Origin of the sequence: Psychrobacter sp. BF1, assembly GCF_019279065.1 — a bacterium.
Lineage (GTDB): Bacteria > Pseudomonadota > Gammaproteobacteria > Pseudomonadales > Moraxellaceae > Psychrobacter > Psychrobacter urativorans.
The window spans coordinates 1-115,343 of sequence record NZ_JAGYWV010000007.1; the positions used below are offsets into that span (position 1 = coordinate 1).

The following is a 115,343-nucleotide window of genomic DNA, read 5'->3' on the forward strand; positions in this document are numbered from 1 at the left end:
CTGATCTAAACCCCATTGAAAAGAAATGGGCTCAAGCTAAGTTTCTACGCCAAGGGTGGATGGAGAATAATCTGCCTAAGCTATTTCAGGATATGGGCTGTATTTATTTTATTGTGAACTGACTATAGTACGTCTCTTAAGAACGCTTCATCAGCATCGATACGACTACAAAACACAATAACATGTGAGGCGTCAGTTATTTTTGGCGCATTAAAGTCAAACATGCCGCTAGTACTTTTAGCGATTCTAGCTTTGCCAGCGTCATCATCAGCAATCACAAAATGCCAAGGTTGAATATTGGTACTCGAAGGGCTTAGTCGTAAGATATCTTTTAAGCTCTCAAAGTCCTCAGCCGATATTTTTTTATTAGCATCAAATTCTTTAGTGCTATAGCGCCAATGCATTGCTTCAGTGATAGTTTTCATACATTATTCCTGTTATTAATTTTTCAAACTTTAAGCGCAATTACCCTTTATCCCATTGTTAATGATAGATAACTGTAGCCCTAAAATTTATGAGATGACGGTCATTTCAGTTATGATAAACTCATCGACCATCCCTTCTGTCACCTTTATATAGTTTTGAAAATGGGGGCTTTGGACATGCTGCTGCAAAAACTCATTATTTTCCCAAACTTCATACACTATAAACTTATCAAGGTTGGCGTTATCTTGGTGCAAGTCATATTGAATGCAACCCTCATCCGATTGCGAAGCTTTGGTTAGTTGCAGCAGCTCAGATTTGACCCGCTCAAGATGATCAGCTTTGACTTTAATGGTGGCAACGATAGTCAGATGCTTGGGGGTTTGCGTTTGCATTAGCGATTCCTATAAGTGAGTACTGTTAATTGTAATGTTAGTAAGTTAAATAGCATTATTTTCAATAGCTTTAATGTCAATACTGTAGATTTAAATATTATAATTATCTAGGCTGGCGTTGGGTTTGATAGATCCTAACTCCTACCTTTTTTATCATAAAGCTTGTGGCTACTAACAAAGCGACTGCAACAAACTTTGAGTTTGCTTTTCTAGCTCTGCAATAGCTTGTTTATTCAAGGCATCGGCATGCGGTTGTCCAAATTCACCCTGGGCCTCACCTTGTACCCCGTCTTTAATATCGTTATCGAAATACTTACCCGTATCGGTTACGAATTCATCTGAGATAGCGAGTTCAGTTAGGATATTTGCCCCTTTATCTGCTGATGACCAATGCTCCCCATAAGCCTCATTGACCATTTTTGTATTCAGTAGCGAGCCTGGGTTTACTGCGATGACGTTTATATTATCGGCAGCGACTGCTTCGGCTAAAGCCATACTCCACATAGTCAAGGCCAGCTTACTTTGGGCATAAGCCTCTTTATCACTAAGACTTACTTGTCCTGTGAAGGCAGGATAGGATACGGGCACTTGCGCAGCTGAGCTTAAGTTTACGATGCGGGCTTGGCCAGATTTTTTGAGTAGCGGCAATAAAGCATTGGTCAACTCGTAAGGCGCTAAGTAATTAACTACAAAGCGTACGTCGAGCCCCTGTTTAGTGCTTGCAGAAGCAGTAGTATAAATCCCAGCATTGTTGATTAGCACATCAATTTTAGCTAGCTTTTGAGTCACTTCTGCTGCCATTTTGCGCACTTCATTTAAATTTGAAAAATCAGCGACAAACCCACCAATGTTATCTAGGTTATCGAGCAAGGCCCCAGTAGCCACTGCTTTGACTTGAGCAATGACAGTCGCCAGTTTGTCAGCATCTCTGCCATGCAGATACACCTGATGTCCGGCTTCTGCCAACTTCAGTGCTGCAAGTTTACCGATACCATCGGTACTGCCAGTAATCAAAATAGTCTTGCTCATCAGTGGTCCTTATTATTTAAATAATGCATTCTAGTCTATGCTTCGTAACACAACTGATTGTAATGAAAGTGTTGTTATTGGAATACTAGCCAGAGTCGCCCACACTTTAAACCGTGAGCCACAATAGCTAAAACAGCTAAAACAGCTAAAACAGCTAAAACAGCTAAAAACTTATTATTTCATTTATAGGATTTAACCCGATAAATGCAGCTCAACCTCCTGTCACTAAACGTGCACAATAGCTATCAGTTGGCTTAATAAGTTGACACAGCGCCCGATATCAACGAGGCTTGATGGCGTAATCCATACATAAGACTAAAAACAAAAAAACTAACGGAAGATATCTATGAAAAATACCACCATTGACAGCCTCATCGTATCACCAGTACGAGAAGTGATGAGGGTTAGCGCCAAGCAGATCATTACCCCACACTATATCCGTGTTTATCTAACCGCACAGCCCGACACTATTGCCAACATCGCTAAGATGACCGTTGGCTTCAATAATAAAATACTTATCCCCACAGACAAAACCCAACCTGTTGATATAGACGATACTGCCAACCTTACTAAACGTACTTATACCCACCGCGGCGTAGATATTACCAAACAGCATATTTGGATTGACTTTGTGGCTCATGGTGATCAGGCTCCTGCCTCAAGCTGGGTGTCTGATGCGCAAGTGGGTGACCAACTGGCGGTGCTAATGACACCAAAAAATAAAGCGCTTTATCCAGCAGCAGATCACTTTTTATTAGTCGGTGATGCTACTGCTATACCCGTACTTGGTGCGATCCTTGAGAGCTTGCCTAGCACCGCTACGGTTCAATGTATTATCGAGGTTTACGATGAGCATGACCAACAACACTTACCAACCTTAGCCACGGTTGAGATGACTTGGTTACACAATCGGCATCCCGAGCAGGGCAGTCAGTTAGCTAATACGGTCAAGTCGCTGACTCTACCAACCAGCGAGCAAAGCCGTTTTGCTTATGTTGCAAGTGAGTTCTCATCAGTGAAAGCCATTCGCCACTATCTAAAAAAGGAGCTAGACTGGTCAAAAGATGAGTTGTACGCTTTTTCCTACTGGAAGGCGGGCATTGCTGAAGATAGATCTGCCAAAGATCGCTTAGCAGAAAAAGATAGCGAATAACCTATTTATTGATACGCTGATTCATACCCTTAGGGTTAGCAGTATGCCTATCCCTGAGGGCAAGACATTCATTCGACTGTACTAACAAAGCAATACTCAGCTAAGTTACGGTTATTATTAAGATAATTTTTATAATAAATTAAAATAGCTGCTGAAGTTACAATTTAGTTGAGCGATTACTCAAATATATATTGAGCGTTCGCTCAAAAAAACTTATAGTAAGGGCTATATTTACTCGCTTGAGGAAATATCAGCACTTAAAGTGAGTGATCGCTCAAATTCAGTAATGAGCACCCCTACCAACCACCTTGCCAAAACCTCAACAGACCACTATTTCAGAAATTTGAATGGCATAAAGTGGCCTAGTTTGAGCCGGCCTTCACCCTATCCTCACTGTTTTTATGGCTTTATCGAAAGCAGTATTGTTTCAAAGACCATTAAGCAGTAGTTTTTTCAGTGCTATTTATAAATAACGCGTTCCCAGAGGTCCTATGGAAAGTTCAAAAAAACCACTAAAAATAGATATCGTCTCAGATACCTCTTGCCCATGGTGCATCATCGGCTATCAACAACTGGCCAAAGCTCTGCAGCAGACTAATAGCGCCTATGAGATTCATTGGCATCCATTCGAGCTTAATCCGGACATGCCAGCTGAAGGCAAGAATCTACGCCAGCATGGTATGGACAAGCATAATCGCAATGAGAAACAAGTACAAGAGAGCCGAGATAGAATGACCGATGTAGGAGCAGAAGTTGGTTTTGAGTTTAATTTTACTGCCGATACGCGAGTACACAATACTTTTAATCTGCATCAACTTATCTATTGGTCGGCGCAATACCATCGAGCGAATGATTTAGAGCAGGCTTTATTTACCGCTCATTTTACCAATAATCGTAACCTTTCTGAAAAAGCAGTTTTGGCAGAAATAGCGGCAGAAATCGGCTTAGATGGTACAGAGGCGCTGGCCGTTCTTGAGGATCAACGCTTTGCCAAACAAGTTCGCGAGTCAGAGCAGTATTGGAGCGAACAAGGTATTCAAAGTGTGCCTTCGGTCATCTTTGATAATCGTCATCTAGTTAGTCGCGCCCAAGGCGTGGAGAGCTATATTGCTGTTCTAAAGCAATTGGCGCAGATGGCTGATTGACCGATCCTTCTAAAGTAGTTATCTGATTTTTCGCGATAAATCGCCTTGCTAAACTATGCTTATAACTGTCGCCTGCTCGGCTACTGTACTTTTCTATAGCGTAAGCGCGGCAAGCGAATTTGTATCGAATTTCGCTAGTTGCCATAACCTTATGCAGGCTGTTAGCCGACATTATCTATGCGCATGGCATCCAAAGAAGATGCCATAGCCTCAGCAACCTCATGCACCACGCTACTGTCAACTTTGCGCTGTGCAAATGAGCGTAGTCCCATAACTTCAGCTTGTAATCTTTGCGCAAGGAGTACAGGATTAAGCTGGTGGCCTAACTCTCCGATTCGCTGAGATTCAATAAAGCTAGTAGTAAAGCGAGACTCTATCTTTGCTAGCATGCTTTCAACTTTACACAAAGCAGATTCCTCTTTTACTCCCAGCTCTAATAAGCTTTTGACTAGCATACAAGCATTACTTGGTAACGCTTGATCACGTAAGCTACCAAGCAGACGCAAATAGGCTGCCAATCCTTGTAATGGCGAGCTGGGGTACTTGCTTAGGGTGCGCTCTAACTCAGCTATTGCCATCCGAGCATAATAGTCGAGGGCTTCTTGAAACAGGGCGTCTTTACTACCAAAAGTGGCATAGATACTGCCAGGACGCATGTCCATGGCTTGCTCTAAATCTTTTAGCGAGGTGGCATGAAAACCTTTTTGCCAGAAAATCTGTAAAGCTTGCTCTAGAGAATCTTGTCGATTGTGTAGGGTTGCGCGAGCCATAATTAATTTCCATTTTTCAAAACTGTAAGCTCATATGATAGATAAGCGCCACTAAATACTCTTGAGTGATTGCTCAATTTTATCTTGACTGGCCAATACAGTCCAGTTGAGTTTATAAATACCTTTTAAGCTATGGGTTTCCTATGACAGCCAGTAACAGCAATAACGGCTGCTTAAAAAGGCTGCTTTATGCCTCAAATATGACTAGCCTTGCTGAACAAATCATCGGTGATCAGCAAGCCTAATTGGCTAATTTATCAGACTAACAGTATAGTGCTGACTGGCAGTTAGCTTATGTAATAGCTGCTGAGCTTATAGTCTAGTAATAAAAAAATATTTTTGGAGCGATAGTGATGAGTGCAGAGAGAATAATCAAGTTGTCCGATACCGAAGAAACCTTGATATTAGATAAATTAAGACTGTATATACTTGAGGAATTCGATGTCGATATTGGTAATTTACCAGCACGTTTTTTATTAGATTTCATTATTGAAAGCTTAGGTCCCCATATTTATAATCAAGTGGTTGAAGACATGGAGCCTTGGTTATATGAGCGATTCACTGTTATCTTAGAAGATATGCATAGCTTTAAAAAGTATTGATTCAACGGTTCTTAGTATTGGTTTATCCGGCTATCACTAATACTGCCTATAACTAAATAAAAGGCAATAAAAAATCCAATGCAAGACACTTAGCTTAAAGCTCTAGCATTGGATTGATGGTAATTATTTTTTCTTAGCTTGCTTTTTTTGCTGTTTTTTATCTTTCTTGTCCTGCTTTTTTTGAGCTTTCTTGTCTATCTTATCCTGCTTTTTTTGCTGTTTTTTATCTATCTTATCCTGCTTTTTTTGCTCTTTCTTGTCTATCTTATCCTGCTTTTTTTGCTGTTTCTTATCTATCTTATCCTGCTTTTTTTGCTCTTTCTTATCTGTCTTATCCTGCTTTTTTTGCTCTTTCTTGTCTATCTTATCCTGCTTTTTTTGACCCTTCTTATCAGATTTTACATCACTATTTTTAGAGGAGTTTACTGCATCACTCTTCAGCTTATCATTATCAACCGACTTATTCGACATAATTACAGCCCTCGTTATAATATTGCTTAGTACATCTCGACCCTTGATATTATGTCAGGATCTTTGTTTAGTCAACGCATCGATACAAATGTACACCTCAAGCCTACTGTTCATTAGGGCGCTCGATGATTGACCTTAACACTAATAGATTTTTTATCATTAGCAGCTTGGTTAAATTCTATTGTCAATAATCAGTGAGTGCTTTGTTGCAGGGACAAAGGTGAATGCGCTATAGTCGTTACTCGACATATTTTCAAAGTTGCACGGCATAAATTTGCTGCCATTATCAACATTTTCCATGCTACCACTGGGAATTCCCTTACGATATTATGCTATGGGAATAGGTGTTTATACCCTCAATACAAGGATGACTAATGAAAAAGCTTAGAACCCCTGATAGCTGTTTTGCCAACCTAGCTGATTACGATTTTGATCCACACTATCTAATGGTTGACGATGCCGAAGGAAGCCAATTGCGCGTGCACTACTTAGACCAAGGACCAAAAGATGCGGATCCAATATTATTGCTGCATGGTGAGCCTTCATGGTGTTATCTTTATCGCAAGATGATCCCGCTACTAACCGCAGCAGGACATCGCATTATTGCTCCGGACCTTCCGGGTTTTGGACGCTCAGACAAACCTGCTTCTCGCACTGACTATACTTATCAGCGTCATGTCGACTAGATGCAATCACTAGTTGACCAGTTAGATCTAAATAACATTACTTTATTCTGTCAAGATTGGGGTGGCTTGATTGGCTTGCGTTTAGTAGCGGCTAATCCAGAACGTTTTGCTCGAGTAGCGGCCAGTAATACTATGCTGCCTACTGGCGATCACGATCCAGGAGAGAGTTTTCGACAGTGGCAGCAGTTCTCTCAAAAAACCGTAGAATTCAATGTCTCAGGCACTATCAAGAGTGGCACGACTACTGAGCTATCACCAGCGACAATCGATGCTTATAACGCTCCTTTTCCTGATGAGTCTTATAAGGAAGGAGCTCGGCAGTTTCCACTACTCGTCCCTATAACCCCAGATGATCCTGCCTCTGAGCCTAACCGTGCTGCTTGGAAGGAGCTGCGTAAATTTACTAAACCATTCATTACTCTATTTAGCGACTCTGATCCGATTACTGCTGGTGGAGATCGAGTGATGCAGAAACTGATTCCCGGAACTAAAGCTCAAAGCCACAGCACTATCATCAATGCTGGGCACTTCCTGCAAGAAGACCAAGGTAAAAAAGTGGCTGAGCTATTAGTCCAATTCATTGCTGACAACCCTAAATAATCTACTTTCACCCCATTGCCGTTAACGTAATCTAGAAAAGCGCTTGATGATAAGTATAATGACTAGCAGCGCCATAGCGGCAATAGCGGCACCTGCAAAGCCAATATTAGGCAGAGTTAGATGAGTAACCGCATAGCCACCAAATAATGCCCCAGCACCGATACCTAAATTGATTATGCCAGAAAACATCGCCATAACCACATCTTGCGCACTATTATCAATAACGATAACTTTGGCTTGTACTGATAATATCAGCAACATAAGTACCATACCCCAAATCAGGGTAACGATACTGAGTAACCAAATTGAGCTAACCGAAGACAACAGCACGGTCATAGAGAACAATAACAGCATAGTAGATACTAGCATCAGTCCCTTGTTTGATTTTTCACCCCAACGACTAAATATCACACTACCCATAAGTCCTGCGATACCGAACAGCAACAGCACAAAGGTGGCCATATTCTCACTGATTAAGCCAACTTGGCGCATAAAAGGTTCGATATAAGAGTAAGTAGTATAGTGCGCCGTGAACACCAAGAAAATAAATAAATACAGACTAGCCAATAAGGGGTTTTTTAGCAATTCTGGCACTTTTCTAAAGTCCCCATCGAACATACTTGGCAAAGTCGGTAATAACTTAGCTTGTAGAATAAATACTACAAAAGCCACTACTCCAATACCGCCAAAAGTAGCGCGCCAGCCCAACCACTGACCTACTAGTCGTCCTATGGGTACGCCCAACACCATAGCTAGAGAAGTACCCATAGCCAAGATACTCAGAGCTAGAGCTTTTTTACCTTTGGGAGCTATACGCAGTATTATCGCTGCTGTAATCGACCAAAATATAGCATGCGCTAAAGCTATCCCTATTCGGCTAATCAACAATACTTGATAACTCCAAGCAAAGACTGACAAAGCATGACTAGCGATAAAAACCATGAAAAGTGCTAGTAATAAACGCTTGCGCTCAATTTTTCCGGTCAATAGCATTAGCGGCAACGACATAGCGGCAACTATCCAAGCATAAATCGTCAACATCAAGCCAGTTTCAGCAGTAGTGATTGAAAAATCTTGCGCAATGTCACTTAGCAGCGCCACAGGGACAAACTCTGTAGTATTAAATATAAAGGCACTGATACCCATCAAAATCATTTGAAAGTATTGGCTACGCTGCGAGCCTGAGCCCTCTTCAACTTGCTGTTTCATAATATCCAATAAAAGACAAAGTAGCGCATAGCTACAGTTTATAAGGTGAGTTTATTTAAGGTAAATGATAGAGTTGCTATAAACCACAGACTATAGTGAATCCAAGCTTAAAAAGCTACCCTGCCGCTATAAGTATAGGCCTTTTATGGTTAGGGCAATGCCATTAGTAGACGCTATAGCCCTAAGCAAAAATCAGTTGTCGCAGATCTTATAGGAGACCCTAACTTATGCTCAGCATAATAAAAGACTGGCGCGAACAGCGTATATTAGACCAAAGTCAGTTTAGCCAATCGGACTGGCTGTTAGCGGCGCAAAAAATCCCTATCCTAGATAGATTAACCCAGTCTGAGCTGACTCATTTGTTTGAGCTGGCCACCTTATTGCTGCACGATAAATCAATAGTTGGTGCTCAAGGCTTTGTGATTACCGATGCAGTGAGACAATCGATCGCCTTACAAGCCTGCCTGCCTATTTTAAATTTGAGTCTTGAATGGTATGAAGGTTGGTCATCGATTATTATCTATCCTGGGGCTTTTAAAAGCGAAAGCACTACTACTGATGAGTTAGGTATAGTGCACCAGAATAGTCATAGTCGAAGTGGTGAGGCTTGGCTGCGTGGACCAGTTATTCTTTCTTGGCGAGATGCTCAACACTCAGGTGAGCGTGATGGTCATAACGTAGTGATTCATGAATTTGTGCATAAGCTCGATATGCTAAATGGTCGTGCCAATGGCTTTCCACCACTGCCAGCAGATATGGACCCTGCTAACTGGACTAAGACCATGGAGACTGGCTTTGCAGACTTTCAACAATACCCCAAGTCTGGACTAGATCGTTATGGTAGCACCAACCCAGCTGAGTTTTTCGCAGTTCTCAGCGAAGTATTCTTTGAAACCCCGCAAAAGCTGGTCGATGCTTATCCTGAGATTTATCAAATCATGATGAATTTTTTTTTACAAGATCCTCTGCACTCAACATCCTAGTTATTATTCTCAGACAATAGTCTATAAAATCCAGCTTCATTATAGATCATAATCATCAAAATATATTGCACTGCCCTGACATAGTCAGCACGGGCAGTATTGTTATTGCCTCTTTAACTCAGCTCAGGCTTTTAGGTCTTAGCGCAATTTTAGTTTCCTATCTTAACTTATCTATAGCAGCAGAGCATCAATAGCTATTGATTATCCTACGTAAAATACCTTCTTGAATGATAGTTAACAAATTAACGCTTAGTAAGATTCCAGCAACTTAATGGCCTCCCGTTAACCTTAGTAACTAAAATAGGTACCTTATACCACTCTATTAAAATTTATTAAAATAATTAAACCTGACTAATTGGTCAATTTTTATTATTAAAATCAGTTGCTTAGTAAAAAAAAGTAGCATAAATACACTTAACAGCGCTTTACTTTCCAATAAAATAGAGTTGTTAGAGTATAGAAAGTATGGTTAACTACTTTAAACCATAAGTAAACGTTTTGTTACTTGTGCTGTTGATCAGACATAATCTGTTATGTATATCTGTTAAAAATATCGATAGTTAGCACTTTAACTCTTGCCTCTTTATGCCGCTATCGTTATTTATTATTACTTATTGACACTATATTTATTTATCCCCTAGCGGTCATCATGCGTTTTGACAGGAAGTTAAAACCAGTTTTTACGCGCCGCTATAGCCGAGTCTGCTAGGGAACTAACGACTGTATATAAGGGAGTTACACTGTGCGTTTTAATCTAATAAGCTTACCTACTAGCAAACTATCTTTAATCAAGCCCTTAGCTACTGCAGCATTTGCTGTAATTGCTCTAAGTGGTATGACTAGCGCTAATGCTAAAATGTTGTTTGGTGATACCAGCATCTCCGGATTATATGGTAGCAACTATAAATTAGTACCTGATGAAACCTTAAAAACGATGACCCTAGAGCATGCCTCTACTCACACTTGGGGTGGCGTATTCTTCTTCGTCGACCGTCATCAAGGTGAAGAAGGTACTAATGGTAAAGATTTTAAAGAAACTTATGGCGAGCTTGCTCCTAAGTATAAACTTGCCACTTTTGACAATAGCTTTATCAAACAAGTCAACTTAGCTGGTCAGTATGAATTTGGCTCGAATAGCAATGGTTTTAGCCAAGACAACTACTTAGTAGGTGTTGGCGTTGATTTAAATGTGCCAATTCCAGGTATGAAGTATGCCTCTGCTTCTATCTATCATGCGTTCAACGATGACACTTTTAGTGATGCTGATGACCAACAAATCACTTTAACTTATGGTTGGGAAAAGAATAACTTCGTAGTAGATGGCTATGTTGATTACTCTTTTAACAACGATGATAAAAAAGACCAATTGCATATCAACCCGCAAATTAAGTACAACTTGCAACAAGTGCTTGGCATTGATAATCGCTTAGAAGTTGGTATGGAATACAGCTATTGGAAAAACAAATTCGGTAGTGATCAGACCCAGAATGCTCCTAGCGCCTTAGTGAAATACCATTTCTAAGTACTAATATAAGCTCTAATATAAGCTCTAATATAAGCTCTAATATAAGCTCTAATATAAGCTCTAATATAAGCTCTAATATAAGCTCTAATATAAGCTCTAATATAAGCTCTAATATAAGCTCTAATATAAGTACTAATATAAGTATTAATATAAGTACTAATACAAGTGCTCAGAATAGTTAGCTTTATATAAAACCCTCGCTTAGTTTCATAACTCAGCGAGGGTTTTAAGTTTATAATTGGCCCTAAAATATTTGCATAAATACAGCTAAATCTGCCAAGCCCATCTATAGCTGTAATTAAGTATTATTTTTTGATGATAGTTGTTGACAGGCCAAAAAAACTGCGTATAATATGCCAACATCATCTAGCGATAGTTAGTTGATAGATTAGCGGGAATAGCTCAGTGGTAGAGCATAACCTTGCCAAGGTTGGGGTCGAGAGTTCGAATCTCTTTTCCCGCTCCAAATATGGCTTATGTATCATTAGATACAAAGCGGAAAGTCCCACTTCTTATAATAAGAAGTGGGACTTTTTTTATGCTTATTTTTTGGGGTTGTAATGGTTTTTATAGTTCGTTAACCAGTCTTATCATTAATTCTATTTAGTATGTTAGAAGACCGAAATTAGCTATGCTGAAGGCGCTGTAGAGATTAATTCAGCAGCTTCACACTTTTAACTACGTATCGACGGTAATAAAAAACTCATCTGTCTTGGCAATTTATAAACCCCACCCTTTTGAAGTCTAATTTTTTCGCTTTTTCTTCGCTATAAAATTATTTACCATGACGTCTGTTATGGGAATAATGGCAGCGTCAAATCAAGCGCTAACCGACACAAACAGGCTCAAAGATGTGATTTATCATAGCGATTACGGCATCATTGACTATACGGATAAAATGGCTGATTGTGAAGTGATTGCTTGCGTTGGCACAATCGGCAATTCATACGATAATGCCTTGGCTGAAACTGTCAACAGGCTATATAAGTCTAAGGTAATTGAGTACCTAAAAGATCAGTAGCATAGGGCGAACGATGTTGACCTAGCTGCCTTTGAATGGGTAGAATAGTTCAATAAATCCCGACTGCATAATGCTATTGGTTATGTCTCACCTTTTCATTTTGAAAAGCGGTATTATGTTAATTTAACCCTGTCAAGCAATGCTGCCTGACTCAAGCAAACCAGTCTTTTATATAGTCGGGGCAGTTCATTGCAAAAGATCTCACCTGCGCGGCTCAGCTGTAGCCTCACACGATCTTCAGCCCGCTAGATAAATCCCCTTACGGAGTTCGAACATGATCCTAAAACTTAACGTCAAACTCCATTATCGACTCTCCGAGCCGATGGACCTTTTGCTTCAGATCGAAGCCGCCGATCTTGCAGATCAGCGGGTGAATTCAGCCGAGATTTGGACATCAGACGTTGCGCATTTTTCACGGGTCGCCGCCGATGATGGCATAGGAGAGCGAGTTTGGATCCGCGCCGAAGGGGATTTTAGCTGCACTTATATCGCAGAAATTGACGTTGACCGTCCTGCCTTGGATATATCGACGCTGCCTCAAGCGCCCCTCCATCTTTTGCCCGGAGAGGCAATCAAGCATTTGATGCCGTCTCGCTATTGCCCGTCAGACCAGTTCCAGGCCTTCGTGGACGCAGAGTTTGGCGATCTCACAGGTGGCGCAAGGATTGCCGCAATGCGTGATTGGATCGAGTCGACGTTTAGCTACGTGCCCGGATCGAGCAACGCACAAACTACCGCGCTTGACACCTTCGTTCAACGTCAGGGCGTCTGCCGCGACTTCGCGCATGTTCTCGTGACACTAGCGCGCGCATCGTCGATACCGGCCAGATTCGCCAGCGTTTATGCGCCCGATGTGACGCCACAGGACTTCCATGCCGTGGCAGAGGTCTATCTTGCAGGCAGCTGGCACCTCATTGATCCGACTGGCATGGCAGATGCCAACACCATGGCCCGCATCGGTGTTGGATCCGACGCATCCAGTGTCGCGTTCTTAACCGCGTTTGGATCTATAGAATTGGTCAATCAATCGGTATCCGTGACCAGACAAGCTTAAGTTGTCTGGCTTTTTAGTAGGCGGCATTTGTCTTAAGTACCGTCTAAACTTAGTAGGCTACTACATAGAGAAAAGTTCAGAAAAACTCACCATCTTAGTAGGTTTTGCCCAAAACTCTAATCAGAAATAATTGTCACATTATTTGGATATTAGTTTCTGCCCATAGTTGCAGCTGCCTTCACGGGCAAAACTATCTTTGCCTTCAAGCTTGAAGCTTTTTGCACCAAAAGACCATGCGCGAACCTCACATTCCTCAGAGGTGTCACCCATATGAACCACCTGTATTAAATTGCTATCAAGCTTGAATTCAATAGCCAACTCCGGGGTTGATTCTGCACCAAACGGCGGCTCAAAGACTTTGCCAGTTCGACTATCAGTAATATAGCTCATGACACAAGAAGTACCGCAGCCAAAAGTAATGAAAGAATAATGACCATTAAAATTAGCCCCTTATGCTAAGTCCTCGCGTATACGAGTGCAGAATATGCGTGCCGATTTATCATGTCCCTCAAAATCAGCCATTGCAATAGGATGAGCGGATGTTTTAAAATTTGAATTTTTTGAGTTCGATACAGCGAAGGTATTAAAATTAGGCACGTCAGCAATCAATAGGCTTGGCGCCTAGTTAAGACTTTCACTCTCCGCACAAGATTGGTTCCAATGCTAAAAAATTATAGATATTAAGTTTAATCTTACTAAGTATAGTTATATCTCAAAATTGAAAAACCTGATCGATCTCGTAGCACAAACGTAAAGCACTAAAGGCGGCTAGACTTGAAGTTTTAGGGTTTTCAGCTAACGGTAAACCAGTCATGATAATCTCAAGTTTACCGAACTCTCCTTCGGCAGTTATATGATGGATATTATGTTCGAGCAGTGGATCAACCATCAACTCTACTTGTGTATCGTCTAGTCCAACACCTGCCAGCGCTATAGTTGCAGCGACATTAGAGTTAGCTGGAAATAGAGCCGCAGCCTCCCTAGCATTTCCTGTAAAAAATACTGAAGGTTGCTTTAAATTTTCATAGTCAATCAGCTCATCGGCATAACTACCCTTCCAGCTGTCTGGGTTCTTTCTACCTTGATAAACCACCTTATCTAATCCTGCCAAACTTGCAGCATTAATCCCATCAATACCGGCTATGGCACCGGCTAGAATATGGATTTTTACGCCACTTTTTTTAGCAGTATCATGCAACGATGTCACAAATTTTTCATCAGTAAAGGCTCCTACAGAAACTATCCCAAGAGGAATGCCTTTGTCTAGAATTTGCATGGCATGTTGTTTGAGTCCACTCTGCCCTGCCATCTCAACCGCTAAATCAGGGACCGCTAATAAATCGCTTACCGAAGTAATCACTGCGATAGACTCTCCTACCTCGGCCCTAATCTCCTTAGCACTTCTAGGACTGGCTAATATTGTCGAGAGTATAATGTTCTCAGGTAGCATCTGATGTACTTTTCTAGCCATTGAGCCATAACCTATAAACATGACTTTTTTCATAAACTATCCTTATATATTTTTTTACTGTGTTTTTTAATTATTATACTTATCCATTTATCAACATAAAAAGATTGATCCGGTACCTCAAAAAACCGCCGATCAACAGCTTTTACGTTTACAGTATCCTTTTCAGTAAGACTTGCGGCCATTTCTTCTAGCTAAGTCTATCACTTATCTCTAGTGTCCTCTGCGCAGCATTATTGACTAATACTCACCAGCAACCTGACTATTGTCAGTAATAAAGGCTGTTTTTGACTTATAAGAGATATCCTATTCAGTAATTTTTATTACCATTAATAATATACCTATTGCTTAATGGTTGTTTATTTGTCAATATTTCCTATAAATCTACTTAATACTATAGTTATCACTAGACTTATAATAAATTTTATAGGTAATTAATATTACCTTAAATCAAAAAAATAATATTATACTGTCGATATTTATCTAATTTATATAAGCTAATTAATAATTATAAAATACTATTTATCACCTCAAATTTATTATTTTTCAATACAGTACTCTTAGAAATACTAGTCTTAATAGCTATTAGCTTTTTATCAAGGATGATATCGATGCTTACCTTTACCTTCAAGCGAAAACACCAAGTAAAGGTCAATATTTATAAGCCAATAGCTGCTGTAGATCGAAAAATAACGCTAGTGTTTATGACTGCCACTGGTGTGCCTTTAAGAAAATACGCTAAGCTGTTTGAGAACTTAGTGGCTAAAGGTTATACCCTGATTGGCGCTGATTACCCTTGCTGCGGCGAGAATACTCCTCATGTCGATCGTAGCGTTGATTATAACTATCAAGACCTTATGGATAATTTTATTCCAAAGCTAGTGGGATTTTCTGAGCACGATTCGACTTACCTTTTTGGCCATAGCTTAGGAGGCCAGATGGCGGCTATCTATAGTGCATTAACGGATATGCCTATGATCGGGGTTGCTACTGGCAATATCCATTTCAAAAACTGGTTTGGCTGGGAGCGTATAAAGATCTTACGGGTATTGGCGATATTTAAACCTTTAACCTTGGCTTACGGTTACTTCCCTGGTTATAAAGTAGGCTTCGGCAATAAAGAGGCCAAAGGACTAATGGACGATTGGTGCTATTTGCTAAAAACGGGACGCTTCGATTTTATAAAAGGTGACCTTACCACGGGTAAAGGACGTGGATTTTTTATTCACATTGAAGGCGATAGATACTCGCCTTATGCTTCTGTCAAGCACCTCACTAAGCTTTGTACTGAGTCGACACTGATTTCAGTCGAACTGCCCAAGCACCTAAAAGGCAACCCGCATGGCATATGGATAAAAGACCCTGAGTTCATTACCAAGCGTATCGATCAACAAATAGTCAACGGTCATTGACAGCAGAAATTAGCAACAAAAGCTAATGAAGGGCTTATTAAAAAATTGGCGTATCTTGCAAAAGTCGTATTTTTTTGAAAAATTATAGTATTTGTCAGCTGGTTGTTATCTAAGGTCTCCGAAATAGTCGGATTAATTCAGTTACTGCATGGACGATGGTATTACTATGAATAACCAACGCAATACTAGGACTATTATCATTATTGCCTTGCTGTTATTGGCACTCCTTGCGACGCTAATTTGGTGGTTAAAACCCAAGTCAGTATCTACGTCAGCTGCTGATAATACGCTGGCTACTAGTGCTTCGGCGACTGTAACCAATAGCGGTCTTACTGCTACGGCTAATACCCCCTCAACAGATAACACTCTATCAGCTAACTTTAGCACTGGGCTTGAGTCTATGCCACGCTCTTTGCAAGGTACTGATATTGATGGTGAGATTATCATCGATGACAACAATCAACTAGTTGTCACAGAAGGCTTACGACGCTTATTCGACTATTTTCTCTCCGCTATGGGCGAGGAAAATGAAGCCACTATTATTGCTAGAGTAGAAGCTTATATCCTCCACCATACGCCTGAGCCTGCAGCCAGTTCAGCCATTAAAATATTTCATCAATATATGAGTTATCTAAAAGCTCTCGATGAGCTACAAGGCAGTTATGGAACGCTGCAATTACAGGCTACGCAAGCAGGTAAATTAGATTTGAATTTGATCGCTCAGCGCCGTCAAGATGTTAATCGCTTACGCCAGCAGTCATTTGATGCTGCCACTATTAAAGCATTCTTTAGTGGCGAAGATACTTATGAGGACTATAGTGTCGCTATGGTAGGTATTGAGCAAGACAATAACTTAAATGCTGCCCAAAAACAGGCCAGTCGTGAGGATTATATTAGTCGTTTGCCAGAGGGAGAAATTAAGAAAAACTTTCAAAAACAAGCTAACTTTGGCGAGCTTACCCAGCGTACTGCTCAGATGAAAGCTCAAGGCGCTACTAAAGAGGCGTTATTCGATATGCGTCGTGGCTTAGTTGGCGAAGCGGCCGCTTCTCGTTTGGCTGGACTAGATGTAGAGGAAGCTAATTTTGACGCTAGATTTAATCAGTATCAAGCCCAACGACAACTGCTGATCAACAATGCTGGTAGTGCAGGCAAAGCCCAAGCACAGATAGATGAGCTTGAACGTAATCAATTCAATGATACTGAGCGCAAGAGGCTAACTGGCTACGCTGAAATACAACGAATGGCTCAAAATGACGCTAACTGAAGCTGACCGCGACTTTAGCTTTAATAATAGCTTTTGATTTCTAGTGCTTATTAGCCCTAGCTATAGAGAATCTAACCAAAATTTTAAACTTTAACTAAACAGTTCGACCAGTGCTATTAGCTAGATTGTTTAGTACTTGAGTACAATACTGTACAAAATAATCGATAATACTATCGATATTATTCATTAACAAGGAAGTTATATGAAAAATCTCCATACTTGCTTTCGACTGTTGTCAACTGGTGCCGCTATAACGACTATCAGTATGCTAGCAATGACTTCAACGACTGCTAGCGCAGGCAACTATTATAATTGCGCCGATTCAACAGGCTGTGCCAAAGTTCAGCGTACTTTTAATTTTACTAACTATAATGCGACGAAATATCCTATTGTCATGGCGCATGGGTTTTTGGGTTGGAATAGACTATTCAATACTTTAGATTATTTCAATGGTATTCCTCAAACGCTCAGCATGAACGGTGCTGATGTTTTTACCACTAAGACCTCAACGGTTAACTCTATTGAAGTTCGCGGCGAGCAGCTACTTAGTCAAATCAGAACTATTAAAGCCATCACTGGTAGTGACAAAGTGAATCTTGTCGGACATAGCCAAGGTGGACTTGACTCTCGTTATGTAGCTTCTATTGATCCGCAAGCGGTAGCTTCTATTACTACGGTCGCCTCTCCACATACTGGTGTAGGAGTTGCTGATAAAGTCAATACTTGGCTTAAGGCAAGAGAAAAAGCTAATGGGGTACCTGAAGGCCAAGATGGTATCGAGGCCAAAGTACTTTATAACTTGTTTGAAATTGCTGGTTTAGGTGTTGGTGCCGCATCCGGTATCCCTCTAAACAAGCCTCAAGAACAGAGCGCTAAGGGTTTTCTAAACTCAGTATCAGAAGAAGCCTTTGTCGCTTTTAACAAAGCTCATCCAGGACCGATACCGAGTAGTTATTGTGGTAATACACCTGCTAACAATGTCATGAATGGCGTAGCTTACTACTCCTTTAGTGGTGTAGGACAGTCTACTAACCTTTTGGATGCCTCAGACGCTATCTTAAATGTTACCGGCTCCCTTTACGATAAAAGTGATCTCAACGATGGTCTAGTGACTAAATGCTCTAGTCGTATTGGTCAAGTTATTCGTGATGACTATCACATGAATCACTTAGACAGTATCAATCAGCTATTAGGCTTGGTCTCATGGCGTGAAACTAACCCCCTAACCGTCTATCGTCAGCAAATGAACCGAGTAAAAAACGACGGCTACTAAGACTTAGTACCGATAGCCACTACGGCATCGGCTACTCATACGTCTAAGGTATGAGGTAATAATGACTGACTCAAAATCTTGTCATACACCGATATAGTTTGTATTTACTAGCATTGCTTTAATCGAATAATCTGCTCTAAATGACAGATTATTTTGCCTTTACTGATCGATAAGTAATGGTTTACTGCTGGTAGCCAGCCTATTTCAAACTATAAGGATGTAAGATGAAAACTATCACTTCTAAAATTAGCTTAGCCTCTATTAGTTCAATAAGTATCGCTCTTAGTGCTATAGCGCTTACCTCAACTACTGCCAATGCTGGTACTTATTATAACTGTGCAACGCCAACAGGGTGCAGTGAAGTTGAGAGCAAAAATGCTAGATCCAATTATAATGACACTCAATATCCTATTGTTATGGCTCATGGATTCTTTGGTTGGAGTCGTCTTATTGGTAGCCTAGATTACTTCAATGGGGTGCCACAAACACTAATGAGGAACGGGACTGAAAATGTATTCGCCACTAAAACCTCTTCGGTCAATTCTGCTGAAGTGCGTGGTGAGCAGTTATTAAGCCAAGTCAATACTATCAAAGCGATAACTGGTGCTCAAAAAGTCAATCTTATTGGTCATAGCCAAGGAGGCCTAGATAGCCGTTATGTAGCTACGATAGCGCCGGAAAAAATAGCTTCGGTAACCTCAGTATCAAGCCCACACAAAGGCTCTAAAACCACTGATTTCGTTATAAAAGTATTAGAAAATGATCAAACCCCAAATAAGTTTGGCTCTAAAGTGTTGATCGCCAGCTTCGAGGCCGTCGGACTGTCTTTGGATGCACTATCTGGTGTACCCTTAAATCAGCTACAACAGCAAAACGCTTTAAACGTTACTAATAGCACCTCTAGCGAAAATGTTGCTATCTTTAATGCAAAGTATCCAGCAGCACTCCCCACTACTTACTGTGGTCAGCCTCCAAGCAATAATATTGTTAACGGTGTTGGCTATTATTCTTGGACGGGTAATACGCCTTTAACCAACCCTTTAGATACTAGTGACTATACCTTATCGTTAACTGGTCTAACTTTTGAAGGGGAAGCTAATGATGGCTTAGTCGGTGTTTGCTCGAGTCGTTTGGGTTATGTTATTCGTGATAATTACCGTATGAATCACTTAGACACTATCAATCAGCTTTTAGGTATTACTTCGTGGCTCGAGACTAACCCACTAACTGTATATAGTACGCAAGTGAATCGTCTTAAGAATCAAGGATATTAGAGCCATTAATCAGCCTTATGGCTGTTTGCTTATGTCTTGGTATTAAGGCCTTAACACAATAAGTATCAACGCTATTTTTATCCCTGTTAGACAACCCGCCACTCACAGATGAGCGGGTTTATTTTTGTCTTGGATGCTAAGATTAGTTGGTCATAAAAAAGCTGCTATACCTCATTTATATCTAGGTAATAGCAGCTTTTTTATAAACACTAGGCGGATGACTAATTACTAATAACAGTTTTTGTTAATAATAAATAATAAAAGAATGGCTTAGTGTCTAAGCCATTCTCCTAACTGTATTGAACCCTATCAAGATAAGTTAAATCTAAGCTATCTCTATGGAATTACTTAGAAGCATAAGACAGTTTCATACCGAATATATAAGCATCATTGTCCTCAAAGGTACCAAGCTTTTTACCACTGGCGGCCAATACACCCTCTGCATCGCCTAACATTAAGTACTTAGCGCCAGCAGATACTGCCCATTCCGGCGTAAAGTTATATTTAGCGCCAACTCCCACACTATAATAGCCTTCAGTAGGTCCTAGTGGCGATACTGGATTGCCAGCACCACTGTCCCAACCAACAGTACCTGATACCGCTAGCGCTGGGCTTAAACGTTTAGCAAGACCAAGTTCTAATTGATAAGCATCATCGCCATATTCTAAAAGATTAGCGTTGTCTATAACGACCTGACCTGCTTGAGTGTTAGTAGCAGAGACTACGTTAGTCTTTAACAGTGGAGGAGTAATTTTAAAGTCACTCCAAGGTACCCAACGTGCTTTTGCAGTTAGCAACGTGGTTTTATTAACACCCGTTTGAAAATCGATATTGACTGATTTAGGAGTGGTTAGCTCGGATTCTTCAGTTTGTACAGCATCGAGTCGTAGTGATGGTGGCAAATTAGGATTCAGGTTATAACGGTTTATGAAAGGCATATTTTCAGCATAATTGGCATCATGTTCAATTTCTGAACGATACGTAATAGCCGCTTTTAGACCAATTTCTGGTTTTACATAAGCCAAGCCCGCCATATAGCCATAAGCGTCATTTTTTGCGATATTTAAACTATAACCATTCAAAATAGATAGAACATCACCGTTCAACTTTACATCAGCTTTGATTTTTTGTAAAACTGGTCCGCCATAAACTTTAAAGTTATTTTTAGCACCTAGATTGACACTCAATAGACCAGTAAAGTTATCAGTGCTGACATCAGCAGTAGTAGAATTAATACTGCCATCAGTGTTAGTTGACGTCAGTATGTTGTCCCCTTCGAAACGAACCGCAGCACCAAAAGGCTGATCATAGAATACGCCAACACTAAATTTATCATTGATGTCAGTCTTAACGCCGTAACCATAGCCTTCATACTCTTCTGCAAAGTCACTAATATTCTTACCGTCAACCCCTACACCCGTAACATCAGGGCTGATATGATAGGCACTTGCATAAGCTATAGTACCACTTGAAGAAAAGTCTTCACTAGGCTGGCCAGAGCGATCTAAGCCAGAAGCACTTGCAATAGAAGCTAGTGATAATGTGGCTAACGCGCAAGTTAGCTGTGATAATGTGAAATATTTTGACATTGTACATCCTCCATGATGAATAACAGTAGCAACTCCTATAGTTGCTTACCAAGCTGACGTCATCCAATTGACTTAATCAGCAAACAAAATTTATAACTTTACTTAGTCAGCGCTAACGATTGAGATAAACCGTATAAACACTGACTATTTATTACTTATTACGCTTTGCAACCTCTAACTACTAACCTATTAATTTATATTAAGCATTCACGTTCAATAGCGCTTACTACTACAATTGCTGCTGCTGACTGGCTTTGGTGCGCAGTTCATGTCGTAGGATTTTACCAACTGTTGACTTAGGTAACTCATCTATAAACTCAATATAACTAGGACGCTTATAGCCCGTCAAGTCCTCTTTACAGAAATCTTTAATCTCCTGCTCGGTAAGACTTTGATCAGATTTAACGACATAAGCTTTAACTGATTGTCCTTGTAGTTCATTATCCACTCCTACTACTGAACACTCAGCAACTTTTGGGTGCATCTCAATGACGTTTTCGACCTCATTGGGAAATACATTAAAGCCACTGACGATAAGCATGTCTTTTTTGCGATCATATATCTGGATATAACCCTTGTCGTTCATTGAAGCCACATCACCAGTCTTTAAATAACCATCTTCAGTAAAGAAGCTACTGTTATCCATTTTATGATAACTAGTGACAATATTATCCCCTTTGATACACATCTCACCCACTTCATCCAGTCCTAGTGTATTACCATCATCATCACGAATAGTGATATCGATGCCCGGAAGTGGTAAACCAATATTGCCGTTATATTCAGTATTGATGAGCGGATTGGCAGTACCTACTCCCAAACCCTCTGACATACCCCAGCCTTCAATAATCGGTAAACCAGTAGTCTCTTGCCAGTTCTTGGCGGTAGCTGGCGTTGCTGCCATGCCTCCGGCTAGTGATAGCTGTAACTGTGAAAAATCAAGGCTCTTGAATTTAGGGTTGGCCAATAGCGCTTGATATAAAGTATTCACTGCAGGAAAAATATGAAAAGGACGCTTGCCTAATATTTTTACAAAGGCATCAATGTCACGAGGGTTAGTGACTAGTGTCAGGTGTTGGCCGACACGTATTCCAAGCAACATCAAGATAAAAGCGTAAATGTGATACAGCGGTAATGCAATAATAGTATTAGTTTGCCCAGTTTGAGGAGCTTTCTTATAAATAGGTTGAAACCATTCCTCAAATTGAGCCGTGGCGACTACCACATTATAATGAGTCACTAACATGCCTTTAGCCACACCAGTAGTTCCACCAGTGTATTGCAGAATAGCTAGATCATCAGGACTAATCACTGGTCGAGAATAAGGTAAAGGTTTGCCAAGCTTCACTACAGACTTAAAGTCGCTTACTTTATAGTTGCTATTGGAGACAAGGTTATGGCTAGGAACTGCCTTTTTTAGATGCTTAGCAGCCAAATTGACTACCATACCTTTTGCCGTACCTAGCATATCGCCAATGCTACTAATAACCACGTTATCGATATCAGTATCGTCAATAATTTTCTCTAAGGTATAGCAAAATGGCTCTAGTATAAAAATAGCTCTAGCATCGGAATTAATCAGTTGATGCTTTAGCTCTCGCCCCGTATATAAAGGGTTGATAGTAGTAAGCACCATACCAGCACGAATTATGCCAGCTACTATAGGATAATATTGATTGACATTGGGCATCATAATGCCAATCGTTGAACCTTGTGCTAGCCCTAAGCTCTGAATCCAAGCGGCAATACTCTGTGATACTTGATCAACTTCCTCATAGGAGTAAGTTACTCCCATGTTAGTACTAAACTCATTTTGAGCATATTTAGCAAAAGTATAATCAAAGAAGTTGAGTAATGTCTTGTGCTCACAAGCCACTTTCGCTCGTACACCCTCAGGGTAACTCTCTGTCCAAAATTTATCCAAAACCCTATCTCCTCAATCAACCACAATTCTAATTAGTAGTAACACCGCTATTATCTGTGCATAAATAAGCCTTCAAATAGCGGTGTATGCTCTAAACTGTATCAGGAACTTTTTTGCGCAGCTCATTACGTAGAATTTTACCTACTGACGACTTAGGTAGCTCATCACAGAACTCTATATGGCGCGGACGCTTGTAGCCAGTTAGGTTTTCTTTACAATGTTCTATAAGCTCATCTTCAGTTAAGCTATCATCAGATTTGACCACAAACACTTTAATGGCCTGACCACGCTTAGAACAATCGAGGCCAACTACCCCGCATTCAGATACTTTAGGATGCATGCCAACCACCCCTTCTACTTCATTAGGGAACACGTTGAAACCACTAACGATAAGCATGTCTTTTTTGCGGTCATATAAGGTGACATAGCCATCTTCAGTAATCGCTCCAATATCACCAGTCTTCAGGTAGCCATCATGGGTAAAGTAAGATGAGCTGTCCATGTTGTTATAGCCTTTAGTGACGTTATCACCTTTTAGACATATCTCACCGATTTCACCAATTGGCAATTCATTTTCATCATCATCACGGATAGTCATATCAACACCAGGAAGCGGCATACCAATCTTACCGGTAAAATCAGCTTTGGCGACGATCGGATTTAGAGTACCAACGGCGACTGTTTCAGTCATCCCCCAGCCTTGCACTAATGCAGTGCCAGTCATGTCAATCCACTTTTGTGAGGTCGCTGGTGTGGCAGCCATACCGCCTGATAAAGAGATAATCAAGTTAGAAAAGTCTAGTTTTTCGATATCAGGATGCTGAATCAATGCTTGGAATAAAGTATTGACAGCAGGTAGGATATGGAAAGGTCTAGATGCTAAGGTTTTGACAAAGCCGTCTATATCACGAGGATTAGTAATCAAGGTGAAATGATGGCCAGCACGAATCCCTAACATCACTACCATAAATGCGAAGAAATGATATAAAGGTAAGGCAATTATGGTATTAACTACAGTAGTGTCTGGTATTTTATTATAAGTAGGTGATAGCCAAGCATCGAACTGCATAGTACCTGATGCAACGTTACGGTGACTCAATAGCACCCCTTTAGCTACCCCAGTAGTACCACCCGTATATTGTACAAATGCTAGGTCATCTATGTTTTGTACCGGCTTAGAGTATGGTAGAGATTTACCATCAGACATCACTGTCTTAAAATCAGTAACTGCATATTTATTATTAGACTTAAGAGTGTGGGTCGGCACTGCTTTTTTGACGTGTTTAGCCATTAAATTGACTAGTGTACCTTTAGCTGAGCCAAGCATATCGCCGATTTTGCTTACCACAACCGTTTTGAGATGGCTATCATCGACTATTTTTTCTAAGGTACTGCAGAATGGTTCTAAAATGAACAGGATAGAGGCTTCAGTATCTTCAAGCTGATGCTTAAGCTCACGAGCGCTATACATAGGGTTAATTGAGGTGACAACATAACCGGCACGTAAAATAGCGATAGCGATAGGTATATATTGATTGACGTTAGGCATCATCACTGCCACTTTGTCGTCTTTTTTTAGCCCTTGGCTTTGTAACCAAGCACTAATATTACGAGCAATAGCATCGATTTGGGCGTAGGTATAAGTAACGTCCATATTAGTGCTAAACTCTCGGTCTGCATAAAGTGCAAACATCTCATCAAATAAATGAGTTAGCGAAGAATATTGGTTACTATCGACATCCTTTAACACCCCTTCCGGATACTTATCAGTCCAAAACTTTTCCATTTCTAGCTCTCCTTAGCGTTACGATGAATTTAGGTGCTTTAGTTAAAAGAGGTGGATTCAGTCATTCAATCCGTTGAAATACGCACCTCTAGTCAAACCTTAAAACTCAAACCACCTATAAAATTTTCTTAGTAAAACCTGTACTAAAAATATTGTTCTTAGTCCAAATAAGCACTTACTAAGCTATTACTGTAAAGACGATTAATAACTAGTCGGTTTTTATTATTACCTTATTAGTTATTAACCTATCTGTTCTTAACCTATCTATTATCAGCCGATAAGTTGCCAACCCGATGTTGCTTGATGCTCATCTTGATGGGCAAACAATGGGTGTGCTTTGGCTTCTTGTAAGCTCAATACTGGCGTCACACAAACATCGGCCGATTCAAAAGCTTGCTGCCAATAAGCAAGGGGCTGGCTGGCAAAAGTTGCAGTAACTGTTTTTGCCGCCTCTTTGCTGTCTGGCATATTAGGCATGACCCCTAATTGCCAATGCTTCGCTTTTAGCTCCGGCAACTGCAATACCTCACACAAGCCTTGCCAAAACTTAAGCTCTAACGAGCCTACCGCCATATAGCGATCATCGGCAGTTTTGTACAGACGATAGCAAGGCAACAGCCCCCCTAAAAAGTCATACTGCGGCGGCGGATTCTGCCCTGAGAAGCTCTTCACTAGCGCGCCTGTTGCCTTCGGCATGATCATATGGTTATACAAACTATGAGTCATACTCACGGCCACATGGCGCCCTTGGCCGGTGCGCTGGGCACTAAATACTGCAGCTAGTAAGGCGATCACTGCGGTATCACTACCACCCGCTAAATCAGCGAACTGTACATTAGGCATAGCTTGCTCGCCTTTAGCCGTTCTTAACTGATCGAGTACCCCGCTCATCGCCATAAAGTTGATATCGTGGCCAGCTTTATCAGCCCACTGATGCTTAACTTGTTGTTCAGCATCATGACCAGCGCCTAGTCCATAACCAGTGATCGATACTATGACTAGCTTAGGATTAATAGCATGCAAGGTTTTGGCATCTAAACCCATCCCAGTTAATACCCCTGGACGGAAACTGTCTAGCATCACATCAGCATCTTTAATATGCGCTTTGATTGCCTCGATACCTTTAGTGTCACGGAAGTCATACTTCTCGATAGTCTTACCGTGGTTTAAAGCTTCAAACAAGCCTCCTAAAGCGCGAGCAGGATCGCCACTTTCTGGCTCAATCTTGACAATCTCTGCGCCTAAGTCAGCCAGTAGACGGGTGGCAAAAGGTCCAGGTAGGTTACGAGTCAAATCAACGACTCGTAATCCTTGTAGACAATCCGCCATTTGACTAATAGCTGATGGTGTCGTTGATAACCCTGTATTAGGCATCTACAAACTCCTCACCTTTTGCAGCCATATCTACCAAAATCTGAGCCGGCTCGAAGCGTTCGCCATACTGTTTAGCAAGCTCGCGACTACGCGCTACAAATTTATCTGCGCCCATAGCATTGACGAACTGTAGGGTGCCACCATGTTGTGGTGCAAAGCCCCAGCCAAAGATAGAACCAACGTTGGTATCGGCAACAGAGCGTACTACGCCTTCTTCAAAACATTTGGCTGATTCGTTAACTTGAATAAACATCAAGCGATCTACTAGGTCTTGCTGTGATGGTTGCTCAGCACTAGTTGGGAATAAGTTAGTTAGCTCAGGCCACAAGTGTCTTTCACCATTCTCTGGATACTCATAGAAGCCTTTACCAAAGCGCTTGCCTTCACGACCATGCTCTTCACCAACCACTTTTATGACATTATAAGAAGGATGAATGGTAACTTCTTTGCCTTCAGCTTCCATATCACGATTGTTTTGCTCAGTGATATGACGGACTAGACTCAAAGTCACTTCGTCTTGTAGTGCTAATGGCGGCATAGGCATTCCTGACTTCATACCGGCAACTTCGATACTGCGCGGATGAATGCCTTCAGCTAACATAGCGATACCCTCTGACACGTAAGTTGCAAACACCCGTGAGGTATAGAAGCCACGGCTGTCGTTAACAACGATAGGAGTTTTGCCAATTTGCAACACATAATCAAAAGCTTTGGCTAAAGTTTCATCATCAGTCTCTTCACCCATGATAATTTCAACCAATGGCATCTTGTCTACAGGCGAGAAGAAATGTAGGCCAATAAACTGCTTTGGACGGGCGCTAACTTTAGCAAGACCAGTAATAGGCAAAGTAGAAGTATTAGAAGCATAGACGGCGCTAGTAGGGATTACTGCTTCACTTTGACGAGTACAGTTGGCCTTAATATCACGATCTTCAAACACTGCTTCAATAACCAGATCACAGCCTTCTAAATCATCATAAGAAGTCGTAGTCTTAATCTTATCTAACAATGCCTGCTTTTTGTCTGGCGTTGAGCGCCCACGACTTATCGCTTTATCAAGCAAATTAGTAGAGTATGCTTTACCTTTATCTGCTGACTCGATATCTCTATCTAATAACACCACATCGATGCCAACTTTGGCTGACACATAAGCAATACCAGCACCCATCATGCCGGCACCAAGCACTGCAACTTTTTTAACTTTAGTTCTCTCAAAGCCATCAGGGCGTGACTGACCTTTTTTGATGCTATTAAGTTGGGTCCAAAGAGTGTTAATCATATTGTTAGCTTCAGGCGATAGTACACACGCCGCAAAGTAACGAGATTCAATCTCTAAACCAGTATCGATATCGACCATACAGCCTTCATAAACACAAGACATAATGTGCTTGAGAGCAGGATAGTTACCTTGCGATTTCTGATTAGCCATAGCTGGGGCAATAGAGAATACTTGCACAACTTTAGGATGCTTACTATCGCCACCAGGGATTTTAAAACCTTTTACATCCCATGGCTGCTGAGCTTTAGGATTGGCTTTGATCCACTCTTTGGCTTGCTGTTGCATGTCGGCTTGATCAGTAGCAGTGGCATCGATAAGACCGATGTCTTTTGCCGCATTAGGACGCAGCTCTGAGCCTTGAGTCATTAGCTCAAGCGCTTTTTGAATGCCGACCAATCTTGGTAGACGTTGAGTACCACCGCCACCTGGTAGCAGACCTAATTTAACTTCTGGTAGACCAAGCTTAGTTTTAGGTGAGTCAATAGCAATACGATAATGACAGGCCAAGGCAATCTCAAGACCACCGCCTAGTGCAGTTCCTGTCATAGCAGCGACTACTGGCTTGCCAGACAACTCAAGCTTACGCAGGCTACCTTTGAGGTCTTCAACCAGTTCAAATGCTTGCTCGGCAGTTTTGATATTGCCTAACGAATCGATATCAGCGCCGACAATGAAAGTGTCTTTAGCTGAAGTAAGGATAAGCCCTTTAGCAGACTCGTCATTAATGAAACTGTCGGCCAAAGTAGCAAAAGACTCAGTAAATCCATCACCTATTACGTTCATTTTGCGATCGCTTTGATCGACCATTACGGTAACGATTCCGTCATTATCACGCTCAGCGGTAAAGTTTACCAAGGCATTAATATCATTTACGCTATCTGTAGTCATCCTATGTCCCTTTTTATAGTTCTTAGATTATTAAATCAAATGGTTATGAAGCCGAAACTGACTCGATACTGGTTTAGCGTACTGGCTTATCAATACTAAGATAGATAGTCGATTCACAACGATGCAAATATCGAAGATCTAAGCTTAAACTATTGGCAATTTATTAAGCCAGCTACGCTTAACGAAATAGTCGCTATATAACCGAGCAACTAAACTCGTTCGATGATAGTGGCGATACCCATACCTGCACCAACGCATAGAGTTACCATCGCCGTCTTAAGATCACGGCGTTCTAACTCATCAAGTACAGTAGTCATCAATATCGCACCAGTCGCTCCAAGAGGATGACCCATAGCGATAGCACCGCCATTAACGTTGACGATATCTAACGACACCCCAAAGTCTCTAGCTGTTTTCATCGGTACGGCAGCAAAGGCTTCGTTAATTTCCCAAAGATCGATATCTGAAGCTTTCATACCTGCTTTATCTAAGGCTTTTTGACATCCAGGAGTTGGACCAGTCAACATAATCATCGGCTCAGAGCCAATGACAGCAGCCATAGTAATTTTCGCTCGTGGCTTTAAGCCTGCTTTTTTGCCAGCAGCAGCACTGCCTATTAAGCACAGCGATGCGCCATCAACGATACCTGAAGAGTTACCAGCATGATGGACGTGATTAACTTTTTCGATAGTGGTGTATTTGCCTAATATAGTATTGTCAAAGCCCATTTTTCCAGGCATAACGAATGAGGGATTCAACCCAGCAAGGGTTTCAACATTCGTATTAGGACGGATAGTCTCATCCTTATCTAATAGCAACATGCCATTGAGATCCTTGACCGGAACTACTGACTTATCGTAGTAACCTTGCTCCCAAGCGTTAGCAGCGCGGCGATGTGACTCAGTAGCGAACTCATCAACGTCTGTACGACTAAAGCCTTCTAGGGTCGCTGAAGTATCAGCGCCTACTCCTTGTGGTACAAATCCGGTCACATCATTAACTCGCGGATCCATATACCAAGCACCGCCATCAGAACCCATAGGTATACGGCTCATAGACTCAACGCCACCTGCTACTACCATGTCTTCCATGCCTGACATGACCTTAGCAGCTGCTAAGTTAATAGACTCTAGACCTGAGGCGCAATATCTTGAAAGAGTGACACCGGCTACGGTTTGAGCCCAGCCTGCATCAAGAACTGCGACCCTAGCGATGTCTGAGCCTTGTTCGCCAACTGGAGTAACACAACCTAGGACTACATCATCTACTAGACTAGTATCAAGGTTGTGACGTTGTTGCATCTCTTTTAATAAGGTACGCACCAGCCAAATGGGTGTCGCTTGATAAAGAGAGCCATCTTTTTTCCCTTTGCCACGTGGGGTACGGATGGAGTCATAGATATAAGCTGTCTCAGTCATAAAAATCCCTTTTTACATTTATTTAGTCGTAAAGTAATCAGTAGTAAAGTGGTTGGTAGCTAAGTCATTAGTAGCAGTGTTATTGGCAGTCAATCATTGAGGAGAACTTATCGCCCCTCAACGATCAACGACTAATAATCTAAAGATCAATTGGTGCTTATTTAATGACCACAAGCTTGCTTACATAAAGCGTGATGCAAGCTCTTTCATGATTTCATTAGTACCACCATAGACTTTTTGTACTCGAGCATCAGCATGTAAACGGGCAATTGGATACTCCGTCATATAGCCATAACCACCGAATAGCTGCACACACTCATCTAATACTTCACATTGCTTTTCAGTTACCCAATACTTAATCAATGATGCGTGCGGTACTGACAACTTACCTTCTAATAACGCATCAATAGCGGCATCACACATGCTGCGCGAAGCTAAGTAATCGGCATAACATTCAGCCATCTTAAAGCGGGTGTTTTGGAATTTCCAAATTGGCTTACCGAAAGCTTCACGTTCTTTAACGTAATCAAGGGTCAAATCGATACCCAACTTCATAGCACCAACACCCGTCAAAGCAATAATTAGACGTTCACGTGGTAACTCTTGCATAAGCTGAATAAAGCCCATACCTTCTACGCCGCCTAAAACGTTCTTTTGCGGTACACGCATATCATTAAAGAACAGCTCAGAAGTATCTTGCGATGCTAGACCGCTCTTTTTAAGCTTTTGACCGCGCTGAAAGCCAAGATTACCCTCAGTTTCAACTACAATTAGTGAGACGCCTTGTGCGCCTTTTTCACGATCTGTCTTACAGGCGATAACTACAAGGTTGCAATGCTGACCATTGGTAATAAATATTTTTGAACCGTTGATGATGTAATCGTCACCATCTTTTACCGCATAAGTCTTAATGCTCTGTAGATCTGAACCAGTACCAGGTTCAGTCATAGCGATAGCAGAGATATATTCACCAGAAGCCATCTTAGGCAACCATGATTTTCTCTGCTCTTCGGTACCATGATTTAAGATATAAGGAGCAATAATCCCTGAATGAACTAAACCACCAAACCCAGCTTGGTTAGCTTCAGCTTGCGCATAGATAAGAGCCGCTTCGTGACCGAAATCACCACCGCCGCCGCCGTACTCTTCTGGCATAGAAGCACATAAGAAACCATTGGCACCAGCTTCTTCCCATGCAGCACGATCTATCATACCGTTAGCACGCCATTCTTCATCTTTATGATCCCAAGATTTAAACATCTTAAGCGCACTGTCATGTACCATTTGATGCTCTTCGGTCATCCAGTTTGGGGTGAAATGTTCAATACTCATATCGTCTATCCTTGATCGGGTTGAATTAGTTAGGCTAAATGAACGGGTTTAAATCAACAATACTTAGTTTAGAGGCTTGTGCTTACGTTGAATAATAGCGAGTAGTCGTTACGTTATTATCAACTCAATATATAATGGTAATCTCAATTACCCTTAAAATATGTAGCTATAAACCATGTTATCGCTCGTTCCTATAACCTATATATTAGGAAAATAAATGCCAATACGCAATCATTTAGTTTATAATAGTAATTTAAATTACCTTAAATAATTATTATCAAATTTTCATAGAGTCTACTTATTAAAAAACTATTGTTCAATATATAATTCACTAATCTTATTATCAGACGCCCTATTACCCATAAAGCGCCTATTTATAAATACTATCCATTATCCTATCGATGCTAAAATAAATAATCAGGCTAACCCTATCGATAATCCAAATAACGACGCTATGAGCAATGACACAATTAGCAAAGTGAGTAATATTATGAGTCAACCAATAAACAGCAAAGTCGATAGCACAGCAAAGCTTGCCGCTGATGACAGTAACGATAGTAGTGAGCCGCTAGCCCCTCTATCTTCAATGCGACCGGCCACTTTAGATAAGATTGAAAAAGCAGTTCGATATCTGTTCGCCGGTTATGATGCGCAAGATGTCACTATGATTCAGATCGCTAATACGGCTAATGTATCGCTGCAAACGCTGTATAAGTACTTCGGTGACAAACAAACTGTGCTTTATACTATTATGGATAGAGTGTTGGCACGGCTGGCTACGCGGATGATGGATCACCTACAAGGGATTGATAGTGTTAAAGAGCGCTTAAGAAAAACTTTGTGGGTAAGTTTAGATTTTGTCGATAATCATCCTGATGCCGTTATGGTGCTGTCTGCGGTATCAGTCTCACGTTTTCGCCATATTGCTATTTATGAGAATAAAGAACTTATCAATGCGTTTTTGAGTGTGTTAGCAGATGGGCAGCGACGCGGTGTCCTTAATGACAAAGTACCGCTATACGTGCTGTTTGATGTGTTTATGGGCTTTATTAGTCGTCTAGGACTGATGCATATCATTCGCCAAACCAACAAGCCTATCAGTGCAGATTTTGATGCTTTGTTCGAGATGCTCTGGCGCTCCATGTCTAAACCTGAAGCTATTGAGGATTAATGTAGCCAGTAGTCGCTAATCGTTATAGCCGTTACTCAAAGCTCAATAGTGCTATGCTTATTTAAGCTGTAGTGCTCTAGCCTACTATCATTCAATAGTATAAAAATCGTACTTAAAACGGATAAGCGTACTGAGCTATATCGCTTAAAAATCCACCTTACCGCGCAAGGCTTTAGTCTTACCGCGTTGGGTTTTGTTATCTACCCGTTTGCGCTTGGCATTCCTACTAGGCTTAGTCGCTCTGCGGGTCTTATTGACGTGAGTGGCTTTTTTGATAAAACTCTGTAAGCGCTCAAAAGCGTCAGCCTTATTCTTCTCTTGCGTGCGAAACTGCTGGGCCTTGATGATGAATACCCCATCTTTAGTAATGCGCCCATCTTTACTGTCTAATAGACGTTGCTGGTTAAGCTCGCTAAGGCTTGAAGCTTTTATATCAAAACGCAGATGGATGGCCGAGGATACTTTGTTAACGTTTTGGCCACCTGCGCCTTGCGAGCGTATGGCAGTAATCTCAATCTCATTATCATCGAGGCTAATAGTCAAACTTATAAAAATCATAATTTACTTATAAAGTAGTTAATAGGAATAGTTAATTGGGGGTAGACGCTAGTCTAGCAAGGCTAATCAGCGCTTTGTAGTAACTGACGGCAACGCTGCACTACTGGTGCGTCTACCATATTGCCGTCTATTTTAAACACTGCCTGACCACTGCGCTCGAATTCGGCTATTACCTTTTTGGCAAAATCAAGCTGCTGCTCTGTAGGTTGCAAGGCTTGTTGGACAATCGCTACTTGCTTAGGATGGATACAGAGCATACCTGACATCCCCATCTGCGACCACAACGTCACTCTATCTTTTAGCCCCGCCTCATCCTTAAAGTCTGCATAAATACTATCAATAGGAGCAGATAGCTGATTAGCTCTGGAGCTAACTAGTAGCTGATAGCGCAACTGATTGGCGACGATATCGGCAGCTGCAGTGCCCACTTGTACTCGTAAATCATTACACAAGTCCAAAAATCCATAGCTAAAGGCTACTAAGCCTAGAGCTTTAGCCATAGCATCTACTTGATACAAGCCGACAGCGGTCTCTATTAACGCTACAACCGCTAAGCCAGTGTGTTGATGTAAATGCTCAATATCAGCGGCTTGCTCAGCCTTAGCCAGTATTATTCCAGCGAGATTAGGGAGTCGCTGGCATAACGCTACGTCGTTGGCAAACTCGCTACTAGTCGCTTGATTGATTCGCAGCCAAAGCGGTTGATAGGCAGGGCTGTTATAGTAGTCTTCTATTGCCAAGCGTGCTTGCGCCTTGTCCACTAGAGCTACGGCATCTTCTAAATCGATGATGACGGCATCAGCCCCACTCGCAAAGGCTTTTGCTACTCGGTCTATCCTAGTAGCTGGGACAAATAACCAGCTTTTGGTATTAGCAACCTTAATAATAGTGGCGCTCACTTTAGCGTTGATAGCTGATTTCATAGTTAAAGTCCTTATAGTAGTTGATACATTATAGGATAGATTTTATATTGAGATAATAATCAATCTAGCTTATGCTTTTAGCTGACTTAAGTGGCTTAACTTGATGGATATACTTTATTAATAACAACAGGAATATAAATAACATGTTTGCAAATATCGACTATTATGCTGGCGACCCTATTTTAGGACTTATGGATAAGTTCGTGGCTGACCCTAATCCAAATAAAGTAAATTTAGGTATAGGCATCTACTATGATGAGAACGGTCAATTACCGGTACTTGATTGTGTAAAAACTGCTGAACAACGCATTGCCAACCCAATCGCTCCTAGACCTTATTTACCGATGGCTGGCCTACCTGGGCATCGGCAAGCTTGTCAAGATTTACTCTTTGGCAAAGACGCTCAAATATTGCAACAAGGGCGTGTAGCTACAATCGCCACCCTTGGCGGATCTGGTGCTTTAAAAGTAGGCGCCGAGTTCCTTCATGAGTGGTTCCCGCAGTCTAAGTGTTATGTCAGCGATCCGACGTGGAGCAACCACATTGCTATCTTTGAAGGCTGTGATATCGAAGTAGGCAGTTATCCTTATTATGACAAAGCCAGTAGTAGTATCAAATTCGATGAGATGATCGATTTTGTGAAAAAGCTTAAGAAGCAAGACGTGCTATTACTGCATCCGTGCTGTCATAACCCCACCGGAATGGACTTGACCCAACAGCAATGGGACACGCTGCTAGAAGTCATTAAGCAACATGAGCTTATTCCCTTCATGGACATTGCTTATCAAGGCTTTGGTGAGGATATGGACAGCGATGCTTATGCCATTCGTAAAGCTGTCGATATGGGCTTGCCAGTATTCGTCAGTAACTCATATTCTAAGAACTTATCACTATATGGTGAGCGAGTTGGTGGTTTGTCAATAGTTTGTCCTACTGCCGATGAAGCTGAGCGCGTATTTGGACAGCTGAACTTTGTGGTACGTCGCATCTACACTAGCCCGCCAGCACATGGTGGTCATGTGGTCGACATCGTTATGAATGATGATAAGTTATATCAGCAATGGGTCAGCGAAGTCTATAGTATGCGTGACCGTATTAAGGCTATGCGCCTCAAACTTAAGTCAATACTAGAAACTGAGCTTGCTGATTTTGATTATAATTTTGATTATATTACTCGTCAAAATGGAATGTTTAGCTTTACTGGCTTAACCACCGAGCAAGTCGAGCGCTTACAGAGCGAGTTCGGTGTTTACTTAGTCTCTAACTCACGCATGTGCATGGCCGGTCTCAATGTTAACAACGTTGATTATGTCGCTCAAGCGATGGCAACTGTGCTAAAAGGGTGATTATCTGCATAGAGTATTAGCACTTTTGATGACTTAAGTCGGTTATCAACTCGCCAAATGCTACTGATAAAAATAACTCAGTTTATGTTATTTTTATCAGTCATACCCATTGCTAGCTTTTGAAAAAAAAACTGGTTACACTCAAGTAATAAGCCTGCCACACTCACGACAAGGAAGTCGCTATGAACCTCAATACTGCTCGCCCCCTCATTAGTCATGCCAACCTTAAAACCTTTACTAAAAGCGTGCTTGCCCTCAGTTTATCTGTCGCTGGTATTGCTCATGCTAGCGAGTACAGCAGTGTCACATTCTTTGGTGATAGCCTAACTGATGGCGGTTATTTTAGCCCAATTATTCCGGGTGGTGCTCAATTCACTACTAACCCTGATAATACTTGGGCAACCTCTTTTGCTGAGCAGCTCGGCACAACCTCGGTAGCTAATAAATTTAGTAAGCCTCAAACTGGTAATAACTATGCTATCGGTGGTGCAAGAGCCGGTAAAGAAGTTACTAATGATGCTTTTGGATTTGATATTCCTGTGGCTTCAGCTAGTACCCAAGTTAACAATTATCTGACTAATAATAAGGTTGATCCTAACGGACTCTATGTCGTTTGGGCTGGAGCGAATGACTTACTGGCGGCTTCTAAAGATCCGGCTAATGCTCAAACTATCGTTGGTACAGCCGTAGGCAGTCAGATTGCCACAGTTAAAGCCCTAAAAGATAAGGGCGCAAACTACATCTTAGTGCCTAATATTCCGGATATAGGCCTCACCCCTGATGCGATTAAGGGTGGAGCGGTGGTACAAGGCCAAAGCACTTTTATCAGCAATCAGTATAACCAAGCCATGCTCAATGGCGTAGCAGCTACAGGCGCTAACATCATACCGCTAGATATGTTTAGTCTACTGCAACAAGTTGCTGCTAAGCCTACAGCTTATGGCTTTACCAATATGACTGAAAAAGCTTGTAGCAAGAATGTAGTTGTAGATAGCTCATTACTCTGTGGTCCTAATAATTTAGTGACACCAGATGCTAATGAAACTTACTTTTTTGCCGATGGTATCCACCCTACTGGCCGTGCTCATCAACTGATAGCTGACTATGCCAATGCCGTAGTCACAGCGCCAAGTCAAATTGGTGTACTGCCCCATATCGCGACCAAAGTAGGCCTTGCGACCAATGAGCGCTTACAATCTCACGTTAATCAAATTCAGAACAGTGAGCAAAGAGTAGCGCGCAGCATATGGGCCACAGGCGAAATTGAACAGCAGGATATTGCTGGGTTTGAGAGTGATGGTAATGGGCAATTATTAGTAGGGGTAGACTTTGCCCATGCTAACTCACCAAATGCGGTAACCGGTCTCTACGGCAATATCACTCGCAAGGACTTTGATAACTCAAATGTCTCTTCAGGTCTTAGCGATATCGGTATTGATGAGCTTGGTTTTGGCATTTATCATACTAATACTCTCGAGCAATTGGGGGGTATACAGCTCAATGGTGCTATCGGCTTTGGCTCTATGGATATTGATGTCACCCGCACAGTCAATTTAGGCGGTAATAAACAAAACTTCAACTCAGATGCTGACGGCAAGCGCCTTTACGCTAGCTTGCAAGCGGGCTATCCGCTGCAAGTAAATAATACCAGCTTCACACCCTATCTTGGTGCTACGGTAAATCGGGTTAAAATAGATGCCTTAAAAGAGCAAGAAATGTCCGGTATTGCCATGCAGTTCAATGAGCAAAAATATACTACGACTTATGGTAAGCTTGGGGTAAAAGCCCAGCACAGCTTAGCTGAAAACCTCAATATCTTCGGTGATCTACATTATCAAAAGCGTCTAAGTGATGATCGTGACGACGTTTCAGCACGCTTAAATACTATTCAAAGCATTAGCTTTAATACTCCTACTATCGACACTGACGATGATAACTTTGGCATGACCTTGGGCTTGTCTCGTAACTTTGGTATGCTTAATGCCAATGCTGGTATCACTCATACACAAGGTGATAATGACGATTCAACTAGTGTGTTTGTCGGGCTTAGCGGCGCATTTTAACTGACAAACTCAACAGAGACTAACAAAACCTATCTTTATAAACAGCAACACCCGCTAAACCTTTTGATGGTCTAGCGGGTGTTTTTAATAGGGCATAGCGTAAAAAAATATTAATTAAGTACAAAAAAGATCCATTAAATAATTAAACAGCTAAGCCAACATACCACCATCGACAATAACACAAGCGCCCGTAGTATAACTCGATGCATCAGAAACTAAGTACAAGACGGTACCTGCCATTTCATCAGGATCAGCGACGCGACCTAATGGGATCGCTCTGAGCGCCATACTCAATACTTTGTCATTGCCTGTTAACGCTGAGGCAAATTTAGTGTCAGTAAGCCCTGGTAATAAAGCATTGACCCGAATATTTAGTGGGCCGCATTCTTTGGCAAAAGCCTTAGTCATGCTAATGACTGCCGCTTTAGTAATAGAATATATCCCTTGCTTATCGCCTGCGACTATACCGTTGACTGAGGCAGTATTTAGAATAACGCCGCCGCCCTGCTCACGCATCATTTTGCCAGCTGCTGTCGACATAAAGAAATAGCCCCGAATATTCACTTCGACCGTCTTATCAAAAGCCGCTTGGTCAGTATCTAAAATATGACCATAATAAGGATTAGCGGCGGCATTATTGACTAAGATATCGATTTGACCAAACTCACTTTTTATATGCGCAAAAATAGCGTCAATCTGTGCCATCTCGCCGACATGACAAGCAAACGCACTAGCCTTACCGGCATCAGCAACGATGCTATCAGCAACCGCTTGGCAAGCGTCGATCTTTCGACTAGAGACGATAACATGAGCTCCTCTAGAGGCTAACAAGCGCGCTATAGACTCACCGATGCCCCGACTAGCACCAGTCACTAAAGCAATCCTACCGGTTAGATCAAATAAATCCTTCATTATTATTCCTTAGGTTATTAATAGTGCAGCAGTTCATTGCAAAACGGTTAATTGCCGATCTTAAGCCAACATGCCGCCATCTAAGGTAAAGGCATGACCATTCATAAAGCTACTCTCATCACTAGCTAGCCAAGCGATGGCTCCTGATACTTCATCAACCGTACCTAAACGGCGCAGCGGACTGGCTTTGATAGTCGCTTGTTGGGCGCGCTCATCCATATTAGCCATAGTATGGCGTACCATCGGCGTATCGATAAAGCTTGGACAGACCGCATTAAAGCGGATATTGACCCGTGCATACTCATGAGCAGCCGACTTAGTCAGCCCCATCACCCCGTGTTTAGCAGCACTGTATGCTGATAGCAATGGCGCTGAACGTAAGCCCGCTATAGAAGCTACATTAATAACATGACCGCCGCCATTCGGAGCCATACAAGCGATAGCAGCACGCATACAATGCCAAACACCTTTTAAATTAACCGCAATATTGCGATCGAAATCATCATCGGTCAGCTCATGCATAGGCGCTGGCTGATGATCAATACCGGCATTATTGATGACTACATCAAGACCGCCAAGCTGTTGCATAGCAAAAGCAAATAAGGCGCGCACCTCATCAGCGCTAGTGACGTCTACCTTTTTAAAGACCATGCTATCGCCAGTTTGTTGGGCTTGCTCAGCAACAGCGGCTCCCAATGCTTCAGCCCTATCACCAATCACTACTTTAGCGCCACGACTGGCTAATAATAGGGCACTAGCAGCACCGATACCAGAGGCACCGCCAGTGATTAAGATCCTTTTTCCTGCAACATTTGAGGCGGTCATATTCGCTAATGTGCTAGTTTCAATTACATTGGTTGTCATAGCTTATTCCCCTACCTTTAGAACTAGTTTGCCAAAATTCTTACCATTAAAGAGCATCATTAAGGTATCAGGAAAAGTCTCGATACCTTCGACGATATGATCTTTGACTGTAAGCTCACCAGAGTTTATCCAACCGGCGATATCTTTCATAGCTGTTGGATACTCTTTAACATTATCAAAGACTACAATGCCTTCCATGCGCGCACGATTGACTAATAAGGATAGATAGTTCGAAGGACCTTTGACTGCAGTGGTGTTATTGTACTGGCTAATAGCGCCACAAATAACTATACGAGCATGTAGATTAATCTGGCTAAGCACGTCGTCCAAAATATCGCCGCCAACGTTGTCATAGAATACATCGACGCCATTGGGACAAGCTTGCTTTAGAGCTTTTTTGACATTATCGTTCTTGTAGTCGATAGCCTCATCGAAGCCTAATTCATCTACCAAAAATTTGCATTTTTCGCTACCGCCAGCGATACCTACCACACGGCAACCTTTGATCTTAGCAATTTGCCCGACTACGCTACCTACAGCGCCTGCTGCACCAGAAACTACTACCGTCTCGCCAGCTTTAGGCATAGCGGTTTTTAGTAAGCCAAAGTAGCCAGTCATTCCTGGCATACCTAACACTCCTAAATAGTAGGGCAAAGGTGCTAAATTGGCATCTACTTTATAGAGACCTGTACCATCGCTGACCGCATAGGACTGTACCCCATCATGACCACAGACATAATCACCTACAGCAAACTTAGCATGCTTGCTCTCTAGCACTTGGCCTACAGTACCAGCGCGCATAACGTCGCCAATTTGTACCGGTTCGATATAAGACTTAGCATCGTTTAACCAACCCCGCATCGCTGGATCTAAAGAGATATACTCAATCTTGATTAGTAGCTGACCGTCGCTAATAGCCGGTACTTCTGTTTCGCTATACTGCCAAGTATCAGCAGTCGGCTCACCAATAGGTCGGGCTTTTAGTCGCCATTGCTTATTCATAATTGTCATTATTTAGTCCCTTAAATTTATTGTGAGTAAAGTAAGCCTGTTAAAACATCTGCTGCAAAGTAGGGCATAAAGTTATACTTTTAAAATAATACTTTTTAAAACAATAGCCTCTAAAGCTGTGCTATCAAGAACCATAAGGTTTAAAAAACGTTGCCTAAAACCATGCTGCTTGCATATCGGTACAAACCGCGTTGTCGTTAGTTAGAAGTTCGATATCACGTTTTATGGTAGGTAACTCCCAATCGATAAAATATTTAGCCGCTTGGATTTTGCCTTGATAGAAATTGCGCTGGTCAGTGTTATCATAGTTACCGTCTTTTGCATCAGCAGCTGGCATGGCTTGTAACAATTGCTCAGCTTTACTGGCCTGACGTATCCAAATCCAACTGACTACTATAGTGGCAAAGATATTCATCAATGCTTGGGCATTACCAGTCAAAGTAATGGCTTTTTCAGTCGCTAGTATCTTGCTTAAATGCACTAATACTTGATGCAAGTCACCCATATAAGGCGTGAGCTTAGCGGCCAGCTTGCGACTCTCAGCAGTAGTAATAGTCAGTAGATCGTTAGTAATTTCACGCTTTAAAACCTGAATGCCTAAGCCATTATTTTGCCAGAGCTTACGGAACGACAAGTCTAAGGCTTGCACGCCATTAGTCCCTTCATGAATAGGATTAAGACGATTATCTCGCCAAAACTGCTCAGCATAGTATTCCCGAGTGTAACCTGCCCCGCCTAATACTTGGATGCCTAGATCATTAGCTTTAGGGCCATATTCTGAAGGCCAAGCCTTGAGCACTGGGGTGAGCAAATCTAACAGCTCGGCTAGCTCAGCTTTTAGGGTGGCGTCCTCGCAAGTATTGATACGGTCGATTAGGTTTGAGCCATACAGACACAATGAGATACCCCCTTCGCTATAAGCTTTTTGCGCTAGTAGCATACGTTTGACATCGCCATGATTGATAATAGCAGTGGCATCGTGTTCAGGTTTATTATTAGGAGCAATGCGCCCTTGAGTCCTGTCTTTAGCATAAGCTAGTGAGTACTGATAACCACGATAGCCAATCATTGCCGCACCAAACCCGACAGCGATACGCGCCTCATTCATCATCTTAAACATATAGCGTAGACCGAAGTGCGGCTCTCCTATTAAGTAGCCATAACACTCGCCTTGATCGCCGAAGCTGAGCGATGTAGAAGTAGTGCCACGATAGCCAAGCTTATGCAATAGACCAGTCAAGTGCACATCATTACGCACTCCTATCGACCCGTCTTCTGCTACTCTAAATTTCGGTACTGCAAATAGCGAGATGCCTTTGACTCCGCTTGGTCCGCCGGGTATCTTGGCCAATACTAGATGAACGATATTATCCGACAACTCATGATCGCCACCGGAGATATAGATCTTACTGCCTTTAATACGATAGGAGCCATCCTGCTGAGCAACAGCGATAGTGGTAATATCAGCCAGTGATGAGCCTGCATGTGGCTCCGTTAACGCCATCGTTCCGGTAAACTCACCTGTGAGCATGCGTGGCATAAAGGCCGCTTTGATCTCATCGCTGGCAAAATGCGACAGCACATTAATCGCTGCGGTAGTCAAAAACGGATAAGCGGTAGTCGAAGGATTAGCAGCCATAAAGTAACCAGCCACCGCCGTCATCACTGTCTCAGGCAATTGCATACCGCCCTCTGCAAAGCTATAGCGCCCAGCGATAAATCCTGACTCTCGAAAGGCATCAAATGCCACTTTCACCTCATCGATCATACTGACTCGCGTGCCATCAGACTGTGGCTCATTCTGATCGGCTATACGGTTGTGTGGTAAGAATAAATCAGTGGCTATCTTTTTGGCGGTATCTAAGACCGCATCAAAAGTCTCACGGTTATGCTCGGCAAACTTTGCACTAGCGCAAAGGTTTTGAGTGTGCAAGACATCATACAATTGGAACGGCAGTTCAAAATCATTAATAAGGGTATCTGTAGCCATAATACTTTCTCTCTATAAAGGCTAAAAAGTGCTACTAAAATAAGTCGTTAGCTAATAGTAGTCTAATTCAGCTCATCACCGTATTGTCATTTATGACATAATCAGGGTCAAATAAGACAATAATGGTTATGATTAGAGCGTGTTTAACACTTTTTAAACATAGCGCTGAGAGTCTTTATTGAAGCGTTAACTTCTAGGTAGCGTTGGTACTATTTCACTACTGATTTGATAGAAATAAAATTAAAAATTCATAGATTAAAAACAACTATAAAGGTCAATACCCTATGCCCGATATAAAACCATTTGAGGTCGTTATTCTAGGATTCGATGGGGTGCTAGGCAGTGTATTGGCAGGTGCATTAGATCTTTTTTCATTCACTGGAGTGAGCTGGCAGCGTTTTTTGGATCAGCCAGTTACGCCAAGGTTTAAAGTGCAGATTGCCAGTTTGGGCGGCGTAGATATTCGCTGTAGCAATCGCTTGATTATGCGAGCGCATTGCGATATCGCAGCAGTGAGAAGGTGCGATTTATTATTGATTCCCACCATCGGCGACTCTATCGATAAAGTACTGCTACAAAACGAGTTATTAATACCGCACATCATACGCTTAGCTAATACTCAAGCCGATATCGCTAGCAACTGTAGCGGGGCTTTTTTGTTAGCCAAAGCTGGATTATTAGAAGGGCGCGTCGCCACCACCCATTGGGGGTATGCCAGCAAGTTTAAAAGCGATTATCCAGAAGTAAATTTACAAGAAAATCAGTTCGTCACTCAGTCGGATAATATATTTTGTGCCGCAGGAGGCAGTGCTTTTTATGACTTGGCGCTGTTATTAATAGAGCGCTATTGTGGACGTGAGCTATCGACACAAGTGGCTAAAACCCAGATCATCGATAGTAAAAGAGGCAGTCAGAACAGCTATACTAATGTGACTTTATATAAGCCGCATGCCGATCAACTGGTCAAGCGAGTGCAAGACTATATCGAGAATAACTTTCAGCAACCGCTACAAGTGAGTCAATTGGCGGCTATGGTCAATATCACCACTCGGACACTAAATAGACGATTTCAGTCAGCCGTAGCTATGCGCCCTATCGAGTATATTCAGGCAGTCCGAATTGAGCAAGCCAAACGTCTATTAGAGTCCAAAGACGTCGGTATAAAGTCTCTTGCCGATCAAGTGGGTTACAGCGATATCTCGTCTTTTACTCGACTATTTAAGCGTGCTACCGCCCTCACCCCTAAAGAGTATCAGAACAAATTTTCACGGATAGCGATTTGATGTCAGCTTACTTGCTAATGCTGCAAGTTAACCGCGATACAGAAGTAGGAGGAGAAAAAAGCGGGCGGTAAAATACGCTGTCGATAAAAAGTGAACAATAAAAAGGACTAGCGCTATAAATAATTGCACGCTAACCCTTATAGTAACTGCTACCTACACTTGCCAACTATGATGAGCGAAAAGTCACAGTCTTATCTGACCAAAATAACTGGTGATGAAGTACTAGCGATAATCTCAGTAGTGGTACTCCCTAAAAATAGCTGCTGCCACTTAGAGCGTCCATAAGCACCAATTACCATGATATCGATGTCATGCTGCTTTTGAAACACCAATAGACCTTTTACCGCATCAGTCGATGGTAGATGATGAGACTGGACGCTGAATCCTGCTGCTAATAGTTCAGCCGCCGCTGCCGCTAAGCTATTGTTTGAGCTGTCATCGTTATTACCTATCATCACGATATGGCCGGGTATACCTTTTAGTACCTCACTTTTCGCTACTAAATGGATGGCTCTGATAGAGGTTTTGCTAGCATCAAAAGCAATCATATAAGATTGGGGCTTAGTAAAGGTTTCAGAGCAAATAAGAATAGGCACTCTAGAGGCACGAGCGACGGTTTCTATTTGACTACCGATATTGATACGACTGTCTTTATGATCCTCGCCGCGCCTGCCCATAACGATAGCGCGATTGTTAAGATCAAAATGTTCGATAGCTGGGAGCAGCTTACTACGACGTTGGTAAGGCGTGACAGCTACGGCGAAGTTATCTTCAATATAGCTTTTGGCATCTTGTATTAAAGCATTACTATAGCTATTAGCAATCTTAGCTCGCTGCTCGTCAATCTGCGATAACTCTTGTAGTAATATCTGGCGACTGTCCACTCCTATAGACCCTGATAAGTCACGCCTTGCTGAGGCCGGCACTTCTATCACATTTAACAAAGCCACAGGCATATTTAAGCGCTCGGCATACCAAGCGGCATAGCCACAGACAGACTCAGTCACTGCTGAGCCATCGATACAAGCTAGAATGTGCTGCTGAGTGGTCATGACTACTCCTTAATATTGAATGAAGTTTCTATTGGTATTTATATTACACAGTAGAGCCTATTTCAGTCTATCATTGTTTAGCAATAACAATAGAGTCAAATAGGGCATATTAAGACTATCTACATACAGTCAGCCCCAAATAATAGCGATATCCTGACGTCATGTTTTAAAGACAGATTGACTGTATTGTGTGCCATGAACTGGCTTTAGCGCTGATTTTCGGACGCTTGAGTGATAGTGATCCCTTAATAATCAAGCGTTAAAGGCATCAGCATAACCCCTAGAAGAATGAATGGAATGCAAAGCAAACTTTTTAGCACTGGGCCTCGACACTTTGCCCAACGGGTAATGATAAAATATAGACTAGCAAAGGGTAAAAATAAATATAATAAACCCCACAGTATTGATTCTTGAAAAGCTAAGATAATAAGCTTGATGCTATAGATAAAGGCGATAGCCATACCTATAAATAGCAAAATCATTCCTATAGTTTCCATACGCTGCTCCTTAGTTAACGGTAAAAATCGATATAAATTACTTTTTAAAGACAACGCCTCATTTCGATAAGCTTTTCGTCAGAACCGTTATAAAGCTTATCGCCCTCTAGCTTATACTCAAACTTAGAAAAAGTGTTATTTGACAAGGTATCATCTGAGCCGATCTCAAAACTTATGCAGAGAGACTGACCGGTGATATGAGTGTGCAAATACTGGCTATAAGAGAACGGATACTCAGTGTAAAACCTACGCCTAAACTAAACCTTAAGGCTCATCACAAACCATAGTCAAACTATTACCGAACAAGGTTTTATTGAGTTTTTGCTGATAGTTATAGACCTTTTCAGGGTCGACATGATAGACCTGATCATTCACACAATTGCCAAAACCAAAAGTAACCAAATCAATTTTGGCATATTTGGCAGGGTCAGTTGCTTTTTCTCTTTGGTAACGCTCTGTGGCCAAATCCCGATAGTACTCGCCATTATCATCGCTTAGACGTGCCTGCTGTTGAATTCTGTCTTCGACAAACTGCTGCCACTTATTTTGAATGGCGGTCTCGTTTTGCAGCAAAGGTTCAAGGTAATGCTTACACATTGGCGGGCTTTGTTTAAGGGCATCACTAGGATTTAGATAAGCTAAAATGGTTAGTCGATTTTGTTTATATTCGCCATCGATAGATTTTAGCAGCTGTTGCTTATACTCTTTTGCTTCTGGCACAACTTCTAGACGCCCAGCGTTACTCTTAACTTGTTGGTACTCTTTAGTCAGCTTATCCATATCTGTCATAGACAGCTCATCGAGCGCATTGATGTCCATAGGGGGGAAAAAGCTACTTAAGTTGGAGCTGGTTAAGGCTCGTAGTACAAAATGGGAATTTTTGATTTGCTTGGCGCTATACTTCTTATTATCGAACTTACCCTTTATATCGCATAGCTCATCTTGCCATTTATAGACCTCGGCTTGGGCGATATTGGTTATGGCCATTGCAGCAACTATGACCGCTAGACTAAATAGTTTCATGGTTTAAGTCCTTTTATTTTTTAAGCTTATTTAGGCGTAATCCAACTACCTACACTAATCGTAGTCGTAAGCATTACTGCCGTCAATATGGCAGGCTACAGAAACTGTACAGATAAACTTACTAAACTATCAGCTAGACCAAGAGTTTATTACGATCAAGAAAATAACAGCCTACAGTGCTGCTTTCAAAGCTACAGCCGTCAACAGGATAGGAAACAACAACATTAACAGTTTAGTAGCTGCAAAACAGCTTGGCTTAGCAGTGCAAACGCTATACCGTCGACGTAATAAAGCTAATCTTTTAGGCACAGAACAGTATGTGATCCCAAGCTTATGCTAGTAGATTTTTAGGAAATAAAGTAGCTCGATCGAGCTATAGACCTTAAGCGGTTATCAAGCCAGCTTAGTTAAAGATTATGCCTATAAAATTGCCAAATTCATTCAGTAAGAGCTAGTAAATGACTATTAGGATTACCATTTGCAGCTGAACGGTTCATTATCTACTGATTCTCTACTAGACTGTTTAGAGTACTGATTGCGAAGATAGGATATTCTCGCAAATTATTCATTGCTACCACCCTGATTAAAATAAGAGAGCAATACTATGACAACCAATAATACAGCCACGGAACAGGTAACCATTGAAGGCTTCAACGTCGGCGACCGCAATCAACTCGGCAGCTATAATCTCACTTTGCAGGACATCATTAGCTTCGCTGAACAATGGGACCCGCAGTTTTTTCATACTGATCCAGAGCGTGCGCTTAGCGAAGGCTTTTTTGGCGGTATTATCGCTAGTGGTATCCAAACTATGGCGGTGTTTCAGCGATTATCTGTACAAAGTTTCTCGCAGAATATCAAGGTAATCGGTGGTGCGGGGATTAAGGACTTACAGTTTCGTCGCCCAGTGTATCCAGATGATACCTTGACCGGCTCACTGACGGTGACCGCTATTAATTTTGAGGCTGAGCGCAAACGGGCGCTAATTACTTATGCCGGTGAACTGCTCAATCAAAGAGAAGAGCGAGTGTTAGTGCTGACTATCTCGGTCTATGTACAAACCAATAACTAGGCTGCTATTGATTAAGCTAAGCGCTTATAACCTTACACTAAAACAAAGCTCTGCAATTGTTGCGGGGCTTTTTTATGATAATTTTCTTACTTGTTTTAGTACTTTAAAAAGTCTCAAGCCAACCCTACCATCCTGCATTATTAAAAAAACGAAGCCAATAAATCGACTTCGTTCTCTGTTTCACTATGCTGTTTTTTTTAGCTTCTGTTGAGCTTATTGGCCGACTTTCTCAATTTTTACTAGTAGAATTCTGGAGGACAAGGTCTCTAAAACCGTAAAAATATAATCATCAGCACTGATCTGATCATTAACTTGCGCCGCCCCTTTGAGTTGCGAATTTATATAGCCGCCAATGGTTAGCTGCTCGACATCATCGAGTAAATTAGATTCCTGCAACTCAAGACGTAATTGGTTGAGACTAACCGTACCTTCAGCGACCCAGTGGTCTTGCTTATTGACGATCTCTAGAGTCTCATCCTCATCAGGGAACTCGCCAGCGATAGCCTCAAACAAATCTAATGGCGTCACTAGCCCGGCTAATTGCCCATACTCATCTATCACTACAGCTAAGTTGCCTTTAGCATTTTTTAGCAGATTGATCAGTCGTAGATTGTCGATAGTATCAGAGACAAATACCGGCTGCTGCTTAGTGAATAAAGGCTCTAAAGCGGCATGAACATCGCTTGGATCATCCTCAAGGGCGGCTAGGATGTCTTTAGCCCGTATTACCCCTAAGATCTTGTCTAAGCGCTTTTCGCACACTGGTAACAAGCTGTGCGGCGTTGCTAATACTTGATGACGAATCGATGCCAAACTACCAGTAATGTCGACCCAAGATACTTCAGAACGTGGGGTCATGATAGTCTGTACTTGGCGCTCACCCAGAGCCAATACTCCACTGATCATATAGCGCTCTTCTTGTGCAAAAGGCAGGGTAGCGGCTAAGCTTCTGTCATTTACCGACATCTCATTATTAGAGTTTTCTTGAGCAGTACCACCCATCAGCATTAATATACTGTCAGCGGCCCTATCTCGCAATGGGATCTGCGCCTCATACTTGTTACGGTTTCGTTGTATAAACTGGTTAAAGGCCTCAATAAGAATAGAGAAACCAATCGCCGCATATAGATAGCCTTTAGGAACATGATAGCCCAGCCCCTCAACGATTAAGCTAAAGCCAATCATCAACAAGAAGCTTAAGCATAGAATCACTACTGTAGGGTGACGGCCGACGAAGTCCGTCAAAGCTTTGGAGGCCATAATCATAACGAACATCGCTACAATAACCGCTGCCATCATCACCTCAAGCCGCTCTACCATGCCGACAGCAGTAATCACCGCATCGAACGAGAATACGGCGTCTAAGATGACAATTTGCGCCACTACAGCGACGAAGCCCGCGTAGACTTTGCTCTTACTATTGCTTTCTGGTTTGCCCTCTAAGCGTTCATGCAGCTCAAGGGTAGCTTTGAATAATAAAAACAAACCACCAACTACTAAGATTAAATCTCTAACCGATAGAGCAAATGCCCCATACTCGACTACCGGCTCAGTCAATGTCACTAGCCAAGACATAATGAACAGTAAACCCAAGCGCATAACTAGAGCGAGTGACAAACCGATATTTCGAGCTTTATTACGTTGATCGGGCGGTAGTTTATTTGCCAAAATTGCAATAAATACTAAGTTGTCAATACCCAAGACCATCTCAAGGGTAACTAAGGTAAAAAAGCCAAGCCATATTGATGGATCGCTTAAAAGCTCTATCATTTAATTGCGTACTCACAGTTGTAATTTAGGGATTAGAAGTTAAAAACAGTTATAGATAAAAGCAATTATAGATAAATGCCATTATAAAACATCAAATTTCATGTAATAATTAATATTGTTCTGATAACTTAGCATCAGAGATTATTTTTGATGCGCAGTATTCAGCGTTTTTAGTACTTGTTAGCGTCTTTAATACTTAATGGCGTCTTTAATACTTATTAGTGTCTTTAATACTGAGTAGCTATCGTTTTTAGGGGTCAATAGAGACCCTATCACCTGATAACTTTAGAATACAATCATCAAGCCTAGCGCTTTCACACCATAAACACAGAGCATTATCTGTTAAAATAATGTTGAGATATTAGCCACTACCTCTATTGGCTATAGATAGGATCTAACATGCAATTGGCAGCAATTTTTCAAAAGATACATCAGCGTACTCCTAGACTAGGTAAAGCGCTATCGTTGGGAACGGCTACTGGGGTCATTTTAGCTAACAGCTTTGGCGGTAGCTTGCCGGTGTGGCTGATGGGAGCTACTAAGGTAATTACTGGCTCCGCTATTGCCGATAAGGCGGTGATCAAAATAGCCAATCATTGGATCAATAGTAATAATGCGGTGATCGATACCGTATTGCCAGACAAAGACTGGCGTATCAGCTTGCCTGATGAGGTACACGTCAATGGTAAATATCTGCTGGTCAGCAACCATCAATCTTGGGTAGATACTAGCGTGGTACAGTATGTTAGTCAGGATCGTTTGCCCTTGACGCGGTTTTTTACTAAGTTTGAATTGATATACATTCCTATCGTCGGTCAAACCTTTTACTTCTTAGACTTTCCAATGATGCGGCGCTACTCAAAAAAAGCCATTGCCAAAAACCCAGCGCTAAAAGGTCAAGATATCATTGAGGCCAAACGTGCTTGTGCTTTGCTAAAGAACAAGCCTTTTACCTTGCTAAATTACTTAGAGGGCACCCGCTTTACCGCCAGCAAACGTGATAAGCAGCAGTCGCCCTACCAGTATCTCCTCAAACCGCGTGCAGGTGGCTTGGCGTTGGCTATCAATGCTTTGGGAGCAGATATAGATGGTATTTTGGACATGACTATCGTCTATCCTGACGGCATACCAAGTTATAGTGACTTGTGGCAAGGCAATATCAAGCGCCTAGGCGTTGATGTTCGCTACATTAGCATACCTAGCCCCTTATCTATTGCTATTCAAAACGGTGGTTATGAGAATGATGACACTGTCAAAGCACAGATGTTCGCTTGGGTCGAGCAGATATGGCAGCAAAAAGATCAGCGTATTAGCGCTATGATGGCCGATTTTAAAGATGAGTTTGAAGACAAATTTGAAGGCAAGTTTGAAGATAAGGAAGATGAGTCGTAGAGCCTACCCTACAAGAAGTGCTTAAAACCAAGCGCTGCTCGTAAGTCATCCGTTAATAATCAGTCGCTTCTGAGTCAACAATAGCAAGATAATAGTAGGCTTACGCTTTTAGATTAGCACTGTACATCGCTTTTTTAATAGTTAGTGATAAAGACAAAAAAACGCCCCTTAGCCAAAATCTGCTAAGAGGCGTTTTTTATTAGCTGGGTTTAAAAAGCAAAAGCGCTAGGCTTATTTGATACGCATATCGCCAGTTTCGACATAACGTTGATGCCAAGATAGCGACTCATTAAGGATATGCGGCGTTTGCATGCCCGCCGTGCTAGAGGCACGATCGAAGTAATCTTGTAGCATAGGACGGTAGTCTGGATGCGCACAGTTATCAATAATTGCTTGCGCACGTTGACGCGGCGCCAGCCCACGTAAATCAGCTAAACCTTGTTCAGTCACGATCACCATAACGTCATGCTCAGTGTGGTCATGATGCGATACCATCGGGGTAATACAAGAGATAGCGCCATCTTTGGCCACTGATGGCGACACAAAGAATGAAGTGTAGGCATTACGGGCAAAGTCACCTGAACCGCCAAGGCCGTTCATCATGTTAGTGCCCATAACGTGAGTGGAGTTGACGTTACCATAAAGGTCACACTCAATCATCGCATTAATAGCTAGAACGCCTAGGCGACGCGCAACTTCAGGATGGTTGGTAATCTCTTGTGGACGCAAAACAATGCGCGCACGTAGGTCAGCAATATTCGCATTAAAAGTCTCTAATGCATCCGGGCTTAATGACAATGCAGTAGCAGAGGCCATAGTCATTTTGCCAGACATGATTAAATCGAGCATACCGTCTTGCAGAACTTCAGTATAGCCAGTTAATTGCTCAAACGGGCTATTTTGTAATCCAGCCAATACCGCATTAGCTACGTTACCTACTCCAGATTGTATAGGCAATAGGTTAGCTGGCAGGCGGCCTTTTTTGACTTCATCATGGAAAAAATCAATGATATGGCTAGCGATTTGATTAGAACACTCATCAGGATCAGCGAACTTGCTATTGCGATCTGGCGAGTTGGTTAACACGACAGCCACCACTTTATCTAAATCACAACTCAAGTAAGGATCGCCAATACGTCCACCTGGAGTCACTAGAGGAATGGGCTTGCGATTAGGGGGCATACCAATGTCATTATAAACATCATGCATCCCTTCTAACATTAGGCTTTGCTGAGCATTGACTTCTAAAATGATGTGGCTGGCATTATTCAACCATGCATTGCTCGTACCAATAGAAGTGGATGGAATCAGGCGACCATCAGGTAAGATACCGGCGACTTCAACGACAGCCATATGCATATCGCCATAAAACCCAATAGTGCTTTGCTGGGCTACATGGGATAAATGCATATCGAAGTAGAAGGCTTCACCTGCATTGATTTGCTTACGTAGTGCAGGCTCTGATTGATAAGGAGTACGCCATTTGATACCTTTAGCATCAGCCAATACACCATCACACTCAGTGGCGGTAGAAGCCCCTGTTAATAGGCCAATTTGGAAATCTTCGCCACGTGCGTGGGCCGCTTCCATATGTTTGGCTAAAGCTGCTGGTATGGCTTTAGGATAACCGGCGCCAGTGAAACCACTCATGCCTACATTCATATCATTTTTTATAAAAGCCGCTGCTTGCTCAGCAGACATTATTTTTTTACTCAAACCTTCGTGTAGTACACGACCTTCATGATTAATTGAACTCATATTGTTTTCCTAATGACTTCCATGTTGATAGAGATCCTCATTAGAGTGAGGAGCATTCTGGACGAAGCCGTTGACACGATCTCGTAGCCGTATCTTAAACAACTTCACTGCAAAATGCGAGGAGCTTAGATCAAGTATTATAGCAATGACTCAATTTGCTCTTAATTAGCTACAGTCTATAGCTACTCGGCCACTAAACTGCTGAGTAACTCATCTATCTCAACCTTGAACTCTCGGTCTTCGATTTTATTAGCGCTGATCTTGGCATTTTGTAAACTGCTAATGGCGGCTTCTTTTTGACCCATCTCGATTTGTAGTACCGCCATAGAAAAAGCAATCGATGACATATGATCTTTAGAATTAATCGCTGTCGCCTTATCCAAAGCCTTTTGATATTTAACTAACGCCTCATCCAACTGTCCAGTGAAGTCAGCAAGCGTCTCCCACTGCTCTGGGTGATCTTTGTCGGTATTTTCATTATCGATACATAACGCCTGCAGCTCGGCATAAAACTTATCAAAAGCAGGCTGATCGCCTATTCGGTCCGCTTCTAACAGCTCTTCGGCTAGCTTGTAAACAGCTTTGTATATCTTAGTGTTAATCATGAGATGTTCCTTTTTTTATCAAAATAAATGGTGAGGCGCTATGCTAGCGCTGCAGTGCTCTGGAGCTAATAATAGACTAACCCTAGATACTAACTAGCGTTGTTTATAGGATAAGCCATGTAGATAGCGGGCAGTAAGTGACAATAGCAGAAGAATAAGTGAACAATGATAAGTAATATATAGCAAATAGCCAGCAGAAATTTTTTAAAATAACTAGCTTACCCTCATCTCTTTGTTTATAAGCCTTTAGACAACAAAAAAACCTCAATAACATTAGTTACTTGAGGTTTTTGCGTTTCACTATAATTAATATTCTACTAAAAACTTAATAAGTTATGAGGGAGTGCTCTAAACCCCTATAAATATTGGCGGTTGTTACTTACTGTTGCCGCACTACTTTAGCTGATCATAATATTGAGCTGTTAATATTTCTAATCCATTTTAGTCTTTCTTTACTTTTTTTTGTTGGCTGTCCAGCCTTTTTAAAGCGTAGTAAACTCCTGAGTTACTACAGCTTAGTCGCTGCGCTCTTTGATACTGAAAATCATTAGGAAATGCGGCAATATCATCGAGTAATACCATATCTAGTATTTTGGTTGGTGGTTTATTTCTACGGTTTTTTGACTCTAGTGCTTTTGTCCAGCTGTGTATGGTACTAGTACTTATCTGATAAAAAACAGCCGCTTGTTTAACGCTCATACCTTCATTGATACTACGCAAGACTTGTTTACGGAAATCTAGCGAATAAGTCATTGCTACTTTCCTTATTGATATTGGATGGTAACTGTTGCTACCGACCTAACACTCCCTGGAGTGACCACAGGACCGGTTTGATAATAGCGAGCAGCCAATGGAATATTATGTTGAATGCTCTGGTTTGAAGTTAAAGACCCTAAAGCAATTTTTTCATTTTTAGCGATTACTTTATTAACATTATTATAGTTGGATACTAATTGAACCGCTACACCTGTCGCACGCTCTGCTATAGGAGCAGAGTTTTCTATAACGTTAACGGTGTTAGCGGCAGCGGTATAGTCGAAGTTTAAGCTTATGTTACTGGTTTCTTCAAATCCTGCCGGGCTTGTGCCACCGTTGCATAGAATACTTAAGTCAAAAGCTTGCTCTCCTATGGTTGATCCTACTCCTTGAAAGTTAGTTTTATTGACAGTAGGCAACTGGACTGTCTTGTTTATATTGCCTTGTATCTCACAAGATGAAGAGGCAATGGTGATAGTGTCCCCATACACAGCACTAGTTAGCCACGGACGAGTACGGTTGTTAGTAAAACGATAACTACTATAGGGTCCTGGTGCTAACGCTCCAGAACCGGTATTGGGGGCTGTTTTTATGATTTCAACAACGAAAAATCCTGGTGATAAGGTATAGGTTGTACTGCCAGCTACTGTTCTAGTATAAGGATAAAACCCCGAAAAATTGGTTGCGTCTACAGCTTCTCGATACAAGCGGATTCCAATCCCTTCAACATTCGTATTATATATCGAGTTACCTAAAGGGCTTAACTGAAAGTTCTGTAAAAGTATGGCTTCAATCGTTGCTGAACCAGTACCATCACACGTAATGCTTGAACCATTAGAGGCTATCGGGAAAGTTGACTTACGCAGTATTTTTCCTACAGGATCACTTGGTTTAACTACGACTCTGCCAACCGCCATACTTATATCTTGAGTCATGAAACCTTGGCTAGCAGTACACGCTGCATATGCCTCTGAGCTAAAAGCATACCCTGCAAGCAACCCTATCAGTAACAAATGAGTTTTTAAGTGTTTATATCTCATTTACATACCCCTTCTAGCATAATTAGGTTTTTTTGACTATCGGCTACTTGATTGGCTATATCGTATTGAATACTGCACTGCTCGTCCTGCTTATCACCCCATTTTACAGTTACTGTGTCTGCTAAAGTATCACTACGTAAGTACACTAAACTGCCTTGAGCTACGATACCGACATACTCTCCCTTAGAATCAAGTACTTCAGCGGCAAAAGGCAGTGTTTCACCGCTTGGCTTTAAGCTACGAATATAGATGGCCTTACCTAATTTAGTCACAAAGTTAACTTTTGAAATCGATCCGGCATAAGGAGCAATACGCTGACTGGTTCCCTCTAACTCAACATCAAGCGACATACCTTGCGGATCTAAAGTAATATCATTTAAGCGATAAGGCGTTACGTAAGGAATGACTGCATAGCCCGCTTTATTTATAGTCAATCCTGTAGTGTTATTTACTTTGGCTCCTGCCGCTTCAGGCGCATAAACCAATACCATAGTTTGCCCCTGATCTGGACCAAACAGAACCCCTTCAGAATGAGCGACTACATTGCCTTGGACAGACAGCGTGGCCTGCTGGTACTGATCTGAGATGCTGTAAGAGCCACCTACAGTAGCAACGTTAGTACGATACTGAGCGTTGACGCTTGCACTAGGGTTTTCTCCATAAGTGGAGGATATTGAAGTTCCATAATTGAAACGATCTCCTACCATACCGCTCACTCCAATAGTCGTATTATCCTGAGTACTGATTGAGTTAAGGCTTGCAGAATTACGCTTATAAGACAGTGGCAACGATAAACTTAGCAGATATTCAGTATCGTTCTCACTTCGATTAGTGATTTGGTTTTCAAGAACACGGTTAATGGCGGACAGTCCGTAATTTACGTTACGATAGTTGTTACTATAGCTAACTTGGTACTGTTCAGTTACTTGATCTAAATTCCAATAATCGGACCATGAACCCGTAGCATATATATTACCCCAATTATTAGGCAGTCCTTGATTTAGGGTTATCTGAAATTCGCTACGCTGTTTACCAAGATAGGAGCTACCACCGCCTTTATTCTCAATATCTTATGTCATTAAGGCGTCACGTAACTTATAAAAACCTTCAGTAGAATAACGGTAGGCTGCTAAAGTTAAATTGGTGTTTGTCGGGGTAATTAGCTTGCTATAACTAAGTCGAAAGCTTTGGCCTTTTTCTTCATCACGCTGATCAAAATCAGTCTGAGAGTGGGTCATATCCAATGCAATAGCACCAATTGGGGTTGCAAATGCACCGCCTAAGGTAAGAGCTGCATAATTATCTGACCCTTGTAAGCCGCCATACGCTGTCAAAGAGTTATTAATACCACGCTGATATTTACCCTGAAAAATAAAAGGGTCAAGCTCAATATCACGATCGCGAAACTGACCAGCTGTCACTGAATAGCGACTCATCCCTGGACGAAGCATTTGAGCTACTGAGGCATAAGCGATTGCGTACCTTTGAATCTCACCATTGGCCTCAAAGACGGAGACTTCAAGCTCACCGCCAAATCCTGTTGGGTATAGATCGTTAATCTCAAAGCTGCCAGGAGCAACCGTAGTTTGATAAATCAATTGGCCTTGTTGACGCACTTCAACCTTAGCATTAGTCCTAGCACTGCCACGGATACGCGGCGCATAGCCCACCATGCTATTAGGCAGCATACGATCATCACTAGAAAAATCTGCCCCGCGGTAACCAAACGAATCAAATATTTCACCATTAGTAAAACTATCGCCGAGTGTCAGTACACTGCGATATTCAGGATAAGCGCGTTGTGCGTAGGTGCTAACCGACTCGTACTTTGACTTATTGTCACTACTCTCAGATTCATTCCATACCCATTGTCCATTATGACGAAACTGCCAGCCTGCAATGTTCGCCCCTGTGTTTAAAGATACAAACGCATTGGTATTATCACTGCTGTTTTCTGATGCATTAAAGGTTTTATAGGCACTGGCATTATAAGAGACAAATGCCGCATTGATACCACGGTCCCAAACGCTGGGATCGACATAACCTTGGGCGTTTTTTTGCATGGCAACTTGTGGAATAGAGATATCAAACCTTAGTTTTGAGCTATCAAAATCATAAAACGATGACTCAATCCACTCATCGAGTTTCTGACAGCTTCCACTGTCATATTCTGCCTTTTGTTGGATAACTTCCGCTTTTACACCATATTCAAGTAGCTGCTTGCCAGTAAAGCAAGTATATGAATTCTTGTTATCCGTAGTAGCTTTAAACAACATACGGTGCTTACCAAACCAGCTGCCATTGATATAAACATCTAAATTATACTCACCGGGTAAAACTGGATTGCCATAAGCAAATCTATTCATATCTATTTTTTTGGCATCTCCTATCAAAAAATCAGCGCTAAATTCAGCTTCTGTACTGATTAGTGGAGAAGATTTTTCATCAGTCTCATTGGCGTTTACTAAGGTTGGTATACTAAAGCTAATGACACTGCAAGTGAGGTAGTAGCTTATGTTCCTCTTAATGTACTTACCAGATTTGGTTTTATTTTTCATGATCCAATCGTCCTTTAAAAATTAAAGAAACATAGCTACTGCTTTTAACTGATTGAAAAACCATGATTACTTGATGTCGCTCATAACACTACCACCATAATCATTAATCGTAGTAAAAGTCATGCCTTGTACATTCGAATTTAGTAGAGTCACTGACTTCTCAGAAAATGGTGACAACATTAAACCCTCTCTTAGAATATCAACCTTTTCACCCAGATTCTGCTGAGCTATAGCGCTCATAGTTATATAAAACGGCGTTGGGTTTTTAATTACTAAAACCTTGCCGTTATTAGTCCATTGAATTTTTTCAGGTGCTAAATTGGCATCTTCTTTAATACTGCTAGGTCTATAAAAAAGTTTGATTCGTGAGCGAATGGCAAGTTGCAAAAAATTATCTGGTACAGCACTCATATTTTTTGAGTTTGGCTTAGGGGGGATATCCAAAATATTCAACCAAAACAATGTTTCTTGATCTTTACTAAGGGCATTGGCTGTCGGCAAACTGCTTATACGTAAGAATTGTCCTTTTTGTGCTTCTACACGCGCGATAGGAGGGGTAATCACAAAGGGGGCTTTTGATTGATCTGGCGTTGAGTCGGCGTCACCTTCATCGATCCACACTTGTACTAAAGCTGGGTTTTGTCCTTCATTAGTTACCTCTAAAGTAATTTCACGTGCGTCAGATGAATAGACGACACGAGTACCATGAATAATTATTTCAGCGTTTGCTACACCAGAGAAAATCAAAAATATGAATAAGCATATCTTATAAAACCAATGATTTGAGAACATATACTTACTCCAATATAAATATAAACTGGAAAAGACAAGTTAAATACTCCTCTTGTCTCCTCCAATCTATTAAGGTTTTTAGTTACTGATAAACAAGAGTGTATTGCACTGAAGTCCCTACAGTTCCTTCCGTTGATACACCAGTAGCATAGTACTCAGCGTAGTAATTAAGATTAGCGCTGCCGGCAGCCAAAACATCTACTAACTGTGAGTTGCTCTGCACCCCGTTAGAGCCTGCGGCTAGAACAGGAATAAATAAGTTATTATCTCCTAATAGTTGAACTTGAACGTTAGCGGCGCTACCAGTACCAGTAGCGTTCTTTAAACGACCCGAGTTAAAGTCAACTGTGGCACCAGGTTCGAAATAAGTAGCCACTTTCCCTGCAGAGCAGTTGGTTAACTTAATAGTAAAAGGGGTACGGCCAGCAACTTGACCTACTGCTGCAAGGCTTTGTTTAGAAACAGTAGGAAGCGTTACAGTAATGTTTTTACTTCCTGCCTCAATGTTACAACTTTTTGCGCTGACCGCACCATTAATAGTAATTGTTCCATCGGCAGCAAAGGCGCTAGACATACCAAGAACTACTACAGACGCCGCTAAAGTTATTTTCTTCATGATTAATCTCCATAGATTATTATCGTTGTTAATCTTTTTTTATTGAATGGCATTAACTCTCAAGAAGATTAATAACTTAGGAGCGGGATAATATTAACTTTTTTTATATAAGAAACCCAATAGAAAAAAGCAACAGAATCACAATTTAATTTAATTGTTCTGTAACAAAAATAACAATGTTTATTTTAAAGATTCAACATTAATGTTTTTTATATTTAGGATAATATATTTTATTACTATAGACTTTTGACGACTATCTTATATACATAGTTGAAGGGTGATATTATAACTCTGATACCTGAATTTTGAACTTAGCTTATTCGCTTTTGGAACTAAGATTATAATCTTACAGTATATATAGCGGTTATAAGTACTAGGGTCTAAGGATAAATAGAAGACGATATTGTAGAGGAACTCTAGTCAATATCGTTATACGATTCAATTTAAAATCGATACCAAAACTTTCAGGAATTATTCATTAGTCTATTTTACGTACAACCAAATCAAGTAAAATAATTAGTTAGATAGATATTTAGCCAAGAAGAAAGATATTAATGAAAACTTTTTTATTATGAATTTATTTTATAATAAGACTTATATTATTAGTATTGGAGCTGAAAAATTAAATTAGCTTATTAGTATTTACACTAAAAAATGAAACTAACTCATTAGCCGCAATAATTATCTTATTAAGTTAGACATCATAATAAAAACCCTACTTTTCGAATTAAATTAAGAATATTTTTAATTAAATTTGATAATATAATTTATTCTTCGACTTATATGAATATATAAAAATACAGTTATTAGTTACTCTAACTAATTTCATACATCAGCCAAACAGTCGTAACAGCTAATGAGCTGTTAATTCAATATAAAATCGAGTCAATATTCTTTACATAATTAACCATAATCCTTGTATTTTTTTTTGACAAAAAAAAGACGAATTGGCTAATAATAACCATAAATTCGTCTAAATGAATGTAATTTTAAAACTATAATATTCACTAATAAAAGCCGCTAAGCTAAACTACATTATAAATTCCAGCATAGTAAGCTCTCCATAAGTAAGTGAGCTAGGCCAATCCACAGCTATTTGTGGTACTGGTTGTCCCGCATTAATCATTTTGGCCGCATTGATCCAGCCAGAATGACCTACGGCTAGTATTGGCTTATCCGTCATTTGGGCCTTTAGCCAGCCTTCTACACGAGTAAAAAACTGTTGCAAGCTTTCGCCATTATCGGGGGCAAAGTGCGCAAAATTGTTGCACCAGTCATCTATCTGTTGCTTAGCGATTTGCTGCCAAGGACAATTTTCCCAATCGCCAAAGTCAATCTCAATAAGCTCAGGCGCTATATAACACTCAAAGCCGTGCTGTACTAGTAACTGACCCACTATCAATGAACGTTGCAAAGGGCTAACCCATATTGCTTTTGGCAATTGCTGCCGGCGCACATAACGCTGAATTTGATTGGCAAGGCGCTTAAGCTTACGTTTATCAACAGCCATATCAGTCTGTCCAAAACATATACCAGCAGCAGCTAACGGTTTTGGGTGTCGCCAAATATATAATAGAGGCATAAATGTCTCCTAGTCTTCACTAGTTTTGCATAACCAATAGCGGCAAAGCTTAGCGTTAAACTAACAGCGCTAAATTAACAGTGCTAAATGGCAAGCTACTGTTAGTTTAGCTACTGAGTTACAAGATAATATACTGCAAGCTACTCATTGCGCCGTTAAATAAAAGGTAGTGTTGCTGCAAGCCCTGCATAGATTGCCACTTCACTCAGCTGCTGCGTAGCCCCTAACCCATCACCAGTATAGCCATCCAGACGGCGACGTAATAATCGACGCATGTAGTCAGTAGCGATCAAAGCCAACAGTAGTGCCAATAAAGCTTGCCAAATACTGATCAGCTGCACTGCTCTAGGGAAGACTAACAGCACTAAAATTATGCCTAATAATAGCCAGCCGCTAGCTAAAAAACCTTGAGCTAAAGTCAATTGTTGCGCCATAGGCTTAGCTTTGGCATGTTCTACTTCACCACCATAAGGCAGCAGTGCTATAAGGCTAGTACATAACAGGCGTGAAGCACTATGAGCGATTATCAGCGCCACTATGGCTACTGATACGGGCATAGCCGCCAGTAAAGTAATCTTAAGTAACAGTGCTGAGACTAAACCTAAAGTCCCATAAGTGCCTAAACGCGAGTCTTTCATAATCGTTAGAGTACGCTCACGAGTCAGACCACCGCCGAGACCATCACAAGTATCGGCTAAACCGTCTTCATGAAAGGCACCAGTTAGCTTGATACCAAAAACACTACTCACTGTTGCTGCTACTAACGGATTAAACAGTAGACTTGCCAGCCAAAATACGCCAGCACAGAGCACCCCTACCAACAGCCCCACTGCAGGAAAATGGCGACTGCTTTGATGCAGCCACTGTGGATCATAATGAGCGAATGAAGGGACAGGTATACGTGTCAAAAATTGCACCGCCACTAATATCAAGCGTGCTTCATAACCAATACGGCTTAGTATCGATGCCATCAGTGAGTGTGCTCGCTACTGTTTTTACTTGGGCTCTGGCTTTCACTATTGCTTTTAGGGCTGGTTTTTTCACTAATACCAGCATCGCTAAAGCTGGCCATCTCATTGATGATAGCGCAGGCTGATTGCAGTAGCGGATAAGCTAATGCCGCACCACTGCCCTCTCCCAAACGCATTTGCATAGTTAACAGCGGCTCAGCGTTTAATAGCTTAAGCAAATGGCTATGTCCTGGCTCGACTGAATGATGGGCAAATATCGCATATTGCAACACTCCTGGCGCTAAGCGTTCAGCGACTAACAAGGCGACACTAGCGATAAAACCATCAATCAGTAATATCCGTCTATCACTAGCCGCTTGTATCAGCGCCCCTACCATCATCGCAATCTCAAGACCGCCTAATGCTGCTAATGCTGCTAGGGGCGATAACGCAGTGCTATGACGCTGCAATACTTGGCTTAAAATAGACTGTTTATGCTGCAGGCCCGTATCATCAAGCCCAGTACCACGGCCTATACAGTCGGCAATCGGTAGCTCACCTAATCTGGCCAATAGCATACTTGCCGCTGAGGTATTGCCAATACCCATCTCACCTATTATTAATAAGTTGCCAGTGAGCTGCTGGGCAACCGCCATGCCGTTATTAAGGGCCAGCGTGCACTCTTCATCAGTCATGGCAGGTTCAGTCAAGGCATCACGGCTACCGTGACGAACTTTATAATCGAGCAGCTGCGGATGGTTTTCGCGTTCGAAATGACTAGTAAAGTACATGCTGTCAAAATCAGTAGCAACGCCAGCATCGACAACTTTTAGCTCGATATTATGCTGACGCGCCAGCACATTAATAGCCGCACCGCCTTGTAAAAAGTTAAGTACCATCTGCGCGGTAACGCTACTTGGGAAGGCTGAAGTACCATGTTTGGTCAAGCCATGATCAGCGGCGAAGACCCGAATCTGTGGCTGCTCTATAATAGGCGTAGTCGACCCTTGAATCAGTCCTAACTGTAAGCCTAGCGTCTCCAATCTACCTAGTGCGCCTAGTGGCTTAGTTTTATTATCGATAATGTGTTGGAGCTGCTGCTGTAATTGCGGGTCAGCGATAGTGGCAATCTTAGGGATATTAAATGTGGTCAATGATTGATCCTAATAATGAGGTAAATAAATAGCTGCCTATGGTAGCAGAAACCACTATATAAATATCATTTCCTAGCTACTGTCATGTACTATAAAATAGGCCATTTAAAATCGGCGAAGCATCGCTGTATAACTAAATACGTTAGCTTTCCTAGCTAACGACAACCGTAATTTTATAGAGATTGTGATGATAGTATTTTGGCTTGTATTGACCATACTTTTTATTATTTTTGCTACTGCAAAACTGAAGTGGCATCCTTTTTTAGTGCTGATATTGTCAGCTTTTTTAGTAGCGTTATTTTATCAAGTTCCTCTTGATTCAGTGGCTAAAACTATTGCTGATGGTTTTGGTGGTATTTTAGGATATATTGGTCTAGTTATAGTATTCGGCACTATCATCGGACTGATCTTAGAGAAGACTGGTGCAGCGATTGTAATGGCCGAAACGGTTATTAATTTGTTAGGACCACGCTTCCCTACTTTGACTATGTCTATAGTTGGGGCCGTAGTGTCGATTCCTGTGTTTTGTGATTCAGGTTTTGTGATCTTAAACTCGTTAAAAGAGTCGTTGGCAGAGCGCTTAAAAGTATCTAGTGTAGCAATGAGTATTGCTTTGGCAACAGGTCTATATGCCACTCATACTTTTGTCCCTCCTACCCCAGGTCCTATTGCTGCTGCTGGCAACTTGGGATTAGAGTCGAACTTAGGCTTAGTCATCATGGTGGGCATCGTGGTCACTACTGTTGCTGTGCTGGCAGGTTGGCTTTGGTCCAATCGCTTTCTTAATGTTGAACCAGACAATATAGATGCTGACAATGTAGCGGCTGTTGCCCTACCCGCAAACATGAAATCTCGTGAAGATTATAATAAGCTACCCTCAGCAACTATGGCTTTTTTACCTATCATAGTCCCTATAGTGTTGATATGTTTATCGTCTTTTGCTAACTTTCCTACAGCGCCTTTAGGCGACGGTTTAATGGCTGAGCTACTGATATTCATTGGTAACCCATTAACAGCGCTACTTATTGGTTTGTTTTTATCGTTTTTGCTAATAGAGGGTAATAACAAAACTCAGCAAGTGAGCGAGGCTATCTCACAAGGTTTAGTAGTAGCGGCTCCTATTTTATTAATCACTGGGGCTGGCGGTGCATTCGGTGCGATGTTAAAAGTCACGCCGATAGGCGACTACTTAGGCACTACGTTATCCGCCTTAGGATTAGGTATATTTATGCCATTCATCGTCTCAGCAGCACTAAAAACCGCTCAAGGTTCGACTACCGTAGCTTTAGTCACCACTTCAGCGATGGTAGCACCGCTGTTAGGACAGATTGGACTTGATAGCGAACTTGGCCGTGTTTTTTGTGTCATGGCTATCGGTGCCGGGGCAATGACTATCTCCCACGCCAACGATAGTTTCTTTTGGATTGTGAGCCAATTTAGTCGTATGAGTGTGGCACAAGCGTATAAAGCTCACTCAGTGGCTACAGGTATCCAAGGGGTGACTAGTATTATCTTTATCTGGCTATTAACCTTAGTCTTTATCTAATGGTTTTATTAAATGCTTTTTATAGCAATAATTTTAATAGAGCTAAGCTAAATAGTAACAGCAGCCGCTATAACGACTGTGACTTTGCAATAAATAGTTTAAGAGACGCCAATGAATATCCTTATTGCCCCTGATTCATTTAAAGAAAGCTTAACTGCTTTAGAAGTATGTCACGCCATCAAGTCGGGCTTCACGCAAGTGTTTCCTGACGCTGATTACACCCTGCTACCGATGGCCGATGGTGGCGAAGGTACTTGCGAAGTATTGTCTTACGCCCTTGGTGGTGATTGGCAGCAAGTGACCGTCCATGACCCCTTAATGCGCCCTATCAGTGCTAGATATTTACTACTGCCCGATGCGACAGCGGTGATAGAAATCGCCCAAGCTTGTGGTCTGCATTTATTGACAATAGCAGAAAGAAACCCCTTGCTTACTAGCAGCTATGGTGTTGGTGAAATGATTACTGATGCCCTAAACAAAGGGGCTAAGCGTATTATCATTGGCTTAGGCGGTAGCGCCACTAATGATGCTGGGGTCGGTATGCTAACCGCTTTAGGCATGAAGTTTTATGATAGTAACGATCAGTTATTAGCAGCAGGCGGTGAATCATTAGCTAAGCTGCAACGAATAGATGACTCAGCTTTTCATGCACAGATTGTCAACACGGTATTTGAAGTGGCTTGCGATGTGACTAATCCCTTATGCGGCGAGCAAGGAGCTAGCGCTATTTTTGGCCCACAAAAAGGTGCTGATACTCAGCAAGTAGCGATCTTAGATAACTGTTTAGGCCACTTTGCTGAGCTCTGTCACCATCAGCAGTCTAACGATGACCTCGCAACAAAGGTCAACCAGGCTCAGGATGTACCAGGAGCTGGTGCTGCAGGTGGCCTTGGCTTTGCCTTGATTAGCTTTTGTGGCGCGCAGTTGCAATCAGGATTTACTACAGTAGCTACTGCTGTAACTTTAGCGGCGCAAATCGCTGAAGCGGATTTAGTGATCACTGGCGAGGGCAAACTTGATGCGCAAACCGCTATGGGTAAAGTGGCTAGCGGTATCAGTCAACTGGCTAAGGCTCATGCCACTCCTATTATCGCTATTTGTGGCAGCGTTGAAACTTTAGCGCCAGCGCAACAAGCTCAGTTCAACGTAGTTATGCCCAGCATTCAAAGGCTAGACCCTATTGATAAAGTGTTAAAGGATGCTTATGCTAATATCGAAGCAACCGCTATGAATATCGCCGCTAGTATGCGTTTGGGTCAGCAGCTACTACGCTAATCCGTATAGCGTGGCTTAGTTAATAATCTACGATTTTTTAGCTAAAAGCTTTAGACATAAAAAAGGACACCCTAATTATAGGATGTCCTTTTTATTCTTAGTAAAGCTAAAAACTAAGCCATTACTCAGCTGCGATAACTGTAACTTCTACTAATAGCTCAGGGCGGGCTAGTGCTGACTCACCGCAAGCACGGGCTGGTGGCTGTACGCCTTCGAACCATTTGTTCCATACTTGGTTCATAGCATCGAAGTTATCCATAGTGCTGATCCAAACGGTAGCAGAAAGTATTTTTGATTTGTCGCTACCTACTTCTGTTAGCAAAGCTTCAACTTTTTCTAGGCAAGTCAAGGTTTGTGCTTGGATGTCATCTTCAGCATTGCCAACTTGACCACTTAAATAGATAGTCTGATTGTGGATGACAATTTTGCTAGCTCGTTCATTACTATGTAGCTTTTTCATGATATATCCCTATGTTTTTTAGTATTATTTCTGAGCACTATGTTGACTTATAGTGCTCCCTTACATTTTTGAGGAAATATTTTAACATATTTACATTTACAAGTTACGCTTTACAGAAGCGCTGAGCGTTAAAAGGTTCAACATCAACGGTCAATGACTTGTCATGGATTAGCTCTTCTACTAGACGACCAGTGATAGGTCCTAGAGTAAAACCTTGATGACTATGACCGAAAGCAAACCATAACTTATCATGCTTGCCAGCTGGGCCAATGACCGGTTTCATATCGGGCATACAAGGGCGCGAACCCGCCCAAGCTTCACTTTCCACAGCTTCATCTAATGGTAATATCTTACGTGCTAATTTCAATACCGTCTTTAGCTGACCGAAGTTCTTTGGCGCATCCATAGTAGTCATCTCAGCACCCGTAGTAATACGAATACCTTGTTGCATCGGCCCCATCACAAAGCCTTTGTCCATATCGAACATACTGTGATGGATAGTGTTTTTAGCACTGACTTTAAAATGCTGATGATAGCCACGCATTGGGAATAACGGTAAGTTATAACCAAGGGGTTTGATCAGCTCATTTGACCAAGGGCCAGCGGCGATAACTAAGTCATCGCTGTAAAAAGTACCTATGGTTGTGACCACTTTCCAACCTTTACCGCCAGCATCAACATCAGTATCGACATTGTCAGTATTAACATTATCCAAGGGAATAATTTGTGTCACATCGGTTTCTTTGATAACGCCTTGCATCTGCTCAAAGTTTTTAGCATAAGCTTTAACTAGTAAACTTGGGTTAGAGACTTGCCAAGAGTTTAACCAGTGAATAGCGCCAACGAAACCATCAAAATTGGCATTAGGTTCAAGTGCTTTTAGCTCATCTACACTCAATACTTTATGCTCAACGCCTTGCTCACGATCAAGGATAGCCGTATCTGCAGCTACCTTTAGGGTCTCTTTTGAGCGATGTAATTGCAGCCAGCCATCACGAGTAATTAGCTCATCAGCGCCAGATGCTTCGATCATAGTCTGATGCTCACTAGTACAATGGGCAATCAGCGTTTGCCATTCGCTCTCTATCTGTTTGACTATGGCAGGTGCTGAGTACTTCCAGTACTGCAATAGCGCTTGATGATAGCGTAGGATAGCGGGTATACGATAGCGAATATCGGTACCTTGGTTAGGCATAACTCTGACCAATTCAGTAATCTGGCGCGGAAAAGGATGAGTATGAATCGCTTCACGCTGGATTAAACCTGCATTACCATATGAAGTCTCAAGTCCCGGCAGCTTTCTATCAAGCATCAGAACTTTTGAATTATTTTTCTGTAGATGCCAAGCAGCCGAAGTGCCGACCATACCCGCACCGATAACAATAACGTCATAACGCATAGCAAATCCTTTTAGAATAGGTACTAACCATAGATATCAAGATTAAAATATAACTACTAATAACCGCTACGAAAACTGAAGCTTAAAAAGCTATTAGCCGCTATAAATGCAATGGTGATAGTAACGCGTACTTAGCAATTAATAAACCTATATCTAACAGATATTTTTGTTAAGGGTTACTTTTTGTTATAGCTACTTTTACACATTTATACGAGAGCCTCAAAACCCTTCTATAGGTCTACTTTTTCACCCTTCAACCCTATGATTTCATATACTGTTAAAAATAAATACACCGCTAACGCTGATAGCTTAAGCCCTTTAAATGTAAGGCAAGCAGCGGTTTTATCTGTAATAAATTTGAGGTAGTAAAAGCCTAGTATGCTGCTATTGAGACTAGGCTTTAGTTCAATAAAAAACAGAGCTATATTCAGCCAGCATAATATAGATAAACTTAACAATGGTTGAGTTAATTACTGATAAATAAATGAAGTCACTCTAGGGCTGACAGTTTAGGCTTTATGAGTGATAATGCAGCGCTGTAATTATTATCTTTAAGACAATAGCTGGAGCAATGCTTGTATGAACCCTGTTTTAATCGGCTATGGATTTTTGATGCTGGCCATCATCTTTGAGGTACTAGGCACAACTTTTTTGGTCAAGTCAGAACAGTTCACCCGCTTAGTCCCTACCTTATTAACAGCTATCCTTTATGTTTTTTCGTTTTATTTTTTGACTCAAACTTTAAAAACCCTACCTTTAGGTATCGCCTATGCGATTTGGGGCGGTATAGGTATTGTGTTGACGGCGATCATAGGACTTGTAATCTTTAAGCAAAGCATCGATACCCCCGCTATTATCGGTATCGCCTTGATTATCAGCGGCGTGATAGTGATTAATGTATTTTCGCAGACCGTTGGTCATTGAGGTTATAATAGATAGTTTAAACCTACAACTATAAGGTTGAAGTTATGAATCCTGAATTTTGGCAGAATGCATGGCATAACAACCAAACTAACTTCACTCAGAAAAAACCAAATTTCATGCTCACCCAGCACTTTAAAACCTTAAACACCCGTAAAAATGGGCGTGTTTTCGTGCCTTTATGCGGTAAAAGCGTAGATATGCTATGGTTTATCACCCAAGGTTTTGACGTTGTGGGTGTCGAGTTAGTAGCAACAGCCGTTGAGCAGTTTTTTATTGAAAATGATTTGATAGCGACAGTAACACCCCACCCAATTATTCCTAGCCTCACTTGTTATCAGACTGAGCACTTAGGTCAAACACTCAAAATCTGGGTTGGTGATATTTTTGATTTAAGTGCTGCTGATATTGGGACAATAGACGCCCTCTATGACCGCGGGGCATTAGTTGCCCTTCCAGACAATGAGCCGGAAAACTTGCGTACACGCTATACACAGAAAATTATGCAGCTGAGTAATAACGCAAACCAACTTCTACTATCGTTTGCTTATGACGGCGAAAAGCAGCGTCATAATAACCAGAAAAATACTCCGCCATTCTTAGTGACACTAGCACAACTCGAAACGTACTATGCTAAGCACTATGATATCAATCTGCTAGAACGGGAAAAGGCAGATTATGTTTCTACCGCAGGCGATTCGGGATATCGTCTGGTCTATGCGCTAATAACTAACCAATAGAGCTATGAGCAAGTAGATGATTGAAAGAAAAATACAGAAGGCTATAACTATGCTGTAGCAAACAAGTCGCACCTTATTCGAGTGCAAATTATTCGCTATGTCTAGCCCTAGCTATTTATCAACTACCTCCGGTTTGGCAGCTTACCACCAAACCGGATCATCGCTCTCGACTATCAGTTTTTTGCTGCTTTCAATCTCAACTTTATCGGCAGACAACTCTGCGATAAATCTTGACGGCTTATCGAAGTAACCTGAATAGCTGGCAAAGTAATCAGGTGCGGTTAGATACAATCTCGTCTTAGCCCGGCTACAAGCCACATAAAACAGCTTGCGCTCCTCTTCTAACTCCTCAAAATCATCTAAAGAGCGATGATGCGGCGTCATGCCATCGACTAAGGAATTGACAAATACTATTGGCCACTCCAGTCCTTTTGAGCTATGGATAGTCGAGATAGTGACTTTATCGTTATCCTCCTCACCACTAGCTTTAGACTGCGCCATAGCCGCTACCGAATCATTAGGCGGATCCAGCGCTAGGTTTTCTAAAAAGTTATCTAAGCTGCTGTATTCAGTTGCTAGATTTTTAAGTACCCGAAAGTCCTCTGAGCGCTCACGCCAATTCTCTTCAAGCGTCTTTAGTACTGGAATATAAAACTCTAGAATATCCTCAATGACTTGCTCAACCGCTTGCGCCTGACTGGCCTTGCTTAGTAGTGCATATAAAGATTCCAGCTGAGCGCTTTTTTTGCTAAACACGGGTGCACGCAACGGCTCAAAAGAATTATTATCGGCATTAATTGCCTGAGTAAGCTTAGTCGCCGTCACCCCACCTACCCCTCGAAACAAAGTCAAAATTCGATGCCAAGCGATAGTATCATTAGGGTTATAGAGTATCTTTACAAAAGCCAATACGTCTTTGATATGACGTCTCTCGACGAACTTGATACCACCAACCACTATAAAGGGGATACCACGCTCCATAAATTCTAGCTGTACATAGTTGGATTGAAAGGAGGTCCGGCACAGTACTGCGTAGTCGTTATAGTCGTGATCTGCTTTGTGCTCAATTATTTTATCAGCGATGTATTTGGCTTCACGAGTTTCATCGCTCAGACGGCTAAAAACAGGCTTTTGTCCTACTATAGCCATCTTAGAATATAATTGCTTTTGATAGCCTAAAGTGATTTGTGCTGACAAGGCATTGATATAATCTAAAACCGCTGGCGTGCTGCGATAGTTTTGCTCCAATTTGATCAGCTTAGCTTCTGGATAAGTCTCACCAAATAGTAGAATATTCTCATAATTTGCCCCGCGAAAGGCATAGATGCTTTGATTGTCATCACCGACCACCATCAAGGATACTGAGGCTGGCGCACAAATAAGATCGATCAGCTGCTTTTGGGGAATATTAGTATCTTGATATTCATCGACCATCACATAACGATAATTCTGCTGTACCAGCTGGCGAAACTTACTATTATTTTTTAGATGACTGACCACTTGACTGATAATATCATCAAAATCATACAAGTGATTAGCTCGCTTGTACTGATGAAAGTCAACGGCTAACTGCTCGATAATAGGAATATGTATCGCTATATCTGGATAGTTATTTTCTATTAACTCACTGATATGGATACGTCGATTTCTAGAGCTTGAAAAGATATTTTGTAGGGTCTTTTTGCGTGGAAAGGCCTGCTTTTTAATCTGCGCTGGGTATTTCTTTTCTTTATAAATAAGATCAATAGCATCCTCACTATCGGCGGTATCTAAGATAGTAAAACGCGGATTAATACCGAGTAGTCCTGAGTATTGGCGCAGTAATCTATTGCAGAATGAATGAAAAGTGCCACTAGTGATATCGTTAAGCGCGTTGCTACTTGCCGCTGTACTCGCCAGCAAAGTTTTAGCTCGACCTTTGATTTCGTTAGCCGCTTTACGAGTGAACGTCAACAGCAATATCTCTTTAGGAGCGACCCCATTCTCCAACAAGTAACTGGTCCGATAAGTTAAAGTCTTAGTCTTTCCTGACCCTGCCCCAGCAATCACTAACACTTTGCCCTCGATAGTAGTTGCGGCAAGTAGTTGATTGGGATTTAGCTCACTAGCATAATCAACTTTTAGCGGCTCAGTAAGGCTTTCACTGCGACTTTCACTACGACTATTAGTAGCATCTTCAGCCTTAATAAGGTTCGCTTCTAACTTATTGATTGCTTGCTCTAAGCGTGCCAACTTAGGCTTGATATCAGCAAAGTTTTGCGGATACTGATAGCTTTGAATATTAAATAGGGATGCCGTCATTATTAGTTATTGCCTTACTGTTTTAAGGTTTAAAATTTTGCGCTGTAAGCTTTGCAAGCTGTATGCTTTAAGGTTTTTTAGCGCAGCTTAGCGCTGTTATTAGCGACTCAGGTAAATAAGAGCTAGCCAGATGCGCCTGCGGATAGTGTTGACTTATCCAGGTTTGGTAATTCTCTAAGCTTAGCTTATCACAATATACTAAATACAGAACTTGCATAGCAATGCTGCGCGAAAACCCCATCACACAATGGAAGTTTATTAGCGTCAATGAAGTACCAGCTTGTGCTTTATTGGTGTGGCGATTGTCAGCCAGCAATTGATTTAGCTGCTCAAACAAGCCTATTAATACTAGCGCATCAGCCTCATTGAAGGGTTGTAGATCTAATAAGGGCCAATATAAATAATGGATGCTATATTGCGTACTTCGCGGCGCATTTTTCACGCTATTATTAGCAATAGCCCTGACTGCTAACAAGTGACTACTAGCCTCTGCTGCTAGATCGACGATGATTAGTTGTGCAGCTAAGTCAGCTACTTGGCTGGGGAGAAAACCCTTGATGAATAACGGCGATGATAAACGCGCGCTTGCCGATACAGAAGTATTATTACCTATTGGCTGCCAATCTGTGCTACCAACTCTGTCAGGGTGCTGGTAACTATAATAACGCTGGCTCAAGCTCGACATTGCTCTATAAGCCAGTAGCAAAGGTACAAAAGTTAGCCAAGTGCTCAGCGTTAATTTACCTCGGTTATCTTTTATAAAATAGCTACTATTAGTATTTATCTCGGCGCTTTGATAAACCCAAGCCAAACGCATAAAGCTTAGCAGCCAATATCCTGCCACTACTAGACTAGTGTACTCAAATAAGGGCTGCTTAAAATTAGTAGCTATAAAGAATCCAGTAATAGCCAACAATAAAAAACCGCTGATTGCGATGGCAAAATATTTAAGCACTAATACACTGCGCTGTCTGTCAACCATAAATAGTACGATAGCAGCCAATAGCATTCCTGCAATAATATCTAGTAGATGATGTTGGTAAGTAAATACTGTCGACCCTATAATTAAACAGCAAACTAGCACTAGTAAACCTTTATAGCTTAGCACTAGCCACTGGCGACCAACCACCACTTCCCACAACGACACGCCTAGCAGCAGTGCATAACTGACATGTAACGAGGGCAGCTGATTGAAGGGTTTATCAGCAGCTCCTAACACCGCATAGCCAACTGTGGTCCAGTCTGTAGTTAAGGGACGCTCAAAAGAAAAGCGCGCAGGGTATAAATAGAATATAAGCGTAGCAAGCAAAGTTGCAAGTATCAGACGTGAGCTAAGCGAAGACAGTTGACTAGGAGTGCGCACCATAAAAAAGCTGGCAATGAATAATATCATTGACCAGCTATAAGGAACGATCATGGCGGCAACAAATGGCAGACTACTGTCTAAGCTGGTCGCTACATAGTGTATACGCTCAGAACAGCAGTCAAACAGCGCAGCACTATAGTGATTAGTTAGGCTATATAGCAGCGCAAACAGCAGTAGCGCTGCGGTTAAGTGCCTGATACGTGTCGATAGTAATAGTCGCGGCCTACCAGCTTTATTAGTCATTACCGAGTATTATGCGGGCTATTTATTAGCATAGTAGCTGATAGCATAGTAGCTGACGTAAGACATAAAGCTGAGCCGCCTGTTTTATTCAAGCCAAATAAACTAACGCTTAGCGTTAACGCCCCAATACTGTACGAGGATCGATAGGGCTACCGTTCAGGCGCACTTGGAACTCTAAACCTACTTGATTAGTCTGACCGCTGCTACCCATAGTGGCAATACGCTGTCCGCTTTGTACTTGCTCGCCCTCTTTGACTAGCAAATCAGTGTTGTGAGCATAAGCGGTAATGTAATTATTACTATGACGAATCATAATCAAATTGCCGTACTCCTCCAACCCATTGCCAGAATAGAGTACCGTACCGCCTTGGCTAGCCACTACAGGATCGCCTACTCTACCAGCGAACCACATGCCCATATTACCTACTGAGGCATCGAAGTTACGTACCACTTGGTTACGGGTAGGATATTGATAGTCCGAAGTTGCATTAGCAGTGTTCTCATAAGCTGGCGTTGGCGCTGGAGTGTTATAAGCTGGCGTATTGTTTACAGGCTGACGACCGCTGTTGTTAGCATTAGTATTGCTAGCGGTAGCTTGGTTGCCTTGCCAAAGCTTAAGCATCTGTCCGGTGTAGATAGTATATTTACTGTCCAAACCATTCAACGCCCCAATTTGGCGATAGCTCATACGGTAGCGCTCAGCTATCTGACCGACAGTATCGCCACGCTTAACTAGATAATAATTGGGAACGCCTTGGTTATTAGTAATAATGGTAGGGCCTGACTGATTATTCTGATAAGTCGGCTTGGTGGCACAGCCCACCATGCTTAGCATAGTGACGGTCAAAGTACCTGCCAATGCTGCCGTTACTAATGAGGATTTAGAGGTGATCTTTTTCATACAAGGTTTCCTAATGTCTATACCTGAGGTTGCTGACGAGCCAGCCATATTTATATTAGTATCAAGATAGTTGTTCTTAAATCCTATCCTTTATCAATCTTTTTAATTCTAAATAGCAGTAAGCTTAATTATCTTTGCCCTGCCATCAGCTACAAACTACTTTAGCGACAAGCTAGTGCTATTAATATTTTTGCGGATCTAAATATTGTTATAACACGATATAAAAACACCCTATCAAAATGCCTTAACAAAATCTAAATTTCAATTATGATAATGAGTTGTAGAGCCAAACTTACAGTATCAATGCTGACAGCTTATCTAAAGCTGAGCTCGGAGTATGATGCAATTTGACCGGAGATAAGCTGATAAAACCATCAGCTATCGCTTCAACATCAGTAACAGTATTGATAAGGCATTGGTTATTCAAGCGCTGATTTTTAGCAGTTGATAGATCGATAGCCGTAGGTTCTACTATGCTCCCTGCCAATTGCAAATCTAAGGGCTTAGAGGCAGACTTAGCTGCTTTGCGTAGAGACAACCAATAAGCATCACGCCCACGAGGGTCGACGATATGATGCACAGGTTTGGCGATAGTACTGTGATCCAAACACGTTATTTTGCGACCTTTAATGTCAGCTGCACACTTTACATCAGGGATATTAACGTTTAATACATGATAGGGCAAACTTTTGATGGTTTCGAGTATGTCTGTCTCAGTGATTAATTTGACAATTTGCTCGGCTGCCAGCTGATAATAGCTTTCATTGCTAGCGCCTACTAGTGAGGTGGCAATAGCAGGGACACCGAACAGCTGTGCGGTTAATGCCGCGCCAAAAGTGCCCGAAAATAATACATCTTGGCCTAAATTGGCTCCTGAATTAATACCAGTGATCACACAATCAAAACGGCTGTTACGGTATAGCTCATGCAAGCCCAAATATATGCAGTCAGCAGGAGTACCATTAACGGCTATAAATCCTGACTGTAAAGTCTGTGTATATAGCGGCTGCGAGATATGTAGCGCACTAGCGCAGCCACTTTGCTCGCTATCAGGAGCTATTACAATGACCTCACCTATCTTAGATAACTCACCATATAATGCTAATAGACCGGGAGCTTGTACTCCATCATCATTACTAATCAAAAACTTCATATCAGCTCAATATACTTATATTTTTCTGTTTAACTGCTAGCTGTCTATTTAACTGCTAGCCCTAATAATTTAACCTGAACTACTTAACTTTGACAAGGGTTAGCTACTGGCTGCTAGCACTGTCATGGATGGTGATTATCCATTAATAGCGACTACTCATAAAAGAATAGGCACGGCTCATAAAAACTATTGCTTGGACAAATGCCCTGCTTAACCTTACTAAAATTTTAGAGCAGACATTGGAAATATTGCCTTATATAACTTACAAAAGACTGACTTAGGCGTCCTACTAAGTTAATAAAGACGCTAGCAGTGGTTATTGTAGATGCATATTATCAGTAAATGGCTTACATTAGGCAACAAGCACTAACAATATAAACTTATTAGTTAATGGTCAAGCAACTTACTAATACATGCTGCTGCTATGTTGCTGTAAATAGCCTTTAGGTCACAATACATCTACACATCAGTCAATATTTTATGTGACTTTTGTTTTTATTCCTATTACCATAACAGCATCAAATAATGCAAAGCGAGTGTGATACTGAATGAACAATCAATCGATATTAGCGGTAATTTTCCCTGCAAAAAATATTATGATTAATGCTGCAACTAAAGTTGGTATGGCTGGCCTGATGACTAGTATGGCTCTTTTATCGTCAGCTGCTTTTGCTGCCCCTAGTACTACTATTCCCTTAGATATGTCGGGTATGAACATCACTAAGCACGAAATAGCCGTGATGCAAGTACTGTCTGAAATATGTCCACCAATGTTAAGTGGCAATCAAAAGCAACGTTTTTACAAATCATACAACGTGCAGTTGCATGAACTGATGCCTTCATTAGAAGATCCAAAAGCGGCTATTCAGTACTTGTCGACTCAACAAGACTATCGTCAGATTTTGCAAAGTATTCGTAGCTGGACGATGAGTTTTTCTAAGCAAGATAATAAGTCTATCTGTGAAGATTTAGCCAATGCCGAGTACTAAGTATTGACTATTGACTATTAATTATTAATTATTAATTATAGAGTACTAACAGTCACTAGTAGCTAGCAAGGTCGGCTATCCATACTTACATCATCCAAAGCTTTAAGAAATTGATTAGCTAGCTAGGATTAAGACTAAATATCTAGGCAGCTTCGTTTAAGGCTAAGCAATTAAGAGGAACTAAGACTAGAGATATAGCTTAGTGACATTTAAGTATTAATATTGAGTACTACCCTTAAGTATTAATAAAACCAATTGCACCTGATTGATTTTAGTAAAGACTATGATGCTGCGCTAAATTAGCAGATACTTTGTATCCGATACCTGTATTATTTGACTATAGCTTGCTGTTTGCAGCCTCAATACACTGAGCTGCACAGCAGGCTTTTTTGTGGATGAAAGGTTTTAGTTTGCCAGTCAATAGCTAATTATGCCTAAATAGCTCAGTTATCTGTTGCTGACAGCGGCTTTTTAGATTATTCTCTGCGAGAATATTTTTTTATTTGTGCCTATTTACTTAATGGTGAAATTGCTAAGATATTAATTCTATGTCTAGTATCTGCTGTGACTAGCTTTATTAATAGTAGCAGCTATAGCGCTAGACAAATTTAGTCTCATAATGTGGTGTAACAGTTTATGACCGTGAAGTATGTAAAACAACAGCTTGTACAACTAGTAGTCGGTATTAGTGTCTCTTTAGGATCAGTAGCAGTAAATGCGGCTATCACCCCTCCTACTATGGAAAATGCCGCCTATATATTGATGGATTATAATACTGGCGAAATTTTAGCACAAAAAAATGCTACTACGCCGCTACCACCCGCTTCCTTAACCAAAATGATGACCAGCTATATTATCGAACAGCGCTTGGCTTCAGGTGACTTGACCGAAGACGAACAGGTTTTAATGAGCGAGAACGCTTGGTGTCGTGGCAGCAGTAGCCAGTCTTGTATGTATGTACCTGTTAATAAAACCGCTAGTGTCATCGATATGCTGCGCGGTATCATTATCCAATCAGGTAATGATGCTTCAATGGCTATGGCTGAACATATCGCTGGTAGCGAAGCCTCTTTTGCCACCCTAATGAATGAGCAAGCCAAAAAATTAGGTATGGACAACACTCACTTTGTTAATGCCACAGGTATGCCTGATGAAGGTCATCAAGCCTCCGCACTCGATTTGGCCAAGCTTGGGCGCGCCATTATCAAGAACAGCGGCGACTACTATAAAATTTATTCCGAAAAAGAGTTTACTTATAATGGCATTACTCAAGGCAATCGTAATGCGCTATTGAGCACAGATAGCACGGTAGATGGTTTAAAGACTGGCCATACTGATGCAGCAGGCTATTGTTTAGTCGCCTCAAGCAACCGTGATGGTATGCGTCTAATTTCAGTTATTATGGGCACTAAGAGCCAACAAGAACGTGCTGATCAATCACGTGAGTTGCTTAATTGGGGCTATGGTCACTTCACTACAGTAACCAAAGCGCCTGCAGGACAGTTCGTTAGCAAGCTGCCAGTATGGTTCGGGGCAGCCAAAGAGATTGAGTTAGCTACTGGGGACACCTTAAAAGTACTAACCACCAAGACTCAAAAGAATAAAATAACTACGGTTGTTGATATCCCTGATAGTTTAGAAGCTCCTATTAAAAAGGGTCAAGAAGTAGGTAAAATGCTGGCTGTTATTGATGGTAAAGCAGTAGCCTCAGTACCTATCATTGCTACTAGCGATATCGAACAGGCAGGATTTTTTAGTCGCATGTGGCAGCATATCGTACGTTGGGGACAAAACGTATTTTAACAGCTAGTTTTGCTTACTAGCTGTTATTATCCTAAAGTCATTATAGCCATTGCATAAAAGGCCACTTAAATTAAGTGGCCTTTTTATGGTTCTCACCTTTACTTTGGACTAGAATATGTTGAATTCAAAGACAGCAGTTACGGCATTTATTGGCTATTTCTCCTATCATTCGCTAAGTCCTTCCGATCCACGTCTTCAATATCTTAATAAGTCTTTGAGTGTTCTGCGTGGCGCCTTCACAGTAGTCTATGCCAGCAACTTTTAGCTCATGCTCAATGTCATATAGGTCATACTTGTTATGCGAGGGACACCAGTAAATCAATAAAGCTCGATGGCTAGTTTCAGCGCCTCGGATTAACCTTGCTAGCTGCGCTACCTTCTCCGGTAGAATATCCTCTGCAAACATTACCATATCAACTTTTATATCATCTAGATTTCCAAGCATGAGCTGCTCATACTTTCTAGAGATTACCGTAGCACCCAGCCCTTGTAACTCTTTAACCAAAAGATCATTTTCATCAGCATAATAGTAGATAATCTCTAAGTCTTTTAGCAAGGTGTGCTGCCAGCTTTTATATTTATTACGCAGTGGGATAGTGATTACAAATTGGCTGCCTTTATCAAGCTCACTATCGACCTCAATCGAGGCATCAATGAGCTGTAACAGCTGTTTTATGACCGGTAAACCTACGCCAACCCCTTCATATTTTCGAGTTCTTGAAGAATCAATCTGAAAAAACGGGGTAAATATATCCTCTATGTAATTAGCATTAATACCAATGCCGGTATCACTGATTTTGAGTTGCCAGCGAATACTATTATTGAAATGAGTCAGTTGCGACTCAATAGTAACTCGTCCCTTTTGGGTGAACTTTATAGCATTGTCAATAACAGCAGTCAATATTTGCTTAATCTTATTAGCATCCCCTTCAAGATTATAGTCAATATGATGGATATGACTAAGCAACTCTATGCCTTTTTGCTGAGCAATAGGATCAAATTCTGCTAATAAATCGGCAATCATTAGCAAAGGATTAAACACCACTAAAGTAACAACTATTTGGCCTTTTTCAATTTTATTGAGTTGAATAATTTGCTCTAAGGTCGACTCCAAATGCTCACTACCATTGCGAATAATCTCTAAAGTATCTTGCTGGTCATAGCTTAGGTAATGCTTGTCTAATAGCTGCAAGCCACCGGAGATAGCATTAAGTGAAGTCTTAAGCTCATGAGTGATCATACTCTGAAAGTTATTACGTTGAACCTCAAGCGATCGTTCTTTATGATGAAGCTGTTGTTCAAAATCCCCTAGCGCCTCATGCTCTCGTTGCATCTGTCTTAGACGCTCAAACAGTAGAATAAAGGCCTGCTTGATATGAATAAACTCGCGAAACTCAAAACGCTGTTGAATGACTGGTAGCTGCTCAAGATTTGGGTCATTAACTAATAAATTACAAACATTAGCGATTTGACCCAAGTCTTCAGTAGTACGCAGCAGCTTGCGAAAAATAAAGCCTATGGCAGTGACCACTAAAGTTAAAGTCAGTAACCATAATAGAATAGTTTTGCGTAACCACTGCATACGTAGTTTATTTATATCTAAGGTAATATTAATATAGCCTACTAAAGTATTAGTATTTACTGAGGCCCTATCTAACGGATTGTTAGCTTTTTCAACACTAGAGCCTCTATTGGCTGCTGGAGTAGAGAGGGGTAGATTAACGTTGCTCGCTTGCGTGTTACTTTTAGAGGCGTAACCGCTAGTCACTGCTCTGTTGAAACTGATGGCATCGGTAAACAATGCGGTATACCAATCGTTGCTGTTCTGCTCTACATCGAGTTCGTCAAGACTACTAATGGGATGATCGGTAGAATAAAAAACGATATTTTGAATGCTATAATCTTCGTTTAGGAGGACGCCGACTTGGCTGGCTACTAGATTAGCACCATCAACATTAGAAGCGCTTCTAGCCAATAGCTCAGCTAGCTGCTGCACATGCATGCGCTGCTGTTGATAATGATAAACGAAACCATAAACGTAACAAAATAAAAACCCGACTAAAACAGCCAAGACTATAGTCTGCAACAGAGAGTTCCAGATAAGCTTAGGCAGTGTCTTAATCGAGTTTATAACCATATTGTCCAGTCAACTCAAGGTTTTTTTACTTATAACCATTGATACTTAGTCCCTTTACTCACCTCAAAATTCTTTATAGTGAATAAATAGCTCATATAAAAATAGTCATTAATCTAAAACTGCTGATTAACTTTGTACACCGTTATTTTTATATAAGCTAATTTTTTGTATGAACTGGTTTTTATATAAGCTATTTTTTATATAAGCTAACACTGCTATTAGCAAATGGCAGTGTTAGTAGTACATAGCAATATTAACGCTTCTTTTTTTCACGAGTAGTGAATTTTTGTGCTCTGTTACGTTCACGTTGGCGTAGCTGTTGCGCTTTGGCTTTAGTCGGAGTATCGCTTTTAGAAGAATAAGGATTTTCGTTAAGCTTAAATACTACGTTGAGCGGCGTACCTTCTAGCTTGAAGACCTCACGGAATTGGTTTTCTAGATAACGCTGATAGCTCTTAGGTAGTGACCCCGTCTGATTACCGTGGATAACGATGACTGGTGGGTTGTGACCACCGATATGCGCATAACGCAATTTAATTCGACGTCCAGAAATCGCTGGTGGTGGATTCGCCGCTACTGCATCTTGCAGGATTTGAGTCAAGCGATTAGTCGACACTTCGAACATTGAAGAGTTATAAGCACGTAGGATTGAAGGGTATAGATTACCTACTCCAGTTCCATGTAATGCTGATATTAGATGCACTTTTACATAAGGTATAAAGTTAAAGCGACGATCCATCTCAATTTTAATATAGTCTTTTTGATCTTGAGTCAAACCATCCCATTTATTAATAGCAACTACTAAAGCTCGACCCGCATCAAGGGCATAGCCAATCATATGTAGATCTTGATCGACAATACCTTCTTGGGCATCGATGACAATGACTGTCACGTTCGAATCTTCAATAGCTTGTAGAGTCTTAATTACCGAGAACTTTTCTACTTTTTCATCGATCTTACCACGGCGACGTACCCCTGCTGTATCAATCAGCACGTAATCTTTGCCATCACGTTTATAAGGAATATAAATGCTGTCACGAGTAGTCCCTGGCATATCGAATACTACCACTCGATCCTCGCCCAATAGACGATTGACTAGGGTCGATTTACCGACGTTTGGACGACCAATAATCGCCAGCTTCAAACCTTGAGGCTCAACTATAGACTCTTTTTCTGGCATATCTGCGGTAATAACTTCTAATAAGTTACCAACGCCGCGACCATGACTGGCAGCCATCGGATAGGGCTCACCTAAGCCTAATGCATAAAACTCAGCAGGTGCTGAATCATGAGCGCCGTCGACTTTGTTAGCCACTACATATACTGGCTTGCCTAAAGTATGTAAAAACTTGCCAATCTCTGCATCAGCACCAATCATGCCCACTCTTGCATCAACTACAAATACTATAATGTCAGCTTCGTGAATAGCGGTATGCGACTGCTCAGACATATAGTCATCAATATTGCCACTGCCATCATCAGCTTCACCTATACCACCAGTGTCTACTACGATAAATGCTTTGTCCTCATATTCAGCATCACCATACTGACGATCACGCGTCAGACCTGAAAGGTCAGCAACTAATGCCTGACGACTTTTAGTGAATTGATTAAATAAGGTAGATTTACCGACGTTTGGGCGACCGATTAAGGCAACCACAGGCTTGATACTCATGCATTACTCTCGCTGATAGGCAATAAAGGACAATAAAACCAGTACTTAGACTGGCTATTGTCACAAACTTAAATAGATAATAATTAATAAAGCTTTAGTAAACTAAACACATAAAATCAATATACAAATCCAAGCTAAATACTAGCGGATCTTATACTAATTTTATGATCAAACTAAGCTAATAAATAGGGGCTGAACCAATAAGTTCAGCCCGACTCTTTAGCGTGCTAACTGCCAAATGGCAGCTTGCCCAGAAGCGCTTTGAGTCAATAAGCGACTGCCTTGTACTTGTAAGGTCTGTAGCGCGCCTTTGGTCTGTACACGACTGACAATCTTACCAGAGGCTGGGTCAATTAAATGCACTACACCACCTAAATCACCTACAGCGATATAGTTACCTATAATCACCGGGTTAGTCAATTTACGATAGCCAAGCTCATCATTTTCCCATAGTGTCTCACCACTTCTGCGATCATAAGCGACGATTTTACCGGTTAAACTGGTACCGATAACTTGCTGATTATTTACCGCTAAAGATTTTAAGCTAGCTAACTCATTAACGAATTTAACTTGTTTTGAGGCCAAATCAATACCGATAACTTGACCACTATAGCTGATAGCGAATAACTCGTTGTTATCGACAATAGGACTGCCATCGACATCACTCATACGTTCAACTTCACTACTGCCAGTACCTACACCAATACGACGTGACCACTGCGGCAAGCCATTATCAACAGTAATAGCATGCAAACGACCATCAGCAGTTGCCAACAGTGCAGTCTTATCATCTAACAAGGTAGGCGCAGCAGTGCCACGAACGCTAATATCAGGAACTTGGGTGGCAAACTTCCAAACAGGCTGGCCATTCTGTAAAGACAAGCCTTGTAAGAAGCCATCGTTAGCCGACAAAATAACTCGGTTATTACTAATCAAGGCTTTGGTCAATACCGTACCAGTTAGCTGTTGCTGCCAGCGCTTAGCACCAGTAGTACTATCAAAGGCCATAACCATTCCGCTACGTGTAGTAATAACTGCCGTCTGACTAAAACTGTCTAATGCTACCCCACCCACGATCTGATCATCGACATTCAATGACCATAAACGCTGTCCGGCCTCATTATAGCCTACTAAGTCACCACCGCGTGAGGCGATAACTATCTGATTATTATCATAGCCCACTTGTAAGCTCAAAGGATCCTTTGAACTGGCTTTTTTATTGCCGACATCTACCATGAATACTGGCTGTAAGACACTAATAGGCTGCGCGAGCTGTACCAGTTTTACTGGATCATTGACCACGGGCTTAATGCCTCGGCTACAGCCCATAACAGCACTAGTCATTAGTGCTAATACAGCTACATGCATAACCGTAGTTTTTAGCAGGGTCTTATTTGCATAGTTATTAGAGCGAATATTTAAGGTCATGGTATGTTCTCACTACGAATAAGTTGACGATCTATAAATGGGCTAACAAACACCATAATCCAGTAGCTTATCTACTGAGTCATGCGGTACTACTGTTATTATTGTTGATTGGCTGCTGACTAGCTATTGGGTAGTTTCTGCGGCAATAATGGCCGTAGCATTTTCATTACTAGCATTTGCTACCGCTTGATTATCTGGGGCTACTTTAGAAGCTTGGATAAGGCTAGCAGGCTCAGCAATAGGCTCAGCAACGACGCCTAAACTCTCCATCTTCAGTGCTAATACTGCGCGAGTCTCTTGACGCTTACGCACTAGCTCCCAAGCATTCTTATAAGATTTGATGGCCGCATCTTTATCATTCTTGGCTAAATAAATATCACCTAATAGCTCTTGTTGACTGCCTTCAAATGAGCTTGGCATATCTTTACTAGCTTCGGCTAAAGCGGCATCAGCGTCACCAGCTGCTAATAAGGTTTCGGCATAACGCAAACGTGCAATAGCGCTGAGACCAGCATCACCCAAATCAACGGCTAAAGCTTTTTTCAGAGTAGCAGTTGCCCCTTTAAAGTCATCATTGTCTGCTTGAGTACGCGCTTTAATCATTAACGCTTGCCAAGCATATACTGAGCTACCATGAGTACTAACCAAAGTATCAATATTAGCATTTAACTTACTACGGCTATCCGCTAGTGCTGTCAAGGCCTCAGCTTCTAGGTCTGGATTTTGCGATGCCAGAGTAACTTCTTCATTAAGACGCTGAATATCAGCGTATTGATCAGCAGCAACTGTATCTACTCGCGCATGATTATTTTGCCAATAAGTCCAACCAAAGTAGCCGGCCAATGCCAACAGAATAACAGTAACAATATTGCCACCGTATTTTTTTAGCGCTTGCATCGAGTTATCTGTATTTGGCGAATTAGGGGTCAGAGCCATGGATAGTTACCTGATAAATTTATATTAAAATGCGAGTAATGAATGCTACTGCTGTTATTGGCTTTTCAGTGCTCAGAGCTAAAGGGGCCAAACCTTGCTGATTCATTACCTTGATCAGCAGGTAATGACCAGCCGTTACTTGCTATGCCTTGCCAGTCGTTACTAAGCGCTTAGCTGCTAAACTCTGAATAAAAAAGCATCCAGTCCAGTTAAACCGTTATTTAAAATTTTCTATATCGGCTAACCAGTCTTGATTCATACTAGTTTGCTCGCCCGTTTGCATATTTTTAATACTGATTTTTTGCTCATCAAGCTCTTGCTGAGCGATGATAACGGTCAAACGTGCTCCTGACTTATCAGCTTTTTTCATTTGTGCTTTTAAGCTAGTCGCACTAGCCATCTTAATACGCAAATCTGGACGCTGGTAGCGCAAGTTTTGGGCATAAATCATACCCGAGCTATAAACCTCAGGGTGAGTGACAATAAATACGTCACAAGCGGCCGTTTCTGCAAAAGGCGCTACCGCCTCTATTAGCAACAATAAGCGCTCAAGACCCATAGCAAAACCTACCGCCGGTTCGGACTGGATAGGCTTGCTATTTGCTTGGCTGTCCTGGTTACGGCTATCGGTAGATTTTAGCTGACCTACAAGACCGTCATAGCGTCCACCTGCACAAACTGTGGCTTGGCTACCTAACTTATCAGTGACCCATTCAAAAACTGTCTTATTGTAATAATCAAGACCACGAACTAGATGCGGATTTATCTGGTAATCAATACCTAAGCCATCTAAATAAGCTTGCACTTGCTCAAAATGGGCCATACTTTCTTCACCCAAAAATTCAGCAAGCTTAGGAGCATCCACTAATAACGCTTGAGTACTCGCCTCTTTACTATCTAAAATACGTAAAGGATTAGTAGTTAATCGGCGTTTGCTATCTTCATCTAATAAGTGCTGTTTGTCGGTCAAATAAGCGACTAAAGCATCACGATAAGCATGACGCTCATCGATCTCGCCTAAGCTATTGAGCTGCAAGCTCATTTCGTCTTTTAGACCCAAGGCTTGCCACATCAAATGAGTCATAGCAATCAATTCGGCATCAGCATCCGGTAAGGCGCTACCAAAACTCTCAACACCTAGCTGATGAAACTGACGATAGCGGCCTTTTTGCGGGCGCTCGTAACGGAACATCGGACCGATGTACCAAAGCTTAGGAGTATCACCACGTAATAGATTATGCTCGATAACGGCACGTACAGCACCCGCAGTACCTTCAGGGCGTAAGGTAAGCGGTGTCGGTGGATCAGACTTATCGACAAAGCTATACATCTCTTTTTCGACAATATCAGTTGCGCCACCAATAGCTCGAGCGAAAAGATCGGTCTGCTCAACGATAGGCAGTCGGATATGCTGATAGCCGTATCTACTCATTACTTCGGCTAAGACCTTTTCTAACTGCAACCATTGCGCTGATTGATTCGGCAAAATGTCGTTGAACCCTTTTATAGCTTTAATCATGGTGCGCTTATATCCTCAAATTTTAATCAGTATTACTATTATTATTTTATGTACGAGCTTTAAATAAAATCTATTATTAAAGCAGCTGTGTTTTTAAAACCACTTTAGCTATTATTTAACCCGAATAATCTCATTTTCACGAGCTTTTTCTAGCACTGCTGCATGGGCGCGAACCATACTTTCGATTTCATCAACTAAGTTATCCGTATCGATAAGATGACTCTTTGTACCCATGCGATATACTAGCGACCGACGTGCCGCACCTACGATACCAATATCAGCTTCTTTGGCCTCACCTGGACCGTTGACCTTGCAACCAATTACTGAAAGATTCATAGGTTCACGTACATCTTCTAAACGCGCCTCTAAAGCAGTCATCACCCGAATAACATCGAACTCTTGACGTGAGCAACTAGGACAAGCAATAAAATTCACTCCATTAGAGCGAATATTTAGCGACTTTAGGATATCAAAGCCAATTTTGATTTCTTCTTCCGGCTCTGCGGCTAAAGAGATGCGAATAGTATCACCGATACCATCTAATAGCAGACCACCTAGGGCAATAGCCGACTTAACGGCCCCTGTTCGGTAGACACCAGCTTCTGTTACCCCAAGATGTAATGGGTTGTCGATTTGTGCTGAGATTAAACGATAAGCATCTAAAGTCAAAAACACGTTACTGGCTTTGACCGAGATTTTGTATTGATCAAAGTTCAAACGTTCTAATATATCAATATGACGCATGGCAGACTCAAGCATAGCCTCGCCAGTTGGTTCGGTATATTTGCGCTGGATCTCTTTTTCTAATGATCCGGCATTGACCCCAATACGAATAGGAATGTTGTGATAACGCGCACAAGCCACCACTTCACGAACTTTAGCATCGCTACCGATATTACCAGGATTGATACGTAAGCAGTCAGCACCAGCTTCGGCAACGGCTAAGGCAATCTTATGATCAAAATGCACATCAGCGATTAGCGGTACATTCACTAATTTGCGAATCTTTCCAAAAGCAGCAACCGTCTCCATAGTTGGAGTCGATACTCGCATAAGATCTGCACCGGCATCAACGCAACGTTCGATCTGAGCTACTGTTGCAGCTACATCACAAGTATCCGTATTGGTCATGCTCTGCACGCTAATCGGTGCATCGCCGCCAATCGCAACATCACCAACGTATATTTTTTTAGTGACACGACGGTTAATAGGGGCTGACGTTGACATATAAAATCCTTGGTATAAGCAAATATAATAGTAACAAGCAATTTTGATTAAACGGTATTCAAATGGCTATCACTCTATCATTAAACGTTGAGCAACAGCAGTTGATTATTCTGACTACGGCTAGTGATTGGTCATAGCCTTGTCCAATCGTAAACTGTTAGCCATCAATAGCGGACGCCGAATATATTAACCAACTAAGGCGTCAATGCAAAGCTGGCTTTTTTACCCGTTGCATACTGCTCTAAAGCCACTGGCTGCTGATTAAGAGATAATTCAACATTGTCGATATTATCGATAACAATATTAAAAGGGGGTTGTCCTGATAACTGATAATCACCTTTAGTTTGCTCACCGCTAATTAGACTAGTACCAGTAGCATCAATGACCCCTACTGAAGCGGCATCTGTCAGCTTAAGTTGTAATGAGGCATTGTCTGCGGCTGTGGCTGCAGCCCCTAAATTCAATGCTGAACCTGAAGCACCAACGCTGTCATCAACACCGTCAAGCGCCGCCCCTTGCGTTTGTTCAGTAGCAGTTATTTCTTCTGCTACTGGCGCAGGCTGTTGCTCATCTTTAGCAGCATTAGTCACCATCCGAAATAAAAATACCGCTAAAACAATAAGCGCAATAGCGGCTATTATCAGTAACGGATTAAAGCGAATACGACTACGGTCATCACGTTGCAAAGTGCCCATAGGACGCAACAACGATTCCGTATTATTCATTGAGCGTGGTTTAAGCTCATTGGGATAAACACTATCAAAACTGCTAGCAATCTTTGCTGGATCTAAACCCAAAAACTTAGCATAATTAATGGCAAAACCACGAGCAAATGCAGCTTGCGGTAATTCACTAAAACTTTCACTTTCTAATGCTTGCAGATGGCGCTTTAGAATAAATAGTTCGCCTGCCGCCTCATCTAAGCTCACTTGCTTATTCTGGCGGGCTTGCTGCAACATGGCACCGAATGATCCCTGAGCATCTGATTGATTGGTCGATAATGGGTTGGTCATTTCCATGGTGCCTCTGGATTATTAAGCCAATTTTTGAGTTGTGTTGCTTCCTCACTTAAAGGAAAAGCGGAAAGTAGCTGCTGTGCTAGTTGTTGGCGCTTACTAATATCATTTTGAGCGGCAGCCAACTTTATACCTTGTAGTAACAGACGAGGGCTAATGCCTTGTCTGTTAACCAATATCAAGGTTTCATCATAAAGCCGTTGCGCTTGGGTAACCTGCTGTTGTTCAAGCAACAGATCAACTAGCTCAATATGAGCAATCAAACTATTAGGGTTACCCTCTAATGCTCGCAAAAAAGCTTTAGCCGCTGCTGGATGGTTATTCAGCTGTAAATAAGTGCGTCCTAGATTTTCTAAAGCGCCAATACGACCCTCATAACCTAACGCAGAACCAGCAATCTCAAATTGGCTTAGCGCCTCATTATAACGTTGCATCTGTGACAGATAAACACCGTAATTATTACGGGCCTGTTCAAAATCTGCATCTAGTGCTATGGCTTGTTTAAAATACTGGTCAGCCTTTACAAGATTGAGTCGGCTACCTTCTTGCTGTAATAAAACGCCCATCATATCATAGGCTGGCGCATATCGGCTATCGGCAGCAAAAGCTTTTTCGAGGTGGCGTTGAGCGGCATCCAGCTTATTTTTACGGATGTATTGCGCTGCCAGTGCAGTGCGCACCCGAGCTATTTGTTTTTTGTCTAAGTTGCGGTTATTGCTCGGCTCAGTCGAGGTCTGATAGGCAGTACCCCCTGTTAAGCTACCAGTTGAAGTGCTTTGGCAACCAGTCAATACTAAAGCCAACACTACACTAGCGGTCAGCATACCTTTAGCATTGAGCTGATAGTAATTTGTAAAAATCATCATAGCCGCCATCATAAAACTGTAATTTAACGAAACATCAGTTTAATAGATTTAACCTCAATAAGCACAATTTAGTTGCTATTAATTTTGTTGACTACATATCTATTACTATAATGATAAACAAATGACATCAATTAATCGGTTGTAACGACTAGTACAGCCAAATATTATCACCTCAGTTCAGATTAAGGTCAACTTAAGTTCAGCGAACTAAATCGCTAAACTTTAGTGGCTGTCTATTCATCGGTTGCTACTGTAGTGCGATCTTTGATGCTTTGTTGCCAAGCTGCTGAACGCCTAGTACGATCGGCTACTTGCCCGACCAATTGCCCACAAGCAGCATCGATATCATCGCCACGGGTCTGACGAATAGTACAGACGAAGCCTGCTTCGCTAAGAATATTACTAAAGGCATGGATGCGATTATTACTCGACTTCTCGTAACCTGCATGCGGAAAAGGATTAAAAGGGATAAGATTAACTTTACTAGGCAAGTCACCTAGCAGCGCTACTAATTGCTCGGCATGCTCATTGCTATCATTGACCCCATCTAGCATCACATATTCTATAGTTACGTGTTTTTTGTGGCGTGGATTCACATCGAACACATAGTTTCGAGCAGCAGCCATTAGCTCACTTAACGGATATTTTTTATTGATTGGCACTAGCTCGTTACGCAGCTCATCATTAGGTGCATGTAGAGAGATCGCTAAAGCGACATCGATGTCTTGGGCCAGCTGATACATTTTTGGGACGACACCCGACGTTGACAACGTGACACGGCGCTTGGATAATCCGTAAGCATGATCACTGAGCATTAGCTCCATCGAGCTAACGACTGGCTTGTAGTTTAGCAACGGCTCGCCCATGCCCATCATGACCACATTAGTCACTTGATTGTCCCATAAACTATGGTCAACCCCTGCCAAGCTATCTTGATCGTCAGTCATATAAGAGGCATTAGCCACCCATAATTGACCTAAGATCTCAGCAGCGGTTAAATCACGCTCAAAGCCCTGCTTCCCCGTACTACAAAAGCTGCAATCAAGCGCACAGCCTACTTGTGAGGAAACACATAAAGTCTTACGGCCGTTTTCTTTGCTGTCATCTGCTGGTATTAGTACGGTCTCTACTAGCGAGCCGCCAGTCACTTCAAACACCCATTTACGCGTACCATCTTCGCTATATTGACGGTGAATAACTTTTGGTGGCGTCACACAAGCATTGAGCGCTAACTTATCTCGTAAGCCTTTGCTCAAGTTAGTCATTTGCTCAAAGTCAGTCACCCCTTGCTGATAGATCCATTTGATCACTTGAGTGGCACGAAAGGGTTTCTCACCGATGCTTTTGAAATAATCAGCAAGTTGTGCTTGCGTCATACCCAATAGATTGGTTTTTGCTTGTGCCTCGTCCAATAGCTTAATGCTATTGCTGCGCTTGGCAGGTGTATGGGTTGATACTGGCTGCGCTGATGTGGTATCTGTGATAGTTGACATTAGGGTGACCTTTTTACATGAGTATTAGCTCATGAATAGTTATAAATTAGCAATCCGTTGTAAGCTGGGTTGACTCTTTAATAGTTTAAGACTGACTATTAATACTGGCTGGTACTACTGACCAGCGACACTGATTAATACAGCATTGTGCTTACATAGGATTGATAACGCTTAGTAAATATTTACAGCTATAGATAAAACGTTTATTAAGCGCTCAGGTAGTAGTAATGAGGCAAGTGCCGATGAATTTCAATCAACTTAGCTTTTGACATTGCTAATAGCTGTTAACTCGTTAAAACTGGCTAGTAGCTACTAAAAGCCATCCTAACTCATCAAACAACAATGAGTGAAACGGCTTATACCCATAAGATATAAGCCGTTTCACCTTACTGCTTATTAATACTACAGCTATCACTGTTACTCTGCTTATCTGTTTAGCATAGTAGTAACGAGTTAATAGCCATCTGTATTAACGAGTGCGAGCACAAACTTCTTCGTCATTGAAGAAGTAGCTGATTTCACGCTTAGCTGATTCAGCTGAATCTGAACCATGAACCGCGTTTTCATCGATGCTGCTAGCAAAGTCAGCACGGATAGTGCCTTTTTCAGCGTCTTTTGGGTTAGTTGCACCCATGATTTCACGATGCTTAGCGATAGCATTTTCGCCCTCTAACACTGATACTAATACTGGACCTGACATCATAAAAGATTTTAGATCATTATAAAATGGACGCTCAGCATGCTCAGCATAAAAACCGCCAGCTTTTTGATCATCGAGTTGCATCATTTTTGCTGCTACGATTTTTAGACCCGCTTGTTCAAAACGGTCATAGATAGCACCAATATTATTGCCAGCAACAGCGTCAGGTTTGATGATAGATAGCGTACGTTCGATAGCCATAAAAAGCTCCTAATGAATGATTATTAATAATAAAAATACGACGGTTATACGTGCTTGTTGATCAAAGTATTGACTTAGGCTATTTACGATTGCCGATATAAATCTACACCATTAGCCAATCAGATCAGCCAAGCGCGTCAATAGATGATTGCTGACCATTATAATGATTGACGCTGTAAATGATAGGGTTTGTTTAACAATTTAACTTTTTTCAAAATAAATTAAACAGTCATTAGCTTAACTAAAACTCGTTTATAGTGTTATAAAAAGCTCAAAACCTATCGCTTTAACCAATAAAAACCCCATGCTATTAACATAGGGTTTTTATTTTAAATAATGATCAATGCCATTAATTAAGCATCATACGGATCGCACTTAAGCATCATAAGGATCACGTAGTACGATAGTCTCTTCACGATCTGGACCCGTTGAAATGATATCCACTGGGCAATCGATCAAGGCTTCGATACGCTTGATGTAGTTTTTAGCATTTTGAGGCAGATCATCATAGTTAGTAACACCAACCGTAGACTCGCTCCAACCTGGTAGAGTCTCATATTTAGGGGTTACTGACTCATAGAACTCAGCATCATGAGCACCAGCAAATTCAGTATCTGGCACATCATAACCAACACCGATTAGCAGCTCTTCTAAACCATCGAGTACATCAAGTTTAGTCAAGCAGATACCTGATAACGAGTTAAGCACTACTGCACGGCGCAATGCTTCCGCATCGAACCAACCACAGCGACGAGCACGACCGGTAGTTGCGCCAAATTCGTGACCAACTTTAGCCAAATGAGCACCAACATCGTCAAACAGTTCAGTCGGGAATGGACCACTACCAACACGAGTAGTATAAGCTTTAGTGATACCTAAGACGTAGTCTAAGTACAACGGGCCAATACCAGTACCTGTTGATACGCCACCAGCAGTTACGCTTGAGCTTGTTACGAACGGATAAGTACCGTGATCGATATCAAGCAAAGTACCTTGCGCCCCTTCAAACATCAAGTTCTTGCCAGCAAGGCGCAGCTGATTAAGATCTTCGGTTACATCAGTAACCATACCTCTAATCTCTTCTTTCCATTCTTTACAAAGCTTTAAGGTCTCGTCAAAATCGATACCTTCCACTTTATAATACTGAGTCAATTGGAAGTTATGATATTCGATAAGGTTACGTAGCTTTTCTTCTAAGTCATCACGGAAAAGATCGGCAAGCTTAATAGCACGGCGAGCCACTTTGTCTTCATAAGCGGGACCAATACCACGACCAGTAGTACCGATTTTGCCACTACCACGTTTGGCTTCACGGGCTTGATCGAGTGCCACATGATACGGCATGATAAGAGGACAATTAGGTGAGATACGCAGGCGCTCACGTACTGGCACATTATTATCTTCTAACTCTTTCATCTCTTTCAATAGCGCGTCAGGCGCTAGTACTACGCCATTACCGATAAAGCAAGTAACGCCTTCGCGTAGAATACCTGATGGAATTAGATGCAGAACCGTAGTTTTTCCATCGACTACTAGCGTATGCCCAGCATTATGACCGCCTTGAAAACGTGCTACGGCTGATGCTTTTTCAGTCAGCAAATCGACGATTTTACCTTTGCCTTCATCGCCCCATTGGCTACCTAAAACTACGACGTTCTTACCCATAATGAATCCTTACAATGATGTATTGAAGTGTACGATAACGATTTAGAACTACTATTAAAGCAAAAAAGTTACTGCTTGCTAATTATTAGTTAATGACTATTTAATAAAGTCCTTAAAACATAATAAAAAAGCATATAAATTAGTTAAAGTGCTTTGTACTTGAAAAGTGCTTTGTACTTGAGCAGCCCCCTACTATATAGCGGTCAGCTGCCAGTTATTATCCAGCAAACTTAGACGATGTGTAAGATCCGTCGGACAGTCATCTACAGACAGCGGCATAGTGACATAGTAGCCTTGTTGACGTAAGTCAGACACTTGCTGCTGCAATGCTTGTCGTTGGGTGCTATCAGCACTATTGATATCAGCAAAATCCACGACTACCACTTTTGCCACATCAAGCTCAATATGCGCTAATAGACGACTGATATCCATACTAAAACCGGTCGCTTCACGGGGCTGCTGGTTTTGATCAGAGCTATTACGACTTTGCATACCATCAAAACGTCCGCCCCTAACTAATGGCTGGGTTTCGCTATTGATATAACCGTTAAAGACAATACCAGTATGATAATGATAGCCGGACAATTCGGTGACATCGATACTCACTTCACACTGCCATTGATGTTGCAAATGGTCTTTTAGGCGTTGCAGCTCATCGGCTGCTTCCGCTATTTCACTGTCTTGCTGTGCAGTATCAGACAATTTAGCCAATAGCTGCGTCATGTCATGACCAAAACGAGCTAAGGTATAAAAATCAGCGCCCATTTTTAGACTTTGACAGACCCGTTTTAACTCCGGCAAATTCTTATTAGCATATAAGTGCATTAATTGTTCAGTATCGCTATTAGACAACTGTGCCAATACTGATAAGCGTTTGAATAGCGCTACATGGCCTAAGTCCACATGCAAATTAGCACTCATATTCAGGCTATTCACTAACGTAAATAGTACATCTATCAGCTCAATATCAGCGCTTAAAGAGGCACAACCGAATATTTCAGCCCCTAGCTGTAAAGGCGTCCGTGAGCCAAATAGTCCAGTAGGTAAAGTGTGAATCACATCACCGGCGTAACAATAGCGTGCAATACCTTGCCCACCCCAGTGCGCATCAATACGCAAAATCTGTGGAGTAATATCCGCCCGCACACCCATTAATCGACCAGTAAGCTGATCAATAATCTTAAAGGTTTGGCGTTTTAGATCTTCTGAAGCTTCACTAAGTAATGACTCAGTGAACTCAATCATTGGCGGGGACACTAACTGATAACCATGACCAATCAGCTGTTGAGTAAGCTTATAACGCAGCATTTCTTGCTTTTGCGCCTCTGCAAACAATACATCGACCACACCATCTGGTAATAGCCAGCTATTGGCAACTTCGCCAGTAAAATTACTTAGGTGAAAGTTACTTAAATAGGGAACAGAGTCAGGAGTAGCAGAGTTAGAACTGGCAGACACAATAAATCCTTGTTTGGCATAGCGTTTACCTAAAAACGCAGCTCTATAATAGGGCGTTACGGCACAATGTTATTATTAATAACATAAAGTCTTCTATAATCTTAATACTTTTTAATCTTGATATTTTTTATCAGCTTGTGATCCACTTCCTATCAGCTTAGCTTTTAAACCTATTACTGAAACTTAGTACGGCAAATCAGTAGTTAAGCCTTAGCACAGCATTAACACCTTAATAGAGCATCAATACTGTTTCCTAATCTAGTCTCAATATGCCAATTTTGACACAAGAAATTATAAACCCAAGTATAAAAACTGAGTGATAATTAAGTAAGGAGTAAAGATTAGGATGATAAAGCAACTGAGTAAAGCCAATTAGGGATCAATAAACTTTACGCTTCAGTTTAGCATAGCAACTAAGCTTCGCCTAGTAACAATTATAGCCAATATTGCGCTTATAGAGTATAAGTCCTCTATACTTTGCGCTTGCTTATTTTAGTAACCCTCATAGCTTTAACCATTACAAACCCTATGTTATACGAGCCTAAGGATAAGTCGACCTACATTATTAGCGCTACGCCGTCTCCCTAAACTCATGGTACACTAGCGCATAATTTTATTGTACGAAATTGTGCAACTATTACCTACTTATCTTGGAAGCCTTATGTCAATTGATCACCATCCTAATCCCGCTATTAACCAGACTAACGTACTGGGAACTGACCTTGCCAGTTGCTGTTTTGACCCTATTACTGGCTATTATCGCAACGGCTTTTGTCATACTGGCAATCAGGATGTTGGACAGCACACCGTATGTGTGAAGATGACTAGCGAGTTTTTGAACTTCTCTGCTAGCCGTGGTAATGACTTGATCACCCCTCTACCTGAATATAACTTTCCTGGTCTTAAGCCAGGTGATTATTGGTGTGTCTGCGCCTTACGTTGGGTTGAAGCCTTAGATTTTGATATTGCTCCTCAGTTAAAACTAGAAGCTTGTCATGAGAGCTTATTGACTTTAGTTGATCTGGAAACCTTAAAAAGTTACGCACTATAGTTATATAGCTATTTCTGTTACTAAGTAGCGGTTATCAGAGGAGGGTGTATGAAAAATGATAACGATTTATCCATTAGAGCGACTACTCACGTTGCACCTGAGTCTAATACTGAGCATATTTACTCAGATGTAGTGGATTATGATAGCTATATCTATGGCGATGTTGATGCCACGCTAGAAGATACGCTTGAGACCATGACGGTCTACGATCCTGATGCTGAACGCTACGAAGATATCGATACTTCAAGCGTAGGTGAAGTGGTTAATTGCTACTCCTATTCGCGCAAAACAGGTGAGCAGCTTAATAATTTAGAGCTTAGCGAAGTGAGTAAAGCTTTGACTAATAATAACCAGTTTATTTGGCTTGGGTTATATGAACCTAGCCTACAAACTATAGCAAAAGTACAAAACGCTTTTGAGTTACATGAGCTGGCGATTGAAGATGCTTTTGCTGAGCATCAACGTGCCAAAGTTGAAAACTATAATAACGATACGATATTTTTAGTAGTACGTACTGCTAAGCTTGATGATAATTTTATACGTTATGGAACGACAGCGATATTTATGGGTAAGAATTACCTAATAACTATTCGTACAGGACCCTCTAACTCCTATGCCCCAGTACGTGACCATTACCACTTGCGTCCAGAAAAGCTACGTATGGGGCCTATTTTTGTACTGCACGCTATCCTCGATTTCATCGTTGATAACTATATGCCGGTCACCGACCGTTTAGGCAGCTATTTACGTGAGCAAGAGCGCCATATCTTCACTTACGAGTTTAGTAAAAGTACCCTTAAAAACTTATATGAGCTTAAATCGCAACTAGTACATATGCGCGCTGTCATTTTGCCCGTACAAGATATCTGCAACTTCTTTATTAACCATCAAAAAAGCGACCTTATCCCCGCCTTCCCTAATGCGGCTAAGCCCTACTTTCGTGACGTCAATGATCATCTATTGCGCGCCTTGGATGCGGTCAACGGGCTCAACGAGATGTTAAGCTTAGCGATGGATACTTATATGGCAATGGTCAATATGGGCCAGAACGAAGTGGTACGTAAGCTGGCGGCTTGGGCGGGTATTCTAGCCGTGCCGACAGCAGTAGCTGGGATCTATGGCATGAACTTTGACTTTATGCCTGAACTGCATTGGCAGTATTCTTATTTTGTGATTTTATTATTAATTGCGGCACTCTGTAGCTATTTATACTATAACTTTAAGCGTTTGGGCTGGCTATAAATTTAAATCTGTAAAATCCTTGCTGTAAAAACTTGATACAAAAAAGGGCTAATATATCAATTAGCCCTTTTTTTATATCTTAGTAACGCTGATAAACTATTAGCGCTATGGGTAGTGAGTTAAATAGCTGCTGATTTTTCAGCGGCATCGACAGTCTGACGAATTAAGGTATTAATAGTCATTGGTCCTACGCCACCAGGTACTGGAGTATAAGCGCTAGCAATAGCACTTATGCCCGCAAGCTCAATATCACCTACACCGCCATTATCAGTCGGATGGAAGCCTGCATCAATCACTACTGCACCCGCTTTAATCCACTCAGCCTTAATCAGCTCCGGTATGCCAACTGCGCCAACGATGATATCAGCACGCTTAACATGAGCGGCTAGATCCTCAGTGCGCGAATGGCAGATAGTCACAGTACAGTTAGCGTTGAGTAGCATCATCGCCATTGGCTTACCAAGTATAGGACTACGACCGACTACTACTGCCTCTTTACCTGACAGCTCGATATTATAGTGCTGCAATAAGTGCATGATGCCTTGCGGCGTACAAGAGCCAAAAGCTGACTCATTCATACTCATACGACCAAACCCAAGGCAAGTCACCCCATCGACGTCTTTTGCCAAATCAATTTGCTCAAAGCAAGCACGCTCATCAATATGACTAGGGACCGGATGCTGCAATAGAATGCCATGCACATCTTGATTACTGTTAAGCTCATCTATTTTTGCCAGTAGCTGCTCTGTAGTAGTAGTGCTTGGCAATTCCACCTTCATAGAGTCCATACCAACGCGCTTACAAGCATTACCTTTCATACGCACATAAGTCGCTGAAGCAGGATCAGCACCAACCAAAATCGTTGCCAAAATCGGTGTGCGTCCGGTTTTTTGTTTAATTGCATCAACGCGTACGCATAACTCTTGTTCTATTTGTGCAGCAAGTGCTTTGCCATCTAATACAATAGCCGTTTCTTGAGCGGTCGACATAGTAACTCCAATAGATAAAGCGATAGAAACAGGGGTTTTATAAAGGATAGTATTGTACCTACCTTGCAACAAAAATCCTAGTAACAAGCCCTATTTAGCTTGAAATCTAGCAAATTTTTACTACTGAGCCCTAGCTTTTAAACCTTATTTTTGAGCACTTCTAACCGCTCAGATAGCTCACAAGTTTGAGATTGAAGGGATAATAAGGTATTCTTATGAATTACTAATGTTACTTATATTTAACGTAGTTGTAGTTTTATTTATCAATAGTAAGAAGATCATCGTTTAAAAACAGGATCATTTTTAGTATTGAATTCACTAATTATTATATATCATTTGCAATTGGTGCCATGTTTTGTACCAATTCGCTTATCGCAGCAGATTGATTCAAGGGTTAGACCTACCTCAATTAGTCTTAGCTGTCAGCATTAACAATAGTCTACTTACTCTATCCTTATTAGCGCTTATCTATTAAACGCTTAGTCAAACGTGCTTATTTATTAAGTACTTATTATCGGTTGTCATGACAACATATATTAGTATCAACCTGATGGTTATGCTTTTTGCAGACGCTCTTAATGATCGGTGCCTGTGCGGTTTATAGCGCTAGCATTATTGAGGGCTAATAAGTGCTTATTACTTATTAGCGGTAGAGTTAACAGTTAGTTCAGTCAATACCTAGTAATGAAGCTAAGTTTATTTTGTTGTTTGTTGAATGACTAATTGCCAAGCGTCTATGTTTTTTAGCAACGCTAAGCTTATATAAGTCGTTATAAACCATTATAAACAATTGCGAGGTATGAAGTTGAAAACTGAGTCATTGTTCCAATTCTCAGCACTAACCGTTATTTTATTATTAGTAGCGTTTTATGGCGGTACTTATCTATTGTCTTTATTGATCAAAAAAGACAAAGAGTCGACTACTGGTTTTATGGTTGCTGGCCATAGCGTCGGTTTCGGTATGGGTGCAGCTAGTATGACTGCCACTTGGATTTGGGCGGCATCGTTTTATGCCGCAGCCACTTCCGGCTATAAGTATGGTATCTCAGGGCCTATACATTATGGCTTTTGGGGTGCATTGATGATTTTATTCATCTACCCATTCGGTATGCGCTTTCGTGAACTTGCGCCCAATGGTCATACCTTGGGCGAGCTAATACATGCTCGCCATGGCTCATCAAGCCAATTAATTTTAGCCATCTCTAATATTATGGGCAGCTTAATTAGCTTGATGGTCAACTTTACCGCAGCGGGGGCGCTAGTGTCGGTATTGTCGCCATTATCATTCCAGACTGGGGTCATTATTGCTGGGGTTGGCGTGCTCAGCTATACCTTAACTTCAGGCTTTCGTGCATCAGTATTTACCGATTTTGCCCAGCTAGTTGCCTTGATGGCGATTGGCGTAGTGATTATTCCAGCGGTGTTATTTGCCATGGGTGGTCCCTCAGTAATGGTCAGCGGATTATCCAACTTGACCTTACAGCAGCAAGACTTCTTCTCCTCTGAGGCGTTTTTTCAGCAAGGTGCACCGTTCTTTGTCGCTGTACTGGCTTATGCTATCGGTAACCAAACTATCACTCAACGATTATTCGCGATCGATAAAACCAAAATTAAAGCCACTTTTATCACAGCGACTGTCGGCTATGCCGGTATCGTTATTGGTCTAGGCATGATTGGCCTGATGGCGCTAACCATCGGTATTGAGCCCTTAGATGGCAATATGAATAATCTGATCCCACAAATGGTCAGCACTTATCTGCATCCGGTGTTTATCGCCCTATTCTTTATCTTAGTCATTGGCTCCTTGTCGTCAACGGCTGATTCAGATCTATCGGCGCTCTCGACGATTATGATGGCTGATGTTTATGCCAAGAATATCGCCAAAAAAGGAGGGGTAAAACCAAAAACAATGATGCTAGTTGGCCGTGGGACGATGATTGTCGCCACTGCTGCTGGGCTTATATTCGCAAGCTTTAAGCTGGACATTCTAGTGATGCTAGTATTTGTAGGCGCGTTATGGGGCGCAGTGGTGTTCCCAGTCATTGCTAGTGTGTATTGGAATCGGGTAACCAATACCGCCTTTACCTCAGCAGTACTTGTAGGTTTACTGTTCTTCTGCATCGCTCGCTTCGAGTTGGTGCCTATTACTGGGGTTACTGCCCTATTCTTCGAAGTTATGGCCAGCGTCGGCGCTTCAGTAGTCATTGGCCTGATGGTCTTTGGTTTCTTGGGTCGCAAGATGGGCTTACTAGCGGCCAGTATTGCACTGATATTCATGCTGATCTTTGCCACAGACTTCTTGCGTCAATATATGGTGCTCCTAGCCTCATTGACTGCTTACGGCGTCAGTACTATCGTCTGTATTGTCATCAGTCTTATGAGTAACGAGTACTTCGACTTTGATCTCATCCAACAGCGTGTTGGTGATTATGATAAAAAAGCAAAAATAACCCCAGTCGCTGATGTCAAAAGTAATTAATCAGCACTGACTGTTCTCTAACTAGAACCGGTTGATCGCCTATTAGATCAGCCTGTCACTAATCACATAAGGAGCTAGTATGAGTAGTACTTTTATCTATGGGTTATATATCTTAATTTGGCCAGTGATTACGCTTGGAGTGCTAGTACTTATTTGCACTGCAACCTATCGCGATATCCAAAAAGCCCGCCGTAATAATAAAGATATTATCTAACACTCGAAATAGCCCTAAAATAGCCGCACTGAGTCAAGGCTTAGTGCGGCTATTTTGGTTACTGATTTAGTAATAAGATTGCTATAACCCTAAGTAATAAACCCTTTGAGCAGTAATAAAGGCCTCAAAGCTCTAGCAATACTAAATAAAGTCACTTTATCTAAAAAATGTCTTGTAATTTAAAATATTTTTGCTAATATAGTCAACCTTGATTGGCTGGATAGCAAAGTGGTAATGCACTGGACTGCAACTCCTTGATCGTCGGTTCGATTCCGACTCCAGCCTCCAATTATTTAAGTTTTAAATATTTATTAGTAATAAGTTAATTTTAGCTTGCTTTATTAACTCAAATGCTTATAATAGCGACCACTATCTAACAAGTATATTGCTTACTTAATAGCAGCTACTTAGCAGATAATACAAGTTTTGCCCGGGTGGTGAAATTGGTAGACACAAGGGATTTAAAATCCCTCGCTAGCAATAGCGTGCCGGTTCAAGTCCGGCTCCGGGTACCATATAGCAGTACTAAAAACACCGTAAATCATAATGATTTACGGTGTTTTTTTATGGCTGTTACTATTTACTATTTAAATCCATTATCTTACTGCTAATTTCTATCTCTAAATCTTGGCTCTGCTAAGTCTTGACTCTACTAAGCGCTGATTTTAATAAATACTGCAAAATTCCTTTCTATCTATAGATTAAGCGGTAAGCTTTTACCCTATCGAAGCTTAGGTTTTGCCTATAACCTTAGATGGACTGCAAAATCAGTCTTTAAGCGTGGTTAAACGACTCCTAGTGCTTGTAGAGATGCCCTTAGCCTACTGCTGTCCTCATTACGAATATATTTCTAAGTTTTTATTCGCCTTTGCTGACACGGCTACTGAGTTTCCTATATGATGATTCAATCCATTTCATTATTAATGATCCATTAAATTTAAGCTTTTTTCTTAGTAACAAAGGCTTTTTATTAGGTAAAAAGGTACTTTATGTTTAACCCTTCCTCAACTCGTTTAAATAAATACATTAGCGAAAGTGGTATTTGCTCTCGAAGAGACGCTGATCGCTTTATTGAACAAGGCAACGTGTTCATCAATGGTAAGCGTGCTTCGGTGGGGCAGCAAGTAGTTGCTGGCGATACGGTAAAAGTGAACGGCCAACTCATTGAGCCCCAAGACGCCGATAATTTTGTTTTTATAGTCCTAAACAAGCCAGTGGGCATTGTCAGCACTACCGAAAGCTCCGAGAGGCACAATATTGTTGATTTTGTTAGACATAGTCTACGTATCTTCCCGATTGGTCGCTTAGATAAAGACTCACAAGGTGTCATCTTTTTGACCAACAATGGTGACTTAGTCAATAAGGTACTGCGGGCTGGTAATAATCATGAAAAAGAGTATTTAGTGACAGTAAACAAGCCGATAACTGATAGTTTTATCAAGGGCTTAGCTGGTGGTGTGCCTATGCTAGGTAGGATGACAAAAAAGTGCCCAGTGACCAAGATTTCGCCTAACGTGTTCAATATCACCTTAGTACAAGGGTTGAACCGCCAGATTCGTCGTATGTGTGAGCATTTCGGTTATGAAGTGGTAAAGCTTGAGCGTACGCGGATTATGAATGTGAGTAACAAGGGTATTGCGGTTGGCGAATGGCGGGATTTGACTCAAAAAGAGCTGGCTGTTTTACTTAAATCTATAGAAGGCTCTTCTTCAGATAGTAGTACTCCGGCTAAGAAATCTGCTAATGCCCCACGGAAAAAACCTCGTACCGATGGGCCATCTAAGTCTAAAGCGTCTACAGAAACAACGGGCGCAGCAAAGGGGAAAACTAGAAATCCTAAGGGCGGTCCTAAAAAGCCAGCAGGCTCTAAAGGTAACGATAGGCGTCCTTTTGGGGACAGTAAAAAACCTGGGCGCAATGGTAAACCCACTACCAACGGCAAGCGTCCTGCAAAAGGTCGCAGCTCTAAGCGCTCGTAGCACCTGTGTGATGTAACTAAATCACTACTGTAGACCCAGTATCAGCCCAAAAGGGATGGACCATGATAGCCAAAGCGACAATCAAAGCCCCTGCCCCACATTTAGGAAACAATAAAGACAATACATAGATTGCGCTTACCAAAAAGCGAATACTAATGATCTGCTTGCCTTTTATGGTTTACCACCAGCGCTAATCGTTTAGCGCTGCTGTACCACCATCAATACGCCTCTTCTTTTATTACAAAGCTTAGAGCTTATAGTGGTGGTAGTGGTCAACTAATTTAGCTTTTTGCGCCACCTCCAAAGCCACTGCTGCATCAAAGCTGGCGGCTCCGACCGACTTAAATAGTGTCACGCCTTTTTTATCGTGGTCTATAGTAATTTTTTGCGTGACCAAGTCGGCTAAATCGCCCGTCAAATCATCCCAAGTCCAGTCGCAATCTTCTGCAGCATCCGCTTGGATTAAATCGCCAGCTTCATGACGACCACCCGGGGCATCATCGATAACCACATGCGAGCAGGCCTCGATGACTGAGTCGCTAACTTCTTTCATCTCAGGTTGGTAAGCCCCTACGGCATTAATATGCGCATCAGCTTTTATTTCATTGAGCTCAAATAAGCCTTCGGTAGCACGAGTTGCCAAGTTAATCACATCGGCATTTTTTACCGCGCTAACGATGTCTTCGCAAACTTCAATCGTCACTGGCCACTCCGGATATTGCTCAGCAAACTTAGTTTTAAAAGTATTAGCGCCCTCAGTGGTTCTATTCCATAGCGTCACAGTTTTGATATTGGGGCATACGGTTAATACCGCATTAAGCTGCTCATACGCCATACCACCACAACCGATTACGGCCACTTGTTGGCTGTCCGGCTTCGCTAAATATTTGCTGGCAATACCCGATAAGGCTGCCGTGCGGACTTGGGTTATATAAATACCATCCATAAAGGCCAAAATCTCACCAGTATCGTTATTGGAGACAGTCACCACCGCAGTCGTCGTCGGCAAATCGCGTTTAGGGTTATCCGGGCAAATGGTGACCAGTTTCACGATAGCAAACTCTTCTTTACCATCAAACAATACTGACGGCATCGAGAGGTGCGTCCCAGTATTTTTATCACTGGCAGTAAAGGTCGGAATCACCAAACGCTCTGGACATTTTACCCACTCTGGATGCTCGGCTTGTAGCGTCAATAAGCGCTCTATAGAGTCGATAGCCATGACCATGGTTAATTGGTCTTTAACGGCTTGACTGTCTAAAATTTGCATGGGGTTTCCTTGTCATTTTTATTAATAAAAAGTGTTTAATTTGATTGGCGTAGGCTGGCGCTTTAGCCCAGCAACCTTATAAGTGTTATTTAATAAGTTGGGCTAAAGCCACAGCCTATAACGATTTTATAAAGATGAGAACATCATGATAACCTTTAACTAAATATAAAAATTCATTTCGTACTTAATACGGGTAGCTGGGAGAAGTTTATGCAGCCTCTGGCGAGTCGTAGACGGCCAGCACGCCAGTAAATTTTTACCAACTATGGTAATGGCTCAAACTGCCTCAAACCTTACGATAATCTTTATTTAAATATCAAAAATCTTACCGCGGTTCATAATACCATTGGGATCGAAGACCTTTTTAACCTCACGCAGATAGTCAATCTCGGTTTCACTACGGCTATAATGTAGATAAGGTTTTTTGGTCATGCCCACGCCATGCTCTGCAGATACTGAGCCACCATACTGCTGCACGATGGTAAAGATAGCATCATTCACGCTCTGGCATTTCTCGAAAAACTCATCTTTCGATAAAGCCTCGGGCTTGAGAATATTCAGGTGTAAATTACCGTCACCGATATGACCAAACCAGCAAATCTCAAAGTCAGGATATTTTACGCTGACCACAGCTTCGATATCATGAATAAAGCTTGGCACATGAGTAATCAATACCGACACGTCGTTTTTATACGGGGTAAATACGGAAATGGTCTCGGAGATATACTCGCGTAATTTCCAAAGGTCCATCGCTTGCGCAATACTCTGACTCATCACCCCATCGACGACCCAACCATTTTCCATACACTCTTCGAAGATAGCCATCGCCTTGTCCATAATCGGCTCGTACGGTGCCTCAAATTCTAATAGCGCATAGTATTTCGTGCGGGCTTCAAACGGCTCTTGCACATGACCGGTCGCCATTAACTTATCAATCGCCACGTCGTCAAAGAATTCAAAAGCGGTCAAATCAATTTTGGCTTGGAATGCGGATAACACATTCATGACATGGTCAAACTCGTCCATACCGAGCACCATTACGGTCAAATCATGCGGCGGACGATCCAGTTTTATTTGCGCTTCAGTGACAATCCCTAAAGTCCCTTCGGCACCAATAAACAATTGGCGTAAGTCGTAGCCGGTAGCGTTTTTAATCATGCCGCGGTTCAGGTGCAAGATATCACCCTTGCCGGTTACCACAGTGAGGCCCATCACCCATTGGCGGGTCATACCATAACGAATCACTTTAATACCGCCAGCATTAGTACCGATATTGCCACCAATTTGACTTGATCCTGCTGAAGCAAAATCAACCGGATAATACAATCTCTGCGCTTCGGCAAACTGTTGCAACTGCTCGGTGATCACGCCCGCTTGCACTTCTACCAGACGATCCACCGGATAAAACTGACCGATTTTATTCATTTTATCGAGGCTAACGACTATTTCGCCATTACTAGCCACCGCGCCTGCAGAAAGACCGGTACGACCCCCGCTTGGCGTAATAACGATATTGTGCTCATTGGCTAGTTTCACTAACGCTTGTACTTGCTCGGTAGACTTTGGAAATACGATAGCCGATGGCGCTGGCGCAAAGTGTTTGGTCCAGTCCTTGCCCCAATGCTCAAGGCTCGCCGCATCCATCTTAATTTGGCTCGCGTCATAGCCATGCTGCGCTTGCAGATTAGCTAGCACCTGCTCACTCATTGCTACCTTCGTGGCTAGCTCAGTTGCAGAAGTGGTCGATTCTAAAGTTGGCAGTGCTGAAACAGCAGTCACGGTATACGCTCCAAAGCAATAAAGGCATCTAAGATAAGCAGCCAAATAAAATAAGAAGTCAGATTAAGAGAAGGATAAGGATAAAAAGACGACTGAATATAATACTAAAGCGATAAACAAAAGCAGCGCCCCATCCATTTATCCTACCCGCTAAACTAAGCGACGGAATAAACAAACACCACGCAATGCGTTAAAGCATTAAGCTTCTCATAATAAGCCAACTTACAAACTAAGCAATAATCTTTAGACACTGGCCCATATGATACAAAGTTAGCCCCAGTTCCGTATAGCCCGATCGAAAGCCCGACATACCGACTTTAGCTTCTTTAATAGTCTTAAACGGTAGTGGCAATACTGCCTTGTCACCTGAGATAATATAATCAGCAAAGCACTTGCCAATCATAGTGCCGGTGGTAATTCCGCGACCATTAAAGGCGGTCGCCGCTAAGATACCGTCTTTAGGCTCAAAGATACGCATGATATGGTCTTGGGTAAAGCCAAAGTGACCGTACCACTCATACTGCCAATTAAACTTAGGTAGGTCGGGGAAATAGCTTTTTTGCACTACATTGGCCCAATTTTGGTAAAAAGCTTTGGACTTCATTGCCTTACCACCGACCGTACCCAATAGGAGTCGACCGTCTTTATCACGGCGAATACTGGATAGTGCCAGACGCGTATCCCAAGAACCCATTTTATAAGGGAGTATTCTATCTGCTGCCTCACCGGTTAATGGCTCTGAGGCAATCTGATAGTAATCCACTAAGTAGAAGGTTTTTTTAACTTCCGTCCACTCGCCTTCCGTATAAGCATTGGTCGCGATGATAACTTTTTCAGCTTTTACTGCGGCATCAGTCGTACGCACATACCAATCATTACCCGACTTCTCGACCGAGGTTACGGCGGAGTTTTCATAGATACGTACACCCAATTTTGTCGCGGCATCAGCCAAGCCATTGACGTAAGCCGATGGGTTGATGGTCCCTGCTCTATGATCAAGCAAGGCTTTATTGATGCTGGTAGTGCCGCAATATTCGTGGCAGCGTGCGCCGGTTAGCACCTCAGCATGGACACCGCGACGCGTCAACTGCTCGTAGCGAACGTCGACATCGGCTTCACCCTTGGCATTGTGCGCCATATGGATATTGCCGGTGCGGGTATCTTGCGCTGCGATATTATAACGATCGATGATATCGAACACGAGGCTTGGGGCGTTGCCAAGCGCGGTACCCAAACGCTCACCCGCCGCCTCACCCATAATGAGATTGAGGTCATCGGGACGTGCCCAAGTGCCAGGGTTTACCAGACCGACATTGCGCCCTGAGCCACCGCTACCGATGACTTTACTCTCTAATAACACCACCGCCACGCCTTGCTCTGCCAGATGAATGGCTGCAGACAGTCCGGTATAGCCACCGCCGATAATGCAGACTCGGGTTTGTGTTTCGCTAGTAAGCGAATCGTAGTAGTGAGTTTTGGGCGCCGTGACGCTCCACAAACATTGCTCTTGCAACATCTCAGCTTCCTTTTAAATTACACGTTGTCTGCGCTAGAGAGCGTGCTAGTGTCGTTATTAACAATAGGGTCTTCACGAGGGATAAATTTATTTAACACCACCCATAGCAAGCCGAATAGTGGTGATAACCAGCAGGCAAAGGCGAATGGCGCGTACGTTAGCGTGGCAATACCTAGCGTCGCTGCGACAAAGCTACCGCCCATGTTCCAAGGAATTAGTGGAGATAATAGGGTGCCGGTATCTTCGATAGAGCGGGTAAGCGTGGTGCGCTTGTAGCCCATCTCTTGATACTTGTCTTTGAGTAGACGACCTGGCAAGACGAGTGTGGTATAGACATCACCGATCAGCGTGCCGACACCGATAGTGCTAGCATAAGTGGTGAACACTAAACCAAAACGCGACTTCACTATATTATTGATTTTGGCCATGATGGCTTTTAGCGTGCCGTAATGCTCGATCGAGCCAACGAAGGCTAAGGCAAAGATAGTCAAGGTCACCACCCAAGTCATCGACATCACGCCGCCTTTAGACAGCAGTTGATCAACCACCGCAAAACCGGTCTCGCTAACAAAACCGTTTTGTAGAACTTTAAAAATCTCATCAACACCCACGCCTTGCATAAAGAAGGCGACTAGACCGGCGACCACTACCCCTGATAGGACAGTTGGAATGGCAGGCATTTTCATAACTGCAGCAATGACAACGACAACAGCTGGCAATAAAGTAATGATGCTGAGATTATAGTTGGCAGCTAATGAGGCTTGGATTTCTTTGATTGATGTTAAATCGACGTTTTCTGCGCCATAGCCCATGCCAATCCAAGCATAAAGAATGATGGCGGTAATCATGGCGGGTACGGTAGTGGGTAACATGCCGCGGATGTGATCCCAAAGATCAACGCCGGCAGCCGCTGGGGTTAAGTTGGTGGTATCCGATAGTGGAGACATTTTGTCGCCAAAAAAAGCACCAGAAACAATAGCACCACCGGTAAGTGATGGCGGGATACCTAATCCTAGGCCAATTCCCATCATAGCCAGACCAACCGTACCCACCGTGCCCCACGAGGTGCCCGTTGCCAATGAAATAATGGCGCAAATGATACAAACAGAGACTAGAAAAGAGGAGGGAGAGAAAACGCTAAAGCCGTAATAAAGGATAGTGGGAACGGTACCAGCGATAATCCAAGCGCCGATAAGCATGCCGACACCCATCAAGATAATCATGGCGGGCAGACCAATTTTTACCACTTTTAAAAAGCGCTCCTCCATGCCCTCCCAACTGCGACCACGGATCTTCATAAACAGACCGGTGATTAAGATGCCACACGCGAGCGGAATATGCGGGGTAAAGTCTTTAAAGACAAAGAACTGTACCATCAGGAGAATGGCCGTTAATACCAGCGGAGCAATATCTAGCAGGAAGCTAGAAGAAGGATCATAACCTTCGATATCTGGGTTTGGTGACTTGTGCGGGGTTTGTGTATTCATGATATATCTACCTATCCTAGTAGTTAAAACCAAATCCATTGGTATATAGTCGTAGTACGGTGTTGCTGATTGGTCAATCTAAAACCAAGCTAGTGGCCTAAGCCACCTGTAAACATAGTTTTAAATTAAATAACCAATTAAAACAATAACTTAGAAATTACCCTAAACAATAAAATATTGCCACCTGTCAAAACAGATGTTTAAAAAGTATCAGTTAATAATTAAAATAAAAGAAGTTAAAACAAATAAAGCGTTAAAATTTAATATTGATTCAGACCTTTAATAGCCCTTTTAAGGATTATTAATCATCTAAAAACTTACTAAAAAGCTTACATAGAATGGCAATAAAAAATAATACAAACTGGGCTTAGGGTTAGTCTTTTTTTTATAATCAGTCTAGATTATTCGTTCGCCTATCTACGAAGATTAAAGGGCAGTTAAGCGCACATAACGCGCGCTTAACTGAATAAAAATACAATTGGCGCTTGTGTAAATAGAGCTAGAATTGCTAGTAATTAACCGAAGTTAATGCCCTGTGCTAGAGGTAGCTCAGTTGAGTAGTTGACCGTGTTGGTCTGACGACGCATGTAGTTTTTCCACGCATCAGAACCGGACTCACGACCACCGCCGGTTTCTTTTTCGCCGCCGAATGCACCACCAATCTCAGCACCACTAGTACCGATGTTGACGTTAGCAATACCACAGTCACTACCGCGAGCGCTTAAGAACAGCTCAGCTTCACGTAAGTCATTGGTAAAGACACAAGAGGATAGGCCTTGTGGTACATCGTTTTGCATCTCTAAGGCTTCGTCGAATTCTGTGTAGGTCATGACGTATAAGATAGGCGCGAAAGTCTCATGACGCACCACATCATTTTGCTCATCCATCTCCACGATGGCAGGCGTGACATAGTAGGCGTTCGGATACTTATCTTGTAAGACCCGCTCACCACCAGTGACTTTACCGCCGGCTGCACGAGCTTTGGTTAACGAGTCTTGCATGTTATTAAAGCTGTCTTCGTCGATGAGTGGGCCGACCAAATTGCCTTCTAGCGGATGACCGATGCTCACGGTTGAGTAAGCAGCTTTTACGCGCGGTAGGATGTCGTCTTTTACAGACTCGTGAACGAATAGACGGCGCAGCGAGGTACAACGCTGACCGGCTGTTCCGACTGCTGAGAATAGAATGCCGCGTAGGGCTAAGTCTAAATCAGCACTTGGCGCTAGGATCATGGCGTTGTTACCACCGAGCTCAAGCAACGACTTACCAAAGCGCTCAGCGACTTTAGGCCCTACGATTCTGCCCATACGGGTACTACCCGTGGCACTGACTAGAGCTACGTCTTTATGCTCAACCAAAGCATTACCAACATCGGCTTCGCCCAACAGGATTTGCGACAAGTTAGCAGGCGCATCACCAAATTTAGCCAATGCTTTCTCAAACAGCGCTTGGCAAGCAATGGCAGTTAGGGGGGTTTTTTCTGAAGGCTTCCAAATTACTGGGTTACCACAAACTAAAGCTAGTGCGGTGTTCCATGACCAAACGGCGACTGGGAAGTTAAAAGCAGAGATCACAGCGATGACACCTAGTGGCTGCCAAGTTTCACGCATGTGGTGACCCGGACGCTCTGAGGCGATAGTTAGGCCATAAAGCTGACGAGACAGACCTACTGCAAAGTCACAGATATCGATCATCTCTTGGACTTCACCTAGGCCTTCTTGTTTGATTTTACCGGCCTCTAAAGACACTAGAGCGCCTAGATTTTCTTTATGCTCACGCAGCACTTCGCCCAAAATACGGACCAATTCGCCACGCTTAGGAGCGGGTACTGTACGCCATTCTTTGAAGGCTTTTTTAGCATTTTGAATTTGGCTATCGACATCGCTCACTTGGTGCAAAGCGACCTTACCAATGACTTCGCCATCAATAGGGCTCTGAACTGCGAAATCGCCCGCTTGGTACTGGCTCTCATCAACGCCCATGGCCGACATATATTGCTTAATCATACTGACTCCTTTGTATAGTATTTCATTACGTCCTTGCAGACCTATTAAACTACCCTGCCGCCGCGTAAGTTGCAAAATAATAAATTTCTTGCTGTCATTCATTTTTGGAATGGCACACTAAACTTATGGGATTAAACTTGAATTAATCATAGTTTTAACTAGTCATTAGCTAGGCCACCTGCTGTAAAGACGCTAGACATACCTGTAGGCTGTTATCTTGCATCTGCTGATATAGTGCCAACTCATCCTGCACACTTGCTCCTAAAGCTTGCTCGAACTCTTTTTGGTTAGACTGCCCCTCATAGCTGCTGGCGGTATCACTGTGTAGATTGGATTGGAAGATCCCGGCTGCACTGACTGGCAAAAAGTCTTCATAAACAATCGGTTCGATACGAATAACGCCTTGCTCAATCAACTGTTGTAAATTATCAGTAGAAATCTCCAAACTTGTTAATTCTGCAGAATGAGTCTCACTAGGTTGATAATGGAAATAAGCCAGCTGTTGCTCGTGCAGCGCTTGATAGTCGTCTGGGAAGGCGACAAAAGACTCGCTCAACAATTGGTAATACTGCTCGGCGTTTTTTTCATTTGGTGTTGCGCCTAACTTGTCACGGGCTTCACTAAGCAATTGATCGTACAAGGCCCGGCCTTTTGGCGTTAACGCGACACCGCGCTGTTCAATCTCACCAAAGCGAGCGGTATGTTGGCCGGATTCGTACTGACCATCGACTCCTTTAAAGCTCACGGGTTCTACTAATGCCTTAAAGCTGGTCTGGCGGAGCAGAATTGGGCAGTTGCGGCGCGGCGGCCCTTCGATGATAGCTTTCGGCGGAATACCACGGCTCTGCATGCCTTGTTGTACCGCATCAATATCTAGCGTCCGTGGGGTTAAATGGTTGATATGCGGCCCTTTAAATCCGACTACATCGGCAATCAATTGATGCTGACTGGCCAACTGCTCATAGATATTTTTGGCAATAGGTGACTGCTCATGCCAGCGGAAAGTCTCCAACGCTTCTTGCACGAATTGCTCGCCCTGTTCTTGAGTTACACCACCCTCTTGCTCATAAGTTTCAATCAGTTTGACCGCGCCATCGGTAAAGATGTTACGGGCATCTAGAGCCGCTTGGGCTTGTTGTTTAAGCGTCTCATCACCGATTAGATCTAAACGCAATAGTGAGGTAAATACGCGAAAAGGACTGTTATTTAGTGATGCCGTGTCCACCGCACGAAACGCCGTAGAATGCACCGGCACGCCTGCAGGAGCTAGGTCATAATAGCCCACCGGCTGCATGCCCATAACTGCAAATAAGCGACGCATCATCGCCAACTCTCCCGCAGTCCCCAAACGAATCGCGCCATGACGCTCCATGCTCAGTCTATCGATTTCACCCGTATGTTTAAGCTGGGTGGCAATCTCAGGTTGCTGGGTTAATACTCCCTCATTGACCTCAGCCACCAAATCCATCAAGTCGGTATAGAGCGGCACTTCTTTTTGGTACATCTTCGACATGGCGAGTGAGAAGCTATGACGAATCGCATCACTGCTCATGAAATCTTGGTTTGAACTCAACTGATCTGAACTCACGGTTATTCCCCTTAAATTGGCTTAAATAACAAAACAGATAGGCAAAAACGTTTACTAAATCGGCAGCTCATTTTGCTACGCGATTGGCAGCTAGTTAGGCAGCTAGTTAGGTAGCTCGTTAGGAATGGACGCTAGGATGCCCTTTAAGATATCTAGGCCTTCTTTTAAAGTCTCAGGCTCTATGGTTAATGGCGCTAGTAGACGAATAATATGGCGGTATTTGCCGCTCGGCATCAATAGCAGACCTTGCTTACGACCTTCCGCTAAGATGTAAGCCATCACGCTCGGATGCGTACCGTAAGAAGGGTGGCGCAGCTCGATACCACGCATAGCGCCGATACCCGTTAGACCGTATAGCCAAGGGGTCAGACCCTCTTGTTGCCACTGCTCAATAGTCGCTTGAATAGTCTGCTGATAGTGTTTGGCAGAATCCCAAACAGCGTCCTCCATCATAATATCGAGGGTGGCATTAGCAGCTGCACAAGCTACCGGATTGCCCGAATAGGTGCCGCCCAAACTGCCTTTAGGTAAGTCGTTCATCACGCTACCTTTGCCAATCACTGCGCCTAATGGCATACCACCGGCAATACTTTTGCCCAGCAAAATCATATCGGGCTCGATCCCTAAATGACTGAACGCAAAGGGCATGCCGGTACGGCCAAAGCCGGATTGAATCTCATCCATAATCAGCAAGATGCCGTTGTCATCACAGAATTTACGTAGATACTGAGCAAATTCTGGCGACATTAATTGAAAGCCGCCCTCGCCTTGCACTGGCTCCATGATGACAGCGCCAATGTTATGAATATCAGTTTCAACTTCGAATAGGCGCAGCAAAGCGTCAATGGCCTGCTGGTCACTGATGTCATTGTCAGGGCTTGGGAATGGAATATGGTAGACGCTGCCAGCAAGAGGGCCAAGACCGCGTTTATAGGGAGCCACTTTACCGTTGAGGTTGACGGCGGCAAGGGTACGGCCATGAAAGCCACCATCAAAAGCGATGACACCGACCCGACCGGTCTTCATACGTGCGACTTTAATCGCATTTTCGGTGGCTTCGGCCCCGCAGTTGGTCAGCATGCCCGCCAGCTCGCCTTCGATGGGTATCAAATCGCAGAGTCTAGGCATGAGAGTTTGGTAAGGGACGTGTCCGGCCGCATTGTAGGCGTAGTGGATGAGGTTTTGTGACTGCTCGACGATAGCGTCAACGATGTGCGGATGGCAATGGCCAAAGTTTAATACCCCGATACCGCCGACGAAATCGATATAGCGCTTGCCATCGGTATCCCAAACGTGCGCATTTTTGCCTTTGCTAAGCGTCACTGGATGCACCATTGTGAATGCATCGGTGACGTTATATAACGAATCCATGAACGTCTCTCACCTTCCTTGAGTTAGACCCTCATTTCAACAAAACCACAGGATTTGGGCAAACGAATAATAGTTGGGCAGGCCTTCCTTTTTGTCATTGCCAGTTAACATTTTGGTCATGAGCGCCAGAACATTGCCAAAACACAGCCACAAAATAACCGCTATAGCATGCTCGGAAAATCTGCATACAATGGCTCTGTGGCAAACTGCTACAGTCTTCTCCTACCCCTTTTTCGTCTTATAGTAAAATTCGTTATTTGTAACTGATATTATTCATGACTAACGCTGTTAAAAGTAATCCCTAACGAACCGGCCAATTCAATCTGACTGTGGCTCGAGGTTTCTAGATAGCTCGCTATCCAGGCTTGCATCACTTTGGTTTTATGCGAACTTCCAAGCGACAATGGGAACGACATATAATAAGATCCTCTGCCTTTAGCTGCATAATTCCACGCGGTAACCAATTGACCGGATTGTAGCTCCGGCGCTACTAGACGTAGCGGCACTAAAGCTACTCCATAACCGCTTAAAGCTGCTGAAATACAAGCATGGAAGGTATCAAAACGTGGCCCTACGAAGGTACCATCCAAGCTAATCAGCTGCTGTTTAAAATATTCATACCAAGCGCTCGGTCTTGAGCTCAGTTGCAGCAAGACATAACTGTCCGACTGTTGTGGTGTCAACGGTTGACCCTGCAAATAATCAGGGTGGCAAACCGCCACACAGTACTCATCAAATAATTTGAAAGTCTCCATTCCCGACCAAGTCCCCTCCCCATATAAGAACGCAATATCGATATCGTGCTCTTCAGAGAAAAACGGCCCTACCTGCTCTTTAATATCCAATCTAATCAAAGGGTTTACCTGACTAAACCCTTGTAGCGCCGGAATCAGCCAACGCGCACAAAAAGTCGGGTGCGACACCATTTTTAGCACTTCGACATTGCTACTGTGCGACATCAGCTTGATCGTGGCTGTCTCAATATTTTTTAGAATATTGAGCACATCGATATAGTAGTCTTTGCCCGCTGGCGTCAGCGAGATACGCTGCGAAGTACGATAAAACAAAGAAATATTGAGCATCTCTTCTAACTGCGCGACTTGCTTGCTCACGGCACTTTGCGTCATGTGCAGCTCTAAGGCGGCATTGGTAAAACTCAAATGGCGCGCGGCTGTCTCAAAGCACTGCATAGCGGTGGTTGAAGGGTACTTTCTGAAGGAGAGAGGGTTGGAAGTATCTGGTTGCATAATATATTTTTTCTTATTTTTATGAGCGTAAAGGTGTAGTAGCTGCCCAAATAGTAACTGATAAATGACTGGTTATTAGTTACTACTTGACCGCTGCCCTCTGTTCAAAACTCTAACATTGAGCAAAGATAACTATAGATGCGGCTAATCTTAACAAGAGCCTTGGCTAAGTTTCAATAAGCTTAGAAGGTTCTGTTAACCGATAAACTTACACACTCGATAAAATATAATGGATCAAGTCCTGTTATAGGCTGCATATCGAGGGGACTATAGTGAAAAACGGTCATTAAGTTGACTAGGAGCAGAAATTTATTACGGTAATCGCTTAACTGTCAGCTATAATCACAATGTTTATGGACTACCTCTTTTTAAATTTTATTTTCTGCAAATAATAATACTGATAAGTGACGTGCAGCTTACGGCACACCCTTATCAGTTAACCTGTATTACTTGATAAATATCACCTCAACAGTAACAGACTGTTCGCTACAATAACGTAAGGCTAATCATAATGACAGCAATAATTAGAGTTGCCATCGCCGGTTACGGCAACCTCGGACGCGGTACGCAAGCCGCTATTAAGCAGAATCCAGACATGCAGTTAGTCTGTGTATTTAGTCGCCGAGATCCCACTTCGGTCACCCTTATTGACACCAGCATACCCGTCTATGCCATGGATGACATTGCGCAATACAAAGATGACATAGACGTACTGATCTTATGCGGCGGCTCTAAGTCAGATTTGCCCGAGCAAGGCCCAGCATTCGCAAGTCTTTTTAATATTGTCGACAGCTTCGATACTCACGCTAAGATTCCTGAGTACTTTGCCGCTCTTGATGCCCCTGCTAAGAAAGCTGGCAAAGTAGCTATGTTGTCGGTAGGCTGGGATCCTGGACTGTTTTCTATCAACCGCTTATATGGCGAAGCTATTTTACCAGTCGGCGAGACTTATACCTTTTGGGGTAAAGGCTTAAGCCAAGGACACTCAGATGCAGTACGCCGCGTGGATGGGGTGAAGTCGGGCGTGCAATATACCCTTCCCTCAGAGTCTGCTATGGCACGAGTACGCAATGGCGAACAGCCCACGCTAAGCACCCGTGAGAAGCATACCCGTGAATGCTATATCGTGTTAGCCGATGGCGCCGATGCTGACACGGTGCGCAATACTATAGTCACTATGCCGGATTACTTTGCTGACTATGACACCACAGTACATTTTATCGATCAGCAGACTTTTGAGTCTGAGCACGGTAAAATGCCGCACGGTGGCTTTGTAATTCGCAGTGGGGTTAGCGGCCTTGATGATGAGCAAAACAACCAAGTGCTGGAGTTTTCATTAAAGCTCGGCAGCAACCCTGAGTTTACCTCTAGCGTGCTGGTGGCTTATGCCCGTGCCGCTTATAAGATGAACTTGGCTGGCGAAACTGGAGCGAAAACGGTGCTCGATGTAGCCCCTAGCTTATTGTCACCTAAGTCCCCTGCGCAGCTGCGAAAAGAGCTGCTATAAACACTAGCTCTGAGTTAAAAACAAAAAATCACTAAGCTAAAAAAAGCACCAAACCATTTGAAGGCTCGGTGCTTTTTTTATGGTTGCATCCTTGGTCCTGCTAGTTTAGCTA

90 protein-coding genes, 3 tRNA genes and 2 pseudogenes are annotated in these 115,343 nt (G+C 42.2%); 33 read left to right on the forward strand and 62 right to left on the reverse strand.

Annotated elements, in window-relative coordinates; translation table 11 throughout:
* Window positions 1-122: 122 nt before the first annotated feature.
* The 3 genes from KZA12_RS09090 to KZA12_RS09100 all read right to left on the reverse strand — a co-directional run bounded on the left by KZA12_RS09090 (window position 123) and on the right by KZA12_RS09100 (window position 1,847).
* The gene (locus KZA12_RS09090; protein WP_218690026.1) at window positions 123-425 is read right to left on the reverse strand and encodes a nitroreductase family protein; all 303 of its coding nucleotides are present in this window, start codon (window positions 423-425) and stop codon (window positions 123-125) included.
* A gap of 87 nt (window positions 426-512) precedes the next feature.
* Complete coding sequence (locus tag KZA12_RS09095; RefSeq protein ID WP_218690027.1) at window positions 513-818, reverse strand: putative quinol monooxygenase; 306 nt, start codon at window positions 816-818, stop codon at window positions 513-515.
* A 171-nt stretch (window positions 819-989) separates the two neighbouring features.
* Window positions 990-1,847, reverse strand: a complete 858-nt coding sequence (locus KZA12_RS09100) for an SDR family NAD(P)-dependent oxidoreductase (RefSeq protein ID WP_218690028.1) — start codon at window positions 1,845-1,847, stop codon at window positions 990-992.
* Window positions 1,848-2,193: 346 nt separating this feature from the next.
* Between KZA12_RS09100 and KZA12_RS09105 the strand changes: the two genes are divergently transcribed.
* A complete protein-coding gene (locus KZA12_RS09105; RefSeq protein WP_218690029.1) occupies window positions 2,194-3,000 on the forward strand; it encodes a siderophore-interacting protein in 807 nt (268 codons plus the stop codon).
* A gap of 491 nt (window positions 3,001-3,491) precedes the next feature.
* Window positions 3,492-4,145, forward strand: coding sequence for a DsbA family protein (locus KZA12_RS09110; protein ID WP_218690030.1), 654 nt, complete (start codon window positions 3,492-3,494; stop codon window positions 4,143-4,145).
* 161 nt (window positions 4,146-4,306) lie between these two features.
* Here the strand turns inward: KZA12_RS09110 and KZA12_RS09115 are convergent, their stop codons facing one another.
* A complete protein-coding gene (locus KZA12_RS09115; protein WP_218690031.1) occupies window positions 4,307-4,915 on the reverse strand; it encodes a TetR/AcrR family transcriptional regulator in 609 nt (202 codons plus the stop codon).
* Window positions 4,916-5,268: 353 nt separating this feature from the next.
* Between KZA12_RS09115 and KZA12_RS09120 the strand changes: the two genes are divergently transcribed.
* A complete protein-coding gene (locus KZA12_RS09120; protein WP_218690032.1) occupies window positions 5,269-5,517 on the forward strand; it encodes a DUF2164 domain-containing protein in 249 nt (82 codons plus the stop codon).
* Between the two features lie 123 nt (window positions 5,518-5,640).
* On the opposite strand, the gene KZA12_RS09125 is transcribed toward KZA12_RS09120, so the two are convergent.
* A complete protein-coding gene (locus KZA12_RS09125) occupies window positions 5,641-5,988 on the reverse strand; it encodes a hypothetical protein (protein WP_218690033.1) in 348 nt (115 codons plus the stop codon).
* A 446-nt stretch (window positions 5,989-6,434) separates the two neighbouring features.
* Between KZA12_RS09125 and KZA12_RS09130 the strand changes: the two are divergent.
* Window positions 6,435-7,274: pseudogene (locus KZA12_RS09130) on the forward strand (haloalkane dehalogenase).
* Between the two features lie 21 nt (window positions 7,275-7,295).
* On the opposite strand, the gene KZA12_RS09135 reads toward KZA12_RS09130, so the two are convergent.
* Complete coding sequence (locus KZA12_RS09135; protein WP_218690034.1) at window positions 7,296-8,483, reverse strand: sugar transporter; 1,188 nt, start codon at window positions 8,481-8,483, stop codon at window positions 7,296-7,298.
* A gap of 227 nt (window positions 8,484-8,710) precedes the next feature.
* On the opposite strand from KZA12_RS09135, the gene KZA12_RS09140 reads away from it, so the two are divergent.
* The 5 genes from KZA12_RS09140 to KZA12_RS09160 all read left to right on the forward strand — a co-directional run bounded on the left by KZA12_RS09140 (window position 8,711) and on the right by KZA12_RS09160 (window position 13,066).
* On the forward strand, window positions 8,711-9,466 hold the full coding sequence (locus tag KZA12_RS09140; protein ID WP_218690035.1) for a zinc-dependent peptidase: 756 nt from the start codon (window positions 8,711-8,713) through the stop codon (window positions 9,464-9,466).
* Between the two features lie 742 nt (window positions 9,467-10,208).
* On the forward strand, window positions 10,209-10,988 hold the full coding sequence (locus tag KZA12_RS09145; protein WP_227677313.1) for a DUF5020 family protein: 780 nt from the start codon (window positions 10,209-10,211) through the stop codon (window positions 10,986-10,988).
* Between the two features lie 394 nt (window positions 10,989-11,382).
* Window positions 11,383-11,457 (forward strand) — tRNA-Gly (locus KZA12_RS09150).
* 339 nt (window positions 11,458-11,796) lie between these two features.
* Window positions 11,797-12,012, forward strand: a complete 216-nt coding sequence (locus tag KZA12_RS09155) for a hypothetical protein (protein WP_218690036.1) — start codon at window positions 11,797-11,799, stop codon at window positions 12,010-12,012.
* A 274-nt stretch (window positions 12,013-12,286) separates the two neighbouring features.
* On the forward strand, window positions 12,287-13,066 hold the full coding sequence (locus tag KZA12_RS09160) for a transglutaminase family protein (RefSeq protein WP_218690037.1): 780 nt from the start codon (window positions 12,287-12,289) through the stop codon (window positions 13,064-13,066).
* A 138-nt stretch (window positions 13,067-13,204) separates the two neighbouring features.
* Here the strand turns inward: KZA12_RS09160 and KZA12_RS09165 are convergent, their stop codons facing one another.
* Both KZA12_RS09165 and KZA12_RS09170 read right to left on the reverse strand, forming a co-directional pair.
* Entirely contained in the window at window positions 13,205-13,456 is a 252-nt protein-coding gene (locus tag KZA12_RS09165) for a hypothetical protein (protein WP_218690038.1), read from the reverse strand.
* A gap of 322 nt (window positions 13,457-13,778) precedes the next feature.
* Window positions 13,779-14,570, reverse strand: a complete 792-nt coding sequence (locus KZA12_RS09170) for an aspartate dehydrogenase (protein WP_218690039.1) — start codon at window positions 14,568-14,570, stop codon at window positions 13,779-13,781.
* Between the two features lie 575 nt (window positions 14,571-15,145).
* On the opposite strand from KZA12_RS09170, the gene KZA12_RS09175 reads away from it, so the two are divergent.
* The 4 genes from KZA12_RS09175 to KZA12_RS09190 all read left to right on the forward strand — a co-directional run bounded on the left by KZA12_RS09175 (window position 15,146) and on the right by KZA12_RS09190 (window position 19,760).
* Entirely contained in the window at window positions 15,146-15,946 is an 801-nt protein-coding gene (locus KZA12_RS09175) for an alpha/beta fold hydrolase (RefSeq protein ID WP_218690040.1), read from the forward strand.
* Window positions 15,947-16,112: 166 nt separating this feature from the next.
* Window positions 16,113-17,213: a lipase secretion chaperone gene (locus KZA12_RS09180; protein ID WP_218690041.1), complete on the forward strand. Its 1,101-nt coding sequence runs from the start codon at window positions 16,113-16,115 to the stop codon at window positions 17,211-17,213.
* Between the two features lie 202 nt (window positions 17,214-17,415).
* The gene (locus KZA12_RS09185; RefSeq protein WP_218690042.1) at window positions 17,416-18,486 is read left to right on the forward strand and encodes a triacylglycerol lipase; all 1,071 of its coding nucleotides are present in this window, start codon (window positions 17,416-17,418) and stop codon (window positions 18,484-18,486) included.
* A 224-nt stretch (window positions 18,487-18,710) separates the two neighbouring features.
* Window positions 18,711-19,760, forward strand: coding sequence for a triacylglycerol lipase (locus KZA12_RS09190; RefSeq protein WP_218690043.1), 1,050 nt, complete (start codon window positions 18,711-18,713; stop codon window positions 19,758-19,760).
* Window positions 19,761-20,104: 344 nt separating this feature from the next.
* Here the strand turns inward: KZA12_RS09190 and KZA12_RS09195 are convergent, their stop codons facing one another.
* From KZA12_RS09195 to KZA12_RS09225, 7 genes are all read right to left on the reverse strand, one after another.
* Window positions 20,105-21,349 carry an OmpP1/FadL family transporter gene (locus KZA12_RS09195; RefSeq protein WP_218690044.1) on the reverse strand — a complete coding sequence of 415 codons (1,245 nt, stop codon included), beginning with the start codon at window positions 21,347-21,349 and terminating at the stop codon, window positions 20,105-20,107.
* A gap of 229 nt (window positions 21,350-21,578) precedes the next feature.
* Entirely contained in the window at window positions 21,579-23,273 is a 1,695-nt protein-coding gene (locus KZA12_RS09200) for an AMP-binding protein (protein ID WP_218690045.1), read from the reverse strand.
* Between the two features lie 91 nt (window positions 23,274-23,364).
* Window positions 23,365-25,059 (reverse strand): AMP-binding protein, encoded by a 1,695-nt coding sequence (locus KZA12_RS09205; RefSeq protein WP_201624032.1) that lies wholly within the window; start codon window positions 25,057-25,059, stop codon window positions 23,365-23,367.
* A 270-nt stretch (window positions 25,060-25,329) separates the two neighbouring features.
* Window positions 25,330-26,433, reverse strand: a complete 1,104-nt coding sequence (locus KZA12_RS09210; RefSeq protein WP_218690046.1) for a CaiB/BaiF CoA-transferase family protein — start codon at window positions 26,431-26,433, stop codon at window positions 25,330-25,332.
* Window positions 26,426-28,600 carry a 3-hydroxyacyl-CoA dehydrogenase NAD-binding domain-containing protein gene (locus KZA12_RS09215; RefSeq protein WP_218690047.1) on the reverse strand — a complete coding sequence of 725 codons (2,175 nt, stop codon included), beginning with the start codon at window positions 28,598-28,600 and terminating at the stop codon, window positions 26,426-26,428. The genes KZA12_RS09210 and KZA12_RS09215 overlap by 8 nt, the downstream gene beginning before the upstream one ends.
* 209 nt (window positions 28,601-28,809) lie before the next feature.
* Window positions 28,810-30,018: an acetyl-CoA C-acetyltransferase gene (locus KZA12_RS09220; RefSeq protein ID WP_218690048.1), complete on the reverse strand. Its 1,209-nt coding sequence runs from the start codon at window positions 30,016-30,018 to the stop codon at window positions 28,810-28,812.
* A 180-nt stretch (window positions 30,019-30,198) separates the two neighbouring features.
* Window positions 30,199-31,350 (reverse strand): acyl-CoA dehydrogenase family protein, encoded by a 1,152-nt coding sequence (locus KZA12_RS09225; RefSeq protein WP_218690049.1) that lies wholly within the window; start codon window positions 31,348-31,350, stop codon window positions 30,199-30,201.
* A 490-nt stretch (window positions 31,351-31,840) separates the two neighbouring features.
* Here KZA12_RS09225 and KZA12_RS09230 point away from each other — a divergent pair, with 490 nt between their 5' ends.
* Window positions 31,841-32,521: a TetR/AcrR family transcriptional regulator gene (locus KZA12_RS09230; protein ID WP_218690050.1), complete on the forward strand. Its 681-nt coding sequence runs from the start codon at window positions 31,841-31,843 to the stop codon at window positions 32,519-32,521.
* 144 nt (window positions 32,522-32,665) lie between these two features.
* On the opposite strand, the gene arfB is transcribed toward KZA12_RS09230, so the two are convergent.
* Both arfB and KZA12_RS09240 read right to left on the reverse strand, forming a co-directional pair.
* Window positions 32,666-33,079, reverse strand: a complete 414-nt coding sequence (gene arfB / locus KZA12_RS09235; protein WP_218690051.1) for an alternative ribosome rescue aminoacyl-tRNA hydrolase ArfB — start codon at window positions 33,077-33,079, stop codon at window positions 32,666-32,668.
* A gap of 62 nt (window positions 33,080-33,141) precedes the next feature.
* Entirely contained in the window at window positions 33,142-34,002 is an 861-nt protein-coding gene (locus tag KZA12_RS09240; protein WP_256932910.1) for a CoA ester lyase, read from the reverse strand.
* A gap of 143 nt (window positions 34,003-34,145) precedes the next feature.
* On the opposite strand from KZA12_RS09240, the gene KZA12_RS09245 reads away from it, so the two are divergent.
* Window positions 34,146-35,348, forward strand: a complete 1,203-nt coding sequence (locus KZA12_RS09245) for an amino acid aminotransferase (protein WP_218690052.1) — start codon at window positions 34,146-34,148, stop codon at window positions 35,346-35,348.
* A 182-nt stretch (window positions 35,349-35,530) separates the two neighbouring features.
* On the forward strand, window positions 35,531-37,411 hold the full coding sequence (locus KZA12_RS09250) for an autotransporter domain-containing protein (protein WP_218690053.1): 1,881 nt from the start codon (window positions 35,531-35,533) through the stop codon (window positions 37,409-37,411).
* A gap of 150 nt (window positions 37,412-37,561) precedes the next feature.
* On the opposite strand, the gene KZA12_RS09255 is transcribed toward KZA12_RS09250, so the two are convergent.
* The 4 genes from KZA12_RS09255 to KZA12_RS09270 form a co-directional block, all read right to left on the reverse strand.
* Window positions 37,562-38,323 (reverse strand): SDR family oxidoreductase, encoded by a 762-nt coding sequence (locus KZA12_RS09255; protein WP_218690054.1) that lies wholly within the window; start codon window positions 38,321-38,323, stop codon window positions 37,562-37,564.
* A gap of 60 nt (window positions 38,324-38,383) precedes the next feature.
* Window positions 38,384-39,187: an SDR family NAD(P)-dependent oxidoreductase gene (locus tag KZA12_RS09260; RefSeq protein ID WP_218690055.1), complete on the reverse strand. Its 804-nt coding sequence runs from the start codon at window positions 39,185-39,187 to the stop codon at window positions 38,384-38,386.
* A 3-nt stretch (window positions 39,188-39,190) separates the two neighbouring features.
* Window positions 39,191-40,198, reverse strand: coding sequence for an NADP-dependent oxidoreductase (locus KZA12_RS09265; RefSeq protein ID WP_218690056.1), 1,008 nt, complete (start codon window positions 40,196-40,198; stop codon window positions 39,191-39,193).
* Window positions 40,199-40,352: 154 nt separating this feature from the next.
* Window positions 40,353-42,188, reverse strand: coding sequence for an acyl-CoA dehydrogenase (locus KZA12_RS09270; RefSeq protein WP_218690057.1), 1,836 nt, complete (start codon window positions 42,186-42,188; stop codon window positions 40,353-40,355).
* A 284-nt stretch (window positions 42,189-42,472) separates the two neighbouring features.
* Between KZA12_RS09270 and KZA12_RS09275 the strand changes: the two genes are divergently transcribed.
* On the forward strand, window positions 42,473-43,471 hold the full coding sequence (locus KZA12_RS09275) for a GlxA family transcriptional regulator (RefSeq protein ID WP_218690058.1): 999 nt from the start codon (window positions 42,473-42,475) through the stop codon (window positions 43,469-43,471).
* A gap of 191 nt (window positions 43,472-43,662) precedes the next feature.
* Here KZA12_RS09275 and KZA12_RS09280 read toward each other — a convergent pair whose 3' ends face one another.
* The 3 genes from KZA12_RS09280 to KZA12_RS09290 all read right to left on the reverse strand — a co-directional run bounded on the left by KZA12_RS09280 (window position 43,663) and on the right by KZA12_RS09290 (window position 46,043).
* Window positions 43,663-44,523: a universal stress protein gene (locus tag KZA12_RS09280; RefSeq protein ID WP_218690059.1), complete on the reverse strand. Its 861-nt coding sequence runs from the start codon at window positions 44,521-44,523 to the stop codon at window positions 43,663-43,665.
* Window positions 44,524-44,768: 245 nt separating this feature from the next.
* Window positions 44,769-45,020 carry a hypothetical protein gene (locus KZA12_RS09285; RefSeq protein ID WP_218690060.1) on the reverse strand — a complete coding sequence of 84 codons (252 nt, stop codon included), beginning with the start codon at window positions 45,018-45,020 and terminating at the stop codon, window positions 44,769-44,771.
* A 264-nt stretch (window positions 45,021-45,284) separates the two neighbouring features.
* Window positions 45,285-46,043 carry a hypothetical protein gene (locus KZA12_RS09290; protein ID WP_218690061.1) on the reverse strand — a complete coding sequence of 253 codons (759 nt, stop codon included), beginning with the start codon at window positions 46,041-46,043 and terminating at the stop codon, window positions 45,285-45,287.
* Between the two features lie 604 nt (window positions 46,044-46,647).
* Between KZA12_RS09290 and KZA12_RS09295 the strand changes: the two genes are divergently transcribed.
* A complete protein-coding gene (locus KZA12_RS09295) occupies window positions 46,648-47,115 on the forward strand; it encodes a MaoC/PaaZ C-terminal domain-containing protein (RefSeq protein ID WP_218690062.1) in 468 nt (155 codons plus the stop codon).
* Between the two features lie 213 nt (window positions 47,116-47,328).
* Here the strand turns inward: KZA12_RS09295 and KZA12_RS09300 are convergent, their stop codons facing one another.
* Window positions 47,329-48,885, reverse strand: a complete 1,557-nt coding sequence (locus tag KZA12_RS09300) for a CBS domain-containing protein (RefSeq protein WP_256932911.1) — start codon at window positions 48,883-48,885, stop codon at window positions 47,329-47,331.
* A 399-nt stretch (window positions 48,886-49,284) separates the two neighbouring features.
* On the opposite strand from KZA12_RS09300, the gene KZA12_RS09305 reads away from it, so the two are divergent.
* Window positions 49,285-50,277 carry an acyltransferase gene (locus KZA12_RS09305; protein ID WP_218690063.1) on the forward strand — a complete coding sequence of 331 codons (993 nt, stop codon included), beginning with the start codon at window positions 49,285-49,287 and terminating at the stop codon, window positions 50,275-50,277.
* A 231-nt stretch (window positions 50,278-50,508) separates the two neighbouring features.
* Here the strand turns inward: KZA12_RS09305 and KZA12_RS09310 are convergent, their stop codons facing one another.
* The 10 genes and pseudogenes from KZA12_RS09310 to cobT all read right to left on the reverse strand — a co-directional run bounded on the left by KZA12_RS09310 (window position 50,509) and on the right by cobT (window position 62,088).
* The gene (locus KZA12_RS09310) at window positions 50,509-52,035 is read right to left on the reverse strand and encodes an acetyl-CoA hydrolase/transferase family protein (RefSeq protein ID WP_218690064.1); all 1,527 of its coding nucleotides are present in this window, start codon (window positions 52,033-52,035) and stop codon (window positions 50,509-50,511) included.
* Window positions 52,036-52,217: 182 nt separating this feature from the next.
* Complete coding sequence (locus tag KZA12_RS09315; RefSeq protein WP_218690065.1) at window positions 52,218-52,640, reverse strand: tetratricopeptide repeat protein; 423 nt, start codon at window positions 52,638-52,640, stop codon at window positions 52,218-52,220.
* Window positions 52,641-53,081: 441 nt separating this feature from the next.
* A complete protein-coding gene (locus tag KZA12_RS09320) occupies window positions 53,082-53,393 on the reverse strand; it encodes an IS630 transposase-related protein (protein WP_201624069.1) in 312 nt (103 codons plus the stop codon).
* A gap of 11 nt (window positions 53,394-53,404) precedes the next feature.
* The gene (locus KZA12_RS09325) at window positions 53,405-54,436 is read right to left on the reverse strand and encodes a fimbrial protein (protein ID WP_218690066.1); all 1,032 of its coding nucleotides are present in this window, start codon (window positions 54,434-54,436) and stop codon (window positions 53,405-53,407) included.
* Window positions 54,433-56,994, reverse strand: a pseudogene (locus KZA12_RS09330) (fimbria/pilus outer membrane usher protein). The gene KZA12_RS09325 and the pseudogene KZA12_RS09330 overlap by 4 nt, the downstream one beginning before the upstream one ends.
* 66 nt (window positions 56,995-57,060) lie before the next feature.
* Window positions 57,061-57,786, reverse strand: coding sequence for a molecular chaperone (locus KZA12_RS09335; RefSeq protein ID WP_218690067.1), 726 nt, complete (start codon window positions 57,784-57,786; stop codon window positions 57,061-57,063).
* Window positions 57,787-57,868: 82 nt separating this feature from the next.
* Window positions 57,869-58,402, reverse strand: coding sequence for a fimbrial protein (locus KZA12_RS09340; RefSeq protein ID WP_218690068.1), 534 nt, complete (start codon window positions 58,400-58,402; stop codon window positions 57,869-57,871).
* A 1,030-nt stretch (window positions 58,403-59,432) separates the two neighbouring features.
* A complete protein-coding gene (locus tag KZA12_RS09345) occupies window positions 59,433-59,984 on the reverse strand; it encodes a histidine phosphatase family protein (RefSeq protein ID WP_218690069.1) in 552 nt (183 codons plus the stop codon).
* A 155-nt stretch (window positions 59,985-60,139) separates the two neighbouring features.
* A complete protein-coding gene (cobS, locus tag KZA12_RS09350; protein ID WP_201622532.1) occupies window positions 60,140-60,955 on the reverse strand; it encodes an adenosylcobinamide-GDP ribazoletransferase in 816 nt (271 codons plus the stop codon).
* The gene (gene cobT / locus KZA12_RS09355) at window positions 60,955-62,088 is read right to left on the reverse strand and encodes a nicotinate-nucleotide--dimethylbenzimidazole phosphoribosyltransferase (protein WP_218690070.1); all 1,134 of its coding nucleotides are present in this window, start codon (window positions 62,086-62,088) and stop codon (window positions 60,955-60,957) included. Before cobT ends, cobS begins: the two co-directional genes overlap by 1 nt.
* A 187-nt stretch (window positions 62,089-62,275) precedes the next feature.
* Here cobT and KZA12_RS09360 point away from each other — a divergent pair, with 187 nt between their 5' ends.
* Both KZA12_RS09360 and KZA12_RS09365 read left to right on the forward strand, forming a co-directional pair.
* A complete protein-coding gene (locus KZA12_RS09360; protein WP_218690071.1) occupies window positions 62,276-63,634 on the forward strand; it encodes a GntP family permease in 1,359 nt (452 codons plus the stop codon).
* Window positions 63,635-63,745: 111 nt separating this feature from the next.
* A complete protein-coding gene (locus tag KZA12_RS09365; RefSeq protein WP_218690072.1) occupies window positions 63,746-64,909 on the forward strand; it encodes a glycerate kinase in 1,164 nt (387 codons plus the stop codon).
* Window positions 64,910-65,030: 121 nt separating this feature from the next.
* Here KZA12_RS09365 and KZA12_RS09370 read toward each other — a convergent pair whose 3' ends face one another.
* Together KZA12_RS09370 and KZA12_RS09375 are read right to left on the reverse strand one after the other, a co-directional pair.
* A complete protein-coding gene (locus tag KZA12_RS09370) occupies window positions 65,031-65,369 on the reverse strand; it encodes a RidA family protein (RefSeq protein WP_201622536.1) in 339 nt (112 codons plus the stop codon).
* 103 nt (window positions 65,370-65,472) lie between these two features.
* A complete protein-coding gene (locus KZA12_RS09375; protein WP_218690073.1) occupies window positions 65,473-66,768 on the reverse strand; it encodes an FAD-binding oxidoreductase in 1,296 nt (431 codons plus the stop codon).
* Window positions 66,769-67,347: 579 nt separating this feature from the next.
* On the opposite strand from KZA12_RS09375, the gene KZA12_RS09380 reads away from it, so the two are divergent.
* Together KZA12_RS09380 and KZA12_RS09385 are read left to right on the forward strand one after the other, a co-directional pair.
* Complete coding sequence (locus KZA12_RS09380) at window positions 67,348-67,692, forward strand: multidrug efflux SMR transporter (protein WP_201622538.1); 345 nt, start codon at window positions 67,348-67,350, stop codon at window positions 67,690-67,692.
* Between the two features lie 44 nt (window positions 67,693-67,736).
* The gene (locus tag KZA12_RS09385) at window positions 67,737-68,429 is read left to right on the forward strand and encodes a thiopurine S-methyltransferase (protein ID WP_218690074.1); all 693 of its coding nucleotides are present in this window, start codon (window positions 67,737-67,739) and stop codon (window positions 68,427-68,429) included.
* Between the two features lie 141 nt (window positions 68,430-68,570).
* Here KZA12_RS09385 and KZA12_RS09390 read toward each other — a convergent pair whose 3' ends face one another.
* From KZA12_RS09390 to surE, 4 genes are all read right to left on the reverse strand, one after another.
* A complete protein-coding gene (locus KZA12_RS09390) occupies window positions 68,571-70,730 on the reverse strand; it encodes an ATP-dependent helicase (protein ID WP_218690075.1) in 2,160 nt (719 codons plus the stop codon).
* 67 nt (window positions 70,731-70,797) lie between these two features.
* Window positions 70,798-72,339, reverse strand: coding sequence for a phosphatase PAP2 family protein (locus KZA12_RS09395; protein WP_218690076.1), 1,542 nt, complete (start codon window positions 72,337-72,339; stop codon window positions 70,798-70,800).
* Between the two features lie 115 nt (window positions 72,340-72,454).
* Window positions 72,455-73,240, reverse strand: a complete 786-nt coding sequence (locus KZA12_RS09400) for a peptidoglycan DD-metalloendopeptidase family protein (RefSeq protein ID WP_201622542.1) — start codon at window positions 73,238-73,240, stop codon at window positions 72,455-72,457.
* Between the two features lie 292 nt (window positions 73,241-73,532).
* Complete coding sequence (gene surE / locus KZA12_RS09405; protein ID WP_218690077.1) at window positions 73,533-74,393, reverse strand: 5'/3'-nucleotidase SurE; 861 nt, start codon at window positions 74,391-74,393, stop codon at window positions 73,533-73,535.
* A gap of 548 nt (window positions 74,394-74,941) precedes the next feature.
* On the opposite strand from surE, the gene KZA12_RS09410 reads away from it, so the two are divergent.
* Both KZA12_RS09410 and KZA12_RS09415 read left to right on the forward strand, forming a co-directional pair.
* The gene (locus KZA12_RS09410) at window positions 74,942-75,382 is read left to right on the forward strand and encodes an MCR_0457 family protein (RefSeq protein ID WP_218690078.1); all 441 of its coding nucleotides are present in this window, start codon (window positions 74,942-74,944) and stop codon (window positions 75,380-75,382) included.
* Between the two features lie 636 nt (window positions 75,383-76,018).
* Window positions 76,019-77,185 (forward strand): D-alanyl-D-alanine carboxypeptidase family protein, encoded by a 1,167-nt coding sequence (locus KZA12_RS09415; protein ID WP_218690079.1) that lies wholly within the window; start codon window positions 76,019-76,021, stop codon window positions 77,183-77,185.
* A gap of 172 nt (window positions 77,186-77,357) precedes the next feature.
* Here KZA12_RS09415 and KZA12_RS09420 read toward each other — a convergent pair whose 3' ends face one another.
* From KZA12_RS09420 to KZA12_RS09475, 12 genes are all read right to left on the reverse strand, one after another.
* Window positions 77,358-79,256 carry a HAMP domain-containing sensor histidine kinase gene (locus KZA12_RS09420; protein ID WP_256932912.1) on the reverse strand — a complete coding sequence of 633 codons (1,899 nt, stop codon included), beginning with the start codon at window positions 79,254-79,256 and terminating at the stop codon, window positions 77,358-77,360.
* A gap of 319 nt (window positions 79,257-79,575) precedes the next feature.
* On the reverse strand, window positions 79,576-80,997 hold the full coding sequence (gene der / locus KZA12_RS09425; protein WP_201622547.1) for a ribosome biogenesis GTPase Der: 1,422 nt from the start codon (window positions 80,995-80,997) through the stop codon (window positions 79,576-79,578).
* Between the two features lie 219 nt (window positions 80,998-81,216).
* The gene (gene bamB, locus KZA12_RS09430) at window positions 81,217-82,425 is read right to left on the reverse strand and encodes an outer membrane protein assembly factor BamB (RefSeq protein WP_218690081.1); all 1,209 of its coding nucleotides are present in this window, start codon (window positions 82,423-82,425) and stop codon (window positions 81,217-81,219) included.
* A gap of 123 nt (window positions 82,426-82,548) precedes the next feature.
* A complete protein-coding gene (locus KZA12_RS09435; protein WP_201622549.1) occupies window positions 82,549-83,361 on the reverse strand; it encodes a tetratricopeptide repeat protein in 813 nt (270 codons plus the stop codon).
* A 217-nt stretch (window positions 83,362-83,578) separates the two neighbouring features.
* The gene (gene hisS / locus KZA12_RS09440) at window positions 83,579-84,880 is read right to left on the reverse strand and encodes a histidine--tRNA ligase (protein ID WP_201622550.1); all 1,302 of its coding nucleotides are present in this window, start codon (window positions 84,878-84,880) and stop codon (window positions 83,579-83,581) included.
* A 111-nt stretch (window positions 84,881-84,991) separates the two neighbouring features.
* Window positions 84,992-86,107 (reverse strand): flavodoxin-dependent (E)-4-hydroxy-3-methylbut-2-enyl-diphosphate synthase, encoded by a 1,116-nt coding sequence (gene ispG, locus KZA12_RS09445; RefSeq protein WP_201622551.1) that lies wholly within the window; start codon window positions 86,105-86,107, stop codon window positions 84,992-84,994.
* Between the two features lie 194 nt (window positions 86,108-86,301).
* Window positions 86,302-87,120 (reverse strand): helix-turn-helix domain-containing protein, encoded by an 819-nt coding sequence (locus KZA12_RS09450; RefSeq protein ID WP_256932913.1) that lies wholly within the window; start codon window positions 87,118-87,120, stop codon window positions 86,302-86,304.
* Window positions 87,117-87,989: a type IV pilus biogenesis/stability protein PilW gene (pilW, locus tag KZA12_RS09455; protein WP_256932914.1), complete on the reverse strand. Its 873-nt coding sequence runs from the start codon at window positions 87,987-87,989 to the stop codon at window positions 87,117-87,119. Before pilW ends, KZA12_RS09450 begins: the two co-directional genes overlap by 4 nt.
* A 233-nt stretch (window positions 87,990-88,222) precedes the next feature.
* Entirely contained in the window at window positions 88,223-89,482 is a 1,260-nt protein-coding gene (gene rlmN / locus KZA12_RS09460) for a 23S rRNA (adenine(2503)-C(2))-methyltransferase RlmN (protein WP_218690084.1), read from the reverse strand.
* A gap of 469 nt (window positions 89,483-89,951) precedes the next feature.
* Complete coding sequence (ndk, locus tag KZA12_RS09465) at window positions 89,952-90,383, reverse strand: nucleoside-diphosphate kinase (RefSeq protein WP_201622555.1); 432 nt, start codon at window positions 90,381-90,383, stop codon at window positions 89,952-89,954.
* Between the two features lie 375 nt (window positions 90,384-90,758).
* The gene (locus KZA12_RS09470) at window positions 90,759-92,048 is read right to left on the reverse strand and encodes an adenylosuccinate synthase (RefSeq protein WP_201622556.1); all 1,290 of its coding nucleotides are present in this window, start codon (window positions 92,046-92,048) and stop codon (window positions 90,759-90,761) included.
* A 192-nt stretch (window positions 92,049-92,240) separates the two neighbouring features.
* Window positions 92,241-93,506 (reverse strand): ATP phosphoribosyltransferase regulatory subunit, encoded by a 1,266-nt coding sequence (locus KZA12_RS09475; RefSeq protein WP_373416610.1) that lies wholly within the window; start codon window positions 93,504-93,506, stop codon window positions 92,241-92,243.
* Window positions 93,507-94,167: 661 nt separating this feature from the next.
* On the opposite strand from KZA12_RS09475, the gene KZA12_RS09480 reads away from it, so the two are divergent.
* Together KZA12_RS09480 and corA are read left to right on the forward strand one after the other, a co-directional pair.
* Window positions 94,168-94,557: a DUF2237 family protein gene (locus tag KZA12_RS09480; protein ID WP_201622557.1), complete on the forward strand. Its 390-nt coding sequence runs from the start codon at window positions 94,168-94,170 to the stop codon at window positions 94,555-94,557.
* A gap of 48 nt (window positions 94,558-94,605) precedes the next feature.
* The gene (gene corA / locus KZA12_RS09485) at window positions 94,606-95,799 is read left to right on the forward strand and encodes a magnesium/cobalt transporter CorA (RefSeq protein WP_201622558.1); all 1,194 of its coding nucleotides are present in this window, start codon (window positions 94,606-94,608) and stop codon (window positions 95,797-95,799) included.
* 119 nt (window positions 95,800-95,918) lie between these two features.
* On the opposite strand, the gene folD is transcribed toward corA, so the two are convergent.
* Window positions 95,919-96,788 (reverse strand): bifunctional methylenetetrahydrofolate dehydrogenase/methenyltetrahydrofolate cyclohydrolase FolD, encoded by an 870-nt coding sequence (gene folD, locus KZA12_RS09490; protein ID WP_218690085.1) that lies wholly within the window; start codon window positions 96,786-96,788, stop codon window positions 95,919-95,921.
* 820 nt (window positions 96,789-97,608) lie between these two features.
* Here folD and KZA12_RS09495 point away from each other — a divergent pair.
* The 5 genes from KZA12_RS09495 to rluF all read left to right on the forward strand — a co-directional run bounded on the left by KZA12_RS09495 (window position 97,609) and on the right by rluF (window position 101,460).
* A complete protein-coding gene (locus tag KZA12_RS09495; RefSeq protein WP_218690147.1) occupies window positions 97,609-99,267 on the forward strand; it encodes a sodium:solute symporter family protein in 1,659 nt (552 codons plus the stop codon).
* Between the two features lie 79 nt (window positions 99,268-99,346).
* Complete coding sequence (locus KZA12_RS09500; RefSeq protein ID WP_216580840.1) at window positions 99,347-99,481, forward strand: putative transporter small subunit; 135 nt, start codon at window positions 99,347-99,349, stop codon at window positions 99,479-99,481.
* 214 nt (window positions 99,482-99,695) lie between these two features.
* Window positions 99,696-99,769, forward strand: a tRNA-Cys gene (locus tag KZA12_RS09505).
* Between the two features lie 140 nt (window positions 99,770-99,909).
* Window positions 99,910-99,996 (forward strand) — tRNA-Leu (locus KZA12_RS09510).
* A gap of 474 nt (window positions 99,997-100,470) precedes the next feature.
* Complete coding sequence (gene rluF / locus KZA12_RS09515; protein ID WP_218690086.1) at window positions 100,471-101,460, forward strand: 23S rRNA pseudouridine(2604) synthase RluF; 990 nt, start codon at window positions 100,471-100,473, stop codon at window positions 101,458-101,460.
* Window positions 101,461-101,707: 247 nt separating this feature from the next.
* Here the strand turns inward: rluF and KZA12_RS09520 are convergent, their stop codons facing one another.
* The 8 genes from KZA12_RS09520 to KZA12_RS09555 form a co-directional block, all read right to left on the reverse strand.
* Window positions 101,708-102,730: an ornithine cyclodeaminase family protein gene (locus tag KZA12_RS09520; RefSeq protein ID WP_218690087.1), complete on the reverse strand. Its 1,023-nt coding sequence runs from the start codon at window positions 102,728-102,730 to the stop codon at window positions 101,708-101,710.
* A gap of 309 nt (window positions 102,731-103,039) precedes the next feature.
* Window positions 103,040-104,437 carry an FAD-binding oxidoreductase gene (locus KZA12_RS09525; protein ID WP_218690148.1) on the reverse strand — a complete coding sequence of 466 codons (1,398 nt, stop codon included), beginning with the start codon at window positions 104,435-104,437 and terminating at the stop codon, window positions 103,040-103,042.
* 301 nt (window positions 104,438-104,738) lie between these two features.
* Complete coding sequence (locus KZA12_RS09530) at window positions 104,739-106,025, reverse strand: FAD-binding oxidoreductase (protein WP_218690088.1); 1,287 nt, start codon at window positions 106,023-106,025, stop codon at window positions 104,739-104,741.
* A gap of 17 nt (window positions 106,026-106,042) precedes the next feature.
* Window positions 106,043-107,512, reverse strand: a complete 1,470-nt coding sequence (gene nhaC, locus KZA12_RS09535) for a Na+/H+ antiporter NhaC (RefSeq protein ID WP_218690089.1) — start codon at window positions 107,510-107,512, stop codon at window positions 106,043-106,045.
* 515 nt (window positions 107,513-108,027) lie between these two features.
* Window positions 108,028-109,518 carry an aldehyde dehydrogenase family protein gene (locus KZA12_RS09540; RefSeq protein WP_201622564.1) on the reverse strand — a complete coding sequence of 497 codons (1,491 nt, stop codon included), beginning with the start codon at window positions 109,516-109,518 and terminating at the stop codon, window positions 108,028-108,030.
* Window positions 109,519-109,687: 169 nt separating this feature from the next.
* Complete coding sequence (locus KZA12_RS09545) at window positions 109,688-111,070, reverse strand: VOC family protein (RefSeq protein ID WP_218690149.1); 1,383 nt, start codon at window positions 111,068-111,070, stop codon at window positions 109,688-109,690.
* Window positions 111,071-111,208: 138 nt separating this feature from the next.
* Entirely contained in the window at window positions 111,209-112,477 is a 1,269-nt protein-coding gene (locus KZA12_RS09550) for an aspartate aminotransferase family protein (protein ID WP_218690090.1), read from the reverse strand.
* A gap of 269 nt (window positions 112,478-112,746) precedes the next feature.
* Complete coding sequence (locus tag KZA12_RS09555) at window positions 112,747-113,724, reverse strand: LysR substrate-binding domain-containing protein (protein WP_218690091.1); 978 nt, start codon at window positions 113,722-113,724, stop codon at window positions 112,747-112,749.
* Window positions 113,725-114,235: 511 nt separating this feature from the next.
* On the opposite strand from KZA12_RS09555, the gene KZA12_RS09560 reads away from it, so the two are divergent.
* Window positions 114,236-115,231, forward strand: coding sequence for a diaminopimelate dehydrogenase (locus tag KZA12_RS09560; RefSeq protein ID WP_218690092.1), 996 nt, complete (start codon window positions 114,236-114,238; stop codon window positions 115,229-115,231).
* The last annotated feature ends 112 nt before the right edge of the window (window positions 115,232-115,343 follow it).

Coding starts and splice junctions, on each gene's coding strand:
- KZA12_RS09310 (WP_218690064.1), bottom strand. CDS start 52,035: ATGAGTTCAATTAATCATGAAGGTCGTGTACTACACGAAGGTTTGAGT.
- KZA12_RS09165 (WP_218690038.1), bottom strand. CDS start 13,456: ATGAGCTATATTACTGATAGTCGAACTGGCAAAGTCTTTGAGCCGCCG.
- KZA12_RS09395 (WP_218690076.1), bottom strand. CDS start 72,339: ATGACTAATAAAGCTGGTAGGCCGCGACTATTACTATCGACACGTATC.
- ispG (WP_201622551.1), bottom strand. CDS start 86,107: ATGTCAACGTCAGCCCCTATTAACCGTCGTGTCACTAAAAAAATATAC.
- cobS (WP_201622532.1), bottom strand. CDS start 60,955: ATGGCATCGATACTAAGCCGTATTGGTTATGAAGCACGCTTGATATTA.
- ndk (WP_201622555.1), bottom strand. CDS start 90,383: ATGGCTATCGAACGTACGCTATCTATCATCAAACCTGACGCTGTTGCT.
- KZA12_RS09105 (WP_218690029.1), top strand. CDS start 2,194: ATGAAAAATACCACCATTGACAGCCTCATCGTATCACCAGTACGAGAA.
- KZA12_RS09110 (WP_218690030.1), top strand. CDS start 3,492: ATGGAAAGTTCAAAAAAACCACTAAAAATAGATATCGTCTCAGATACC.
- der (WP_201622547.1), bottom strand. CDS start 80,997: ATGAGTATCAAGCCTGTGGTTGCCTTAATCGGTCGCCCAAACGTCGGT.
- KZA12_RS09360 (WP_218690071.1), top strand. CDS start 62,276: ATGATAGTATTTTGGCTTGTATTGACCATACTTTTTATTATTTTTGCT.
- KZA12_RS09365 (WP_218690072.1), top strand. CDS start 63,746: ATGAATATCCTTATTGCCCCTGATTCATTTAAAGAAAGCTTAACTGCT.
- KZA12_RS09530 (WP_218690088.1), bottom strand. CDS start 106,025: ATGTTGCAAGAGCAATGTTTGTGGAGCGTCACGGCGCCCAAAACTCAC.
- KZA12_RS09245 (WP_218690052.1), top strand. CDS start 34,146: ATGTTTGCAAATATCGACTATTATGCTGGCGACCCTATTTTAGGACTT.
- KZA12_RS09450 (WP_256932913.1), bottom strand. CDS start 87,120: ATGACCAACCCATTATCGACCAATCAATCAGATGCTCAGGGATCATTC.
- KZA12_RS09195 (WP_218690044.1), bottom strand. CDS start 21,349: ATGTCAAAATATTTCACATTATCACAGCTAACTTGCGCGTTAGCCACA.
- KZA12_RS09480 (WP_201622557.1), top strand. CDS start 94,168: ATGTCAATTGATCACCATCCTAATCCCGCTATTAACCAGACTAACGTA.
- rluF (WP_218690086.1), top strand. CDS start 100,471: ATGTTTAACCCTTCCTCAACTCGTTTAAATAAATACATTAGCGAAAGT.
- surE (WP_218690077.1), bottom strand. CDS start 74,393: ATGAAGTTTTTGATTAGTAATGATGATGGAGTACAAGCTCCCGGTCTA.
- KZA12_RS09215 (WP_218690047.1), bottom strand. CDS start 28,600: ATGACTACAGATAGCGTAAATGATATTAATGCCTTGGTAAACTTTACC.
- KZA12_RS09160 (WP_218690037.1), top strand. CDS start 12,287: ATGATCCTAAAACTTAACGTCAAACTCCATTATCGACTCTCCGAGCCG.
- corA (WP_201622558.1), top strand. CDS start 94,606: ATGAAAAATGATAACGATTTATCCATTAGAGCGACTACTCACGTTGCA.
- KZA12_RS09230 (WP_218690050.1), top strand. CDS start 31,841: ATGAGTCAACCAATAAACAGCAAAGTCGATAGCACAGCAAAGCTTGCC.
- rlmN (WP_218690084.1), bottom strand. CDS start 89,482: ATGTCAACTATCACAGATACCACATCAGCGCAGCCAGTATCAACCCAT.
- KZA12_RS09415 (WP_218690079.1), top strand. CDS start 76,019: ATGACCGTGAAGTATGTAAAACAACAGCTTGTACAACTAGTAGTCGGT.
- KZA12_RS09300 (WP_256932911.1), bottom strand. CDS start 48,885: ATGATAGAGCTTTTAAGCGATCCATCAATATGGCTTGGCTTTTTTACC.
- arfB (WP_218690051.1), bottom strand. CDS start 33,079: ATGATTTTTATAAGTTTGACTATTAGCCTCGATGATAATGAGATTGAG.
- KZA12_RS09180 (WP_218690041.1), top strand. CDS start 16,113: ATGAATAACCAACGCAATACTAGGACTATTATCATTATTGCCTTGCTG.
- KZA12_RS09170 (WP_218690039.1), bottom strand. CDS start 14,570: ATGAAAAAAGTCATGTTTATAGGTTATGGCTCAATGGCTAGAAAAGTA.
- KZA12_RS09140 (WP_218690035.1), top strand. CDS start 8,711: ATGCTCAGCATAATAAAAGACTGGCGCGAACAGCGTATATTAGACCAA.
- KZA12_RS09340 (WP_218690068.1), bottom strand. CDS start 58,402: ATGAAGAAAATAACTTTAGCGGCGTCTGTAGTAGTTCTTGGTATGTCT.
- KZA12_RS09210 (WP_218690046.1), bottom strand. CDS start 26,433: ATGCCTAATACAGGGTTATCAACGACACCATCAGCTATTAGTCAAATG.
- KZA12_RS09560 (WP_218690092.1), top strand. CDS start 114,236: ATGACAGCAATAATTAGAGTTGCCATCGCCGGTTACGGCAACCTCGGA.
- KZA12_RS09320 (WP_201624069.1), bottom strand. CDS start 53,393: ATGACTTATTCGCTAGATTTCCGTAAACAAGTCTTGCGTAGTATCAAT.
- KZA12_RS09550 (WP_218690090.1), bottom strand. CDS start 112,477: ATGGATTCGTTATATAACGTCACCGATGCATTCACAATGGTGCATCCA.
- hisS (WP_201622550.1), bottom strand. CDS start 84,880: ATGATTAAAGCTATAAAAGGGTTCAACGACATTTTGCCGAATCAATCA.
- KZA12_RS09435 (WP_201622549.1), bottom strand. CDS start 83,361: ATGGCTCTGACCCCTAATTCGCCAAATACAGATAACTCGATGCAAGCG.
- KZA12_RS09545 (WP_218690149.1), bottom strand. CDS start 111,070: ATGAGCAGTGATGCGATTCGTCATAGCTTCTCACTCGCCATGTCGAAG.
- KZA12_RS09380 (WP_201622538.1), top strand. CDS start 67,348: ATGAACCCTGTTTTAATCGGCTATGGATTTTTGATGCTGGCCATCATC.
- KZA12_RS09120 (WP_218690032.1), top strand. CDS start 5,269: ATGAGTGCAGAGAGAATAATCAAGTTGTCCGATACCGAAGAAACCTTG.
- KZA12_RS09385 (WP_218690074.1), top strand. CDS start 67,737: ATGAATCCTGAATTTTGGCAGAATGCATGGCATAACAACCAAACTAAC.
- KZA12_RS09295 (WP_218690062.1), top strand. CDS start 46,648: ATGACAACCAATAATACAGCCACGGAACAGGTAACCATTGAAGGCTTC.
- KZA12_RS09240 (WP_256932910.1), bottom strand. CDS start 34,002: ATGAAATCAGCTATCAACGCTAAAGTGAGCGCCACTATTATTAAGGTT.
- KZA12_RS09135 (WP_218690034.1), bottom strand. CDS start 8,483: ATGAAACAGCAAGTTGAAGAGGGCTCAGGCTCGCAGCGTAGCCAATAC.
- KZA12_RS09410 (WP_218690078.1), top strand. CDS start 74,942: ATGAACAATCAATCGATATTAGCGGTAATTTTCCCTGCAAAAAATATT.
- KZA12_RS09525 (WP_218690148.1), bottom strand. CDS start 104,437: ATGAGTGAGCAGGTGCTAGCTAATCTGCAAGCGCAGCATGGCTATGAC.
- KZA12_RS09260 (WP_218690055.1), bottom strand. CDS start 39,187: ATGACAACCAATGTAATTGAAACTAGCACATTAGCGAATATGACCGCC.
- KZA12_RS09375 (WP_218690073.1), bottom strand. CDS start 66,768: ATGCGTTATGACGTTATTGTTATCGGTGCGGGTATGGTCGGCACTTCG.
- bamB (WP_218690081.1), bottom strand. CDS start 82,425: ATGACCTTAAATATTCGCTCTAATAACTATGCAAATAAGACCCTGCTA.
- KZA12_RS09205 (WP_201624032.1), bottom strand. CDS start 25,059: ATGGAAAAGTTTTGGACTGATAAGTATCCGGAAGGGGTGTTAAAGGAT.
- KZA12_RS09250 (WP_218690053.1), top strand. CDS start 35,531: ATGAACCTCAATACTGCTCGCCCCCTCATTAGTCATGCCAACCTTAAA.
- KZA12_RS09470 (WP_201622556.1), bottom strand. CDS start 92,048: ATGGGTAAGAACGTCGTAGTTTTAGGTAGCCAATGGGGCGATGAAGGC.
- KZA12_RS09220 (WP_218690048.1), bottom strand. CDS start 30,018: ATGACTGAGACAGCTTATATCTATGACTCCATCCGTACCCCACGTGGC.
- KZA12_RS09125 (WP_218690033.1), bottom strand. CDS start 5,988: ATGTCGAATAAGTCGGTTGATAATGATAAGCTGAAGAGTGATGCAGTA.
- KZA12_RS09315 (WP_218690065.1), bottom strand. CDS start 52,640: ATGATTAACACTAAGATATACAAAGCTGTTTACAAGCTAGCCGAAGAG.
- folD (WP_218690085.1), bottom strand. CDS start 96,788: ATGTCGACCGCTCAAGAAACGGCTATTGTATTAGATGGCAAAGCACTT.
- KZA12_RS09500 (WP_216580840.1), top strand. CDS start 99,347: ATGAGTAGTACTTTTATCTATGGGTTATATATCTTAATTTGGCCAGTG.
- KZA12_RS09520 (WP_218690087.1), bottom strand. CDS start 102,730: ATGCAAATTTTAGACAGTCAAGCCGTTAAAGACCAATTAACCATGGTC.
- KZA12_RS09400 (WP_201622542.1), bottom strand. CDS start 73,240: ATGAAAAAGATCACCTCTAAATCCTCATTAGTAACGGCAGCATTGGCA.
- KZA12_RS09280 (WP_218690059.1), bottom strand. CDS start 44,523: ATGACCACTCAGCAGCACATTCTAGCTTGTATCGATGGCTCAGCAGTG.
- KZA12_RS09175 (WP_218690040.1), top strand. CDS start 15,146: ATGCTTACCTTTACCTTCAAGCGAAAACACCAAGTAAAGGTCAATATT.
- KZA12_RS09265 (WP_218690056.1), bottom strand. CDS start 40,198: ATGACAATTATGAATAAGCAATGGCGACTAAAAGCCCGACCTATTGGT.
- KZA12_RS09255 (WP_218690054.1), bottom strand. CDS start 38,323: ATGAAGGATTTATTTGATCTAACCGGTAGGATTGCTTTAGTGACTGGT.
- KZA12_RS09305 (WP_218690063.1), top strand. CDS start 49,285: ATGCAATTGGCAGCAATTTTTCAAAAGATACATCAGCGTACTCCTAGA.
- KZA12_RS09335 (WP_218690067.1), bottom strand. CDS start 57,786: ATGTTCTCAAATCATTGGTTTTATAAGATATGCTTATTCATATTTTTG.
- KZA12_RS09325 (WP_218690066.1), bottom strand. CDS start 54,436: ATGAGATATAAACACTTAAAAACTCATTTGTTACTGATAGGGTTGCTT.
- KZA12_RS09390 (WP_218690075.1), bottom strand. CDS start 70,730: ATGACGGCATCCCTATTTAATATTCAAAGCTATCAGTATCCGCAAAAC.
- pilW (WP_256932914.1), bottom strand. CDS start 87,989: ATGATGATTTTTACAAATTACTATCAGCTCAATGCTAAAGGTATGCTG.
- KZA12_RS09095 (WP_218690027.1), bottom strand. CDS start 818: ATGCAAACGCAAACCCCCAAGCATCTGACTATCGTTGCCACCATTAAA.
- KZA12_RS09090 (WP_218690026.1), bottom strand. CDS start 425: ATGAAAACTATCACTGAAGCAATGCATTGGCGCTATAGCACTAAAGAA.
- KZA12_RS09270 (WP_218690057.1), bottom strand. CDS start 42,188: ATGGCTACAGATACCCTTATTAATGATTTTGAACTGCCGTTCCAATTG.
- KZA12_RS09345 (WP_218690069.1), bottom strand. CDS start 59,984: ATGCCTCTATTATATATTTGGCGACACCCAAAACCGTTAGCTGCTGCT.
- KZA12_RS09225 (WP_218690049.1), bottom strand. CDS start 31,350: ATGAGTATTGAACATTTCACCCCAAACTGGATGACCGAAGAGCATCAA.
- KZA12_RS09290 (WP_218690061.1), bottom strand. CDS start 46,043: ATGAAACTATTTAGTCTAGCGGTCATAGTTGCTGCAATGGCCATAACC.
- KZA12_RS09115 (WP_218690031.1), bottom strand. CDS start 4,915: ATGGCTCGCGCAACCCTACACAATCGACAAGATTCTCTAGAGCAAGCT.
- KZA12_RS09190 (WP_218690043.1), top strand. CDS start 18,711: ATGAAAACTATCACTTCTAAAATTAGCTTAGCCTCTATTAGTTCAATA.
- KZA12_RS09540 (WP_201622564.1), bottom strand. CDS start 109,518: ATGATTAAGCAATATATGTCGGCCATGGGCGTTGATGAGAGCCAGTAC.
- KZA12_RS09155 (WP_218690036.1), top strand. CDS start 11,797: ATGGCAGCGTCAAATCAAGCGCTAACCGACACAAACAGGCTCAAAGAT.
- KZA12_RS09185 (WP_218690042.1), top strand. CDS start 17,416: ATGAAAAATCTCCATACTTGCTTTCGACTGTTGTCAACTGGTGCCGCT.
- KZA12_RS09370 (WP_201622536.1), bottom strand. CDS start 65,369: ATGAAAAAGCTACATAGTAATGAACGAGCTAGCAAAATTGTCATCCAC.
- KZA12_RS09285 (WP_218690060.1), bottom strand. CDS start 45,020: ATGGAAACTATAGGAATGATTTTGCTATTTATAGGTATGGCTATCGCC.
- KZA12_RS09100 (WP_218690028.1), bottom strand. CDS start 1,847: ATGAGCAAGACTATTTTGATTACTGGCAGTACCGATGGTATCGGTAAA.
- KZA12_RS09555 (WP_218690091.1), bottom strand. CDS start 113,724: ATGCAACCAGATACTTCCAACCCTCTCTCCTTCAGAAAGTACCCTTCA.
- KZA12_RS09275 (WP_218690058.1), top strand. CDS start 42,473: ATGCCCGATATAAAACCATTTGAGGTCGTTATTCTAGGATTCGATGGG.
- nhaC (WP_218690089.1), bottom strand. CDS start 107,512: ATGAATACACAAACCCCGCACAAGTCACCAAACCCAGATATCGAAGGT.